Source organism: Nocardia sp. 348MFTsu5.1 (genome assembly GCF_000383535.1).
Classification (GTDB): domain Bacteria; phylum Actinomycetota; class Actinomycetes; order Mycobacteriales; family Mycobacteriaceae; genus Williamsia; species Williamsia faeni.
Map to the genome: position 1 here is coordinate 1 of NZ_KB911521.1, position 115,343 is coordinate 115,343.

The window sequence follows — 115,343 nt, forward strand, 5'->3', positions numbered from 1 at the left end:
GATTCGACACCATCGACCATGCCCGCACCTGGACAGCGCACTTCCTAGGCGCCTACGCCACCGAGCACCGCCACAGCGGCCTGAACTACTACACCCCAGAACAGGTCCACACCGGCAGCGCTGCCGCTACCCACAAGCAACGACAGCGCCACCTCGCCAACTACTACAACCAACATCCCGAACGGTTCCGGCAACCACCGAAACCACCACCACTACCGACAACCGCCGGTATCAACCCACACCTGTCTCAGACAGGTTGACAACTACCGTGCAACTGGTGGGTTTGCCCCGAACGGGTGGTTTTGCCGTCAGGTCGGGATTTCCTCGCGGAGGCCCCATGGCTGGTCGTAACCGCCTGCTGAGAGGTCGGCTTTCATCAGGTCGAGGAAGGGGACCGAATCAAACGCTTCGGGTCCCAGAACCCCGGCGCCGGACCAGGTTTCGTCGGCCAGGAGTTCCAGGGCGATCACCGGGTTCAGTGCTGTTTGCCACACCACGCATTGGCATCCGTATTCCGTCATCGTCCATTCGTTGTCGGATACGTGGTAGAGGTAGACCTGCCTGGCCTGGCCGTCCTTGGTTCCGGTGACCCACATTCCGGCGCAGGTCTTCCCGGTCATCTGTGGGCCGAGAGTCGCCGGGTCGGGAAGTGCCGCGGCCACCACATCGCGGGGTGAAACCTCCACCGGGCCTTTCGGTGATCGCACCCGAATTGGTTGCACCGCATCCAGTTTCAACAGGTGCAGGGTTTGCAGGATGCCGATGAACTCGGCGCCGAGTCCGTATTTGAACGTGACCCGCTTCGCGTCGAGCCACCGGGGCATCAGCAACACCTCCTCGTGCTCGACGTGCACGCACTCCACCGGACCGATCCCGTCGGGGAAGTCGAACACCTCGGGTTCGCTGAAAGGCGGTGTGGTGAACCAGCCTTCGGCGTGATCCTTGTCGTAGATGACAGGAGGATTCAGGCACTCCTCGATGGTTGTCCAGATGGAGAAGCTCGGTGCGAATATCTCGTTGCCGTCGGAATCGCGGACAACGAGGTTGGCGCCGTCACGGGTACCGAGTTCGTCGACCGTGTCGAAGAGGTGGTCGCACGCGTATCTGGCGAAGATGTCGGACAGACCGGGCTCCACGCCCATCCCGACCAGGGCGAGAAGTCCGGCCGTCTCCCACTCGCCGGCTTTCTCGAACTGGTAGTCACCCAATTTGATGCCGGTCTTCGCGTATGGCTCGTCAGGATGTGGGGCACTCAGACTCATCGCCATGTCGACATAATGGGCTTTGGCCGCGAACGCGCCGTCGAAGATGGTCGGTACGAACTTCGGCTCGACCGCGTTCATCACGTGGGTGATCTGATGGTCGCGGGCCAGTGCAGCCACCGATGCCGCGTCACCGGCATCGATCTGCGCCGCGATGAACCGGGCTGCAACGGTACTGCCGTGTCTGTCGGCGATCCACGCGACGGTGCGTTCGGCCCGGCCGGCGTCGTAGTCGGAGACAACGATGAGCTCGTAGAAGTCGCGGCGCGCTGCGATCCTGGCGATCGCATCGCCCACGCCGCCCGCTCCGACCAACAGAATCCGCATCGTCTCGCCTCTCCGTTCCACTGCCGGACGGGGGTGCAGCGGGTCTGCCGGTCAGCCTAAGTTGTCGGCGCGCAATTGATCTCGATTTCGTCGTCCGCACGACTGTCGGTCGGTGATCGGTGGACGTCAAATCACGCGCCGGCGATGCTCGCGAAATCCTGATGCCCGGTTCGAGTCCAGTAGGACCCATGTCTGGCCACGCTGCCCGCGGTCGGTGGTGCGATCGCGTCGTTTGCCACCGTGCTGGTGGCCGAGAACGCACCGAGCCCGTTCATGCAGGCAATGCGTCCCCAGTTGCTCGAGGCCGGTGTTCCGGCGGCCGATATCGCCTACGAGGTGTTCGGACCCGACCTATGGCTGGCAGGTGGCCTAAATCATGTATTCGGCGGTGAGGCCCGGATTGTGATGAACTAGGACTCTGGTTTTTTGGCACGCACGGAGGTATCGCTACTTGACAATCAAGGTGGCACTTGAGCATCGGACCACGTACAACTTCGACAGGTTGACGAAGGTCTATCCGCACGTCCTGCGGCTCCGTCCGGCGCCTCACTCCAGGACCCCTATCGAGGCATACTCGCTGAAGGTCGAGCCCGGCGATCACTTCCTCAACTGGCAACAAGATGCTTTCAGCAACTACTTGGCGCGGTTGGTGTTTCCGGAACCGACCACGGTTCTGAGTTTCACCGTGGGCCTGGTCGCCGATCTGACTGCGATCAACCCGTTCGATTTCTTCATCGAGGAGTGGGCGGAGCACGTCGGGTTCGAATACCCCGAGGAGCTGCGTCGCGATCTCGAGGTCTATCTGCGGCCGGTGGATTCGCCGGGCGCAGACCCGTTGGTGGCCAAATGGGTCGACGATCATCGCGCGTCGGGGAAGATGCGCGTCATCGACTATCTCGTCCAGTTGATCTCGGCGGTTCGTGACGACGTCCGCTACACGGTGCGACTCGAAGCCGGTGTGCAGGCGCCGGAATTCACCCTCGACAGCGGAGTCGGCTCGTGCCGCGACTCCGCGTGGCTGCTGGTGGCGATCCTGCGTCGTCTCGGTCTGGCGGCCCGCTTCGTCTCCGGCTACCTCGTCCAGTTGACGTCCGACATCAAGGCGATCGACGGTCCGTCCGGCCCTGACGCCGACTTCACCGACCTGCACGCCTGGACCGAGGTCTACCTCCCCGGCGCCGGCTGGGTGGGCATGGATCCCACCTCGGGCCTGTTCGCCGGCGAGGGTCACATCCCGCTGGCCGCGACCCCACATCCGGGCGCAGCCGCACCGATCACCGGTGCCACCGGCAAATGCCATGCGGTGATGGACTTTTCGAACGAGGTCTCCCGATTCCACGAGGATCCGCGCGTCACGCTCCCTTACTCCGGCGACCAATGGAAGCGGATCGTCAATCTCGGAACCAACCTCGACGCCCGGATGCGCGACGGTGATGTCCGGCTCACGGTGGGCGGGGAGCCGACGTTCGTCTCGCTGGACAACCAGGTTGACCCGGAATGGCTCACCGACGCCGACGGACCCCACAAGCGTTCTCTCGCTTCGGATCTGACCGATCGGGTGAAGAAGATCTACGCGCCGAACGGGTTGGTCCAGCGCGGCCAGGGCAAGTGGTATCCAGGCGAACCGCTACCGCGGTGGCAGATCGATGTGATCTGGCGCGCCGACGGAAAAGCGTTGTGGAACAACCCCGATCTGCTCGACGATCCCTGGCCGACCAAGGAGGCCGCTCAGGCCACCATGGATTGGCAGGCACCGGGTGGACTCGGGCCCACCGATCCGGCCACCGCCAAGGGGCCCGAGGCGTTCATCTCGGCGTTGGCGGGTCGACTTCGACTCCCTGACTCGCAGGTCATGCCGGCGTACGAGGACCCGCTGCTGCGGCTCGCCGAACTGGTGCGGCTGCCGGTCGGTGCACCGCCGGACAAGGAAGCGGAGGCCGCCGAGGCGACGGATGACGATCTGACGCCCGACAAGGATTCGGCGCAGGTGCGCAAACGGCTTCTGGCCGAGCTTGATTCGTCGGTCAGCAGTCCCACCGCGTACGTGATGCCGATCAACCGCGCCCCGGACGGCGTCGGATGGCAGAGTGCGTTGTGGAAGACCCGGCGTGGCCGCCTGGTGCTCAGCCCCGGAAATTCGCCGGCGGGTCTGCGACTGCCCCTGGATGCTCTGTTCTGGGAGCCGAACATGCAGTTCTTCCTGACCGACCCCACCGCGTTCGACATCGAACCGCTCGACGATCTCACCTCTGCGGAAGGGCTTTCGTTGCCACCGTGGGCGGCGGAATCACCTGCCGCCGCGGCGCCGGTGATGCCGCGGACGGGGATGGCCGGAGAGCCGTTGCCCGGTGCCCGCCCGGGTACGTCGTCGGGCGATACCGGTGTGCCCGGCGATGGTGAACCACTGTGGATCACCCCGGAGATGCAGAAGGCCCGGGCCGCCGCGGAAGCGAAGGCGAAAGCCGAGGCAGAAGCAGCCGCACAGGCGTCGGCCGATGACGGCGAAACCGCCGCCGACCTGGTCGAGCCGACCGGCCGATCGGTCACCGCGCTCGTGGCCGAGGAGCGCAACGGCGTCCTCTACGTCTTCCTGCCACCGACCGAGACCGGCGACGACTTCGCCGAACTGGTCAACATGGTCGAGCGCAGTGCCGCCGAGGTGGGTAAGCCCGTTGTCATCGAAGGCTATGGCCCACCGTCGGATCCGCGCCTGACGTCGATGACGATCACGCCCGACCCGGGTGTCATCGAGGTCAACATTCAGCCGACGTCGTCATTCGTCGAACAGTCCGAACTCCTCGAGACCCTCTACGACCAGGCGCGCCGGGTGCGACTGGGCACCGAGTCCTTCGACATCGACGGCAGCCATGGCGGAACCGGCGGCGGCAACCACATCACGCTCGGCGGCATCCGCCCGGCCGATTCACCGATGCTTCGCCGCCCGGACCTGCTGGTCTCGATGCTGACCTACTGGCAGCTGCATCCGTCGCTGTCGTACCTGTTCTCGGGCCGGTTCATCGGCACCACCTCGCAGGCACCCCGTGTCGACGAGGGCCGGGAGAGCTCGCTCTACGAACTCGAGGTCGCCTTTGCGGAGATCGATCGCATCAGCGAAGAGACCGCCGCCGGCAACACCGATCACCACCTGCCATGGGTGACCGACCGGGCGCTGCGGCACCTGCTGACAGACATCACCGGCAACACCCACCGCGCGGAATTCTGCATCGACAAGATGTACAGCCCGGACTCGACGCGGGGCCGACTCGGGCTGCTCGAGCTTCGCGGCTTCGAGATGCCGCCACATCACCAGATGGCGATGGTGCAGTCGTTGCTTGTCCGCAGTCTGGTCTCGTGGTTCTGGGACAAGCCCTACCGGGCCCGGCTGCAGCGCCACGGCGCCGACCTCCATGGCCGGCACCTGTTGCCGCACTACGTGATCGACGACATCAGCAACGTCGCCGAAGATCTTCGTGACGCCGGGTACGACTTCGACACCGCCTGGCTGGCCCCGTTCACCGAGTTCCGCTTCCCGCGACTGGGCACGGTGCACATCCGCGACGTGGAGATCGAGTTGCGGGGCGCGATCGAACCCTGGAACGTCCTCGGCGAGGAGTCCGCGTTCGGTGGCACCGCCCGATACGTCGACTCGTCGATCGAGCGCGTGCAGGTCCGGATGCTCGGTGGCGACACGAACCGGTTCATCCTCACCTGCAACGGCGTACCGGTCCCGCTGGCCCCGACGGGCCGGGCGGGGGAGTCCGTCTCCGGGATCCGTTTCCGGGCCTGGCAGCCGCCGAGTGCCCTGCATCCGACGATCACCATCGACAGCCCGCTGGTCTTCGACCTCGTCGACACACACAACGGGCGTTCCGTTGGCGGTGCGACCTATCACGTGATCCATCCCGGTGGTCTGGCCTACGAGCGTCCGCCGGTGAATGCGGTGGAGGCCGAAGCTCGCCGCAACGGGCGTTTTGCGGCGACCGGACATCAGACCGGCACCGTCGACACGGCCAAGCTCCGCGAATATCAGGCCAGGCTGGCGACCGATTCCGGCGTGCCGATGATTTTGGATCTGCGGCGAGCACGTACAGTTCTTCGGTGACATTGCCTACGATTGAACCCACCGGGGTTTTGGACCGATACCGGTCTGACCGGTACGGATTATTCGATCTCTCGGCGATGCCCGGATCACCGTCCGGACCCTTCGACGAGCTGTTCGACAACACCGGCGCGGTGCGCGGCCAGTGGTCCGGTCTCGTCGACGGACTCGAGCGGATGGCCGACGCCGGGCTGCGGCAGGCCGATCAGCGGGTGCGAACTCTCGTCGACGACGACGGCATCACCTACAACGCCCCGACAGGGAATTCCACGCAGCAGCGGCGCTGGGAGCTCGACTGCGTGCCGCTGCTGTTCGACGGCTCGCAATGGCAGCTGCTCGAGAAGGGCATAGAACAACGGGCCCGGGTGCTCGATGCGTTGCTGTCGGATGTGTACGCCGACCAGACGGTGATCATGTCGGGGCTGGTGCCACCGGAGATGATCTACGGACATCCCGGTTATGTCCGCAAGGCATCGCGTTTTCCGCAGGTGCGCTCCCACATGCTGTTCATGCATGCCTGCCTCATCGGCCGGGTCCCGAGCGGTGAGCATCTGGTCTACTCCGATCGCGCTCAGGCGCCGTCGGGTATCGGTTATGCGCTGGCCGACCGTCAGCTCATGTCGCGGGCGTTCCCGCGCCTGTTGCAGCGCTGTGTCCCGCGGCCGATGTCCGCGTTTGCGGCGACGGTCCGGTTGGCGACATTCGAATACGCACCACAGGGCATCGAGGAACCCACCGTTGCCGTCTTGACCCCGGGTTCGCTGTCGGAGACCGCCTTCGACCAGGCGTACCTGGCGTCGATCCTCGGCTTTCCCCTGGTGGAGGCCGCCGACCTGGTGGTCCGCGACGGGACGGTCTACATGCGGTCGCTGGGTACGTTCAAGCGACTCGACGTGATCATCCGCCGAGTCGATTCCGACTACTCCGATCCACTGGACCTGCGTACCGATTCCCGGCTCGGCGTCACGGGTCTGGTGGAGGCCGTCTCGCGCGGTACGGTGACCGTCCTCAACACACTCGGCAGCGGGGTGCTCGAAAATCCGGCGCTGCACACGGTCCTGCCCGCGGTCAGCAAACACCTCCTCGGTGAGGACCTGTTGCTGAACTCAGTGCAATCATATTGGGCCGGAAACGATCTCGAACGAACCAAGTTGCTGGCCGATCTTCCGCAGCTGGCCATCACGAACTTCCGTACCGGCGAAGAGTTCTCCGGACCGATGCTGAGCACCGGTGCGATCGACACACTGCGCGCCCGCATCGCCACCGAGCCGTGGCAGTGGGTGGGCCGTGTCCTGGAACGGTTTTCGGTGGCGCCGTCCTCCACTCCCAGCCCGTACCGATCGCGTACCGCCGGTTCGCCGTTGCGTGCCGCCCCGGTGGGCATTCGCTCGTTCAGTGTCGCGCAGGGCTCGGGATACGCGGTCCTGCCCGGCGGGCTCGGCCAGGTGCTCGCCGAAGGTGCCGCCGGTTCGGCGATGACTTCGGTTGCCGGAAAAGATGTTTGGGTGACCACCGTGGAACCGGCCGCCGGCCAGGTCCGGGTGGAGGAGTCGGGGGATCGAAGTGGCCCGATCATCGTCGCCGGGCCCGGTTCGATCCCGATCCCGGCGAGTTCCGACCCGGTGGTCAGCTCGCCGCGCGTATTGTCCGATCTGTTCTGGTTCGGCCGGTACGGAGAGCGGGCCGAACTGACCACCAGGATGGTCAAGGTCGCCCGCGAGCGTTACGAGGACTACCGGTACCGGCCCTGGATGACTGGCACCGCGTCGATCCCGTTGTTCCTGAGCGCAGTTGCGTCAGCGTCCGGCAACGAGGCGGTGCTGCAAGGCGCCCGCGGCCTCCGCGATTTCGACAGCGGCAAGGCCCCGGAGCCCGACGAAGTCCTCGCGGCAACCGCGCGGTTGCACATGATGACCGGTGCCCGGCGGACCCCGGGTTCGGTCGCCTTTGCGGTCGACCGCCTGCAGCAACTGGCCCGCGCGGTCCGTGACCAGCTGTCGACGAGCACGTGGATGGTGCTCGGCGCCATCGACCGGGCACTGAACGAACTGGGTACCGCACCTCTGACCGGCACGAGTGAGGACACCGAGAGCGACGGTTCCGAACTCGGCCGAGCGCACGACGACATCCTGCACGGACTCCTGGCCTTGGCCGGGCTGCAGGCCGAGTCGATGGTGCACGACCCGGGCTGGCTGTTCATGGACATCGGCCGCCGTGTCGAGCGCGCGCAGATGCTGGCGGGACTGACCTCGGCGATCTTCGTGCCGCAGTACGACGCCGACACCGAACAGGGTCTGCTGGAGGCCTATCTGTCGGCCAGCGAGTCGGTAATCACCTACCGCCGCCGCAACCGGGGCATCGTCCGGCTCGGTTCGGTGGCCACACTGATGTTGTTCGACGAGGGCAACCCGCGGGCGATGATCTATCAACTGCAGACGCTGCGCGACGATCTGACCGCACTGCCGGCCAATGTCCGTTCCGTGGCCGCCGAGCGCGTCGTCGAGGATCTGGTGTCCGAGCTGCGCCGTGTCGACCCGGCGGATCTGGCCTCGATCGGAGCCGGGGGGAAGCGCGTGGAGTTGGCCGAACTGATGCGCACCCTGGACACCGGGCTCCGGGAGATCTCGGATGTGCTCGGGCGCACCAGACTTGCTCATCCGGTTGACATGCAACCACTCTGGGGTGCCGGATCGGAGGGGATGTAAGTGAACACGCCCGACGGACAATCACGGCCCTATACAAATCTGGTGGAGGGGGCATCACGTCGATACCGGGTCACGCACCGGACCCGCTACGACTACGACGACGTGGTCAGCAGCAGCTACGGCCGCTGCCATCTGCAGCCACGCGACCTGCCCGGTCAGCGAGTGATCGACAGCGCGATCACCATCGATCCCGAGCCATCGGACCGATCGACGGGCGTCGACATCTACGGCAATTACGACAACTACTTCCACGTCCGTACCCCGCATCGGCGCCTCGAGGTGACCGGTGTGTCGACGGTGGAGGTGGATCCGCTGGATCAGGAGTTGCTCAACTCGGCGGCGGCGCGGGCTCCCTGGGAATCGGCCCGGCCGACCGGTCCGGACGGCGCTCGTGCGGTCGAGTTCCGCCTCGACCTGTACCCACCCGAGATCAGTCCCGCGGTCGTCCGGTACGCGTCGTCGATCTTCACACCCGGGGCACCCCTGCTCGACGTCGTTCTGGCGCTCACCAGCCGTATCTTCCGTGATTTCACCTACCGTTCGGGGTCCACGGCGATCAGTACCAAGGTCGACACGGTCCTGGAGCGTCGGGAGGGCGTGTGTCAGGACTTCGCCCGGGTTGCGATCGCGTGTCTCCGGTCGCAGGGGCTCGCCGCGCGGTATGTCTCGGGATATCTGGCCACCGACCCGCCCCCCGGACGCGAGCGGATCTTCGGTGCCGACGCGTCGCATGCGTGGGCCGCGGTGTGGCTTCCGGGGGATCGCTGGATCGCCTTCGACCCCACCAACGACAAACTCGTCGACGAGCGCCATGTCACGGTCGCCTGGGGCCGCGATTACGACGATGTGCCACCGCTGCGAGGAGTTATCTATACCGAATCCCGGAAGAGTAAAATCGACGTCGCTGTGGATGTCGCGCCGGAAAATTGAAGCTCATTTCCTATGGATGTAATTCGGGTCCTACGTACTTGGGTAGGTTGTAAGGGATGACTGTTCTTGCCGATAGCCAGAAAACCGGCGCGGTGCAGGCAGCTGAGCGGCTTCTGGCCGCTCGTGCCGGCTCCCCCGTGTCCTTAGCCGAACCCCTTGATCTGGGTGGCAGCGGTCGTACCCAGGTTCTGCGGGTTCGAGTCGCGAAGAATCCATTTTCGGCTGATCGCACGCTGGTGATCAAGGTCCTCGGCGACGGGGACACCGCCTCGGGTGCGTCTTTCTACCGCGAGGTCGCCTCGTACAAATACGCCAACGCACTCCCGACGGAATCGCGACCGGGCCCGGCCCTGATCGCCTTCGATCTGGCATCCCGGGTCCTGGTCCTCAGCGACCTCGGTGACGGCCGTTCGATGACAGAATTGCTGAGCTCCAACGACACCGCTGCGGTCGGCAACTCCGTCAGCGCCTGGGGACAGGCACTGGGGCGGATGCACTCGGCCACGGTCGGTGGCGAGAACGATTTCGCGGCGCTGTTGCGCCAGGGCGCCGAGGGTATCGCCGTCGACGCGCTGCGGAGCCAGTTCGAGGCCGCGGTGGACTCGGCGCCCAAGGTGGTCACAGAGATGCTGGGACTGACGTTCGACCAGGGTGTCCAGGATGCGCTCGACGCCGCGCGTGACCTGTTCGGCGAAGGTGACCACCGGGCGTTCAGCCCGTCGGACGTGGGCCCCGAGAACATCCTGATCAACGACGACGGCGTGCGGTTCCTCGACTACGAGTGGGGTGGTTTCCGCGACGCCACCCTCGACATCGCGTACGCACTGGTGACGTTTGCGCCGTGGTTGTCGCCGGGTTCGGCGGCCGCCCGGGTGGATCTCGAGACCCGGATGCTCGATGCATGGCGCTCCGAGGTGCAGGCGATCTGGCCGAGCCTGGGTTCGGACCGTGAACTGGCCCGCAAGGCCGTGGTGGCGCGGCTGGCGTGGGTGTGGCTGTCGACGATGTGGATGTTGCCGGTCGACGACACCGATGTCGGCCGGGACGACGAAGCTCATGGCCTGGCGCTGAGCACCTCGGATCCCCGCGTGATCGTGGATCGGTGGACAGCGCTGGCCGACGCCGCCCGTCGGGCCGGCGAACCCGCGCTCGCCGGCTTCGCCGATTCGGTCGGTCAGGCGCTGGATTCGTCCTGGCTGCACTGACGTCGCCCGATGACCACTGATCAGAGCGGCCTGTTCGATACTCCCGTCGCACCACCTGATCCGGTCACCGGCGGTCTGGCCCGCCCGGCAGCAGGTGCACCGCTGGCCGTCCGCATGCGGCCGGCAACGCTCGAAGAGATTGTCGGACAGGAACATCTGCTCGAAGCGGGGTCTCCGCTGCGCCGACTTATCGACGGGTCGGGCGCCGCCTCGGTTCTGTTGTTCGGTCCTCCCGGCACCGGCAAGACGACGATGGCATCCCTGATCTCGACCGCCGCGGGTGGCCGCTTCGAGGCGCTGTCGGCGTTGTCGTCCGGTGTGAAGGAAGTCCGTGCGGTGATCGATGCCGCGCGCCGGCGCCTCATCTCCGGTACCCAGACCGTGCTGTTCATCGACGAGGTCCACCGGTTCTCCAAGACCCAGCAGGATGCGCTGCTCGACGCGGTCGAGAACCGGATCGTGCTGCTGGTCGCCGCGACCACCGAGAATCCGTCGTTTTCGGTGGTGGCCCCGCTGCTGTCCCGATCGCTGGTATTGCAACTGCGTTCCCTGAGCAACGCCGACATCCGAAAGTTGTTGGTGCGGGCGGCATCTGATCCGCGTGGCCTCGGCGGTGCGGTCACCATCGACGACGACGCGCTCGACCATCTCGAGAAGATCTCCGGCGGAGACGCCCGGCGTGGCCTCACCGCTCTCGAGGCCGCCGCCGATGCGGTGCTCTCGGATGTCGACGCCGACGGGGAGGGGCCGGCGGTCGTCACGCTGGCCTACGTCGAATCCGCCGTCGACCGGGCCGCCGTGCGTTACGACCGCGGGGGTGATCAGCATTACGACGTCACCAGCGCGTTCATCAAGTCGATCCGCGGTTCCGACGTCGATGCGGCCCTGCACTATCTGGCCCGGATGATCAGCGCGGGGGAGGACCCGAGGTTCATCGCCCGCCGCTTGGTTGTCCATGCCAGCGAAGACATCGGCATGGCCGACCCGACCGCATTGCAGACGGCCACGGCGGCCGCGCAGGCCGTGCAGTTGATCGGGATGCCCGAGGCCCGGCTTGCCTTGGCGCAGGCCACGATTCATCTGGCCACCGCACCGAAGTCGGCGGCGGTGGTCACGGCCATCGGGGCGGCGATCGCTGATGTCGAAGGCGGGAAGGCGGGCTCGGTTCCGCCCCACCTGCGCGACGGCCATTACGCGGGTGCGGCGAAACTCGGCAACGCCGTGGGCTACCGATACCCGCACGACGCCCCCGATGGTGTGCTCACACAGCAGTACCCACCCGACGAACTGGTCGGCGTCGACTACTACGAGCCCACCGATCGCGGTCGCGAGCGTGACATCGGTCCGCGCCTCGGTCGCCTGCGCAACATCATCCGCGGGCGTCGCTGAACCCCGGAGTCGGGTTTGTCTGGTCTCGCGGTGCGACTCGGGCATCGCCTTGCCAGTAGTGTGGGTTAGTCACGTTGAATGCGACGGACGTAGTTGGGCCTGGACAACCAGGTGGAGTCAAAGAGTGAGGACAGTCAGTGCAGACGCATGAGATCAGGAAGAGGTTCCTGGATCACTTCATCAAGGCCGGACACGTCGAGGTGCCGAGCGCGTCCCTGATCCTCGACGATCCGAATCTCCTTTTCGTCAACGCCGGCATGGTGCCGTTCAAGCCGTACTTCCTCGGCGAGCAGACGCCGCAGTACGTGCGGGCCACCAGCATCCAGAAGTGTGTCCGCACCCTCGACATCGAGGAAGTGGGCATCACCACCCGGCACAACACGTTCTTCCAGATGGCAGGCAACTTCTCGTTCGGCGACTACTTCAAGCGCGAAGCGATCGGTTTCGCCTGGACTCTGCTGACCAACCCCGTCGACGACGGTGGTTTCGGCATCGACCCCCTGCGTCTGTGGCCGACGGTGTACCTCGATGACGACGAGGCCTTCGCGATCTGGCGTGACGAGATCGGTGTGCCCGCCGAGCGGATCCAGCGGCGCGGCATGAAAGACAACTACTGGTCGATGGGTGTACCCGGGCCGTGTGGTCCGTGCTCGGAGATCTTCTACGACCGCGGACCCGAATACGGCATCGAGGGCGGCCCCGAGGCCGACGAAGACCGCTACATCGAGATCTGGAACCTGGTCTTCATGCAGAACGAGCGGGGTCCCGGCGGTGGCAAGGACGGCTACGAGATCCTCGGACCGCTGCCGAAGCAGAACATCGACACCGGCATGGGCATCGAACGTGTCGCCTGCATCCTGCAGGATGTCGACAACGTCTACGAGACCGACCTGCTGGCCCCGGTCATCGGTGTCGCCGAACGGCTGACCGGCCGTACCTATGGCGCCGACCCGGCCGACTCGGTGCGGTTCCGCGTCATCGCCGACCACGCCCGCACCGCGGTGATGCTGATCGCCGACGGCATCACCCCCGGCAACGACGGCCGCGGCTACGTACTGCGCCGCCTGTTGCGGCGCATCGTGCGTTCGGTCCGGCTCCTCGGAGCCACCGGCGCTGCGATGAAGGAATTCGTCGAGGCTGTCATCGACACGATGACCGCGTCGTACCCCGAACTCGCCGATCAGCGAGCCCGGATCGTCAGCCTCTCGGTGGGTGAGGAAGATGCCTTCCTCAAGACCCTGACCGCCGGATCCCGGCTGTTCGACGACGCCGCCGAGACCACCAAGGCCTCCGGCGCCACGCGGATCAGCGGCAAAGATGCATTCGCCCTGCACGACACGTACGGGTTCCCGATCGACCTCACACTGGAGATGGCCGCCGAGGCCGGACTGTCGGTGGACGAGGACGGGTTCAAAGTGCTGATGACCGAGCAGCGGCAGCGCGCGAAAGCCGATGCCACCGCCCGTAAGTCGGGTCACGCCGACCTCAGTGTGTACCGCGAGTTCCTCGATCGTGGACCGACCGTGTTCACCGGATTCGACGAACTCACCTCGGAATCAAAGGTTTTGGGTCTGGTCGCGGATGGGCAGCGCGTGCGGAGCGCCGTCGCCGGTCAGGAGATCGAGGTCATCCTCGACCGCAGCCCCCTCTACGCCGAGGCCGGCGGCCAGATCGCTGACATCGGTACCATCACCACCTCGTCGGGCCTGCGGCTCACGGTCAAAGACGTTCAGAAGGTCGGCAAGTCGGTCTGGCTGCACCGGGCCGTCATCGACGAGGGCGAGATCGCCGAGGGCGACGTGGTCCTCACCCAGGTCGACGCCGCCTGGCGGCACGGCGCCACCCAGGGCCACTCCGGTACCCACCTCGTGGGTGCCGCACTCCGCCAGGTGCTCGGACCGACTGCGACGCAGGCGGGTTCACTCAATCGGCCCGGTTACCTGCGGTTCGACTTCGCGTCGCAGGGTGCGTTGACCGAGGCACAGCGCACGGAGATCGAAGAGATCACCAACGCCGCGGTCGAGGCCAATTACCCCGTCAACACGTTCGAGACCGGCATCGACGACGCCAGGGCGATGGGCGCGCTGGCGCTCTTCGGCGAGAACTACGGCGACGTCGTGCGAGTGGTCGAGATGGGTGGACCGTTCTCGATGGAGCTGTGTGGTGGAACCCATGTCGGTTCGTCGGCGCAGGTCGGCCCGGTCACTTTGCTCGGTGAGTCGTCGGTCGGTTCCGGTGTGCGACGCGTCGAGGCGTACGTCGGCCTCGACTCGTACCGTTACCTGGCCAAGGAACGCGCCCTTCTGGCCGGGCTGGCCACCTCGCTGAAGGTGCCGAGCGACCAGGTGCCCGGCCGGGTGGAGTCCCTGGTCACCAAGCTCAAAGAAGCCGAGAAGCAGATCGAGAAGATGCGGGCCGACGCGGCGAAGGCCTCGGTGGGCTCGCTGATCGACGAGGCGACGCGTGTCGGCGACGTCCTGGTCGTGGCCGGAAAACTCGACGGTATGGACGCCGGTGACCTGCGAACACTGGCCGCAGACCTGCGCGGACGCGTCGGCTCGGACAATGCTGTGGTGGTGCTGTTCTCGGCATCCGGCGACAAGGTGCCGTTCGCCGTCGCGACCACCGCGGCAGCCCGCGACGCCGGGATCAAGGCCGGCGATCTGGTTCGCGATCTGGCGCCGCTGGTGTCGGGCCGCGGAGGCGGAAAGCCGGACCTGGCACAGGGTTCCGGCAGTGACGCCAAGGGTATCGATTCGGCACTGGTTCGGCTGCGTGAACTGGTCGGCTCGGCTCGATGACGTTGACGCCGCGAGGGCGCCGCATAGCCATCGATGTCGGCAGTGTCCGCATCGGTGTGGCCTCCTGCGATCCGGACGGGATCCTGGCCACCCCGGTCGAGACTGTCGCCCGCACACCCAAAGGTGACGCCGATCTGCGTCGGATCACCGAGATCGTGGCGGAATACGAGGCCGTGGGCGTGATCGTCGGCCTGCCGAAGACGTTGCGGGACGAGCACGGTCACGCGGCCGTGCTCGCCACCGACTTCGGTTCCGCGCTGGCAGCGCGCATCGCACCGGTACCGGTGGTCTACTCCGATGAACGTTTGACCACGGTGACCGCGCAACAGGCGCTTCGTTCGTCCGGCGTTCGGGCGAAATCCCAGAAATCTGTGATCGATCAGGCTGCTGCCACGGCGATCCTGCAGAATTGGCTGGATCTGCAGGCGAGTCAGGAAGGCCATAGGTGAGTGACGACCGATCCGACGATCGTCGGGCCGACGTAGGACCGGGACGCCGCCGCCGGCGTGCCGATACCCCCTACGACGCCGACCGTCTGAGGTACTTCACTCAGGGAGACGGAACGTCGCCGGGTCGCCGGCGCGGACCCGAGGTGATCCCGCCGCGTGATCCGGCAGCCGGACACCGTTCGCCGCAGCCACCACCTCCGGCTGCGGAACCGCTGTGGGAGCCGCAACCAGACACCTCACAGGCGGTGGCACCTCCGCTTCCGACATCATCGCGGCCACCATCCCGGCAGATCGCACCCGAGCAGAACCCGCCACACCAGGCCCCTGCTCGGACGGCGCCGGAGCCGATACATCCCCGGGCCTACGACCCGGACCCCAGGCATGACGCGCGGGCACCCTATGTCGATCCCGGGCGTGCCGAGTACACCCGCCGCCACGAGGCGGTCGGTGGCCGGCCTTCCGGTGGCCGTTCGCCCAAACGCTCCGCCGCCGCGGCAGCGCGCCGCAGGAAGCGGAAGCTGATCGTGGTCTCGGCCGCCCTCATCTTCATGCTGGCGCTGGTCGGCGGCATCGGCTATGCCGGACTGCGCATCGTCGGCTTCTTCGGGTCCGACGACGAGGACTACACCAACGTCGCCGGCACCTCGGACGTTCTCGTGTCGATCCCGCAGGACGCGACACTGACCACCGTTGGCCAGATCCTCGATGAGAACGACGTGGTCGCCAGCGTCGGCGCCTTCACGACCGAGGCCGGCAACCAGCCGATCTCGCCGGGCTTCTACAAACTTCGGACGCAGATCCCGGCAGAAACCGCCGTGGCGATGCTGACCGACATGGAGAACCGGGTCGGCCGCGTGGTGATCCCCGAGGGTCTGCAGCTCGACAGCAAGGTGGGTATCGACGGCAAGACCACTCCTGGCATTTTCGCGCGGGTCGCCGAGGCCACCACCGTCGATCTCAACGGTGTGAAGCAAGGCTCCACGGTCGAGGATCTGGCACAGGCCGCCGCGACCGCCACACCGGAGGAACTGGGTGTCCCGGCGTGGGCGCTCGACCCCGTGTCGGCGCTCGCGGGTGATCATCGACGGATCGAGGGTCTGATCGCACCGACATCGTGGGAGATGATCGACCCCGGACTCACACCGGTGCAGACGCTGAACTACCTGATCTCGCGGAGCGCATCCCTGTTCGCACAGTGGGGTCTGCCGGAATCGGGCACCACGTCCACGGGTCTGACCCCATACCAGACGCTGGTGGCGGCCTCGATCGTCGAACGTGAGGTCAACACCGCCGCCGACTATCCGAAGGTTGCCCGGGTCATCGTGAACCGGCTCGCCGACGATCAGGCATTGCAAATGGACTCGACGGTCAACTACACCTCGGCCGTACAGAACATCGACGTCGCCGGCGACGACTTCACGGCGGCCACGAAGTGGAACACCTACCAGCAGAAGGGTTTACCGATCACCCCGATCGGTGCGGTCGGGCAGGAAGCGCTGCAGGCGACCCTCGACCCACCGGCCGGCAACTGGTTGTATTTCGTCACGGTCGATCGGGAGGGGACCACGTTGTTCACCGAGGACTACGAACAGCACAAGCGCAATCGCCAGCAGGCGTGCGACAACGCGATCCTCCAGACCAACTGCTGATGACGGGGGAGGGCAGGGCCGCCGCGATCCTCGGATCACCGGTCGCACACTCGAAATCGCCGGCGCTGCATCTGGCCGCCTATCGCGCGCTGGGGCTCACCGACTGGACCTACGAGCGCATCGAGTGCACTGCCGAGCAGCTGCCGGCCCTGGTGTCCGGGATCGACGAGAAGTACGTCGGGTTCTCGGTGACCATGCCCGGTAAGCGCGCCGCCCTCGAGTTCGCCGATCACCGCACCGACCGTGCGGTTGCCGTGGGTTCGGCGAACACGCTGGTGCGGGTGCCCGGCGGCTGGCGCGCCGACTGCACCGACATCGACGGTGCGGCGGCAGCTCTGGCCGAGTTGAAGATTGATGAGGCGGCGTCGAATCACGCAGTTGTCGTCGGGGCGGGCGGTACCGCCGCGCCCGTGCTGGCGGCGCTGGCCGGCGCCGGGATCGGCGATGTCAGCATCGTCGCGCGCAGCCGCGTCCGCGCCGCGGAAGTTCTCGCGGTTGCCGACGCGCTGGGTCTGGCCACCGACGTCCTGGCATTTGAACCGACCCCGGAACTCTCCGATCGGGCCGCCACGGCCGCGGTGGTGGTGAACACGGTGCCGGCGGTGGCCGCCGAATCGCTCGCCGCGACACTGGCACCCGCAACCCGTCTGTTCGACGTCATCTACAGCCCGTGGCCGACCCCGCTCGCCGCGGCCGTCTCCGAGGCCGGTGGCGTTGTTGTCGGTGGGCTCGTGATGCTCCTGAATCAGGCGCTCGGACAGGTGGAACAGTTCACCGGCATGAAGGCGCCGTTGTCCGTGATGGCCGCCGCCCTCGACTGAAACCGGACACCACCGGCGCGCGTTCTCCACACAGTCCGCGTCCATCCACAAACGGATCGCCGATGTCACTGAGCGCAGGTCGTGCTGCGCGAAGGTGGGTGAATGCAGCTGGTGGTCGGGCTCGTCGGGTTGTGGTTCGTGGCGCTGGCCGGTGCCGACGTGCGGACGCGACGACTACCGAACAACGTCGTCCTTCCGGGTGTCCTCGGCGCCGTGGTGGGGGTGACGATCGCGCCGGACGCCGGCGGTGGCCTGCTCATGGCCGGTGGCATCTACGTCGTCGCATTCTGGTTCGGTGGCTGCGGTGGTGGTGATGTGAAGTTGGCCGCGGTTGTCGGCGCGATGGCGGGATCCGTGGGCACCGCAGCGCTGCTGGTGCTGTGTGCGCAGGTGCTGACGGTCGGGCAGGCCCTGATCTGCGGTGGCGGAGGTCGTCGGTCGCACATCCAGGCGCATGGACCGGCTCTGTGTGCGTCTGCGGCGCTCTGCTGCGGGATCTGGTGACAAGCCGGGGATCTGATCGCAGGTCAGGTTGATGGGCGTGGAACAATCGACGTGTGTTGCGCTGGAGTACTGCCGGAGAATCCCATGGTCCCGCACTGGTAGCCGTCCTGGAAGGGATGGTGGCCGGTGTCGAGGTGACCTCGTCACAGGTTGCCGAGCAATTGGCCCGCCGCCGTCTCGGCTACGGCCGGGGTGCGCGGATGAAGTTCGAGGCCGACAAGGTCACCCTGGTCGGTGGTGTCCGCCATGGCTTGACGATGGGCGGCCCGGTCGCCATCGAGGTCGGCAACACCGAATGGCCCAAGTGGGAGACAGTGATGTCTGCCGATCCGGTCCCCGCCGAAGAGCTCGAAGGCGTCGCCCGCAATGCTCCGCTGACCCGGCCCCGGCCCGGTCACGCCGACTACTCGGGCATGTTGAAGTACGGCTTCGACGACGCCCGTCCGGTCCTCGAACGGGCCAGCGCCCGTGAGACCGCCGCGCGCGTGGCGATCGGCACGGTTGCCCGCAACTTCCTGCGGCAGGTCCTCGGTATCGAGGTGCTCTCGCACGTGATCTCGATCGGTGCCTCCGATCCCTATGTCGGTGCGGCCCCGGTCTACTCGGACCTCGAGCAGATCGACGCCAGCCCGGTTCGGGCCTACTCGACCGAGGCCGAGGCCTCGATGATCGCGGAGATCGAAGCCGCGAAACGCGATGGCGACACCCTCGGTGGCGTTGTCGAGGTCGTCGTGACCGGAGTTCCCATCGGTCTGGGCTCGCACGTCAGCGGCGACCGACGACTCGATTCGCGGTTGGCCGGCGCGCTCATGGGCATCCAGGCCATCAAGGGTGTCGAGGTCGGCGACGGCTTCGAGACCGCCCGTCGTCGCGGCAGCGCCGCACACGACGAGATGGTCCCCGGTCCCGGCGGCGCCGTGCGCTCGACCAACCGGGCAGGTGGGCTCGAAGGCGGTATGACCAACGGTGAGTTCATCCGCGTCCGCGCCGCGATGAAGCCGATTTCCACTGTGCCGAAAGCACTTTCGACTATGGATATGACCACCGGTGAACAGGCCACGGCCATCCACCAGCGCTCCGACGTGTGTGCGGTCCCGGCAGCCGGTGTGGTCGCGGAGTCGATGGTGGCCCTGGTGCTGGCACAGGCGGCATTGGAGAAGTTCGGTGGCGATTCGGCCGTCGAAACCGGGGACAACCTGGCCGGTTACCTCAAGCGTGTGGCCGCACACCTGCCTTCGTCGTGACGGGGTCGGGTCTGACCGATGCGCGCGGCCCTCGGGTGGTTCTGATCGGGTTCATGGGCTCGGGCAAGAGCACGGTCGGACAACAACTGGCGCGCGTCCTGGGATGCGAGTGGAAAGACAGCGACGTCGAGATCGAGCGACGCAGCGGCCGGACGATCCCGGAGATCTTCGCCGACGGTGAAGAGGTGTTCCGTGACTATGAACGCCAGGTGGTGGCCGATCTGCTGCGCACCGTCACCGGTGTGCTGTCACTGGGCGGTGGAGCCGTCCTGTCGCAGGCCACCCGCGACCTACTCGCCGGACATCCGGTCGTCTACCTCAGAGTCGGTGCCGACCAAGGTTTTTCGCGGGTCGCGAACTCCAACCGCCCACTGTTGAAGGCGGACAACCCAAAGCAGGTGTATCGAGATCTGCTGGCGAGGCGCGATCCGATCTATCGCGACGCCGCCACCTTTGTTGTGGACGCGCACCCACATCAGCGTGTGGTCGCCGACAAGATCATCACCCAACTGACCGAGCAGGAGGCCACACAGTGACCGAACAAGCCACACCGATCCGCATACCGGTGAACAGCGAGAGCCCCTACGAGGTCATCATCGGCCGCGGACTGCTCACCGAACTCGTCGAGGCGGTCGCCGGTGCCGATTCGGTGGCGATCCTGTACCAGCCGACGCTCGCCGAGACCGCCGAGGTCATCCGGAAGACGCTGGACGAGAACAACTTCAACGCCCACCGTGTGGAGATCCCCGACGCCGAGGCCGGCAAGGAACTGTCCGTCGCCTCGTTCTGCTGGGAGGTCTTCGGACGGATCGGCATGAAGCGCAACGACGTCGTGGTGTCCCTGGGCGGGGGAGCCGCGACCGACCTGTCCGGATTCGTCGCCGCCACCTGGATGCGCGGGATCCCGGTGGTCCACGTGCCGACCACGCTGCTGGCGATGGTCGACGCCGCCGTGGGCGGCAAGACCGGCATCAACACCGAGGCCGGCAAGAACCTGGTCGGATCGTTCCACGAACCGCGGGCCGTCCTCATCGACATCGCGACCCTGGAGACCGTGCCGCGCAACGAGATCATCGCCGGGATGGCCGAGGTCATCAAGACCGGTTTCATCGCCGATCCGGTGATCCTGGACCTCATCGAGGCCGATCCCGCGGCCGCCCTGGACCCGACCGGTCCGGTCCTGCCCGAACTGATCGAGCGGTCGGTGCGGGTCAAGGCCGAGGTGGTCGCGGCAGATCTGCGCGAATCATCGTTGCGGGAGATCCTCAACTACGGGCACACACTCGGGCACGCCATCGAGCGCCGGGAGAAGTACCGCTGGCGTCACGGCGCCGCGGTGTCGGTGGGGCTCGTCTACGCCGCCGAACTCGGACGCCTGGCCGGCCGTCTCGACGACGCCACCGCAGACCGCCACCGCAGTGTGCTCGAGTCGGTGGGGCTCCCGGTCGGATACGACGCCGACGCGCTGCCCGACCTGCTCAAAGGCATGGCGGGGGACAAGAAGAACCGTTCGGGCATGTTGCGGTTCGTGGTCCTCGACGGCCTGGCCAAGCCAGGGCGCCTGGAGGCACCGGATCCGTCCCTGCTGGCGGCCGCGTACTCCACCGTGGCCAAAGACGAACCGACCAACGGGGCGGTCCTGCTCTAGTTCTCCGCCCGACCCACAAACGAGCCGGAAATACGAAGACGAGCCACATACACGTGGCTCGTCTTCGTATAAGTGGCTCGTCTAGGAGGCGGTGCGGGCGTCTTCCCGGTAGTAGTTGTCGTCCTGCTTGGCCTCGTTCTTGCGGTGCTGCCGACGGGTCAGCAACCGGCCGACCGCAGCGCCGACCAGGGCGGGGACGAACACCAGCAGGGTTGTGAACGAACCGCCGGCAAAGATCTCGATGGCCAGCGAGTTCTCGCCGATACCGGACATCACCCAGTTGCCGAGCACCCAGCAGACGACCGCACTGATGAGTCCGGTGAGGAGTCCGGCCTTGAGCCAGCGCATGGTGAGATCGTCGTAGTCGTCGGGATCGGGATGCGCGCGGCCGTCGATCAGGCCGTCGATACCACCCCAGATCAGCGCCACCAGAACGACGCCGGCAATGGCGATCGTCTTCCAGTAGTTCGTCTCCAGAGGCCAGGCCACAATGGCCAGCCCCAACAGGACCCGGGCACCGATGTGCACCGCCGACATCACCAAACCACGTAACAACCACGCAACCATGTGAGCAGACTACCGATGTGGAACGTGTTCATGTGGCAGTGCCCACAAAAACGAACACGGTGTCCGAAGTGTTCACGGGACCGCGCGCGTCCCGGCAACTCCACTAGCCTGGAATTCATGACTGTTGAACGAGTGGTCACCGACCTCGGACCAACTGCGGAATCAGCGCGTCGTGACCGGTTGCGCGCAATGCTCGACGGCGCCGGCGTCGACGCCCTGCTGATCACTGATCTGGTCAACGTGCGCTATCTGACCGGATTCACCGGTTCGAACGGCGGGGTGGTGATCACCGCGGCGGGCGACGACCGGATCGCGACGGACGGTCGCTACATCACCCAGGTCGCCGAACAGGCCCCGGATCTGACCTCGATCATCAATCGCGACTGCCCGCGGGCTCTGATCGAATACCTGGCCGGTTCGGGTGCCCGGATCGGATTCGAGCAGCACGTGGTGACGGTGGCGACCCATCAGCGCCTGCTGCCGCTGCTCGCCGGCTCCGAGACGCTGGTCCCGGTGGCACCACTCGTCGAAGAGCTGCGCATCGTCAAAGACGAGTTCGAGGTGGAGCAGATCCGCACTGCCTGCCAGGCCGCCGACCTGGCGCTCGCCGACATCATCGCCGCCGGGGTCCTGGTCCCGGGGAACACCGAGCGCAAGGTTGCCCGGGCCCTGGAATGGGCGATGTTCGAGCGGGGTGCCGAAGCGGTCTCCTTCGAGACGATCGTGGCGACCGGCGCGAACTCGGCGGTACCGCATCACCGGCCGACAGACGCCGAACTGAGCTCGGGCGACCTGTTGAAGATCGACTTCGGTGCGGTCGTCGGCGGGTATCACTCCGACATGACGCGTACGTATGTGCTCGAATCGGCTGAGTCCTGGCAGCGTGACATCTACGACATCGTCGCGCTGGCACAGAAGGCCGGCCGCGAAGCACTCGAACCCGGCGTCGAGGCGGTGGGCGTCGATGCCACCGCGCGGGCGATCATCGACGAGGCCGGCTTCGGTGACTATTACGTGCACGGCCTCGGGCACGGCGTCGGACTGCAGATACACGAAGCGCCGTCCATCGGCGCGCTGAGCACGGGTACACTGCCATGCGGTGCAGCGGTGACCGTGGAGCCCGGGATCTACTTGCCGGGCCGAGGTGGCGTCAGGATCGAAGACACCCTCGTGATCCGCGACGGCGATCCCGAACTGCTCACCACCAGCGACAAGACATTCACCGTCATCTGACCGCGCTCCGGCGCACAGCACATCAGCTGCGAGTGGGAACCCCCGCCCTCGGCTCGAGAGGAAGAACAAGAACGTGGCAAACACCTCGGATTTCAAAAACGGCCTCGTGCTGAACATGGAGGGTCAGCTCTGGCAGATCCTCGAGTTCCAGCACGTCAAGCCCGGCAAGGGTCCGGCGTTTGTCCGAACCAAGATCAAGAACGTGTTGTCGGGCAAGACCGTCGACAAGACGTTCAACGCCGGTGTGAAGGTCGAGACCGCAACGGTCGACCGCCGCGACATGACCTACCTCTACAACGACGGCCAGGATTTCGTCTTCATGGACGGCGAGAACTTCGAGCAGCTCAACGTCAGCCCGGAGACGGTCGGTGACGGCGCCAAGTTCATGCTGGAAAACATGAAGGTGCAGGTCGCCACCCATGAGGGTGTGCCGCTCTACGTCGAGCTCCCGGTCACGGTCGAGCTCCTCGTCGCGCAGACCGACCCCGGTGTCCAGGGTGATCGCAGCACCGGCGGCACCAAGCCCGCCACGCTCGAGACCGGCGCAGAAATCGCGGTTCCGCTGTTCATCAACACCGGGGACAAGCTGAAGGTCGACTCGCGCGACGGCAGCTACCTCGGCCGCGTCAACGCCTGACGCTGGTGAAAAAACCCGGTACCCGACACAAGGCACGCAAGCGTGCCGTCGATCTGCTGTTCGAGGCAGAGGTCAAGAACTGCTCGCCCGTCGATCTGATCACGCAGCGCCGCGAGCTGGCGATCACCGACGACAGCGTCGGCAAGATCAACGACTACACCGCCCTGATCATCGAGGGCATCGCCGGTGACACCGCACAGATCGACGCGGTGATCTCGTCTCACCTGAACGAGTGGACGCTCCCGCGACTGCCCGCAGTCGACCGCGCCATCCTGCGGCTGGCCACCTGGGAGCTGTTCAACACCACCGATGTCCCCACGATGGTGGTGGTCGACGAGGCCGTCGAGCTGGCCAAAGAACTGTCCACGGACGATTCGCCGGCATTCGTGAACGGCGTGCTGGGCCGGGTTGTGCTGCTGGCGCCCCAGGTGCGGGCGTCACTCGAGACACAGGAGCCACAAACTCCGGAGGCGTGAATCCACCGCGATCGCCGAAGTCCGGAGTCGGCCTGATAATGTTTGCGGTGAAATTGCGATGGTGGGCGGTAGTGATATCGACCGCCATCGCAGTGGCCGACATCCTTTAACGATCCGTCCGGAGAGGCGGAGAAGGAGGTCCCGACAACCGTGCCAGCTCAACAAAGCGACGGTACCGACGCGGGTCGTGAGTTACTCGACGATGCCGACGTGGGTAGGACCATTGCGCGGATAGCGCATCAGATCATCGAAAAAACAGCTCTCGACGACCCCGATTCACCGCGGGTTGTCATCATCGGAATCCCCACTCGGGGCATTTTCCTGGCGCGGCGCCTGTCGGCGAACATTGCCGAATTCTCCGGTGTTCAGGTTCCCGTCGGCTACCTCGACATCACCCTGTACCGCGACGACCTCCGGGCCAAGCCGCATCGCGCACTCGAATCCACCGCGGTTCCGGCCGGCGGCGTGGACGGTGCACTCGTGGTGCTCGTCGACGACGTGCTCTACTCCGGACGGACCGTTCGGGCCGCACTCGACGCACTCCGCGACCTCGGTCGCCCGGCGGCCGTGCAACTCGCGGTGCTGGTGGATCGCGGACACCGCGAACTGCCGCTGCGTGCGGACTACGTGGGCAAGAACATCCCGACCTCGCGAAGCGAAGACGTCCAGGTGCACCTGCGCGAGCACGACGGTGTCGATCGGGTCGTGCTGCGGGCAGGGGACAGCGCATGAAGCACCTTCTCTCCGTCGGTGATCTGACCCGCGACTCGGCCACCGCGCTGCTCGACGAGGCCGAACGCTTCGAAGAGGCTCTGGTCGGTCGCGAGATCCGCAAGCTCCCCACGCTGCGTGGTCGCACGATCATGACGGTTTTCTACGAAAACTCCACGCGCACAAGGGTTTCATTCGAGGTTGCCGGCAAATGGATGAGCGCCGACGTGATCAACGTCAGTGCTTCGAGTTCCTCGGTGAACAAGGGTGAATCGCTGCGAGACACCGCCAAGACGCTGCGGGCCGCCGGCGCCGATGCTCTCATCGTCCGCCATCCGGCGTCCGGTGCGGCGCACCAGATCGCGCAGTGGACGGCCGAAGAGGGCCCCGGCCCTTCGGTGATCAACGCCGGCGACGGCACCCACGAACATCCGACGCAGGCACTGCTCGACGCGCTGACCCTGCGGCAGCGTCTCGGTTCGCTGGAAGGCCGGCGGATCGCGATCGTCGGCGACATCCTGCACTCCCGGGTCGCGCGGTCCAACGCGCATCTGTTGGCCACCCTCGGTGCCCAGGTCGTGCTGGTGGCGCCGCCGACCCTGCTGCCGGTGGGTGTCGAGACCTGGCCGGTGGAGATCTCGCACAGCCTTGATGCCGAACTCGCCGCGGTGGATGCGGTGATGGTGCTGCGCGTGCAGGCCGAGCGGATGAACGGCGGATTCTTCCCGTCGTCTCGCGAGTACTCGATCCGTTACGGGCTGTCCGAACGGCGGGCTGCCCTGTTGGCCGATCACGCCGTGGTCCTGCATCCCGGTCCGATGTTGCGCGGCATGGAGATCGGTTTCTCCGTGGCCGACTCATCCAAGTCGACTGTGCTGCAACAGGTTTCCAACGGAGTTCATATGCGCATGGCAGTGCTTTTCACACTGCTGGTCGGAACCGAGAGTGAGGGTGTGGCGTGAGCGGCGACCTGCTGATCCGCAACGTACGGCCGTACGGGGGTGACGCCGTCGACATTCTCGTCCGCGAGGGCGACATCGCCGAGATCGGAGCCGACCTGACGGCCGGTACTGACGTTGACGTGCTCGACGGCGCCGGAGCGATCGTGCTGCCCGGATTCGTCGACATGCACACGCATCTGCGCGAACCCGGTCGCGAAGACACCGAGACCATCGAAACCGGTTCGGCGGCAGCCGCACTCGGCGGATACACCGCGGTGTTCGCGATGGCCAACACCGATCCGGTTGCCGACAGCCCCGTCATCACCGACTACGTCTGGCGACGTGGCCAGGAAGTCGGACTCGTCGACGTCCATCCGGTGGGTGCGATCACCGTCGGTCTCGAGGGCAAGCAACTCGCCGAGATGGGCGCGATGGCGGCCGGTGCGGCCCGGGTGCGGATGTTCAGCGACGACGGCAAGTGCGTCGACGACCCGCTGCTGATGCGCCGGGCACTCGAATACGCCAAGGGCCTCGACGTCCTGATCGCCCAGCACGCCGAAGAACCCCGTCTGACCAAGGGCGCCATCGCGCACGAGGGCGCCACCGCGGCGCGTCTGGGACTGAGCGGCTGGCCACGTGCTGCCGAAGAGTCCATCGTCGCCCGCGATGCGTTGCTGGCCCGTGATGCCGGAACTCGCGTCCACATCTGCCACGCCTCCACCGAGGGCACCGTCGAACTGCTGAAATGGGCTCGCGGCCAAGGTATCTCGATCACCGCCGAAGTCACGCCGCACCACCTGCTGCTCGACGACAGTCGCCTCGAGACCTACGACGCCGTCAACAAGGTGAACCCGCCTCTGCGTGAGGGCCGCGACAAGGTCGCTCTTCGCCAGGCCCTGGCCGACGGCATCATCGATTGCGTGGCCACCGACCACGCACCTCACGCCGCACAGGAGAAGTGCTGCGAGTTCGCCAATGCCCGCCCCGGCATGCTCGGCCTGCAGACCGCGCTATCGATCGTCATCGAGACGATGGTCAAGCCGGGTCTGCTGGACTGGCGTGGAGTGGCCGCGGTGATGAGTGAGCGTCCTGCACAGATCACCGGCCTGTCCGATCACGGGCGCCCGATCACCGCCGGCGAGCCGGCCAACCTGGCACTGGTCGACCCGGACACCGAGTGGACCGTGCAGTCGGAGGCCCTGGCCAGCCTGTCGGCCAACTCGCCCTTCGACGGCCTCACCCTGCCCGGCACCGTCATCGCCACGGTTCTGCGGGGCGAGATCACCAACAACGGCGGCAAGGTCCGGTCTGCGCAATGACCGGTGTCGTGGTTGTGCTGATCGTCGTCGCTGCCTGGTGCGGGATCGTCGGTCTGATGATCCTGGGCTGGCGTGGTCGTGGCCGCCGTCAGGAACAGATGCTCGGCGCGTTCCCCGAGGTGCCGTCGGATCTGGGCACCACCCGGATCGGGCCGCACACCGGTCTGTATGTCGGCTCGACCATCGCACCGAGCTGGCAGGACCGGGTCGCGGTCGGCGACTACGGCGACCGGGCGACCGCAGAACTCAGTCGATATGACACCGGGATCCTGATCGAGCGCCGCGGTGCCAACCCCATCTGGATCCCCGGCGACCAGATCACCGCGATCAGGACCGAACGCGGGCTGGCCGGAAAAGTGATGACCGCGGACGGCGTACTGGTGATCCGGTGGCTGCTGCCGTCCGGAACAGAGATCGACTCCGGCATTCGCGCGGACGACAAGACCATCTACCCGCAGTGGGTCAAACCTTTCGAGCAGGACGGAAAAAAGCAGTGACACAGCCAAACCGGGCAACGCCAGCGGTGCTGGTTCTCGAGAACGGCGAGCGTTACACCGGAACCGGATACGGCGCACTGGGGCAGACCCTGGGTGAAGCCGTCTTCTGTACCGCGATGACCGGGTACCAGGAGACGCTCACCGATCCCAGTTATCACCGGCAGATCGTCGTGGCGACCGCGCCGCAGATCGGCAACACCGGCTGGAACAAGGAAGATGGCGAAAGCCGCACCGGCAAGACCGGTGAGACCGGCGACGATTCCGGGAAGATCTGGGTCAAGGGCTACGCGGTCCGCAACCCCACCCGCCGGGTGTCCAGCTGGCGGGCCACCTCCACCCTCGAAGACGAACTGGTCGAGCAGGGGATCGTCGGCATCGCCGGCATCGACACCCGCACCGTCGTGCGGACCCTGCGCGACCACGGTTCGATGCGAGCAGGGATCTTCTCCGGTGACGCCTTCGCCGACGCCGACGAGCTGCTGCAGCGGGTTGTCGAGGCACCGCAGATGAAGGGCGCCAACCTGGCCGGTGAGGTCACGACCACAGATGGCTACGTCATCGAACCCGAGGGCGAGCCGCGCTTCACGATCGCCGCGATCGACCTCGGGATCAAGACCAACACCCCGCGGATGTTCGCCCAGCGCGGCATCCGGGTCCATGTGCTGCCGGCGGGCTCGAGCCCTGACGCCATTGCCGCGATCAAGCCCGACGGTGTCTTCCTCTCGAACGGTCCGGGCGACCCGGCCACCGCGGATCCGATCGTCGACCTGACCCGGCACATCCTCGGCGAAGGGATCCCGCTGTTCGGGATCTGCTTCGGCAACCAGATCCTCGGTCGAGCCCTGGGCCGCGGCACCTACAAGATGAAGTTCGGCCACCGCGGAATCAACATCCCGGTGATCGACCATGCCACCGGTGCGGTGTCCATCACCGCGCAGAACCACGGGTTCGCGCTCGAGGGTGAGGCGGGCGAAGAGTTCGACACCGACTTCGGCCGGGCCCGGATCAGCCACACCTGCGCCAACGACGGAACCGTCGAGGGTGTCGAGTTGATCAGCGGGAACGCGTTCGCGGTCCAGTATCACCCCGAAGCAGCGGCCGGCCCCCATGACGCCGCCTACCTCTTCGACAAGTTCGTTTCCCAGCTACAAGGAGCCAGTGCCTGATGCCCCGCCGCTCAGACCTATCGCACGTCCTGGTCATCGGTTCCGGGCCGATCGTCATCGGCCAGGCCTGTGAGTTCGACTATTCCGGTACCCAGGCGTGTCGGGTGCTGCGGGCCGAGGGCCTACGCGTGAGCCTGGTCAACTCCAACCCGGCCACGATCATGACCGATCCCGAGTTCGCCGACGCCACCTACATCGAGCCGATCACCGCGGAGTACGTCGAGAAGGTGATCGTGGCCGAGCGCGATGCCGGACACCCGATCGACGCCGTCCTCGCGACGCTCGGCGGCCAGACTGCTCTCAACGCCGCGGTGGCACTCCACGAGCAGGGCATCCTGGAGAAGTACGACATCGAGCTGATCGGCGCCGACTTCGAGGCCATCCAGCGCGGTGAGGATCGCCAGAAGTTCAAGGACATCGTCGCCAAAGTCGGTGGTGAGAGCGCCCGTTCGGCGGTCTGCTACACGATGGACCAGGTCCACGAGACCGTCGCCGACCTCGGTTATCCCGTGGTCGTCCGCCCGTCCTTCACGATGGGTGGCCTCGGCTCGGGTCTGGCCTACAACGAGGCCGACCTCAACCGCATCGCCGGTGGTGGCCTGTCGGCATCACCGACCGCCAACGTCCTCATCGAGGAATCGATCCTCGGCTGGAAAGAGTACGAACTCGAACTGATGCGTGACGGGGCCGACAACGTCGTGGTCGTCTGCTCGATCGAGAACGTCGACCCGGTCGGTGTGCACACCGGCGACTCGGTGACCGTCGCACCCGCGATGACTCTCACCGACCGCGAATACCAGGACATGCGCGACCTCTCGATCGCGATCATCCGCGAGGTCGGCGTCGACACCGGCGGCTGCAACATCCAGTTCGCGATGGACCCGACGGACGGCCGCCTGGTTGTCATCGAGATGAATCCGCGGGTCTCGCGGTCGTCCGCGCTGGCGTCGAAGGCCACCGGCTTCCCGATCGCCAAGATCGCGGCGAAGCTGGCCGTCGGTTACCGGCTCGACGAGATCGTCAACGACATCACCAAGAAGACCCCGGCCTGCTTCGAGCCGACACTCGACTACGTCGTGGTCAAGGCACCGCGGTTCGCGTTCGAGAAGTTCCCCGGCGCCGACGACACCCTGACCACCACCATGAAGTCGGTGGGTGAGGCGATGTCGCTGGGCCGTTCGTTCGCCGAGGCGCTGGGCAAGGTCATGCGGTCGCTGGAGACCAAGGCCGCCGGCTTCTGGACCGAACCGGTGGTCGAGGGTGCGGTCGCCGAAACCCTGCCGGAGCTGCTGCAGCGGCTCAGTGTGCCCAAGGACGGTCGCCTGTACGGGATCATGCAGGCGTTCATGCTGGGTGCGACCGTCGAGCAGCTCTTCGAGTCGACGAAGATCGATCCCTGGTTCCTGGCCGAGATCGAGGCCGTTCACCAACTGGGACAAGACATCCGGGCGGCCGAGGTTCTCGACGAGCCCTTGCTGCGGCTGGCCAAGAGCACCGGTCTGTCGGACCGCCAGCTCGCCGCATTGCGCGACGACCTCGCCGACGAGGCCGCTGTCCGCGACCTGCGGCACCGCCTGGGTGTGCGGCCGGTCTACAAGACCGTCGACACCTGCGCCGCCGAGTTCGAGGCCGCGACGCCGTATCACTACTCGACGTACGAACTCGATCCCGCCGCGAAGTCCGAGGTCGCACCGCAGACCGAGCGGCCCAAGGTCCTGATCCTCGGATCGGGCCCCAACCGCATCGGACAGGGCATCGAGTTCGACTACTCGTGTGTCCACGCCGCATTGACGCTGACCGAGGTCGGCTACGAGACCGTGATGGTCAACTGCAACCCGGAGACCGTGTCGACCGACTACGACACCGCCGACCGTCTGTACTTCGAGCCGCTGACCTTCGAAGACGTGATGGAGGTGTTCCACGCCGAGTCGGAGTCGGGCACCGTCGCCGGTGTCATCGTGCAGCTCGGTGGCCAGACACCGCTCGGGTTGGCGCATCGTCTCCAGGCCGCGGGTGTGCCGATCGTCGGCACCAGCCCCGAGGCCATCGATCTCGCCGAGGATCGTGGCGAGTTCGGCAAGGTTCTCGCCGAAGCCGGCCTCCCGGCCGCCAAGTACGGCATGGCCACCACGTTCGACGAGGCCAAGAAGATCGCGGGCGACATCGGGTACCCCGTGCTCGTGCGTCCCTCGTACGTGCTCGGCGGCCGCGGAATGGAGATCGTCTACGACGAGGGGTCCCTCGAGGGATACATCTCCCGGGCCACCGAGATCAACCCGGAACACCCGGTCCTGGTCGACCGCTTCCTCGAAGACGCCATCGAGATCGATGTCGATGCGCTCTACGACGGCACCGACTGCTACATCGGCGGCGTCATGGAACACATCGAGGAGGCCGGTATCCACTCCGGTGACTCGGCGTGTGCGCTGCCGCCGATCACACTCGGCAAATCTGATCTGGAAAATGTCCGCCGGTCCACCGAGGCACTGGCCAAGGGCATCGGGGTACGCGGACTGCTCAACGTCCAATACGCACTGAAGGACGACATCCTCTACGTCCTCGAGGCGAACCCGCGAGCGAGCCGGACGGTGCCGTTCGTCTCCAAGGCCACCGCTGTGCCGCTGGCCAAGGCGTGTGCGCGGCTCATGCTCGGCACCACCATCGCCGAGATGCGCGCCGACGGGATGTTGCCTGCCGAGGGCGACGGATCCGAGCTGCCCGACACCGCGCCGATCGCGGTCAAAGAGGCTGTGCTGCCGTTCAACCGGTTCCTCCGCAGCGACGGTACCGGCGTCGATTCGCTGCTGAGCCCGGAGATGAAGTCGACCGGTGAGGTGATGGGTATCGATGCCGATTTCGGCCGGGCCTTCGCCAAGTCGCAGACCGCCGCCTACGGTTCACTGCCGCTCGGCGGGAAGATCTTCGTGTCCGTTGCCAACAAGGACAAGCGTTCGCTGGTCTTCCCGGTGAAGCGGCTGGCCGATCTCGGGTTCGAGATCCTGGCCACGGAGGGGACCGCACATGTCTTGCGGCGCAACGGGATCACGTGCACGCAGGTCTACAAGCACTCCGACACCGACCTGCCCGAGGGGGAGGTGTCGGTGGTCGAGCACATCCGTTCGGGTGAGATCGGCATGGTCATCAACACTCCGTATGGCAATTCGGGACCGCGCGTCGACGGCTACGAGATCCGCAGCGCCGCCGTGTCGGTGAACATCCCTTGCATCACCACCGTCCAGGGCGCCAGCGCCGCGATCCAGGGCATCGAGGCCGCACTCGGCGGTGCGATGGGTGTGCTCTCACTGCAGTCGCGGCACCGCTCGATGCTGGGTGGCTGGTGAGCACTTTCGCCGAGCGGTATCGGGAGGTGGTCGCGCAGCGCGGCCGACTGTGTGCGGGCATCGACCCGCATCCCGAACTCCTGCAGCAGTGGGGGCTACCGGTCAGCGGCGCCGGGGTCAGGGCGTTCGGCGACATCTGTGTCGAGGCCCTGTCCGGCACGGTGGCCGTGATCAAACCGCAGGTCGCGTTCTTCGAAGCCTTTGGTTCCGAAGGATTTGCCGCGCTTGAAACGGTCATCGCCGGCTGCCAGGCCGGGGGAGCACTCGTGATCGCCGACGCCAAACGCGGCGACATCGGGTCGACCATGGCCGCCTACGCCCGTGCCTGGCTCGATCCGTCGTCGCCGCTGTGCGCCGACGCGGTGACCGTCTCGCCGTACCTGGGGTTCGGTTCGCTGTCGCCGGCGATCGACCTCGCCCGGGCCGGTGGCCGTGGCGTATTCGTGCTGGCCCGGACATCGAATCCGGAAGGCGCTGCGCTGCAGCTCGCCAAAGGTGACGGTGTCACGGTGGCCCAGCGGATCGTCGATGCGGCCGCCTCGGCCAACACCGACGGTTCGGGAACCGTGGGTCTTGTCGTCGGTGCCACCCGTGAACACGGGCTCGACCTCGCCGGACTCGGTGCACCGGTGTTGGCTCCGGGGCTCGGCGCGCAGGGCGCCACCGCCGACGATCTGCGCACCGTCTTCGCCGGCACCGACCTCGGCTGGGTGCTGCCCGCGAGTTCTCGCGCGGTCCTGCGTCACGGACCGGATGTGCCCGCGCTGCGTGATGCCGCGTTGCGTACTGCATCGGAGATCGAGTCGGCGCTGTCCTGATCCGGGCTGTCCTGATCGTCCGGATGGTCGCGATCGTCCAGCGCGGTATGGAACGCATCGATCCGCGGCCACGTCTGCGATTCGGCCGCCGGGCCCGCGATCAGACCCAGGTGACTCGCCTCGACCGTGTTGAAGTGCACCTGCGATGACTGGGCGAGCAGTTCGACGCCATGGCGTGCGGCTGCCCAGGGCACGATGACGTCCCGGTGGCTGCCGAACAGCTGCACCGGCACCTCGATGGTGGTCAGGTCGATCCGGCGATCGCCGAAGTTCACCACCCCGCCCGCCAACTCGTCGTGGTAGATGAACTGTTCCCACATCTGCTCCGCCAACCGTCCCGGGTATCCCGGGAACCGGCGCTGGAATCGGTTCACGACCTCCATCCGGGCGAGGGTGTCGGTGTCGCTCAGGTTGTTCATGATGAACCAGGGCTTCTTGAGCTCACGCTGCCATGCGGTGCCGCGGTACGCGATCTGCACCAGAGGTGCAGGAATCCCGCGCAGGGCCGTCAGCGTCGCGGTGACGGGCCGTGGGCCGGTCTTGGCGGTCAGTTGCCGGACCAGCGGATACGGAGGCACCAGGCCGTAGTTCAGCGGCGTGCCGATCGCGGTGATCGATCGGACCGGCAGGCCGGGGTCGGCTGCGAGCGTGAGCAGTGCGACGGTGCCGCCCAGACTCCAGGCGACGAGGTCGACGACTCCGGCGGTGCCGTCGAAGTCTGCGAGTACGCGGCCGATGGCCTGCGGGATGATGTCGTCGATGAAGCCTTCGAAACCGAGCCCACGGTCGGATCGGTCCATCTCGCCGTAGTCGACGACGTAGGGGATCCGTCCCTGTCCCAGCAGGTGGCCGACATACGAGTGATCGGGCTCGAGGTCGTAGCAGGCCGCCGGTGCCGCCAGCGGCGGGAGCAGCAGCACCGGGATATCCCCGGCGTCGCGGGCCCGGGCGAGCTGGTCGAGGTCGCCATAGCGGCGCAGGACGCGGTGCCTGTCGGAGTGCAGGGTCGTATGTGGGGTGTGCACCTCGTCGCGGATGCCACCGCCGACCGTCAATCGCACGAGATTGCGAACCGGAGTCGGTAGTCGATCGATCACGAAGGTCATCTAACACCAGCTGTCCGGTGGTGGTACTCATCGCAGGTCAAACCCATCTCCGACACGCGCAAGGCGCAAAAATCTCAGAAACTTTCCGGCGAGAAACTCCTGTCACAGCCGTACCGCGAGTGTGATGTATGTCATGTTCGCGAAATGTCGGCGAACGCTGCATCGAATAGCTTGTGGCACAACATGTTTCGTACGATCGAAGAATCCGAACCGGGAGTTTGGCGATCACTGGCACCTTTGCGGGCCGGTGTGGTTCGAAAGGCTTACAACACCGGTTTTCGTGGGGGAATGCGGGGGTCGGGGTCGCAAATCGCAGCTCACGTGGGTACGGTCGCTTTCGCTGCCCTCACAAGGCAGCCGCCCCGACATCACCGGTGCCGGGGCAGAGAACACACAGACGAAATCGGAGGAACCGTGGCCCTTCCCCAGTTGACAGATGAGCAGCGCGCTGCTGCCTTGGAGAAGGCTGCTGCCGCTCGCAAGGCCCGGGCAGAGCTGAAGGAACGCCTCAAGCGGGGCGGCACCGATCTGCAGCAGGTACTCAAGGATGCCGAGAACGACGAGATCCTCGGCAAGATGAAGGTGTCGGCGCTCCTCGAGGCTCTGCCGAAGGTCGGCAAGGTCAAGGCTCAGGAGATCATGACCGAGCTCGAAATCGCCCCCACCCGTCGCCTGCGCGGCCTGGGCGATCGGCAGAAGAAGGCTCTGCTCGCCAAGTTCGACTTTGCCTGATCGTTTCTGCGCGTGAGCCAAGATCTACAACAGAGGGGCCGGCTGCTGGTTTTGGCCGGCCCCTCTGCTGTCGGCAAGTCGAGTGTTGTCCGCCGGCTCCGGGAATTGCTCCCTGAGCTGATGTTCAGCGTCTCGGCCACCACCCGCGATCCGCGGGCCGGTGAAGTGGACGGTCGTGACTATCACTTCGTCAGTCGCGACGAGTTCGATCGGCTGATCGAGGAGAACCAACTCCTCGAATGGGCTGAGATCCATGGCGGGCTGCAACGCTCCGGAACACCCGCCAAACCCGTGTTCGAGGCCATGGAGCAGGGGAGACCCACTCTGGTGGAGGTCGATCTGGTCGGGGCGCGGAACATCCGCGACACCGTGCCGGAGGCCGTCACCGTCTTTCTGGCCCCACCCAGCTGGGATGTTCTGGTGTCGCGATTGCGTGGCCGGGGCACCGAAAACGATGAGGTGATCGAGCGTCGACTGCAGACGGCGCGGGCCGAATTGGACAGCGCCGACGAGTTCGATCACGTGCTCGTGAACGACGAAGTCGACTCAGTGGCCCATAAGTTGCTATCCTTGCTGGTTGAATCCCATTTGAATAATTCGTAGGAGAATTGTGAGCAGCTTGACCACACAGGACGAGTTCATCGGCGAGGTCGACGCGACGGCGTACGACACCCCGCTCGGCATCACGAACCCCCCGATCGATGAGCTGCTCGAACGGGCTTCTTCGAAGTACGCACTGGTGATCTACGCGGCCAAGCGGGCGCGGCAGATCAACGATTACTACAACCAGCTCGGCGACGGAATCCTCGAATACGTCGGCCCGCTGGTCGAGCCGGGTCTTCAGGAGAAGCCGCTGTCGATCGCGATGCGCGAGATCCACGCCGACCTGCTCGAGCACACCGAAGGCGAGTGATACCCGATCCCACGATTCCGGTTTCCGGAATCGTGGGATGCTGTGTATGCCGGGGATGTGGTGACGTCGATCAGTCGCGTCACCACCAGCGAGGATGAGGTTTCGTGGCCGAAGCGGCTAGTGGACGCAAGAACATCGTTATCGGCGTCGGTGGTGGCATCGCGGCGTACAAGGTCGGTTCTGTCATCCGGCACTTCACCGAGGCCGGTCACGGTGTGCGGGTCATCCCCACCGAATCAGCACTCAAGTTCGTCGGCGCTGCCACGTTCGAGGCACTGAGCGGTAACCCGGTGAGCACCGAGGTGTTCGACGACGTACCGCAGGTCGCTCACGTGCGCCTCGGGCAAGAAGCCGACCTGGTCATCATCGCCCCGGCCACTGCCGATCTGATGGCGCGGGCCGCCACCGGCCGGGCCGATGACCTCTTGACCTCAACACTTCTCACCGCGCGATGTCCGGTGATGTTCGTCCCGGCGATGCACACAGAGATGTGGGAGCACCCGGCCACCCAGACCAACGTCCGCACCCTGCGTGAGCAGGGCGCCACGGTCATCACTCCGGCGTCCGGACGTCTGACCGGTGTCGACTCCGGTGCCGGACGTCTGCCCGACCCGCAGGAGATCGCGCTGCTCGGCGAGCTCCTTCTCGAACGTCCCGACGCCCTGCCGTACGACCTGCGCGGCGTAAAGTTCCTGATCAGCGCCGGTGGCACCCGCGAGCCGCTCGATCCGGTCCGCTACCTGGGCAATCGCAGTTCGGGCAAGCAGGGCTACGCCTTGGCCCGGGCTGCCGCGCAACGCGGCGCGCAGGTGACCCTCGTCGCCGGCGCCACCGCCGATCTCGCGCCCCCCGCCGGAGTCGAGATCGTCCGGATCAAGTCCGCCGAGCAGTTGTCCGATGAGATGACCAAGCGCGCACCCGAGACCGATGTGGTGATCATGGCCGCCGCGGTCGCCGACTTCCGGCCGATGTCTGTGGCCGAATCCAAGATCAAGAAGACCGGCGACGGTCCGGCGCCGATCGAGCTGACCACCAATCCCGACATCCTGGCCGGTCTGGTCGAGGCTCGTCGCTCCGGACAGATCCCAGGCGAGGTGTCGATCGTCGGCTTTGCCGCCGAGACCGGTGACGAGCATCATGGAGTCCTGGATCACGGACGCGCCAAGTTGGCCCGCAAGGGTTGCGATCTGCTTGTCGTGAACGCGGTCGGTGACGGTAAGGCGTTCGGCATGGATCACAACACCGGTTGGGTTCTCGCTGCCGACGGCCACGAGACCGCACTGCCACTGGGTACCAAAACACTCATGGCGAGCCGAATACTTGACGCGGTCCTCGCTTTGCGTACTGATGAAGGGGCCATGCGACCTGATGGTGGAGCACCGAAGGTCGATGCAACCGCCAACACCGATCCTGTGTAATTTGAGGTCCGCGGGTTTTCGCGCACCCACGCCCTGTCCTAAGAGGACTACCGTTCCGAGAGGAAATCCATGACCGATTCCCGTTTGTTCACAAGCGAGTCCGTCACCGAAGGTCATCCTGACAAGATCTGTGACGCGATCAGCGACTCGATCCTGGATGCCCTGCTCACCGAGGATCCACGTGCCCGGGTTGCGGTGGAGACGCTGGTGACCACCGGGCAGGTCCACGTCGCCGGTGAGGTCAACACCACCGCCTACGCAGATATCCCCAAAATCGTCCGCGAGAAGGTCCTGGAGATCGGCTACGACTCCTCGGCCAAGGGCTTCGACGGCAACTCCTGTGGCGTCAACGTCGCGATCGGCGCGCAGTCACCCGAGATCGCGCAGGGTGTCGACAACGCCTACGAGTCGCGCGTCGAAGGCATCACCGAAGACGAGATCGCCCGTCAGGGCGCCGGCGACCAGGGCCTGATGTTCGGGTATGCCACCAACGAGACCCCCGAGTACATGCCGGTCCCGATCGCGCTGGCGCATCGCCTCGCGCGCCGGCTGACCGAGGTTCGCAAGAGCGGCGTGCTGCCGTACCTGCGTCCCGACGGAAAAACCCAGGTCACCATCGAATACAACGGCGACAAGCCGGTCCGTCTCGACACCGTGGTGATCTCCACCCAGCACGCCGCGGACATCGACCTCGAGAACCTGCTGACCCCGGACATCCGCAACCAGGTCCTCGGTTCGGTGTTCGAAGAGCTGAACCTCCCGTTCCTCGACACCAGCGACGTGCGCCTGCTGGTCAACCCGACCGGCAAGTTCGTCCTCGGCGGCCCGATGGGCGACGCCGGCCTGACCGGCCGCAAGATCATCGTCGACACCTACGGCGGTATGGCCCGCCACGGCGGCGGCGCCTTCTCGGGCAAGGATCCGTCGAAGGTCGACCGCAGCGCCGCGTACGCGATGCGCTGGGTCGCCAAGAACGCGATCGCGGCCGGACTGGCCGGACGCATCGAGGTGCAGGTCGCCTACGCCATCGGCAAGGCTGCTCCGGTCGGACTGTTCGTCGAGACCTTCGGTACCGAGAACGTCGATCCGGCCAAGATCCAGTCGGCCATCAGTGAGGTGTTCGACCTGCGTCCGGGCGCGATCATCCGTGATCTCGACCTGCTGCGTCCGATCTACGCACCGACTGCCGCCTACGGTCACTTCGGCCGTACCGACATCGATCTGCCGTGGGAGCACACCGACCGCGCCGACAAGTTGCGGGCAGCGGCGGGTATCTGAGGCACTTCTCGTCCGAGCCAGGCCATCGCCCCCAAGAACGATCGTGAGTTAGCCCCGCGGCTCCCGATCGCGCGTGTTCTGCCGTTGCTGGGTCTGGCACATCTGGACCGGCCGTTCGACTACCAGGTGACGGCTGCCCAGGATGAGGAAGCCAGGCCCGGCGTTCGGGTGCGGGTGCGATTCTCCGGACGCCTGGTCGACGGCTATCTGCTCGAACGCATCGAGGCGAGCGAGCATCCGGGCCGGCTCGGATGGCTCGAACGGGTGGTGTCGCCGGAGCAGGTCCTGACACCGGAACTGGCGGTATTGGCCCGCGCGGTCGCCGATCGGTACGCGGGGACGATGACCGATGTCCTGCGGCTGGCGATCCCGCCGCGCCACGCGCGGACCGAACAGGCCATCCCGGCACCACCCGGCACGCCGGTGCCGCCGACGGTGGATCTGGCGGGCTGGGAGCCCTATCGGCACGCGGACTCGTTCCTCGGTGCGCTCGCCGACGGCAAAGCCGCGCGGGCTGCCTGGCAGGCACTGCCCGGCGAGGACTGGCCGGCCCGGCTCGCCGAGCTCGCCTGCCACGCGATGATCAGCGGACGCAGCACGATCATCGTGGTGCCCGATCAGCGTGACCTGAACCGACTCGAGGCCGCGTGCACCGAGCTGATCGGTGACCGGGTGGTCTCCCTGTCGGCGGGTCTGGGTCCGTCGGCCCGGTACCGCCGCTGGCTGCGGGCACTACGCGGCCAGGCGTCGGTGGTCATCGGTACCCGCAGCGCGGCCTTCGCGCCGATCCCGAACCTGGGGTTGATCGTCGTCTGGGACGACGGCGACGACAGCCTCTGTGAACCGCGCTCGCCTTATCCGCACACCCGGGAGGTCGCGGTCCTGCGTTCGCATGCCGAGACCTGCGCGCTGATCCTGGCCGGCGCGGCCCGAACGACCGAAACCCAGGCGCTGGTGGCTGCCGGATGGGCGCACGACCTCACCGCACCCAGGGCCGTGGTGCGCGAGCGGACTCCCCGGATCAAGGCGCTCTCCGACGAAGACAATCAGGTCGCCCGTGACCCGCTGGCCCGGTCAGCGCGCATCCCGGCGGTTGCTTTCGACGCCGCCCGGGCTGCGCTCGCGGCCGATACCCCGGTCCTGTTCAGCGTGCCCCGGCGCGGCTATCTACCGTCACTGGCGTGCGAACGTTGTCGTTCCCACGTCCGGTGCCGTCGCTGTCACGGACCGATGCAGGCCGACGGCCCCAGCGGTGCGAGCGGCGCCGGAATCGGCATGCTGAGTTGTCGCTGGTGTGGTCATCCCGAAGCCGACTTCCGGTGCGCCGAATGTGGTTTCACCAAGGTCCGGGCTCTGACAACCGGAGCCGGTCGCACGGCCGAAGAGCTGGGACGAGCGTTTCCCGGTGTCCCGGTGATGACCTCTGGTGGGGACAAACTCGTCGAAAGCGTCGACGCCGGGGCCCGCGTGGTCGTCTCGACGCCGGGCGCCGAGCCGGTCGCGGCCGGGGGCTACGGCGCGGTCATCCTCCTCGACACCTGGGCACAACTCGACCGCACCGAACTGCGGGCCGGTGAAGAGGCCGTCCGGCGGTGGCTCTCGGCCGGGATGCTGGTGCGCCCGCACGGTCAGGGCGGGACGATGGTGGTTGTCGCCGATGCCGGACTGACCCCGGTGCAGGCGGTGATCCGCTGGGATCCCGTCGGCTACGCACAAACCGAACTCGACGAACGGACCGAACTCGCCTTTCCACCGGCGGTGACGATGGCGTCGATCGACGGAGCCGGTCCGGCGGTGGTCGCCTTCGCCGAAACCGTGACGCTGCCCGAGGGTGGGGAAGTACTCGGACCCGTCGAGCTGCCCGCCGGAGTCCGTCTGCCGTCAGGTCTGGATCGGGCCGAGGTGCCCGATCCGCAACGAATACTGTTGCGCTGCAAGCGTTCGGACGGACGAGCTCTCGCCGCGGCGTTGCGCGTGGCCCAGATCGGCAGAAACACCCATCACGAGACGTCGCCGATTCGCGTGCAGATGGATCCACCGACGATCGGCTGATCACACCCGGCCCTCTAAGCTGTTCCTGGCCGACCCGGAGTTGCGGGCGGTCTCCGACCGGGATCTTGGGGCGGTCTTCGTCCGGGACTGCGAGCGGTCTTCTCGACCATGGAGGTTGTACATGCGGGTGGTGTTTGCGGGCACACCAGAGCCCGCCGTCGGATCACTGCAGGCACTGCTCGAGTCCGACCGCCATGAGGTTGTCGGTGTCATCAGTCGCCCCGATGCGGCGGCCGGCCGTGGCCGCAAGGTGTCGCGTTCACCCGTCGCGCAGCTAGCTGACGACAACAACATCCCGGTCATCACACCCCGCCGTCTCGCTGATCCCGACGCGGTCGATCAACTCCGCGTGTGGGCGCCCGAGTGCATTCCCGTGGTCGCGTACGGCGGTCTGGTTCCGGCATCGCTACTCGACCTGCCCACCCACGGCTGGGTGAACCTGCATTTCTCGCTCCTGCCGGCCTGGCGCGGTGCCGCGCCGGTCCAGGCCGCGATCGCCGCCGGTGACGAAGTGACCGGGGCCAGCACCTTCCGGATCGAGGCCGGTCTCGACACGGGCCCGATTTTCGGTGTCGTCACCGAACGGATCCGGCCCACCGACACCGCGGGCGACCTGCTCGGCCGGTTGTCGGAAACCGGTGCCGGTCTGCTGGTGTCGACCATCGACGGGCTCGAGGACGGTGCCTTGATCGCCGTGCCGCAGCCGACCGACGGAATCAGCACCGCGCCGAAGATCACCATCGACGACGCCCGCATCCGCTGGGACCTCCCGGCGCACCTCGTCGACCGCCACATCCGGGCGATGACGCCGGCACCGGGTCCCTGGACCAACCTGGGCGACCTGCGCGTCAAGGTGGCGCAGATATCGATTGTGAAAGAAGCCGAGGAGCGACCTGCGGCCGGCGAGCTCCTCGTCACCAAGAAAGCACTCATGGTCGGAACCCAAACCGATCCCATCCGCCTCGATGTGGTGCAACCACAGGGCAAAAAGGCCATGGCCGGTGCTGATTGGGCACGCGGCGCCAGGTTGACCAACGGACAGGCACTGTCATGAACCAGCCCACCGGGAACGAATCTGGATCACGCGAGTCCACACCGATCGACCCGGCGCGCATCGCCGCGGCCGACGTGCTGGCCGCCGTCCGCGAACGCGACGCCTACGCCAACCTGATCTTGCCGAAGATGTTGCGGGACAGAAAGATCACCGGCCGTGATGCGGCGCTGGCCACCGAGCTGACCTACGGCACGAGCCGGGCTGCGGGCACACTGGACCAGATCATCGCCAACGTCGCCAAACGTCCGGTCGCCGACATCGACGGTCCGGTCCTCGACGTTCTCCGACTCGGCGCCTACCAACTTCTGCGGACCCGGATCGGAGCCCACGCGGCAGTGTCGACGTCGGTGGACCTGGTGCGCTCGCGCGTCGGACACGGTCCGGTCGGCTTCGTCAACGCGATCCTGCGCAAGATCTCCCAGCGCGACGAAGAACTGTGGGTGCAGGAGCTGGCGCCGGCGATCACCGAGGACCTGATCGGGCACCTGGCCTTCCAGTACGCCCACCCGAAGTGGATCGCCGAGGTTTTCAACGATGCCCTCGGTGGTTCGGCCGGTGCGTTGCAGGCGGCGCTGGCCGCGGACGACGAACGGCCGCTGACACATCTGGTGGCCCGTCCCGGACTGCTGACCGCAGAAGAGCTCGCACTGATCACCGGCGGCGAAGTCGGCCGCTACTCGCCGTACTGTGTCTACCTCGACGGTGGTGATCCCGGTGACCTCGATCCGATCCGGGAGGGCATCGCGGGCGTTCAGGACGAAGGCAGCCAGTTGGTCGCCCGGGCGTTGGCGCAGGCGCCGCTGGTCGGCGACGACAACGGCCGCTGGCTCGACCTCTGCGCCGGACCGGGAGGCAAGGCGGCATTGCTCGGTGCGCTGGCCGAGATCGACGGAACCCGCGTCGACGCCATCGAAAAAGCGCCGCACAGAGCGGAATTGATCCGCAAGGCAACGCGCGACCTGCCCGTCGACGTGAAGGTCGCCGACGGCCGCGATCCGGGCCTGGAGCCCGGATACGACCGGATTCTGGTCGACGCACCCTGTTCCGGTCTGGGTGCGCTGCGCCGGCGTCCCGAGGCCCGCTGGCGACGCAGCCCCGGCGATGTCACCGAACTCGTTGTGCTGCAACAACAATTGCTGGAATCTGCGGTGAATCTTTTGCGGCCTGGCGGCGTGGTCGTCTACGCGACCTGTTCACCGCATCCCGCCGAGACGTCGCAGGTTGTCGATCGGGCGGTCGACGAACTGCCCGTCACCGCCATCGACGCCAGGGAACTGGTGCCGATCGACGGTGTGGGACCGGGACCATACGTCCAGCTGTGGCCGCATCTCTACGGCACCGATGCGATGTTCCTCGCCGCCCTCCGTAAGGACTGACGCCAAACGCTCCGGTTCTGCGAAGGCGCTCCGCTTGCAACAGGAGCGTCGTCGCAGAACCGGAGCGTTTGGTGGGCGTCATATGGTGCCCCACTAGGATTGACGCTCATGCAGACTCCACCGATGATCGCGCCATCCATCTTGTCCGCCGATTTCGCAAAGCTCGGTTCCGAGGCCGATGCGGTGAAGGGTGCGGACTGGCTGCATGTCGATGTAATGGACGGACACTTCGTCCCCAACCTCACCCTGGGACTGCCGGTGGTGCAGAGCCTGCTGAAGGCCACCGACATCCCGATCGACTGTCACCTCATGATCGAGGATCCGGCGCGCTGGGCTCCGGGATATGCCGAGGCCGGTGCACACAATGTCACCTTCCACGCCGAGGCCACCGATGATCCGATCGCGGTCGCCAAGGACATTCACGCGGCGGGCGCCAAGGCGGGCCTGAGCATCAAACCCGGCACCGACCTCGACCCCTATCTCGAAATCCTCAAGAGCTTCGACACGCTGCTGGTGATGAGTGTCGAGCCGGGATTCGGCGGGCAGTCGTTCATCGCCGGGGTGCTCGACAAGGTGCGTCGCGTGCGTTCGCTGGTCGACTCCGGAGAACTGCGCATCCTGGTGGAGATCGACGGCGGGATCAACGCCGACACCATCGAACAGGCGGCCGAGGCCGGCGTGGACTGCTTTGTCGCCGGCTCTGCGGTCTACGGCGCCGCCGATCCCGCCGAGGCCGTGAAATCACTCCGCGCCCAAGCGCTTTCGGGGCGCGCGCTGCAATGACCGGGCTGATCGCGGAGGCGATGGGCCGGGCGATCACGGAGTCGTACGGCGGCCGCGGCCCGAGCACCCCCAATCCGCCGGTCGGAGCGGTGATCCTCGACACCTACGGGGCCGTTGCCGGTGTCGGACATACCCAGCCGCCGGGCGGTGCGCACGCCGAGGTGGTCGCGCTCGAACAAGCCGGACTGCGGGCTGCGGGTGGAACCGCGGTGGTCACGCTCGAACCCTGCAACCACACCGGGCGCACCGGTCCGTGTACCGAGGCATTGATCGCGGCGGGTGTGCGTGCGGTGGTGTACGCGGTGGCGGACCCGAATCCGTTGGCCATGGGGGGTCATGCCCGGCTCGAGGAGGCCGGTATCTCGGTCCAGGCCGGTGTCGGCGTCGACGAGGTGCGTGACGGACCGTTGCGGGAGTGGCTGTTCCGGCAGGAGCGCGGGCGACCGTTGGTGACCGCGAAGTTCGCGGCGTCGATCGACGGCCGGATCGCCGCACCCGATGGGACCAGTCAGTGGATCACGGGCAGTGCGGCGCGCGAGCGGGTACACGACGAGCGGGCGCAGATCGACGCCATCGTGGTCGGTACCGGAACCGTGCTGGCCGACAATCCGTCCCTGACGGCCCGGTACCCCGACGGTTCGCTGCGTGAGCATCAGCCGTTGCGGGTGATCGTCGGACGCCGTGAGATCCCGTCAGACGCGAAGATCTTCGATTCGAGCGCGCGCACGCTGCAGATCATCGAACACGACCCGGAGCGGGTGATCGAGGAACTCGGCGGATTGACGAACGTCCAGATCGAGGGCGGCGCGAAACTGCTGGGGGCATTCTTCGCCGCCGGGCTCGTCGATCGCGTCCAGGCGTATCTGGCGCCGCTGGTGATCGGTGGGGGAGCCTCGGCGGTGGTCGACGGTTCAGTACTGACGTTGTCGCAGGCCCGGCGGTTCACCACGGACAGCGTGGAAACTCTCGGCGACGACGTTCTGCTCACGCTGACCGCAACCCCCTGACCGGCGGTTTCCCGTTGTCCGCCCTGATCAGGGCATATACCGGGTGTGATAGTTTCTATGTTGGAAGTTCTCGGGGCGGGGTGTAATTCCCCACCGGCGGTAATGGTGAATGGACATAGTTCGGACACCGAGCCCGCGAGCGCCCTCACCCTGGTGAGGGGTCCAGCAGATTCCGGTGAGATCCCGGAGCCGACGGTCACAGTCCGGAAGTGAGAGAACTCGACCTGGCAGGTCTTTCGCGACCCGCCATGTGCCGCCCTGAGATCGCACACGCGATTTGAAGGAGTAGGCGATGTTCACGGGAATCGTCGAGGAACGCGGCAGCATTGTGGCGCGTGAAGACTTGACCGATGCGGCACGATTCACCGTCCGAGGTCCGCTGGTCAGCAGCGATGCCGGACACGGCGACTCGATTGCGGTCAACGGCGTCTGTCTCACAGTGGTCGACCTCACGGGCGATGGCGCCTTCACTGTGGACGTGATGGGTGAGACCTTGCGTCGCAGTTCACTGGCCGACCTCGGCCCGGGCAGCCCGGTCAACCTGGAGCGGGCGATGCTCGCGGGCGGCCGATTCGGCGGCCACATCGTCCAGGGGCATGTCGACGGCATCGGAACCGTGCAATCGGTCACACCCGGGGAGAACTGGACCGTCGTGCGGATCGGGACCACCGGTTCCATCGCGCGTTACATCGTCGAAAAGGGATCCATCACCGTCGACGGTGTTTCTCTGACCGTTTCGTCCATCGGTCCGGACTGGTTTGAGATTTCGCTCATCCCAACCACTCTCGCGTTGACGACCTTGGGCGAGGCGGCCGCGGGCGTGGTCGTTAACCTGGAAGTAGACGTGATAGCCAAATACGTCGAACGGCTATCCGCGATCGGAGTGGAGTAATGAGCAACCATCTGGGCACCGCTTCAGGGCTGCAACAGGGCACGAAGTTCGACACGATCGAACGTGCAATCGCCGATATCGCCGCGGGTAAGGCTGTTGTTGTTGTCGATGACGAGGATCGTGAAAACGAAGGCGACCTGATCTTCGCCGCCGAGAAGGCCACGCCGGAACTGGTGGCGTTCATGGTCCGGTACACCTCAGGCTACCTGTGCGTACCGCTCGACGGCGACGACTGCGACCGGCTCGGACTTCCGCCGATGTACTCGGTGAACCAGGACAAGCACGGCACCGCGTACACCGTCACCGTTGATGCCCGGGAGGGGATCGGCACCGGTATCAGTGCCTCGGACCGGGCGGCGACCATGCGGTTGCTCGCCGATCGGACCACCACGGCCAACGACTTCACGCGTCCCGGCCATGTGGTGCCGCTGCGCGCCAAAGAGGGTGGCGTTCTGCGCCGTCCCGGCCACACCGAGGCCGCCGTGGATCTGGCCCGGATGGCCGATCTGGCTCCGGCCGGCGTGATCTGCGAGATCGTCAGCCAGAAGGACGAGGGCGCGATGGCGCAGACCCCCGAACTCCGGGTCTTCGCCGACGAACACGGCCTGGCACTGATCTCGATCGCCGATCTGATCGCCTGGCGCCGTCGCCACGAAAAGCATGTGGTCCGGGTTGCCGACGCGCGGATTCCCACGCGGCACGGCGCTTTCCGGGCGGTGGGCTACACCAGCATCTACGACGAGGTCGAGCATGTGGCCCTGGTCCTGGGCGACGTGGCCGGAACCGACGGTGAAGGTCACGACGTCCTGGTGCGCGTGCACTCGGAATGTCTGACCGGTGACGTCTTCGGTTCGCTGCGGTGTGATTGTGGTCCGCAGCTCGATGCCGCGATGGAGATGGTCGCGGCCGAAGGGCGCGGAATCGTGCTCTACATGCGCGGGCACGAAGGCCGGGGTATCGGACTGCTGCACAAGTTGCAGGCGTACCAGTTGCAGGACGCCGGATCCGACACCGTCGACGCGAATCTGGAGCTGGGTCTGCCCGCCGATTCCCGCGACTACGGTCTGGGTGCTCAGATCCTCGTCGATCTCGGTGTCTCGTCGATGCGGCTGCTGACCAACAATCCGGCCAAGCGGGTTGGACTGGACGGCTATGGCCTGCACATCACCGAGCGGGTGGCGATGCCGGTCCGGCCCAATGCGGAGAATCTGCGGTACCTGCGCACCAAGCGCGACCGGATGGGACACGACCTCGTCGGGCTCGACGATCACCATCACGGCAATGAATTGGACCATGACACCGAACTGAGCGGAGGCAACCCAGCATGAGCGGTGCCGGAGAACCAACTCTGAATCTCGGCGATGCCAGTCGCCTGCAACTGGCGATCGTTGCCTCGCAATGGCATACGACGATCTGCGAATCGTTGCTCAGCGGTGCCACCAAGGCGGCGGCCGAGGTCGGGATCACCGACCCGACAATCGTGCGGGTGGCCGGTGCCATCGAGCTCCCGGTGATCGTGCAGGCATTGGCCCGCAATCACGATGCCGTGGTCGCGCTCGGTGTGGTCGTTCGCGGTGACACCCCGCACTTCGAGTACGTCTGTGATGCGGTCACCAGCGGTCTGACGCGGGTGTCGCTCGACGAGTCGACCCCGGTCGGCAATGGCGTCCTGACCACCAACGACGAGCAGCAGGCACTGGACCGCGCGGGTCTGCCGGATTCGAAGGAAGACAAGGGTGCTCAGGCCACCAACGCGGCGATCGCCTCGGCCCTGACACTGCGCGCTCTGTCGCGCGGTGAGTACCACGCCGGGGTCTGATGAGTCCGCAGGAGAAGTCGAATACCGGCAAAAATGCGGTGACCGACGAACCCCGCTGGCTGATGGTCTATCGGCCGCGTAAGTCGCCGCGCTACGCGATGATCGCCGCTGCGGTGGTGATCCTCGTGCACATTGTCATCGCGCTGCTGCTCAAGGTCGGCGACACCGGTGTGGATTTCCAGGTCGCCGATCAGATCGCGATGGTCGGTCTCGGCGTGATCATCGGCGGTACGTTCATGCTGATCGCACGAGCCCGGATCCGCATCGGAGCCGAAGGTGTCGCCGTCCGAAATCTGTTCAACGAACGGATTTTTGACTGGTCGATCATCATGGGCATCCGGTACCCGCGCAGCGGGAGCTGGGCCCGTCTGGAACTGCCCGAAGACGAGCACGTGCCGATCCTGGCGATTCAGGCCAACGACGGTGAACGTGCGGTCGCTGCCATGGCGCAGGTCCGGACGCTGCACGACCGATTCGGCGCGCACGGCTGACGCTCTGATTCACTGAGTGTCGCTGTGGGGTACTAGCCTGGATTTGTGGCTGACCCGACGACGTACCGACCGGCCCCGGGGAGTATCCCCACCGCCCCCGGCGTCTACAAGTTCCGGGACGCGCATCAGCGAGTGATCTACGTGGGCAAGGCAAAGAGCCTGCGATCACGTTTGACGTCGTACTTCGCCGACCTGACCTCACTCCACCCGCGGACCCGCCAGATGGTGACCACCGCGGCCTCCGTCGAATGGACGGTGGTCGCCACCGAGGTCGAGGCGCTGCAGCTCGAATACAACTGGATCAAGGAGTTCGATCCGCGGTTCAACGTCCGCTACCGCGACGACAAGAGCTATCCGATGCTGGCCGTCACGCTGTCCGAGGAGTATCCGAGGCTGTTCGTCTATCGCGGACCGCGGCGCAAGGGCGTTCGCTATTTCGGACCGTACTCACATGCCTGGGCGATCCGCGAAACGCTCGACCTGCTGACCCGGGTCTTTCCGGCGCGTACCTGTTCGTCGGGTGTCTTCAAACGGCACCGCCAGATCGACCGGCCCTGCCTGCTCGGCTACATCGACAAATGCGCGGCGCCGTGTATCAATCGGGTCAGCGCCGCCGAACATCGCGTCATCGTGGAGGACTTCTGCGACTTCCTCGCTGGTCGCACCGACCGGATGATCAGCACCCTGCACGCCCAGATGGAGCGGGCGTCGGCGGATCTCGATTTCGAGCGGGCCGCGCGTCTGCGTGACGACGTCGCCGCCCTGCGGCGCGCGCTCGAACGTCAGTCGGTGGTCCTCGGAGACGGCACCGACGCCGATCTTGTTGCGATGGAAGGTGATCAGCTCGAGGTCTCCGTCCAGGTGTTCCACGTCCGTGGCGGGCGGGTTCGCGGGCAGCGCGGCTGGATCGTCGAGAAGGCCGGCGACGACGACCTCGCCGACCAGGTCGGGCAATTCCTCACCCAGTTCTACGGAGAGCAGGTCGATCAGGCCGAGTCGGTGTCGGTCGACGACGGTCACGCCAAGGCCGATCCGGTGCCCAGGGAAGTTCTCGTCCCGGCACTTCCACCCGATGTGGACGAGGTCCGCGACTGGTTGTCCGGGCTGCGTGGCAGCAATGTCGACCTCCGGATCCCACAGCGCGGCGACAAGAAGGCACTGATGGAAACCGTGCACCGCAATGCCGCCGACGCGCTGGCCCAGCACAAACTCAAGCGGGCCGGAGATCTGACCACACGCTCTGCGGCGCTCACGGAGATCCAGGACACACTCGGCCTCGACTCGGCACCGCTGCGCATCGAATGCATCGACATCTCGCACGTGCAGGGCACCGATGTGGTGGCTTCACTGGTGGTGTTCGAGGACGGTCTGCCGCGCAAGTCCGACTACCGCCATTACTCGATCAAAGAGGCTGCCGGAGAAGGGCATTCCGACGACGTGGCATCCATCGCCGAGGTCACCCGGCGCCGGTTTCTGCGGCATCGGATCGATGTTGCCGACGGGCAGGTGAAACCAGACGACGGGGGAGAAGTCGTCGGTGGGGCAGAAGGCGGCGACGGGGGCGACGTCGCCCCCGAGGCGGCGATCGATCCGAAAACCGGCCGGCCACGGCGATTCGCGTACCCGCCCAACCTGTTCGTGGTCGACGGCGGTGCGCCACAGGTACACGCCGCCGCAGCCGTGCTCGACGAACTCAACATCAGCGATGTGGCCGTGGTCGGTCTGGCCAAACGCCTCGAGGAGGTGTGGGTGCCCGGCGATGATGATCCGGTGATCTTCCCACGCACCAGCGAGGCCCTGTTCCTGCTTCAGCGGGTCCGGGACGAGGCCCACCGCTTTGCCATCACCTTCCATCGCAGCAAGCGCAGCAAACGGATGACGGCGTCGGCGCTCGACGGCGTCCCCGGGTTGGGTAGTACTCGCCGCGCGGCGCTCGTCTCGCATTTCGGGTCGGTGGCCAACCTGCGCAAGGCCACCGTCGAGCAGATCGCAGAGGTGCCGGGTATCGGCCAGATGACCGCACGGGCAGTACAGGCAGCGCTTGTCGAACATAATCAGACCAGTGAGCAGACAGGACCCACACCGTGAGTGAAGTCGAGAGCGCGGCAACGCCGCCGCCCGCACAGACGCCCGACGTGCTGCTGGTCACCGGTCTGTCCGGTGCCGGGAGCAGCACCGTGGCCAACGTCCTCGAGGATGCCGGCTGGTACGTCGCCGACAACGTGCCGCACACGTTGATCGGTTCGATGGTCGAACTGGCCCGGGGCGCCGATTCGGCCATCTCCAGGCTGGCAATCGTGATGCGGATCCAGGACGACTCCTACGCGTCGGCGCTGGAAACCCTGCGCACCGACCTCGACCGGGTCGGAATCGACCCGCGGGTGGTGTTCATCGAGGCGTCCGACCAGGTCCTGGTCCAACGCTTCGAGCAGGTCCGCAGACGGCATCCCTTGCAGGGCAACGGCACTCTCATCTCCGCGATCGTGACCGAACGCGCGATGCTGGCCGGCGTCAAGGAGCGGGCCGATCTCGTGGTCGACACCTCGGGCCTGTCGGTGCAGCGACTCCGGGTGATCATCGAGGGCGCATACGCCGAGGCCTCTGTCGCCGACGTGAGCGTGGTGGTCGAATCGTTCGGGTTCAAATACGGCCTGCCGATCGACGCCGACATGGTCGCCGACGTTCGCTTTCTCCCCAACCCGTACTGGGTCCCCGAACTCAAGGATCACAACGGCCTGGAACAGCCGGTCCGCGATTACGTCCTCGGCCAGGACGGGGCACCGGAGTTCCTCGAGAAATACGAACAGATCCTGCGGCTTGTCGGCGACGGATACCGGCGCGAGGGCAAGCGCTACATGACCGTTGCCATCGGATGCACCGGTGGCAAACATCGCAGTGTCGCGATGACCGAAGCCCTCGCCGCGGCGTTGTCCAAGGCGACCGACGCCGAGGGTTCCTTCTCGGTCCGGGTGGCCCACCGCGATCTGGGACGCGAATGAAGATCGTTGCTCTCGGGGGAGGGCACGGACTGTATGCGACCCTGACCGCGATGCGTCTGCTGAGCGACGACGTGACCGCCGTCGTCACGGTCGCCGACGACGGTGGTTCATCGGGCCGGCTGCGATCCGAACTGGGCATCCTGCCTCCCGGAGATCTCCGGATGGCGATCGCAGCTCTGCTCTCGGCCACCGAACCGCCGAGCGAGCCCACCGACAGCGGCCCGGGCGTGCGCGGACCCCAGGAATGGGCGTCGTTGCTACAGCACCGTTTTGGTGGACGCGGCGCGCTGGCCGGACATCCGGTCGGCAATCTGTTCCTGGCCGGGCTCACCGAGGCGACCGGTGATGCGGTCGTCGCGCTCGAGATGATGACCACCTTGTTCGGGGTCCGCGGCCGGGTCCTGCCGATGTCGACCACCGCACTCGAGATCGAGGCAGACGTCTCGGGACTCGAGGACGATCCACGCATCAGCCGGCCGATCCGTGGTCAGGTGGCGGTTGCCACCACTCCGGGCAAAGTGCGCCGGGTGCGCCTGTCGCCGAACCCGCCGCCGGCCTGTCCGGATGCGCTCGAGGCGATCGAGAGTGCCGATCTGGTGGTGCTCGGGCCCGGCTCCTGGTTTTCGAGTGTCATCCCGCACGTGCTCGTGCCCGATCAGCTCGCGGCCCTCAAACGGACATCGGCGAAGAAGATGCTGATCGTCAATCTGGCTCCGGAGCCGGGCGAGACAACCGGGTTCTCGGTGGAGCGGCACCTGCACGTTCTGCTGGCTCACGCCGACGATTTCCGCGTCGATCACGTGATCGTCGATTCCGGTTCCGTGCCGGTCGGATCGGAGCGCGAACACGTTGAGCGTGCGGCCGCGCAGTTCGGGGCTACGCTTCACGATGGCGAACTGGCAGTTGCCGGCACCCATACCCACGACCCGGCCAGGGTTGCGGCTCTCATAGGTGGCCTGTGCGATAGTGAATCGACAGGCTACCGATCGAGAGTCGAAACGACATCCACAGAGGGAGAACGCGTCCGGTGGCGATGACATCCGCGGTCAAAGACGAACTGAGTCGGCTGGCGGTGACGCAGGTGAGTTCGCGAAAGGCAGAGGTTTCGGCGCTGTTGCGTTTCGCGGGCGGGCTGCACATAGTGGCCGGCCGGGTGGTTGTGGAGGCCGAGGTCGACCTGGGGAACGTTGCGCGCCGACTGCGCCGCGAGATCTTCGAACTCTACGGATACAACTCCGAGGTTCACGTCCTCAGTGCCGGCGGTATCCGTAAGAGCGCCCGCTACATCGTCCGTGTCACGAAGGACGGCGAGGCCCTGGCCCGTCAGACCGGTCTGCTCGACATGCGCGGTCGCCCGGTGCGTGGTCTGCCCGCACAGGTCGTCGGCGGCAGTGTCGGAGACGCCGAGGCCGCCTGGCGGGGAGCTTTCCTGGCCCACGGCTCACTGACCGAACCCGGCCGCTCGTCGGCCCTCGAGGTCAGCTGTCCCGGTCCGGAAGCGGCGTTGGCGCTGGTAGGTGCCGCCCGCCGCCTCGGAGTGACCGCAAAGGCCCGGGAGGTCCGCGGCGCCGACCGGGTTGTCATCCGCGACGGTGAGGCCATCGGTGCGCTCCTGACGCGGATGGGTGCCCAGGACACCAGACTCACCTGGGAAGAGCGCCGGATGCGGCGTGAGGTCCGGGCGACTGCCAACCGTTTGGCAAACTTCGACGACGCGAACCTGCGCCGGTCCGCCCGCGCTGCGGTGGCTGCGGCCGCCAGAGTCGAGCGGGCCCTGGAGATCCTCGGTGACCAGGTTCCCGACCACCTCATCTCGGCTGGTCAGCTGCGCATCACGCACCGACAGGCGTCCCTCGAGGAGCTCGGTCAGCTGGCCGATCCGCCGATGACCAAAGACGCTGTGGCAGGACGTATTCGGCGTCTGCTGTCGATGGCGGACAAGAAGGCGCGGGCCGAGGGCATTCCGGACACCGAGTCGGCGGTCACCGCCGACCTCCTGGACGACGAATAGCGCGCCGAACCGCCGGCCATCGGGGGTTTGGCCGGGCCTGCGAGCGTTGGGGTGCCTTGCCGCAGGCCGGACCGGACGTGCCAGGTGGTCGGTCGCCGACTAGGCTGAGCACTGCCGCAGAGGCCGGGGCCACACGATGGCCCAGCACAACGCAAAGCTAAGGAGCTCATAGTGACCGTTCGGGTAGGCGTCAACGGATTCGGCCGGATCGGCCGTAACTTCTTCCGCGCAATCGAGGCGCAGAAGGCGCTGGGCACCACCGACGTCGAGATCGTTGCTGTCAACGACCTCACGGACAACGCGAGCCTGGCGCACCTCCTCAAGTACGACTCCATCCTCGGTCGCCTGCCGCAGGATGTCTCGCTCGAGGGCGACGACATCATCGTGGTCGGTGACAAGAAGATCAAGGCGCTCGCGCATCGCGGACCGCTGGGCGAATTGCCGTGGGGCGACCTCGGTGTCGACGTGGTCGTTGAATCGACCGGTATCTTCACCGACGCCGCGAAGGCCAAGGGGCACCTCGAGGCCGGTGCCAAGAAGGTCATCATCTCCGCACCCGCCAAGGGCGAAGACATCACGATCGTGATGGGTGTCAACGACGACAAATACGACGGCAGCCAGAACATCATCTCGAACGCCTCGTGCACCACCAACTGCCTCGGACCGATCGCCAAGGTTCTCGATGACGAGTTCGGCATCGTCAAGGGCCTGATGACCACGATCCACGCGTACACCCAGGATCAGAACCTGCAGGACGGCCCGCACAGCGACCTGCGTCGCGCCCGCGCCGCCGCCCTCAACGTCGTCCCGACCGGCACCGGCGCCGCCAAGGCGATCGGACTGGTTCTCCCGCAGCTGCTGGGCAAACTGGACGGCTACGCACTGCGCGTACCGATCCCGACGGGCTCGGTCACCGACCTCACCGCACACCTGAAGAAGTCGGTGACGGTCGAAGAGATCAACGCCGCGATGAAGGCCGCTGCCGAGGGACCGCTCAAGGGCATCCTGCTGTACACCGAGGCACCGATCGTGTCCTCCGACATCGTCACCGATCCGCACTCGTCGATCTTCGACGCCGGACTCACCAAGGTGATCGACGACCAGGTCAAGATCGTGTCCTGGTACGACAACGAGTGGGGCTACTCGAACCGTCTGGTCGACCTCATCGGCCTGGTTGCCAAGTCCCTCTAAAGGGTTTTCGCCCTTTGGATTTCGGCATATACCGCCTGTACCCCGTATCCCGCCTGTACCCGTATCACTGAGCGCCCGGAGACAACGCATCTGATGACCACCTCGGTACCCACCCTCGCCGACCTGCTCGAGACCGGAGTGGAAGGCCGGACCGTATTGGTCCGTTCCGACCTCAACGTTCCACTCGACAATGGCAAAATCACCGATCCAGGTCGCATCCTGGCGTCGGTGCCCACCATCAAGTCCCTGTCCGACGCGGGTGCAAAGGTCATCGTGACCGCGCATCTCGGTCGCCCGAAAGGCGCACCGGATCCGGCGTTTTCGCTGGCCCCGGTCGCCGAGCGGCTCGGCGCCGAGCTCGGACGCAACGTCCAGCTCGCCACCGATGTCGTCGGTGGTGATGCCCTCGCACGGTCGGAGGGTCTGACCGACGGAGACGTGCTGCTGGTGGAGAACGTGCGGTTCGATCCGCGCGAAACCTCCAAGGATGCCGGCGAGCGCGAGAAGCTCGCCAAGGCGCTGGTGGAATTGACCGGCGATGAGGGTGCGTTCGTCTCGGACGGCTTCGGTGTGGTCCATCGTGAGCAGGCATCGGTGTACGACGTGGCAAAGCTGTTGCCGCACTACGCCGGTGGCCTGGTCGCGGCCGAGGTCGAGGTCCTGGCCAAGTTGACCACCGACACCGCCCGCCCGTACGCGGTGGTGCTCGGTGGTTCGAAGGTCTCCGACAAGCTCGGTGTCATCGAGGCGTTGGCCCCCAAGGTCGACACCCTGGTGATCGGTGGCGGTATGGCGTTCACGTTCCTGGCGGCCCGCGGGTTGCCGGTCGGCGGATCGCTGTTGCAAGAAGATCAGATCGACGTCTGCAAGTCGCTCCTCGAACGCTTCGGCGACGTCATCCACCTGCCGGTCGACGTGGTCGTCGCCGACAAGTTCGCGGCTGATGCCGAGGCCAAAGTCGTGTCGGCAGAAGAGATCCCGGACGGCTGGATGGGTCTGGACATCGGCCCGGAGTCGGTCAAGCGGTTCGCCGCCGTACTCGGCGAGGCCAAGACCGTGTTCTGGAACGGCCCGGCGGGTGTGTTCGAGTTCGAGAAGTTCGCAGCCGGTACCAAGGGTCTGGCCGAGGCGATCATCGGTGCCACCAGGGGCGGCGCGTTCTCCGTCGTCGGCGGCGGCGACAGTGCGGCCGCGGTTCGGCTGCTCGGCCTCCCGGAAGACGGCTTCTCCCACATCTCCACCGGTGGCGGGGCTTCGCTCGAGTACCTCGAGGGCAAAGAACTGCCCGGCCTGACCGTATTGGAGAGCTGAGATGGCATCGCGTAAACCGCTGATCGCGGGCAACTGGAAGATGAATCTGAACCACCTCGAGGCAATCGCCCTGGTTCAGAAGATCTCCTTCGCCCTGCCGTCGAAGTACTTCGACAAGGTCGACGTGACGGTGATCCCGCCGTTCACCGACATCCGTAGCGTGCAGACGGTGGTGGACGGCGACAAGTTGCTGCTCACCTACGGCGCGCAGGACCTGTCGGCGCACGATTCCGGGGCGTACACCGGTGAGATCAGCGGGTCGTTCCTGGCCAAGCTCGGTTGCACCTTTGTGGTCGTCGGACACTCGGAGCGTCGCACCCTGCACGGTGAGACGGACTCCGTGGTGCTGGCGAAGACCAAAGCCGCGCTCAAGTACAAGCTGACCCCGATCGTGTGCCTGGGTGAGGGCTTGGAGATCCGTGAGGCCGGCGACCACGTCGACTACAACATCGAGCAGCTCAAGGGCTCGCTCGCCGGTCTCAGCGCTGCTGAGATCTCCAAGGTCGTGATCGCCTACGAACCGGTCTGGGCCATCGGGACCGGACGTGTCGCCAGCGCCGCCGACGCCCAGGAAGTATGTGCCGCGCTGCGTGCCACGCTGGCAGAACTGGCCGATGCGAAGGTCGCCGACTCGGTCCGCATCCTGTACGGCGGTTCGGTGAACGCAAAGAACGTGGGAGAGATCGTCGGACAGACCGACGTCGATGGTGCACTGGTCGGCGGAGCATCGCTCAAGTCCGACGAGTTCGCCACCCTGTCGGCCATCGCCGCCGGTGGTCCTCTGCCCTGACCTGTGAAAGTGGGGCGTTTTGGCGAGCCGGCATCACGGGTCGAGCTCCGGCTTCGTCTCCGCCGCAGGTCACGTTCGCCAAAACGCCCCATTTCCGGGTTATCCGGTGTGGCCGGGTACAGTCGTAGATCGGCCGCTCGAACTTCAGATCTGATAGGAATCAACACGTGAAGCTTGCCCTCGACATCGGACTTGTGATCACCAGCGTTCTGATGATCGTTCTGGTCTTGCTCCACCGCGGTAAAGGTGGCGGCTTGTCGTCATTGTTCGGTGGCGGCGTTCAGTCGAGCCTGTCGGGTTCGTCTGTTGTCGAGCGCAACCTCGACCGGTTGACCGTTTTTGTCGGAATCATCTGGACGGTCTTCATCTTCGGCATCGGGCTGGATATCAAACTCTCGTAAATCCTCGGCGTCGGACCGGTTGTTGCCATGCACAACCAGTGGTGATCCGGAGATACTGGACGGGTGACTGAAAAGCGCCCCGCCGTGCCCCGTCCGGAACCAGGTAGTACAGATCGGCAACTGACCGAACCGTTGCGCGAAGACATCCGCCTCCTCGGTGGAATCCTCGGCCAGATCGTTCGTAAACACGCCGGTGAAGCAACATTCGACCTCGTCGAGAAGGCCCGGGTCGAGTCTTTCCGGGTACGACGCTCCGAGATCGATCGCACCGAACTCGAAGAGCTGTTCCGGGACATCGATGTCGCCGAAGCCATCTCGGTCATTCGCGCATTCAGCCACTTCGCGCTGCTGGCCAACCTCGCCGAGGACATCCACCGCGAGCGGCGGCGGGCAATCCATGTGCGCGCCGGTGACGCGCCGCAGGATTCGTCCCTGGCTGCGACGTACCTCAAGCTCGATTCCGCCGGCCTGACCGACGAGCAGGTCGGCAAGGCCCTCGCAGACGCCACCGTGGTCCCGGTCATCACCGCGCACCCCACCGAGACCCGTCGCCGAACCGTCTTCGAGGTCCAGCACCGGATCACCGAGTTGATGCGCTTTGCCGGACGAACCGAGTTGACACCGGACGAGCGCAACGAGGTGCATACCGCGCTGAAACGGCAGATCCTGACCCTGTGGGAAACCGCATTGATCCGCTTGGAGCGGTTGCAGATCCAGGACGAGATCGAAGTGGGCCTGCGGTATTACGACGCCGGGTTCTTCGAGGTCATCCCACGCATCAATGCCGAACTGCGCGCCTGGCTGCAGGAGCAGTACCCCGATGCCGGGATCGCCGACGACCCGATGCTGCGGATGGGTTCATGGATCGGCGGTGATCGCGACGGCAATCCATTTGTCACCGGCGAGATCGTCGGTATGGCCACCCGCCGCGCCGCAGAAACCGCTGTATCCCATCATCTTTCAGAACTGACCCTGCTGGCCCAGGAGCTCAGTCTCTCGTCGCGGCTCACGGTGGTCAGCGATGCGGTGCTCGCACTCGGGGGTGTGGAGCGGGGTAGCACCGAGGCAGATGAGCCGTACCGCAAGGCATTACGCGTCATTCGCGCCCGGTTGTCGGCGACGGCGGCGCGACTGTTCGACGACCGGTTCGTCGCCGTGAACGACGGCGGTTTTCCGGCCGACGGCGCGGACAGTTACGCCGATGCTGCGGAGTTGCTCGCCGATCTCGATCTGATCGATGCGTCCCTGCGAGCCAACAGCGACGACGAACTGGCCGATGACCGTCTCCTGACGCTCCGTGAATCGGTGCGGGCCTTCGGGTTCCACCTCTCGGGTCTCGACATGCGCCAGAACTCCGACACTCACGAGGAAGTGGTCGCGGAACTGCTGGCGTGGGCCGGTGTGCACCCGGACTACCTGTCGCTCGACGAGGCGGAGCGAGTGGAGATCCTCACCGCGGAGCTGAGCAGCCGCAGGCCGCTGACCGGTCCGGCGGCCGAGCTCTCGGAACTGGCGATCAAGGAACTCGACATCGTCCGGGCCGCTGCTGCCGCGGTCGCCGCGTATGGCCCGGAAGCGGTCCCGAACTACATCATCAGCATGTGCACGTCGGTGAGCGACCTCTTCGAGGCACTGGTGCTGCTGAAGGAGTCCGGGCTGTTCGATCCCGGCTCGCCGACCACCCCGCCGCATTCGTCGGTCCGAGTGGTGCCGCTCTTCGAGACCATCGAGGATCTGCAGCAGGGGGCGCAGACGATCCTCGCGGCCCTCGAGATCCCGCTGTTCCGGGCGCTGGTCGACCAGCAGGACGGCATGCAGGAGATCATGCTGGGTTACTCCGACTCGAACAAGGACGGCGGCTATCTGGCCGCCAACTGGGCGCTCTACCGGGCCGAGCTGGACCTCGTCGAAGCCGGCGAGAAGGCCGGTATCCGGTTGCGGCTCTTCCATGGTCGCGGCGGCACCGTCGGTCGTGGTGGTGGTCCGAGCTATGACGCCATCCTGGCGCAGCCACCGGGTGCGGTCCAGGGATCACTGCGGATCACCGAGCAGGGCGAGGTGATCGCGGCCAAGTACGCCGAGCCGGTGATCGCGCGTCGCAATCTGGAGACCCTCCTGTCGGCGACCATCGAGTCGTCGCTGCTCGACACCGAAGGTCTGGGCGCCGAAGCCGAGTCGGCATACGCGATTCTCGACGAGCTCGCCGCACTGGCCCGCAAGGCCTATAGCGAACTGGTCCACGAAACGCCCGGGTTTGTTGAATATTTCGTGAATTCGACACCGCTGTCAGAGATCGGTTCCCTGAACATCGGAAGTCGGCCGGCTTCCCGTAAACAGACCGAGAAGATCTCCGATCTGCGCGCCATCCCATGGGTTCTGTCGTGGTCGCAGTCGCGGGTGATGTTGCCGGGTTGGTACGGCACCGGAGCGGCTTTCGAACAGTGGATCGGTGATGACGAGAGCCGCCTTCAGACCCTGTCCCACTACTACGAGCGGTGGCCGTTCTTCCGGACCGTGATGTCGAACATGGCACAGGTGATGGCCAAGTCGGATATGGGACTGGCCGAACATTATTCACGATTGGTGCCCGATGAGGCGCTGCGCGAGAAGGTTTTCGGGATGATCACCGCCGAACACGAGCGGACCACGGCGATGTATTTCAAAATAACGAAGACGGACGATCTGCTGGCCGACAACGCCGCCCTCAAGCGGTCGGTCTTCAATCGGTTCCCGTATCTCGAGCCGTTGAATCATCTACAGGTCGAGTTGTTGCGCCGCTACCGCGGTGGCGATGATTCCGATCTGGTTCGCCGAGGTATTCAGCTCACCATGAACGGACTCGCCACCGCGTTGCGGAACAGCGGTTAGACGCGGTTGTCGTAGGTTGAGACGGTTTCGTCTGTCTTCCAGGTGGTTACGGCCCAGATCACGACGAGATCGATGGCGATGATCAAGATCGCCCAGAGTGGGTAATACGGCAGCCAAAGGAAGTTCGCGATGATCGACAGTGCCGCGATGATGACCGCGCCGATCCGGGCCCAGGAGGCTCCGGTGAAGAGGCCGATCGAGATTGCGACGCCGAGGATTCCGATGATGAGGTGGATCCATCCCCAGGCGGTGATGTCGAATTTCCAGGTGTATTCGACACCTACAACGAAGACATCATCTTTGGCGATGGCGGAAATACCTTGGAAAATGGCGAGGACGGCCACGACAAATAGAAGAATTGCGGCGGCAAAAACAGTTCCCCCGGCCAAACCTTGCTTTACGGGGTGACGCTCTGACGGGCTGTTCATGTGATGCTCCTAGGCTCGGATGATCAAAGACCCCTGGGCCGACACTCGGATCAGGCAGCACGTATTGCCAACGTGGTCCTGTCATGATCGGTGCGTCGCGATCACCGGGACATCACCTGTTTAGGGTGATGTCTCCAACTGGTCTGGTGAGCGAATCGTCCGGTTTGAGCCGCGCGCAAACCCCTTGGCGATTCAATCAACGCCGCGCGAATACGGGCTGGGCAACGTGATCATTGTTAATCTCTGAAGTACCAGAGGCAAGAAGAAAGTGGTCATGTCGCAAGCTCTGACACGCTCAACCGCCGTTTCCAGGGGGGACCTCGATCCGGTCCGCGCTTTCGCGCGGATCCGTCCCGAACGCACCCTGGACGAATTGTTCGATGATCAACCGGGAGCGCTCGTCCTCGTCACTGCGCCGGGCGGATATGGCAAAACCACATTTCTCGAGCAATGGCTGAGTCGACGCGCAACGTCCGAGCCCGTCGGCCGGGTCATGTGGGTGGGGGTCGATGCATTCACCTTCGACGACAACGTTCTCGGGGCGACAGCAAGCCCGCAACTGTCCGAGACCGCTGGTGACGGCGGCCCGGTGACGGTCGTTGTCGACGAGGCCCACACAGTGACGGATCCCCTTGCGCTCGATGCGTTCCATCGCTTCCTCCGCCATCGGCCCCCCAACGTGAATGTGGTTGTCGCCGCCCGATTCGATCCGCCGTTGATCTGGCAATACCTGATCGGCGACGGGGTCGGGGCCCGGATCGGACGCGAGGACCTGGTACTGACCGCATCCGAGGTCGATCGAATATTGCGGCAGCACGGCCTCACCCCGACCACTGATCAGGTTGCGCGGGTCAGGGAAATGACCGGTGGATGGGCGATTCTCGTTCGAATGGCGGCCGTCTTCCTGGCACCGCACTCCGATGTCGAACTGGCGTTGCTGGAGCTCGCCGGGTGCCCCAAACTCATCTCGGATTTCTTGCGCCGGGAACTCCTGGACGCCATGACACCTCGCGTGCGTCGCCTGGTCACCCGACTGTCGAGCGTGGCCGATTTCGACGCCGACCTGGCCAGGGCGATGGACGGCGCCGACGCCGACGCCTATATCCCCGAAATCGTCGGACTGGGAGTCGCGGTGGCGGTGCCGTCGGCCGGCGGCGACGTGATCCGATATCGGTTCCTGCCGCTGATCGCCACGTACCTGCGCGGCGAACTGCAGCGCACCGATCCCGAACTCGGGCGCACGTTGCAGGTGAGGGCGGTTCGATGGGCATCGGCCCATCGCCGTCCCGCAGAAGCGATCGACTACGCCGCGCACCTCGGTGATGCGGAGTTGCTCCGCCAGACGATTTTTCACAGCGGCGTCGAGCTGATCCTGCAAGGCCGGCGCGATACGGTGCTGGCGGTGCTCGACAGTTCTGGCATCGCGCTCGGCGAGGATCCGGTTGCGGTGGTGCTTCGGGCATTGGCAGCCATGGAGCATGGTGACGACCGTTATGCGGCGTCTTACCTGGAGTGCGTGGTCCCCGCCGAGGCCGACCTGTCGATAGACGGTGGGATTCTGCTCTACCGGTCCCTCCTCTTGGACGTTGCACTGTCGCGTGACGATCCAGATCTGTTCGACCTCGCCGAGGCTGTCGCATCGTCCGTGGGCGATCGTGGTTGGGCGGTGGATGCGTACGCCCATACCGTTCTCGGATCGGCGTACACGCGCCTGAACCGGTCCGCGGACGGCGAGCAGTCGTCGATCCGGGCCATCGCGCTGGCAAAGTCTGCCGGACTGAATCGGCTCGCGGTGCGCGCGATGGCCAACCGGGCATTCGTGGCCGGCGAGCGGGGCCAGCCGGCACTGATGGAGGATCGTGCCCGCTACGCGCTGGCCTGTGTCCGCGACACCTCCGATGTGGACCCCATGGTGGCAGCCTCCCCATACGTGTCGCGCCTACATGTGTGGGAGGCATACGCGCGGTTCATGCAGGGCAAACCGTTGGGCGATCTCAAACCTGAACAGACCGAGGACGTTTCGGAAGGGGGAGAGGCGTTCAGCGTGCTGGGCCGCCATGTACCCATTGCCCTGAACATCCTGATGTTCGACAACTCGACGAATCGGCTCGTCCTGACCGCAACGGCCTACAGTGCGACATCGGCGTTACTGGTGTCGGCGTCCTCCCCGTTTCCGCTGCTCACCCTGCTTCCCCGGGTGGCGCACATGTGCGTGTCGGTGAAACGGTTCGACTGGGCCCGAGACCTGGCCCGCAAGGCGGAGCGGGCATTCGGTCACACGGACGAGGTCCGCCTTGTCGATGCCGCCGTCGAGGTCGGGGAGGCGCACCCTCAGGTGGCGCGAAAACTGTTGAGCCCGTTGCTCGAGAGTGTTGATGCACAACCCGAGACGACGGTGGCGGCCTGGGCGCTCGAAGCGTATGCGTGTGACTTGGCGGGTATGTCCACCCAGTCGTATTCGGCGATCACCCGCGCCCTGGAGACTGCGGCCGAACACAGGGTGATGCGTCCCCTCGTGGAGGGCGGGGCCGGTGTGGCGAAGATCATCACCACGTACCGCGGCAGTTTCGGTTCGGTCAACGCGTATGCCGACGCGGTTCTCGCGGTCATGTCGCGGGGCAGGGTGCGCGACTACCCGCCTTTGACCCGTGCTGAAACCCACGTCCTGCGGTTCCTGGCGACCGATCGCACCACCGAGGAAATCGCCGGGCTGATGCATTTGTCGGTCAATACCGTCAAAACCCACCTGCGAGGTATCTACCGAAAGTTCGACGTCCGCCATCGACGTGACGCGGTGTCGGTGGGTCAGCGGCTCGGCTTGCTCTGACCTGAATTTGCCAGTTCTTCCACCCGGCAGGGTATGTTCGACGGTAATCACCGAGACGAATCCAGGAAAGCGTCTCATCCGGCTCTATTCCGAAGCGCTTCGGTGACGCAAATCTGTCGAACGACACACTTTGAGACTCTGAGGAGGAGGAGCGAGTGGCCGCCACCTTGCCCCGTCAGGACACGACCGATCCCCGTCAAGAAAAGACCGATTCAGGATTTCCGTCGGCTTTCCGCTACGCGGACGCGCTGCAGAATCGTCGGCTGGCAGCGGTGCGCAGGCTGGCCGTCAAGTTCACCGGGAAAGACCTGTTCCCACCGGAGGAACACATCCGGACCTTCGCCGAAGACATGTTCCGCAGTGATCCGGTGGCCGAACGGTTTGTCGACGAGGTCTACGGAGAACACGGTCCGCAGGCCGCGCGCGCGATGCTCGACAGGGCGCTGACCGAAGGTCTTGACGCAGTTGAGAACCCACCTCCGGCGATGGTGGCGCTGTTCGAGGAGTTCGAAACCGTTCCGGAGTGGGTCGATCCCGAACTCATCGCCGAAGGTGAGGCCATCTGGCGGCGCTGGGGCACGTCGCTGTTCAGCGTGGCGGGCGGGATCACCCTGGAGATGTACACGGAGGCGGCCGTGGCGACACCGTTGTCGCTGGCCGGGGGATACGCCGGAGACAACGCCCTGCGCCGGTTCCTCGAGACGGCCAGATTCTGGATCGACGTCTCCGAACCCGATGCGCTGCTGACACCCGGTTCCGTCGGACGCGCCACCGCGATGCGGGTGCGCGTGATGCATGTGTGGGTCCGGCGGACCGTGGCCGACCATCCGGAGTGGGATACCGAACGCTGGGGCACCCCGATCAGTCAGTCGTACCAGTTGCTGACGTTGCTCGGCGGCAGTGTGGTGCCGGCATCGGCGTTGTGGTTGGTGGGTGTGCAGACAACTCCGCGTGAGATTCGGGTTCTGTTGCATTACCAGCGCTATCTCGGACACCTGCTCGGTGTGCGCACCCAGTGGTATCCCGAGACCATTGCGGATTCGTTCCGGCTCCTGGCGATGGTCACCGCAACCCGCAGCTACGACGCGGGTGAGAACGGCGCGGAACTGATCGAATCGTTCCCGGCCGCCTTTGCTCCTCGCGATGGGCACAAGGGGCTACGGCGACTGCGTGAAAAGTACAACGCCGGAATCTATTCCGCGTACTCGGCGATCTACATGATGCCGTTGACCAGGCGTCGGTACAACATGCCGAGCGCGTTCCCGTGGATCTTCTGGCTGATCGTCCGCTACCCGTTGGTGGCTCTGGTCGAGACCACTCGCCGCCTGTTCCCTCCGGTGTCGCGGCTACATGAACGAATCATGCGCCGGCACCGGGAAAACTGGCATTCCGCTCAGATGGAAGGCCGTGAAGCCGCATTCGAGGCCGGCAGCGCACTGCGCCGCTGACCCCGAAGCAGAGGGTCAGGGGAGGTTGCCGGCGGCGGAACGATCCACAAACCAGACCGTTTCCTCGGTGCCGTGGGCTCCGGCGCAGGGCCAGTCCATCGGGTCGGCGCCGCCGACACCGGCGGCCACCGCCTCGGCCTTCTCGGCACCGGAGACCAGGAACCAGACCTCACGTGCCCGCGCGATCGCCGGCAACGTCAACGTGATCCGGCCCGGAGGCGGTTTGGGTGAGTTCCGCACCGCGACCACCGAGGCCTGGCTCTCGCTGGTGGCGTCGGTGTGGGGGAAGAGCGAATTGATGTGTCCCTCACCGCCCATCCCGAGCAGGTGCAGATCGAACTGCGGGATACTCTCGCCGTCGCCGGCACGGTCTGCCAGCCGCCGCGCGTAGTCGGCCGCAGCCGCCTCGATGTCGTCGCCGAACTCACCGTCGGACGGCGCCATCTCGAAGACCCGACCCGGGGCCACCGCCACGTGATCGAGCAGCGCGGTGTACGCCTGTCCGGCGTTGCGCTCCGGATGGTCGGCGGGCACGAAGCGGTCGTCGCCGAAGTAGATGTCCACCGACGCCCAGTCGATGTCGCCGGAATCCTTCGCCAGCGCCTCGAGCAGGGCGACACCGTTGCTTCCGCCGGTCAGGACCACCGAGGCAAACCCGCGGGCGGCCTGTGCCGCCGTCACGGTCGTGATGAATCGCTCGGTGACCGCGGCGACAAGGCTGTCCTTGTCATCGAGGCGGACCACGTCTGGATGGATACTCATCGCCTTGTTCTACCTCCTGATTTACGAATGCGTTGTCATGAATGAATTTTGTCTTCGGCGCGAGTCAGGCCTGAAATGCCCTGCAGCGCCAGGTGATAGGTCTCGTCGGGATCGAGGCGGCGAAGCTCCTCTGCCAGGCAGCTGCGTAGTTCCCGGTCGGGTAGCGCCACCTTGCCGTCCGGCTTGCCCGGGATGGAGATGATCGCCTGATTGCCCATACCGACGCAGAGGACCAGTGGTCCGGAGTCCCGGGATGCCGTCACCTGGAAGCTCCCGACCGACCGCGTCACCGGCACGCCCAGGGCCGAATGAAGCCAGCCCGCAAGGAGTTCGACGGCGGCGGTGTCGGCCGGCCCCTGAACCTCGACCTCGGTGATCGGGCTGTGCGGCGGCTGATCGAGTGCCGAGGTGAGCAGTGCCCGCCAGACGGTGATCCGGGACCAGGCGATGTCGGAATCGCCGGGCGCGTATGTGGCTAGGCTCTGCGCCAGCGTCGCCGCGACGTCGGTTGCCTTGGTGGAGTCGGTGATCCGGCGCTTGCCGAGCTGACCGATCGGATCGGCGGCCGGGTTCGCCGGAGCGTGTCCGGGCCACCACGTGACCACCGGGGTGTCGGGCAGCATGAACGGGATCACGACGCTCTTACCGTGATCAACAAGATCGCCGAAGAGGTGCAGGACAACCACCTCGGATGCACCGGCATCTCCACCGACCCGGATCTCGGCATCAAGCCGCGACGGCCCACTGCGGTCGGCGCGCGCGACCACGATGACGCGACAGGGATGTTCACGGCTGGCCTCGTTCGCGGCCTCGATGGCAGCCTCCGTCGGCTCACCCTCGTTTGTGCAGACCAGGAGCGTCAGAACGCGACCGGAGGTGAACGCACCGCCCGAGTCCCGGACCTTGATGAGTTCCTTGCTGATGGCAGTGGTGTTCGTATCGGGAAGTTCGACGATCATTGGTGCGCTCCTTCGGTGCGAGAGCGGTCAGGGACGACGCCAGGCCCTACCGTGACGCGCCATCATGTCTTCTGCAGATTGCGGGCCCCAGGTTCCCGCCTCGTAACCGTCGGGCTTGCCGCTGGCCGCCCAGTGTTCGAGCACCGGATCGAGGATCTGCCAGGACAGTTCGACCTCCGCGTTCACCGGGAACAGTGACGGCACGCCGAGCAGGACATCCAGGATCAGACGCTCGTAGGCCTCCGGGGAGGACTCGGTGAATGCCTGACCGTAGGAGAAGTCCATGTTGACGTCACGGACCTCCATCGACGATCCCGGGACCTTGGAACCGAACCTGAGCGTGATGCCCTCGTCGGGCTGCACCCGGATCACGAGCGCGTTCTGGCTCAGCTCTTCGGTCATCGTCTGGTCGAACGGAAGGTGGGGAGCCCGCTTGAACACGAGCGCGATCTCGGTCACCCTGCGGCCCAACCGCTTTCCGGTGCGCAGGTAGAACGGCACACCGGCCCACCGCCGGCTGTCGACCTCCAGCGCGAGTGCGGCGAAGGTCTCCGTTGTCGAGTCGTGCGCAAAGCCCGTCTCGTCCAGCAGACCGGGGACCTTTTCACTGCCCTGCCAACCCGCCTCGTACTGGCCGCGTGCGGTGTTCTCGTCGAGCGGCAGGATGTTCCGGGTGGCCGAGAGGACTTTGATCTTCTCGGTCTGGAGTTCATGCGGCTCAAAGGAAATGGGCTCTTCCATCGCCACCAGCGCCATCAGCTGGATCAGGTGGTTCTGGATGACGTCGCGCGCCGCACCGATGCCGTCGTAGTAGCCGGCCCGCCCACCCAGACCGATGTCCTCGGCCATCGTGATCTGAACATGGTCGACGTAGTGCGAACTCCACACCGGGTCGAACAGCTGATTGGCAAACCGCAGCGCCAAGATGTTCTGGACGGTTTCCTTGCCGAGGTAGTGGTCGATCCGGAACACCGAGTTCTCCGGAAAGACCTTGTTCACCACGGTATTGAGCTCTTTGGCGCTTTCGAGGTCGTGGCCGAACGGCTTCTCGATGACCACCCGTCGCCAGGTGTCCTCGGTCTGGTCCGCCAACCCCGATCGCGAAAGCTGTTCGCACACAACGGGAAAGGCGTCAGGCGGGATCGAGAAATAAAACGCGTGATTGCCGCCGGTACCGCGCTCCTTGTCGAGCTCCAGCAGGGTGTCCCGCAACCTGTCGAAGGCGTCGTCGTCGTCGAATGTTCCCCGGACAAACCGGAAACCCTCGCTCAACCGTTCCCACACGTCCTCCCGGAACGGCGTCCGGGCATGTTCGCGCACGGCATCGTGCACCACCTGCCCGAAATCCTCGTGGTCCCAGTCTCGGCGCGCAAACCCGACCAGTGCGAATCCGGGAGGCAACAGCCCCCGGTTCGCCAGGTCGTACACCGCGGGCATCAGCTTGCGGCGGGCGAGGTCACCGGTGACACCGAAGATGACCAGGCTGCACGGACCCGCGATCCGGGGCAGCCGCTTGTCGCGTTCATCGCGCAGTGGGTTGACCCACTGGTCCGTGGGACGGTTGGGCAAGGCCGATCAGCCCTTTGAACCCGCGGCCAGCTGCTCGGCGGTGGCGTCGAGCAGTTCCTTCCACGAGGCCTCGAACTTCTCGACACCCTCGGATTCGAGGACTGCGAACACGTCCGCGAGGTCGACTCCGGCGGCCGCAACCGCATCGAAGACCTGCTGCGATGCCGGACCCTGGCCGATGATCGATTCGGTGTTCACCACACCGTGGTCCGCGAAGGCGTCCATCGTCTTCTCGGGCATGGTGTTGACGGTGTTCGGTGCGACCAGCTCTCCGACATAGAGGGTGTCGGGGTAGGCCGGATCCTTCACACCGGTGGACGCCCACAGCGGGCGCTGCGGGTTGGCACCGGCAGCGGCCAGCGCGGCGAACCCGTCACCGTCGAAGACGTCCTGGTAGGCCGCGTAGGCGAGCCTGGCGTTGGCCAGTGCGGCCTTGCCCTTGAGTGCCTTGGCCTCGTCGGTGCCGATCGCGTCGAGACGCTTGTCGATCTCGGTGTCCACGCGGGAGACGAAAAACGATGCCACCGAATGGATCTTCGACAGATCGTGGCCCGCGGTCGAGGCCTGCTTCAGGCCATCGATGTAGGCGGCCATCACACCCTCGTAGCGTTCGACAGAGAAGATGAGCGTCACGTTGACGCTGATGCCTTCGGCGATCACCTTGGTGATGGCAGGCAGACCCGCGAGGGTGGCCGGGATCTTGATCAGCAGGTTCGGCCGATCGACGATCTTCCACAGTTCCACCGCCTGGGCGATGGTCTGCTCGGTGTCGTTGGCCAGACGGGGATCGACCTCGATCGAGACCCGGCCGTCGACGCCCTTGGATGCCTCGTACTGCGGGGCAAGTACGTCACACGCGTTGCGGACGTCGTCGGTGGTGACCGTTCGGATGGTGGCGTCGACGTCTGCGCCGCGGGCGGCGAGTTCGTTGACCTGTGCGTCGTAGGCGTTGCCCTTGGACAGCGCCGCCTGGAAGATCGACGGGTTCGTTGTCACGCCGACAACGGATTTCGTGGCGATGACCTCGGCCAGATTGCCGGATTCGATCCGGGTCCGGGAGAGATCGTCGAGCCACACCGAGACGCCGGCCTCGGCCAGTGCAGCAAGATTGGCGTTCTGTTCGCTCATGTCGTGCTCCGATTCAGGTGGTGGGATTTCAGGCGTTTGTGGATTGCTTCGCGAGGGAGCGTTCGGCGGCGGCCGTGACAGCTTCCGCGGTGATCCCGAACTTCTCGTACAGGACCTTGTAGTCGGCCGATGCGCCGTAGTGCTCGATCGAGACGATCTCGCCGCCGTCGCCGACCAGGCGGTACCACGGCATCGCGATGCCGGCCTCGACGACCACGCGGGCCTTCAGGCTCGGCGGCAGCACGGAGTTCCGGTAGTCCTCGTCTTGTTCGTCGAACCATTCCACGCACGGCATCGAGACGACACGGGCGGCAATGCCCTTGTCCTTCAAGGCTTTCTGCGCGTCAACCGCGAGGTACACCTCGGAACCGGTGCCGATCAGGACCACCTGCGGGTCACTGTCGGGTTCGGACAGGATGTAGCCACCCTTGGCCACACCCTCGGCCGACGTGCCTTCGAGGATCGGCAGGTTCTGGCGGGTCAAGGCCAACCCGGCCGGGTTGTGCCGGCGCTGCAGAATGGTCTGCCAGGCGTAGGCCGTCTCGTTCGCGTCACCAGGACGGACAACATCCAGATTCGGGATGGCCCGCAGTGCGGCGAGGTGCTCGATCGGCTGATGCGTCGGGCCGTCCTCGCCCAGACCTATCGAGTCGTGGGTCCAGACATAAATCGGGTCGGTTTCCATCAGTGCGGCGAGCCGAACCGCCGGTCGCATGTAGTCGGCGAACTGCAGGAACGTGCCGCCGTAGGCGCGGGTCGGCCCATGCCGGACGATACCCGACAAGATCGCGCCCATGGCGTGTTCGCGGATACCGAAATGCAGTGTCCGACCGTATGGATTGGCGCTCCACGTCTTGGTGCTGATCTCGGTCGGGCCGAACGAGGCCGCCCCGTCGATCGTGGTGTTGTTGCTTCCCGCCAAATCGGCTGAGCCACCCCACAATTCGGGCAGAATCGGGCCGAGTGCGGAGAGCACCTTGCCGGATGCGGAACGAGTGGCGACGTCCTTGTCGCCCACCTCCCATTTCGGCAAAGCGTCGGTCCAGCCGTCCGGTAGGCCATTGACATTGAGCCGGTCGAGAAGTTGTTTGCGGTCGGGATTGGCCTCGGCCCACTCGTCGAATGACTTGGTCCAGGCCTCGCGCAACTCGGCGCCACGGTCAACCAGCGAACGCGTATGCGCGATGACCTCGTCTGCAACCTCAAATGTTTTGTCCGGGTCGAAACCGAGGATCGTCTTGGTGGCCGCGATCTCGTCGTCACCGAGCGCCGATCCGTGCGCACTGCCGGTATTCATCTTGTTCGGAGCCGGATAGCCGATGATCGTCCGCAGCACGATGATCGACGGCTTGTCGATGACTGCCTTGGCCTTCTCGACGGCCTCTTCGATCGCGGTCACGTTCTCGCCACCGTCGACATACTGCACATGCCAGCCGTACGCGGCGTAGCGTGCACCCACATCTTCGGACAGCGCGATGTCGGTGTCGTCCTCGATCGAGATGTGGTTTTTGTCATAGAAGACGATGAGGTTGCCGAGCTGTTGCGTGCCGGCCAGCGAACTCGCCTCGGACGTGACGCCCTCTTCGATATCTCCGTCGGACGCGATCACGTAGATGTAGTGGTCGAATGCGCTCTGTCCGACCGGTGCGTCCGGGTCGAACAGACCGCGCTCGTAGCGGGCGGCCATCGCCATACCGACTGACGAGGCCAGTCCCTGGCCCAGCGGTCCGGTGGTCATCTCCACACCGCGGGTGTGCCGGTATTCGGGATGGCCGGGTGTCTTGGAGTCCCAGGTACGCAGCGCCTCGATGTCTTCGAGCTCGAGCCCGAAGCCGCCGAGGTAGAGCTGGATGTAGAGGGTGAGGCTCGAATGCCCGCACGACAGGATGAACCGGTCGCGACCCATCCAGTCGGTGTCGGTCGGGTCGTGACGCATCACCCGCTGGAAGAGGGTGTACGCCAGGGGAGCCAGGCTCATGGCAGTTCCCGGGTGTCCACTGCCGCACTTCTGCACCGCGTCAGCCGCCAGGACTCGTACCGTGTCAACTGCTTTGCTGTCCACAGCCGTCCAGTCGGCGGGGTGTGAAGCCTGAGTTAGCGTGCGAATCTCATCTGTTACTGACACGTTTTCCTGAACTCCTCAAACTCGACTTCGTGATTCTGGGGCTCGGCATCTGCGACTGGCCTGGGCTCCGCGCAGTCCACGTCAAGCGTAGTCGCCCGACGCGGACGCCGTTAGCTACGGGATGCGAACGGGCAGCGAAGGGGCGCGTGCTAGTCGACGGTGCAGGTAACCCGCCGATCGGACCTCGATTGCTGTTTGCAACCGACCTCCGTCTACCATTCCCTGTAGTAGATGAGCATGAGTCAGGAGATCTAGTGCGGATTGGGGAACGTGTGAGCGGACACGGTTTCGCCTCCTCCCCAGCGTCAGGTGGTGGGCAGGCTGCTCCCGTGGAGCGCACCACCAGCGTTCGCGGGCGGATTTCAGCCTTGGCCCTCGCATACCTCGCGCTGACGAAACCTCGCGTCATCGAATTGCTGCTCGTGGCGACGATCCCGGTGATGCTTCTTGCTGATCGTGGACATGTCGACCCGGCGCTGATGGCCTGGACCCTCCTCGGTGGGTGGCTCGGCGCGGCCAGCGCGAACACCCTGAACATGGTCGTCGACGCGGACATCGATCAGAAGATGAAGCGCACCGAACGGCGGCCATTGGCCCGCCATGCGGTGTCGACGCGCAATGCCCTCATTTTCGGCCTGGTTCTCGGTGCCGCGTCCTTCGCGGTGTTGTTCGCGACGACCAACCTGCTCAGCGCGCTCCTGGTGATGGCGACCATCGCGTTCTACGTCTTCGTCTACACAATGATCCTGAAGCGCCGTACCTGGCAGAACGTCGTCTGGGGCGGAGCCGCCGGATGCATGCCGACGCTCGTCGGATGGACCGCTGTCACCGGATCCCTGAGTTGGGAACCGCTGGTGCTGTTCGCGGTGATCTTCTTCTGGACTCCGCCGCACACCTGGGCCCTGGCGATGCGCTACAAGGAGGACTACCGCGCCGCGGGCGTCCCGATGTTGCCCGTGATCGCCACCGAGGTGCAGGTCACCCGGCAGATGCTCTACTACACCTGGGCCACTGTCCTGAGCACCCTCGTACTCTGCCTCGCGACCAGCTGGATCTACGCCGCGGTCGCCCTGATCGCCGGTGGCTGGTTCATCTACGTCGTGCACAAGCTCTATCGCGGAACACTGCGCGGCGAAGAGGTGGCGCCGCTGAAGGTCTTCCTGCAGTCCAACGAATATCTGGCCGTTGTCTTCTGCGGTCTGGCAATCGATTCCGTCATCGGATTGCCGACACTGTCCAGCCTGTTCTGACATATTCGTCGGTCGAACGGCGGACCGGGCGACGCCCGCAATGGCAGGTGCGACCCACGACACGTTAACGTTTTCTCGTCGGCCGTTGGGATGATGGCCAGCTCTATTTACATCAGGGGGAGTTGTGTCAAATCCATACGGCCCGGGCCAGGGTCCCGAAGATGCCGGTTGGCAGCCTTATTCGGAGCCGACCGTGGTCGGGCAGCCGCAATTCGGGCAGTACCCACCTCAGGGTCCAGGCGGCCAGCCACCGCCCGCAGATCCCAATTACGGCGCATATCAGCCGTATGCCCAGCCTGCGCCCGGCACCTGGCCACAAGGTGGTGGCGGTGGCCCGGTCCCACCGGCGAAGTCGAAAAAGCCGTTGTTCATCGCGCTGGGCGTCGCCGGCGTAGTGGTCCTGGTCGTGATCCTGGTGTTGTCACTTGTCGTCTTCACCGGCGACAGTGAGTCCGGTGAGCCGGACGCGGTGGTCACGTCCTATCTGCAAGCGCTGGCCGACGGCGATTCCGCAGAAGCGCTCGGTCTGATGAAGGCGCCGGCATCCGAACTGCTGCTCACCGACGACGTGCTGAAGAAGCAGCAGAAGATCGCCGCGATCACCGATGTGAAGATCATCGACACCAGCGACTCCGGCGACAACGCAACGGTCCAGGCCACCTACATGTTCGGCGATCGGAAGGCCGACGAGACCTTCTCGCTCACCAAGGCCGGCGACGATTGGCGCTTGGACGACGGGGCCGTCGTCATCGACATCTCGTACTTCAAGGACGGAATCCCGGGGCTGACGGTGTTCGGCGTGCCCGTCGACAACGAGTCGAAGATCTATGTATTTCCCGGCCCGGTCGAATGGGGCACGTCGGATGAGAACTTCACCGTCGTCGATGAGAATCAGTCCGAGTTCGCGATGTCGGGGAACAGCTATGGATCGGCGAACTCACCGACCGTTGACCTGAGTTCAACCGGTACCGCGGCCGTCCAGTCGGCGATCCAGGCCTATGTCGACAATTGCGCGTTGTCGAAAGAGACGGATGCGAGTGTCGACAAGCCCGGCTGCGAGCAGGATGTCTACGCCTTTGACGCCGAACCGGCCTCGGCTGTGTGGACTGCGCCCACCGACCTCGATGCCGTGGAGTACCGGGTCGGATACGACGACCCGAACCAGGTGTCGATCAACGGCGACCTGGCGTGGTCGGTGACGTACCGCACGAAGCCGTACGGATCTCTGCCGGCAGAGACCAAGACCGAGACCACGACGCAGTACCTCTACGGGGACATCGATCTGTCCGCCGACGAGCCCGTGTTCACTCCTAGCTGATCGGTAACAACACCACGGAGCCGGTCGTGGCCCGCGCCTGTAGCTCGGTGTGGGCACGGCCGGCTTCGGCGAGTCGATAGCTGTGACCGACGTGGACGTTCACCGTTCCGCTGCTGATGCCGGTCATGACGTCCCCGGCCCGCCAGGCTCGTTCGGCGGGATCTGCGATGAAGTCACCCAGCTTCGGCCGGGTGATCGAGAGTGACCCGGCGGCATTGAGTCGCTGGAGATCGAACGGTGGCACCGGCCCGCTGGCGGCACCGAACAGGACAACCGTTCCGCGTACCGCGGTCGCGTCGATGCTCTGGTCGATGGTGTCGGCTCCCACACCGTCATACGCAACGGCCACACCCACGCCTCCGGTGAGGGCCCGCACGCGGTCGGCGAGATCGTCGCCGTATCGGAGGACCTCGTCGGCGCCTGCGTCCCGCGACAACGCCTCTTTGGTGTCGTTCGACACGGTGGTGATGACTCGAATCCCGTTGGCCTTGGCAATCTGCGTGAGCACCAGTCCCACACCGCCGGCGCCGGCGTGGATCAGGACGGTGTCACCGGGTTTCGGGTGCGACGATCCGTCCAGGAGGTAGTGGGCGGTCATGCCCTGCAGCAGTGCGGAGGCGGCCACCTCATCGCTCACGGCATCCGGCACGGCGACGGCAACGTGAGCGGGCATCGTCACGAGTTCGGCATAACTGCCGGCGGCGTCGCACCAGGCGACCCGCTGACCCGGCGAGGGTGACTCGACACCGTCGCCGACCGCGACAACCACGCCGGCGCCTTCGCTGCCGGGGATATACGGCAACTGCATCGCATAGATGCCCGCGCGCTGGTAGGTGTCGATGAAGTTCACGCCGATCGCCGCGACCCGCACCAGGATCTCGCCCGGTTTCGGCGTCGGATCGGGGAGTTCGACGAACTCGAGGACGTCGGGACCGCCGTGCCGGCTCACCTGGATTGCGCGCATGACTGTAGTTGTACCCACTCGCGGCGGCGGTACACAGCGGGGGGTGTCCGATCCCGGAGCGGACAGCACGGCAACTATGCTGTGGCGATGAGCGAGCACAAGGCGGTCATCGCAGCGATCAGCAAGTACGTGGCGCGCGAGGGCGGGTCGGCAACAGCGGTTTTGCAGCCCATCGGGGCTGCCGGAGTGCGAATCACCCTGGTCGGTGGGGCCGGTGGCATCCTGGGCGACCAGGTGGTGGCCGATCTCGATACGGCGAAGGCGATCGTCGAGCAGGTCGAAGGGCTCGCGGTCGGCGAGTGGGATCGCGACCTGACGTCGATTGCCACGGTCGACCCGTCGCACTACCGCAAGATGGCGGGCTGGGTCGCGAACACCTAGCCGGTCAAACGGCTGGGTATCAACAGCTGGGAGATCAAGGCTGGGACGCCGCTGCGGCTTCGACCGGCTGATCCGACGATGTCGAACCGGTCGTCGCCTGTCGCGGTCGCATGGCAACCCATAGGGCGGCCGTGGCGGCCACGGTCGCTCCGGCGCCCGCAACGTGGATGACCACGAGTGCCGCCGGGATGTCGGTGACGTATTGCGTGACACCGACGAATGCCTGTGCGGTGACGATTCCGACCACCACGTAGAGACGCTTCTTGAGTCGTGCGGGCGCGCCCACGGCGAAGAGGGCGAAGCCCAACGCGACCAGCACCGACAGGTAGGCGATCAATAGGTCGGCATGCAGATGGACCAGCGTGGTGATCTCGATCTTCAACCGCGGTACCGGCTTGTCGATGCTTTTGTCGCCGGCGTGCGGTCCGGCACCGGTCACCATCGTGCCGGCGATCAGGACACCGGTCATCAGCGCCGCCGACAACGCCGCCAGCCAGCGCAGTGGTGCGGGTACGACGGCCACGGCCTCGCCGTCGTCCGGTTCGCGGACCTTCTCGAGCAGCAACACCGACAGCCACACCATGCCCATCGACAGCAACATGTGGATGGCCACCGTCCACCACAGCAGGCCGGTCAGCACGGTGATCCCGCCCATCACGGCCTGGACGACGGTGGAGACCGGCATCAGCCAGGCGTAGAAGCGAACCTCGTATCGGCGGCGCGCGCGCGTCACCGCGATCACGATGACCGCAGCGGTCAGGACGACGAGGAACGTCAGCATCCGGTTGCCGAACTCAACCGCCCGGTGGATTGCCTCGACCTCGTCGTGCTGGACCGGTGTGAAGCTGCCCGGGAAGCACTGCGGCCACGTCGGGCAACCCAGCCCCGACGCGGTGACCCGGACCACTGACCCCGTCACCGCGATACCGGCCTGTGTCAGCACCACCGCCAGCGCGGCGAGGGTCTGGAAGCGGAGCGAGGGGAGCGGGAGCCGGTCGACGAGCCGGACAAACAAGCGGTACACGTTACTGATCGTAGGGTGCCGGGTTTGACGATCGGGGCTCAGGTGAACTTGAAGTAACGCACGGCCGCGGTACCGGCGGCGATACCCCAGGCAGCGAGCACGGCGATACCGATCAGGTCGAGTGAACCGCTGGTCGCCTGATGCAGGGCCTCGGCCAGGGCGCCGGACGGGGTGCAGCGGACGAACCACTCGACCGCGGGCGGGACGTTGTCCCCGATCACGACGATCGAGGCGATCCCCAGGAATGCGAACCACAGAAGGTTGGCCAGAGCCAGCACTACTTCGGCCTTGAGCGTGCCACCGAGCAGCAGTCCCATCGCGGAGAACATGAGTGTGCCGATGGCGATCACGAGGATGCCGAGGAGCAATCCGCCCGGTGAGGGCTCCCAGCCCAGGATCATCCCGAGGACGCCGAGGATGACGGCCTGCATGCTCACCACGATGGCCACGGCGATGGATTTACCTGCGATCACGCCCCACCTCGGGAGGGGTGTGGCGCCGAGTCTCTTCAGTGCGCCGTACCGGCGGTCGAATCCGACGGCGATCGCCTGCCCGGTGAACGCCGTGGACATCACCGCGACGGTCATGACCGCAGGGACGAACATGTCGGCGCGGGACTCGTCGAAGTCGCCGATGGGCAACAGGCACAGGCCGATCAGCATGGTGATCGGGATGAACATCGTGAGCAGCTGCTGCTCGCCGTTGCGCAGCAGCAGGAGCAATTCGATCCGGGACTGCGCGGTGAGCATCTTGCGGATCGGTGCCGACCGCGGATGCGGTGTGAATGTGCCTGCGGCGAAGCGGTTGCCATTGGTCGTCCGGGCGTTCGTCATTCGCGCATCCCCCGGCCGGTCAGATCCAGGAACACGTCTTCAAGACTCCGAGTCTCGACCTGTAGGTCGGTTGCCAGCACATCGATCTCCGCGCACCATCCGGTCACCGTGGCCAGTATCCGCGGGGTGACATGGCCGGTGACCAGATACCCACCGGGGGAGAACTCCCGGCAGGAATAAGCTTCTGGCAGAACAGCTTCCAGCAAGTTCATGTCGAGTCCACGGGGTGCGTGGAATCGTAGTTCGTTCTCGGCCCCGCGACTGGTCAGTTCGGCGGGGGAGCCCTTGGCGACCTCGACCCCGTGGTCGATGATCAGCAGCTGATCCGCGAGCTCTTCGGCCTCGTCCATCAGATGCGTGGTGAGCAACACCGAAACGCCGTCGGCCCGAAGCCGATCGATCAATTCCCACACCATGATCCGGGCGTGCGCATCCATGCCGGCGGTGGGTTCGTCCAGGAATACGACCTCGGGGCGACCGACGAGTGCGCAGCCGAGCGCGAGTCGCTGTTGCTGTCCACCCGACAACCGGCGGTACGGCGTGCGCTGGGCGTCGACGAGCCCGAGGTTCTGCAACAGCCAATCGGGGTCGATGGGATCGGCGGAGTACGAGGCGCACAGCCGCAACATCTCACCCGCGCGGGCGCCCGGATACGCGCCACCGCCCTGGAGCATCACGCCGATGCGGCTGCGAACCGCCTCATTGTCGGTGATGGGATCGAGTCCGAGGAGCGTGACCTCACCGGCATCCGGCGAAGCGAAGCCTTCGCAGATTTCTACGGTGGTGGTCTTGCCGGCGCCGTTGGGGCCGAGGATCGCCAGGATCTCGCCGGTCTGGAGTTCGAAGTCGAGACCGCCGACCGCGGTCGTCTCGCCGAATCGCTTGACCAGACCTTTGACCGACAGTGCTGGACCGGTCGCCGCGGCACCGGTGACCCCGGGAGCGTACGACGGGCTGTTCACAACGTCCAAGAGTAAGCTGCCCGCGCGCCGAGTCCGAACACGGGTGACGCCCGAGGCGCAGTGCCGTGTCGGCAGATCATTTCTGGGCGGTTCACTTCTCGGCGGTCGCGGGGGCAGTCTTCTCGGCGTTCACGCGCTTGCGCCGCTGCCACGGCATTTCTTCGAAGAAAAGTGCTGTGAGTATCGCCACAAGTAATACGGCCGCGACGATGGCCTCGGCCAGCTGGAAACCGCGCGTGCCGGCACCGGTCGGGAGCACGACGATGGCCATGACCGCCGAGAGTGTGATCGCGATGATCCGGAACCATCGTCCGGTCGCCCAGGCGGCGAGCGGGATGATGCACCACAGCAGGTACCAGGGCTGGACGAACGGGAAGAACAGCACGAAGCTGCCCATCGCCAGGCCAAGGGCCCCGACGGGGTGGATCCGGCCGGCCAGCGCCGCGAGCAGCCAGCGCACCACCAGGATCGCGGCGATGACCTGACCGACCGGGCGGGCGACGTCGAGCATCGCCTGGGTCTGATCACCGAGCCCGAGGAGCACACCGATCCGGCCGGTTGTCACCGACATGAACGTCGGCATCGACATCCAGGAACGCACCACGCCGCCGGTCGACAACGTCTTCGTCCAGCCGAAACCGAGTCCGGTGCCGACGCAGATGACGACGGTGACGACCACGAGGATCGCGCCCACCAGTCCGGCCGCACCGAGCAGGGCCAGCACGCTGCGTTTCGATCGTTGCCAGTATTCGCGCACCGGGGCATGCCGGAGGGCCGGCAGGGTGGCGCCCCACCTGCGGGCGAGTGCCACACCCACAAAACCCAGCGCCAGAATCGATGAGACCTTGATCATGCTGGAGCCGGCCATGACCACCACGCCGGCGATCAATATCCACCCCGGACGACTCGGTATGAGAGAACCCGGTTTTCGGAGTCGCTGCGGTGAATCAATACCCCGGAAACACAGCTCGAGTCCGGCGAGCATCATGCCGAGCATCAGCGCTTCGTTGTGGATGCCACCGACCAGATGCAGGATGAGCAGCGGATTCATCGCGCCGAGCCACAGCGCTGCGACGGGCGACACCCCGCAACGGCGGGCCAGGCGGGGCAATGCCCAGACGATCATCGCCACACCGAGCAGCGCGAGTACCCGGTGTGCGGCCAGTGCGGCCGGGATGTTCTCACCGGTCAGGTGGGTGATCTGGTCGCCGAGCCAGAGGAACAACGGCCCGTAGGGCGCCGGGGTCTCGCGCCAGATGTTGGGCACCGAACGGGTGAACACATGGTCGATGCCCAGCCCCGCGGCCGGGCTGATCACATAGGGATCGAGGCCACGCGCCGCGATCTCACTCTGGGCGAGATACGAATAGACGTCTTTGCTGAGCATCGGTGGTGCCAGTACGAAGGGGATGATCCAGACCAGCAGCGTGCGATCGGCCTGGCTGCGGGTCATTCGTCGCTGGGGTGAGCGGTCTTTCATGACCTCGACGCCCAGGCGTCCCACCGCGAACTTTCCGAGCAACAGCCAGGCCAGGACCAGGATCACCACACCGGTCAGCGAAAACGTCAGTGCAGTCGGCCACATCCGGGACGGCAGGGACAGCACCCGCATGCCGGCGAGGGGATTCTGCAGCACCGGGAGCGCACCGGTGCCCAGCGATCCGACCAGGACGAGCACCGAACCCATGGAACCGAACAGCCGGATCCGGAGGAGGCGTTTGTTCTCGGCCGGCGTGAGCGGACCGACCTCGGCTTCGTCGCCGTGCAGGCGCGCGACCGCCAGGCCGTAGTCGCCGGTGGCGTCTTTGTCGGGCTCGGGTTCCCCGACCCGGCGTAGGCCCAGGTACTCGAGCACTTTGCGGAATTCGGCGCGGATCGGACCTCGTGACGGCACGGCAGCTTTCTCGGGGTCGACGGGAGGGTCGACTTCTGGGGCTGCGGTTTCCGGCACAGGGGAGACTGTAATCGTCTGTTCGCTGTGCCCGGTCAGCCCGCGGTGGCGCGTGCCACGGCGCGGGCTCAGGTGTGGCGTTGATCAAGCAAGGTAACCCTTGCTAGCAATCGGAATCTATTTCGGTAACACTTGTGTTGTGAAAACGGTCGCTGGTACCTCGCTTGCCCCGGAAGGGGCATCGATGTCTGCTGCGCCGGGCACACATATCGGCGCTGAATCCCCGGTGCCCGTCAGCCATGACGGTCAGACCAGGGCCGCCGTCGTCACCCTCATCCTCGAACAGGGACCGGTGACCGCGGTACACATCAGCGATGAGCTCGGCATCACCCCCACCGCGGTCCGCCGTCATCTCGACGCGATGATCGCCTCGGGGGATGTGGTCGCGACGGCAGCGCCCCGCTACGCACACCGCGGACGCGGACGTCCGGCCAAGCATTTCCAGCTGACACCGAGCGGTCGCGGTCGCCTCAAGCACGCATACGACGACCTCGCCGGCGCTGTCATGCTCCGCCTGCGCAAGATCGGTGGCGAGGAAGCGGTAACCGACTTCGCCATGGAGCGGGCTGAGAAAATCATGTCTGACGTGCCGGTATCGGGCACGTCGGCAGAAGAACTCGAGAACACCGCGGAACAGATTGCCGAAGCTTTGACCAGTGCGGGATTTTCCGCGACCACCCGCCGCGTTGGAAATGGTGTGCAGATCTGCCAGCACCATTGCCCGGTGGCGCATGTGGCCGCTGAGTTCCCGGAATTGTGCGAAGCGGAAACCGCGGTCTTCACCGCGAAACTCGGTACCCACGTGCAGCGTCTGGCAACGATCGCCAACGGCGACTGCGCATGCACCACCCACGTGCCGCTTGCAAAAATGCAAGGGGCAAATCAGGTCGACGCCCAGTCCGCGTCGGCATCGGTAGCCTCCGGAAGGAGTCACATATGACGGTCACAGACCCGACCCCCGCAGCAGCATCGGCGGACGTTCTGACGCAGGAAGAGACGATCGACTCTTTCGGTTCATACGGATACGGTTGGTCCGATTCCGATGTCGCCGGCGCCAGCGCCCAGCGCGGCCTGTCCGAGGCGGTCGTCGCAGACATCTCGTCGAAGAAGAATGAGCCCGAGTGGATGCTCGCCGCGCGCCTCAAGGCGCTGTCGATCTTCGACCGCAAGCCCATGCCGAACTGGGGCAGCGACCTCGAGGGCATCGACTTCGACAACATCAAGTACTTCGTGCGGTCCAGCGAGAAGCAGGCCGCAACGTGGGATGACCTGCCCGAGGACATCAAGAACACCTACGACCGGCTGGGTATCCCGGAAGCCGAGAAGCAGCGTCTGGTCTCCGGTGTCGCGGCGCAGTACGAGTCCGAGGTCGTCTACCACTCGATCCGTGAAGACCTCGAGGCGCAGGGTGTCCTGTTCCTCGACACCGACACCGCGTTGAAGGAACAGCCCGAACTGTTCGCCGAGTACTTCGGAACGGTCATCCCGGCCGGCGACAACAAGTTCTCCGCACTGAACACCGCGGTCTGGTCGGGTGGGTCGTTCATCTATGTGCCGCCGGGTGTGCACGTCGACATCCCGCTGCAGGCCTACTTCCGGATCAACACCGAGAACATGGGTCAGTTCGAGCGCACGCTGATCATCGTCGACGAGGGTGCGTACGTGCACTACGTCGAGGGTTGCACCGCGCCGATCTACAAGACCGATTCGCTGCACTCGGCCGTAGTCGAGATCATCGTGAAGAAGGGTGGCCGCTGCCGGTACACCACCATTCAGAACTGGTCGAACAACGTCTACAACCTGGTCACCAAGCGGGCCAAGGCCGAAGCCGGCGCCACCATGGAGTGGGTCGACGGCAACATCGGTTCCAAGGTCACCATGAAGTACCCGGCGGTGTGGATGACCGGTGAAGGCGCCAAGGGCGAGGTTCTCTCGGTCGCGTTCGCAGGTCCCGGACAGCATCAGGACACCGGATCGAAGATGGTCCACCTGGCCCCCAACACCTCGTCGAACATCGTCAGCAAGTCGGTGGCCCGTGGTGGCGGCCGGACGTCGTACCGCGGACTCGTCCAGATCAACAAGGGTGCCCACGGCAGCCGCGCCACGGTGAAATGTGATGCGCTGCTGGTTGATCAGATCAGCCGCAGTGACACCTACCCGTACGTCGACATCCGCGAGGATGACGTGACGATGGGTCACGAGGCCACGGTCTCCAAGGTCAGCGACGACCAGATCTTCTACCTGATGAGCCGCGGACTGACCGAGGACGAGGCGATGGCGATGGTCGTGCGCGGATTTGTCGAGCCGATCGCCAAGGAACTCCCGATGGAATACGCGCTGGAACTCAACCGGCTGATCGAACTGCAGATGGAAGGCTCCGTCGGATGAGTTCTGCTACAGGTGTTGTCGGTGCTGTCGAGGGTGAGAACACCCGGCGTCCCGTCAACAAGGGTGAGGTGTTCACGTCGTTCGATGTGAACGCGTTCGAAGTCCCCCGTTCCAAAGACGAAGCGTGGAAGTTCACGCCGTTCCGTAAGCTACGTGGCTTGCATGACGGTGGCGCACAGCGCACCGCCGAGGCGACCACCGTTGTCGGCGGAGTGGTCGACGGTGTGACCGTCGAAACCGTCGGTCGCGACGACAAGCGGCTGGGCCAGGGCGGCGTGCCGTTCGATCGCATTGCGGCGCAGGCATATTCGTCCTTCACCTCGGCGACCGTGGTCACCGTGGGCAAAGAGGTCGAACTCGCCGAGCCGATCACCGTGGTCGTCGAGGGCCCGGGTGTGGGCGAGACCGCATTCGGTCACCTGCAGGTCCGGCTCGCACCGTTTGCCAAGGCAACCATTGTGATCGATCAGAAGGGCAGTGGCACCTACGGCGAGAACATCGAGTTCATCGTCGGTGACAGTGCACATCTGACGGTCCTCAATGTCCATGACTGGGCCGATGACATGGTGCACGTGGCTGCCCATCACAACCGGCTCGGCCGGGATGCGGTGTTGCGCCACTTCGCGATCAGCCTGGGCGGCGAACTGGTTCGCCTGAGCCCGGTGGTCCACTACGACGCGCCCGGTGGCGACGCCGAGCTGTGGGGTCTGTACTTCGCCGATGCCGGACAGCATCTCGAACAGCATCTGCTGGTCGATCACTCGCAGCCGCATTGCCGGTCGAACGTGGTCTACAAAGGTGCGCTGCAGGGTGTTGCCGGCGACCGTGCCCATGAGGCGCGGACGGTCTGGGTCGGCGACGTGCTGATCCGCGCCGGTGCCGAGGGCACCGACACCTTCGAGCTGAACCGCAACCTGATCCTCACCGACGGTGCGCGTGCGGACTCGGTACCCAACCTGGAGATCGAGACCGGCGAGATCGTCGGTGCCGGACACGCGAGTGCCACCGGTCGTTTCGATGACGAGCATCTGTTCTACCTGCAGTCTCGTGGCATCCCCGAAGATGAGGCCCGCCGCCTGGTGGTTCGCGGATTCTTCGGTGAGGTGATCGCCCGGATCGCGATTCCGGAACTGCGTGACAGGCTCTCCGCCGCCATCGAAGCCGAGCTCGAGGCCGCCGGCGCCTGATCGCCCGCAAGCACAAAACTTTCCCCCAGATATCAGCAAGGAACTCAATTACCGTGGCTACTTTGGAAATCCGTGATCTGCATGTCAACGTCAAGCAGACCGATGCCGATGCCGAACCCATCAACATCCTCAAGGGTGTCGACCTGACAATCGAGTCGGGCTCCACCCACGCGATCATGGGCCCCAACGGCTCGGGCAAGTCGACGCTGTCGTACGCCATCGCCGGACACCCGAAATACGAAGTGACGCAGGGCACGATCACCCTCGACGGTGAAAACGTGCTGGAGATGTCGGTCGATGAGCGGGCGCGTGCCGGCCTGTTCCTGGCGATGCAGTACCCCGTCGAGGTGCCGGGCGTCTCGATGTCGAACTTCCTGCGCACCGCAGCCACTGCCGTCCGCGGCGAGGCACCGAAGCTCCGTCTCTGGGTCAAGGAGACCAAAGAGGCGATGAACGAACTGGAGATCAATCCGTCGTTCGGTGAGCGCAGTGTCAACGAGGGATTCTCCGGTGGCGAGAAGAAGCGTCACGAGATCCTGCAGCTGGGTCTGCTCAAGCCGAAGATCGCGATCCTCGACGAGACCGACTCGGGACTCGACGTCGACGCCCTGCGCGTTGTCTCCGAGGGCGTCAACAAATACAAGGAGCGCGAGAACGGTGGGGTTCTGCTGATCACCCACTACACGCGGATCCTGCGCTACATCAAGCCTGAATTCGTCCACGTGTTCGTCGGCGGCCGCATCGTCGAGTCGGGCGGACCGGAACTGGCCGACGAGCTCGAGGAGAACGGCTACATCCGGTTCACCGGGGCGGCTACCGCCTGACCGGCCGGATCTACCTTTCGCCCGTACTTCTTTCAGGAGGCCAGACATGACAAGCATCGATGAGACGATCGCTTCGGCCGCCCTGGACGTGACCGCTGTCCGCGCCGACTTCCCGATCCTGGGTCGCACGGTGCGGGACAACAAGCCGCTGGTGTACCTCGATTCCGGTGCCACCAGCCAACGTCCAGTGCAGGTACTCGATGCCGAACGTGAGTTCTTGGTCACCTGCAATGCGGCTGTTCACCGCGGTGCGCATCAGCTTGCCGAAGAGGCCACCGATGCCTACGAGGATGCGCGCGCGGTGGTTGCCGAGTTCGTCGGAGCCGACTTCGACGAGTTGTCGTTCACCAAGAACGCCACCGAGGCGCTGAACCTGGTGACCTACACACTCGGTGACGACCGCAGTGCCGGAGTGCTCGGTGGCACAGCGCTCGGCCCCGGCGACACCGTCGTGGTCACCGAGCTGGAGCATCACGCGAATCTGGTTCCGTGGCAGGAACTCTGCCGCCGGACCGGCGCAACGCTGAAGTGGTACGGCGTCACCGACGACGGTCGAATCGACCTGGACTCGCTCGAACTCGACGACACCGTCAAGGTGGTCGCGTTCACCCATCAGTCGAACGTGACCGGTGCGGTTGCCGATGTCCCCGAGATGGTGCGCCGCGCTCGCAGCGTCGGTGCGCTGGTGGTACTCGATGCTTGCCAGTCCGTCCCGCACATGACTGTGGACTTCCATGAACTGGATGTCGATTTCGCGGCGTTCTCCGGCCACAAGATGTTCGGCCCCTCGGGGGTTGGCGTGCTGTACGGAAAGCGTGAACTGCTTGCGCAGCTGCCGCCGTTCATCTCGGGCGGTTCGATGATCGAGACGGTCTCCATGGAGGTCTCCACCTACGCGCCTGCGCCGCAACGTTTCGAGGCCGGCTCGCCGATGACCTCTCAGGTTGTCGGGTTGGGTGCCGCGGTCCGCTACCTGCAAGACCTGGGTATGGACGCGATTGCCGCACACGAGCATGCGCTCGTCGAGGCCGCGCTGTCCGCGCTCGCTGACATCGAGGGTGTCCGGATCATCGGTCCGACCACCTCGGAGAGGCGCGGGGGAGCGGTGTCGTTTGTCGTCGACGGTATCCACGCCCATGACCTCGGTCAGATCCTGGACGACGAGGGTGTCGCCATCCGCGTGGGCCATCACTGTGCCTGGCCGCTGCACAAGCGTTTCGGTGTAGCTGCCACCGCACGCGCGTCGTTCGCGGCATACAACACGTTGGACGAGGTCGATGCGTTTGCGAAGGCAATCGTCAAGGCCCAGAAGTTCTTTGGGGTGATTGCCTGATGCGTATGGAACAGATGTACCAGGAATTGATCCTCGATCACTACAAGCATCCGCAAGGGCGCGGCCTGCGTGATCCCTTCGGTGCCGAGGTTCATCACGTCAATCCGACGTGCGGCGATGAGGTGACCTTGCGGGTTGCGCTGTCCGACGACGGTGAGACCGTCGCGGACGTCTCTTACGACGGACAGGGCTGCTCCATCTCGCAGGCCTCGACCTCGGTGATGTTCGAGCAGCTGGTGGGACACAGCGTGACCGAGGCATTGGCAACGGTTGATTCGTTCAACACCATGATGACATCACGTGGCGCCGTGGAAGGTGACGAAGACGTGATCGGGGACGGCATCGCCTTCGTCGGGGTCAGCAAATATCCGGCTCGCGTGAAATGTGCGTTGCTGGGCTGGATGGCATTCAAAGACGCGCTGGCACAAACCGTTGCCGGCACACAGAATTCGGCTAGGGAGTCGGTATGACATCAGAATCTGAAGGCTCGAGCGGGGTAGTGGAAGACGCAGCGCAGCGGAGCTCGACCGGGGTAGTGGAAGACGCAGCGCCCGCGACGCCCGCGGTGCCGGCCGAGGTGGCGACATCGTTGCCGTCCATCGACGACATCGAAGAGGCCATGCGCGACGTGGTCGACCCCGAACTCGGTATCAACGTCGTCGATCTGGGCCTGGTCTACGGCCTCGATGTCAACAACGACGCGGTTGCCAAGATCGACATGACCCTGACGTCGGCCGCCTGCCCTCTCACCGACGTGATCGAGGATCAGGCACGCAATGCGCTGGTCACCTCAGGTCTGTGCACCGACATGGAACTCAACTGGGTTTGGCTGCCGCCGTGGGGCCCGGACAAGATCACCGATGACGGCCGCGAGCAATTGCGGGCGCTCGGCTTCACGGTCTGAGTTTCACCGTCGCGTCACCGCACCGCGCATGACCTTGTAGGACACCGCGCGGTCGGTGTGTGCGACCACGCGCGTCATGGCCCGGGCCACACCCGCGAGGTCATCGCGCGAACTGAGATAAGCCCGTTGATCGGCGACCGCCAGATCGAAGAAGCCGTCGAAGAATCGGATGACGTCGATGGGATCGAGTCTCAGCAACGACGTCAGGCCGCGATCCCGCAGCCGGTAGACGGCCCGGCTTCGGCGGTTCCACAGTGCTCGTCGTGGATCCTGTTGATTCACAAGGGCACCCACGACCTTGTCCGCCTCGCGCAGACTCGTCGCGAGGCTGTACCCGGTGGCCGGATGCATCAGCCCGCCGCCGCTGCCGTAGCGCAGCGGGCGATCTTTCCACGGGACACCACTCTGGCGGCGCAGCGCGAACCAGACCTTTTCGTCGTCGGCGTCCTCGATGTCGGCCGGCGCGATGCCGTGGCGAGACAGCCTGTTGTGCAAACGATTCCGGAGATCGTCGATCGCTAGTGCCGGCGCTCCGGCCAGGCAGGTCTCTTCCAGCAGAACGCGACTCCCACCCAGCGCTATGCCGTAGAGGAACGACGGCGGCCGGTCCGGCTCGGCCCCACGCCAGTCCATCAGAACCGTCTCCCCGGCCTCCAGATAGCGGCCGGCCAGTTCCGCGTCGACGATCACGCCATAGGCGGATTGTGCAGGTGCTTTCGGGGCCCGCAGGCCCCTCGCGTCGACAATTGTGTGGGCTTTGACACGGTCGTTTCCCTCGATCACGACACAATCCTCGAAGAGCTGCGTCACCCGGGACTCGATTACGGCACCGGCTGTGACCGGCAGACGACGTTGCAGCTCTCCGGTGTCGAAGGTCACGTAGGCACGGTCGATCACTCGCCTGCGCGGGGTGTACACCACAGCCTGTGGTGATTGCGCCGCAAAGGATTTCGGGTCGACCCAGTCGGGCAGTTCGTCGGCCCACGAGCCGTATGTGGCAGGCCACCTGCGATGGGGTGCGGGGTCGATCAGAGCGACCCGCAATCCGGAGACTTCGGCTCGATGGGCCAAGGCCCGACCGGCCGGGCCGGCCCCGACCACGACGAGGTCGCGATGCCCAACGAAATTCCGCATACAGGCGACCGTATCTTCTTGCCGTAGACTGGCACTTCGTGATTACGGCAACTGACCTAGAGGTACGCGCGGGCGTACGCACCCTACTGAGCGCCCCTGGTCCGGCGCTACGGGTGCAACCCGGTGACCGCATCGGGTTGGTGGGCCGTAACGGTGCCGGCAAGACCACCACCCTCCGCATTTTGGCGGGTGAGGGCGAACCTTACGCCGGTTCGGTGATCAACAGTGGTGAGATCGGCTATCTGCCCCAGGATCCCCGTGAGGGCAATCTGGAGGTCATCGCGAAGGACCGTGTGCTCTCGGCCCGAGGGCTCGACGTCCTCTTGCGTGATCTGGAGAAGCAGCAGGCGTTGATGGCCGAAGCCGCCGACGACAAGCTCCTCGACAAAGCCGTCAGGCGCTACGGAGAGCTCGAGGATCGCTTCTCGGCACTCGGTGGTTATGTTGCCGAGTCGGAAGCCGCCCGGATCTGCAACAGCCTCGGATTGCCCGACCGCGTGTTGGCCCAGCCACTGCGGACCCTGTCCGGTGGTCAGCGCCGCCGGATCGAGCTCGCTCGCATCCTGTTCGCCGCGTCCGATGGCAGCGGTGGCAAGTCGGGCACCACGTTGCTGCTCGACGAGCCCACCAACCACCTCGACGCCGACTCGATCGGCTGGCTCCGCGGATTCCTGCAGAATCACGACGGCGGTCTGATCGTGATCAGTCACGATGTCGAGTTGCTCGCAGACGTGGTCAACCGGGTGTGGTTCCTGGACGCGGTCCGGGGTGAGCCCGACATCTACAACATGGGCTGGCAGAAGTACCTCGACGCCCGCGCCACCGATGAACAGCGCCGCAAGCGCGAGCGCGCGAACGCCGAGAAGAAGGCCGGCGCTCTGCGCGTCCAGGCCGCGAAGATGGGTGCCAAGGCCACCAAAGCCGTTGCCGCGCAGAACATGCTCAAGCGGGCCGACCGCATGCTCGACAACCTCGACGAGGAGCGAGTGGCCGACCGGACCGCCAAGATCCGTTTCCCGGATCCTGCTCCCTGTGGCAAGACCCCGCTGATGGCGTCGGGTCTGACCAAGATGTACGGATCGCTGGAGATCTTCGCCGGCGTCGACCTCGCGATCGACCGGGGCAGCCGCGTTGTGGTGCTCGGTCTCAACGGTGCCGGCAAGACAACGCTGCTCCGACTGCTGGCCGGAACAGAGAAGGCCGAACGCGGCACGCTGGAACCCGGTCACGGGTTGAAGATCGGCTACTTCGCGCAGGAACACGACACCCTCGACGACGACGCGAGTGTCTGGGACAACATCCGTCACGCCGCACCCGACGCGGGTGAGCAGGATCTGCGTGGTCTGCTCGGCGCCTTCATGTTCACCGGTCCGCAGCTCGATCAGCCGGCCGGCACGCTGTCCGGTGGTGAGAAGACACGTCTGGCGCTGGCCGGACTCGTGTCGTCGGCCGCCAACGTCCTGCTGCTCGACGAGCCCACCAACAACCTCGACCCGATCTCACGTGAACAGGTGCTCGACGCCCTGCGCAGCTACAAGGGTGCCGTGGTGCTCGTGACCCACGACCCGGGTGCCGCGGCGGCCCTCGATCCGCAGCGGGTGATCCTCCTGCCCGACGGCACCGAGGACCATTGGTCGGCCGACTACCAGGAGATCATCGAGCTCGCCTGACCCGATGATGTGCTGTTTTGGCGACCGCGACCTGCGGAAACGGTCGCCAAAACCCCACACTTTCGAGTCAGAGGGTGGCGACGAACCGATCCATCGTGCGCTCGGTGATCGCGGTTATGGTCAGGGACGGATTCACCAGACCCGCAGCGCCGGGTAAGAACGAACCGTCGACGACGTAAAGATTGTCGTAGCCGCGGACCTTGCCGTTCTCATCGGCGCCCTGACCCATCACCACGCCACCGAGGCCGTGATAGGTGCACGCGGCACCGAAGTCGGCGGCCTGTGGATAGATCGGGAGACCGTTGGCCGGATACCCGTATCGGACCTCGGTCTGCTCGTGGAAATGCCAGGCGAACTGCGATGCACGCTGGTCGACCAGCGTGTTCTCGCGGGGGTGGGGAAAGTTGAGGACGGTCTTCGAGGTCGACTGGTCGTAGTCGATGGTGCCGCGCTCGTCGGTGTGGGTTTGGATCAGGTTGGTGGTGCTGAATCCGCCGGCATACTCCGGGAACGGTGTCGCCTGATAGTTCATCGCGACCGGTCCGCCGGGCAGCCGGTCCTCGTACATCTTGACGTTGCCGGGCCCGCCTTGCAGCGCACCGTGGTCCTCGCGCAGCGGGGTCCGCAAGATCAGGAAGTCGCCGTTGGTACCCCAGCCTTGCCCGATGCTCGTCGACAGCGCGGGGAGTGTTCCCCGGGCGCGCGCCGACACCAGAAGTGATGTCGTGTAATAAGATCCGGCCGCCATGAAGAGATAGTCGGCCTCGAAAGTGGTGACCCGGACGGTGTTGTGACTGTCGTCGATCTCACGTGCGGTGACCACAAAACCCTTGGCACGTTCGCGCGGCCGGATGTCGAAGACCTCGTGCATCGGCTTGATGGTGACGTTGCCGGTGGCCTCGGCGGCGGGCAGGTAATTCCGGTCGACCGAGTTCTTGGCGCCGGAATTGATGCCGTAGGGCCCTTCGCCGACGCTGACCGAGGCCTTGCGCAGACCCCGCAGCTCATCCCGGACAACGTCCCAGTCGACGGCGAAATCGGTGGGAATCGGTTCGGTTCCGTAGTCGCGCAACGTGTTCAAGAATGCCCGTGCGCCGCGATACTGCGGATGGGCCAGGATGTCGGCGGGCAGTGGCGACGTGCCGAGCACCTTTTTGGCCCGTGGGTAGTAGGTGCCGACGAGTTCGTCATAGTTTGCGAACGCCGGAAAGATCATGTCGAAATCGACCCTGCGGGGCACCGAGGTGAACATGCCGAACGCGAGTGACCCCCCGCCGACCCCGGTACCGTAGATCGCATCGACGCCATTGCCGAAGATGCGGTCGATCAGACCGGGATACGGAGCGATGGGCGGCGACAACAGACCGTTGATGTAAGGCTTCGTGCTGAACCAGGCGGCCCGGCCATCGGGTTGGTTGACCGTCGCGAAGGTGTTGCCGTCCGGCCGGATGGGCCATCGTCGGCCCCGCTCCAGAACTGTGGTGGAGATCCCGGCCTGACCCAGCCGCAGTGCGGCCACAGCACCACCGAATCCGCTGCCGATGACAACCGCGGTGGGCGCCGAACCACCGGCGGTCGCACCACCCGCCGCTCGCGACGACACCGCGGCGGCGGCTGCTACAGCCGCACCCGCTGCCGCCACTTTGAGAACCGTACGTCTGGACGTGATCGTGGTGTCAGGGCTCATGGTCAACCTTTCCCGAAGGGCTGCGCAAACTTATAGCGGTGATCAGGCGCCCCACCTAATCTTTCTCAGCTTCTATACAGACTGGCTGGTCAGGGGCTCGTACCTCAGGTTCAGGCGTAGCGCTTCTGGAGTTCTCGTTTCACAAGTTTTCCGGTGGGTGTCCGGGGTAGCGAATCGACGAAATCCACCGACTTGGGCGCCTTGTAGTGGGCGAGCTGCGAGCGGACCAGCGTGATGAGTTCCTCGGCGAGGGCGTCGCTTCCGGTGACTCCCGGTTCGAGTTGAACGCAGGCCTTGGCCACTTCGCCGAGGTCGGGGTCGGGGATGCCGATGATGCCGACGTCGAAAACGTCGGGATGCCCGATGAGGACGTTCTCGGCTTCCTGCGGATAGATGTTCACGCCACCGGAGATGATCATGAACGACTTGCGGTCGGTGAGATACAGATAACCCTCGGCGTCGACGTACCCGACATCGCCACTCGTGGTCCAGGTGGGATGGTCGGGATGCTGTGCCTCCCGGGTCTTTTCGGGATCGTTGTGATACTGGAAGGGCAGTTCATCGCGCTCGAAGTAGACGGTGCCGATCTCGCCCGTGGGTAGCAGGGTTCCGTCGTCGCCGCAGATTCGGACCACACCGAGCAGCGGCTTGCCGACCGAACCGGGGTGGGCCAGTGAACCGGCGCTGTCGATGAAGGTGGCGCCGGCACCCTCGGTGGATGCGTAATACTCGTGAATCACCGGACCCCACCAGGCGATCATTGCCGCTTTGACCTCGGGTGGGCAGGGAGCCGCGGCGTGGATCGCGACCTTCAGGCTGCTGACGTCGTACTTCGCGCGCACCTCTTCCGGCAGCTTCAGCATCCGGATAAACATCGTCGGAACCCACTGGCTGTGGGTTACCCGGTACTGGTCGATCAACTGCAGTGCGCCCTCGGCATCGAAGTGGTCCATCAGCACGATCGTGCCGCCGACAGAGTTGACCATGCCGCAATAGCGTAGTGGCGCAGCGTGATACAGCGGAGCGGGACAGAGGTAGACGCAGTCCTCGTCGAAACCGTAAATGGCCGAGAACACCGCGGTGTAGGGGTCCGGGATCTCGTTGACCTGTCCCTCTTGGAGCGGGACCTTGATGCCCTTGGGCCGGCCCGTGGTCCCGGAGGAATACAGCATGTCTTGGCCGCGGGGCTGATCGGCGAGTGGGGCGTCGGAGGCCTGAGCCAGGATCCGTTCATACGACTCGAATCCGGGAAGTTCACCGCCCCAGGCGATTCGGTGGGTGATGGACCCGACTTCGGTCGATCGGCTCACCGCATCGGCGACGTCGGCCGATGCCAGTAGGGCCACCGCGCCACAGTCGCCGAGGATGTAGTTGGTCTCATCGGCGGTCAGGTGATTGTTGATAGCGGTGATGTACATGCCCGAACGCACTGCAGCCCAATAGGTTACGAGCATGCGGATGTCGTTGGTCGACACCACGGCGACGCTGTCACCGCGTCCGAGGCCGATATCCCTCAAATAGTGGGCCAGCTTCGTCGAGAGCTGATCGAGCTCGGCATAGGTGATCGATTCACCGGTCGCGGGGCGTACCACCGCAACCTTGTCTGGTGAGCTGTCGACGAAATTACCCGGGAACATGCGGGACCTCCGGCCCTGGCGATCGCAGCCGGACTGACCGCGAAATGTTAACCAGGACTATCACAGAATGGTCGCCGCGCGCGGGGATTTCGACGTCAGCCGAGGTGGGCGGGCATCGCTATTGGGACCGGCGTACCGATTCCTCGACGAGGTCGAGCACCTGGTGGAGATCGTCGGTGGCCGCGCCGGATGCCAGGCGGGTGGTGAGACCGTCGAGAATGAGGTCGAGATAGGCGACGAGCACACTCGTGGGCAGATCGTCACGAAGGCGGCCGGCCGTACGCTGGCGCTCCAGACGCGCCAGCGTGGCCGACTCCAGTTCCGCAGAACGTGCTTCCCACTCGGTGCGGAAACCTGGGTCGGTACGCAGCTTTCGGGCTATCTCGAGCCGCGTACCGAGCCAGTCGAACTCTTCGGGACGGTTGAGCATGTCCCGCATGACCTGAACCAGACCCTCGTTGGCCGCGACGTCGGCCATCCGCTCGGCATCTTCGTGGGCCAGCGCCAGGAACAGCGCCTCCTTGTCGCGGAAGTGGTGGAAAATCGCACCCCGCGACAAATCGGTTGCCTCCTCGAGCCGACGCACGGTGGCGCCGTCGTAGCCGAACTCGGCAAAACAACGGCGCGCACCGTCGAGGATCTGTCGTCGCCGGGCTTCCAGATGGTCTTGACTGACCTTGGGCAACCGACTGGTTTCCTGTGTCAGCTCTTGAGCATGTTGCGCAGGACGTACTGCAGGATGCCGCCGTTACGGTAGTAATCGGCTTCACCCGGCGTGTCGATGCGCACCTTGGCGTCGAACTCGATGGCCGAGCCGTCTTCCTTGGTGGCGGTGACCTTGATCGTCTTCGGCGTCTTGCCCTCGTTCAGCTCGGTGATACCCGCGAAGTCGAAGGTCTCGGTGCCGTCGAGACCCAGAGACTTGGCCGACTCGCCCTCGGGGAACTGCAGCGGGATGACGCCCATGCCGATCAGGTTCGAGCGGTGGATGCGCTCGAAGGACTCGGTGATGACCGCGCGGACGCCGAGCAGGCTGGTGCCCTTGGCGGCCCAGTCACGCGAGCTACCCGATCCGTATTCCTTGCCGCCCAGGACGACCAGCGGGATGCCGGCCTTCTGGTAGTTCTGCGACGCGTCGTAGATGAACGACTGCGGTGCACCCTCGAGCGTGAAGTCGCGGGTGTAGCCACCCGAGACGCCGTCGAGGAGCTGGTTCTGCAGACGGATGTTGGCGAAGGTGCCGCGGATCATCACTTCGTGGTTGCCACGACGCGAGCCCAGCGAGTTGTAGTCCTTGCGCTCCACACCGTTGGCGTCCAGGTACTGGGCGGCCGGGGTGCCGGGCTTGATCGGACCGGCCGGGCTGATGTGGTCGGTGGTCACCGAGTCACCCAGCAACGCGAGCACGCGAGCGCCCGTGATCTCGGTGACGGGCGACGGCTCGACCGCCATGCCGTCGAAGTACGGGGCCTTGCGGACGTAGGTCGAACTGTCATCCCACGCGAAGGTGGCACCTTCCGGGGTCGACAGGTTCTGCCAGCGGCTGTCACCGGCAAAGATCGTCTCGTACGACTTCCGGAACATGTCCTGGCTGATGGCCGACTTGATCGTCGCTTCGATCTCCTCGGTCGACGGCCAGATGTCCTTGAGGTAGACCGGGTTGCCGTCGGTGTCGTTGCCGAGGGAATCGGTTTCGAAGTCGAAGTCCATGGTTCCGGCGAGACCGTAGGCGATGACCAGGGGAGGCGACGCCAGGTAGTTCATCTTGACGTCGGGGGAGATGCGTCCCTCGAAGTTGCGGTTACCCGAGAGCACCGCGCTGACCGAGAGGTCGTTGTCGTTGATCGCCTTGGAGACGGACTCGGGCAGTGGGCCGGTGTTACCGATGCAGGTGGTGCAGCCGTAGCCGCCGAGGTAGTAGCCGAGCTTCTCGAGGTACGGCCACAGGCCGGCCTTCTCGTAGTAGTCGGTGACAACCTGCGAACCGGGAGCCATGTTGGTCTTGACCCACGGCTTGGTCGCGAGGCCCTTCTCGACGGCGTTACGCGCGAGAAGTGCGGCGCCGAGCATGACCGACGGGTTGGACGTGTTGGTGCACGAGGTGATGCCGGCAACGACGACTGCGCCATGGTCGAGAACGAACTCGCCGAGTTCGGGGTCGACGATCTTGATGGGCTTGGAGGGGCGTCCCTCGCTGCCGTTGGCGGCCGACTTGACATCGACGGCGCCGTCGTCGGCAAACGACAGCGTTGCCGGGTCGCTCGCCGGGAACGACTCTTCGACTGCTTCGTCGAGCTGGGTGTGCTCGGTCGCGTAGTTCTCTTCCACGTAGTTGTGGATGTCCTTGCGGAATGCGGTCTTGGACTCCGACAGCAGGATGCGGTCCTGTGGACGCTTGGGGCCGGCGATCGACGGGACGACGGTGCTCAGGTCCAGTTCGATGTACTCGGAGAAGACCGGTTCCTTCTCCGGGTCGTGCCACATGCCCTGTTCCTTGGCATATGCCTCGACCAGCGCGAGCTGCTCGTCGCTGCGGCCGGTGAGACGCAGGTACTCGATGGTCTCTTCGTCGATCGGGAAGATCGCTGCGGTGGAACCGAATTCGGGGCTCATGTTGCCCAGGGTGGCGCGGTTGGCGAGGGGGACCTCGGCGACGCCGGCACCGTAGAACTCGACGAACTTGCCGACAACGCCGTGCTTGCGCAGCATGTCGGTGGCCGTGAGCACCACGTCGGTGGCGGTGACGCCGGGCTGGATCTCACCGGACAGCTTGAAGCCGACGACACGCGGGATCAGCATCGAGACGGGCTGGCCGAGCATGGCGGCCTCTGCCTCGATACCGCCGACGCCCCAGCCCAGCACGCCCAGGCCGTTGACCATGGTGGTGTGCGAGTCGGTGCCGACACAGGTGTCGGGGTAGGCCTGGCCGTTGCGGGTCATCACGGTCGGGGCCAAGTATTCGATGTTGACCTGGTGGACGATGCCCATGCCCGGGGGGACGACCTTGAAGTCGTCGAACGCGCCCTGGCCCCAACGCAGGAACTGGTAACGCTCACCGTTGCGCTGGTACTCGAGGTCGACGTTGCGCTCGAGGGCGTCGGCGCGACCGAACACGTCCAGGATCACCGAGTGGTCGATGACCATGTCGGCGGGGGAGAGCGGGTTGACCTTGGTGGCGTCGCCGCCGAGTGCGGTGACTGCTTCACGCATGGTGGCGAGGTCGACGATGCAGGGGACACCGGTGAAGTCCTGCATGATCACGCGTGCCGGGGTGAACTGGATCTCGGTGTCCGGCTCGGCGGAGGGATCCCAGTTGGCGATCGCGTTGATGTGATCTTGGGTGATGTTGGCCCCGTCTTCGGTGCGGAGCAGGTTCTCTGCCAGCACCTTCAAGGAGTAGGGGAGTTTTTCTGTTCCCTTGACAGCGCTGAGTCGGAAGATCTCGTAGGAGTTCTCACCGACAGTCAACGTGCCGCGGGCGCCAAATGTATCGATACTCATCGCTTACGTCAGCTCCACTCTTCGTGTTGTCTCACCGGCTGGGCGATGCCGGATGTTTACTCTTGTCGGCATGATCACCGGCAGGAACGCATCGACGGGCTGCGCCGATCCGTGCTTCCTCCGATTCTAGCAGTACGCCCGTACTGGTAAATCCGGTGGGGTGACCGGCGTGTCTCGAGAAGATGCGACATGCCTGAAGATGCCGTACGGGATCAATTGTGTCGTACTGTGCTGCCGTAGGTTGGATACAGGCTGAACTTTCCGGCAACTCGGAGATTCAGGTGGCCCGAATGGAGACAGTAGGCAGATGGCACCGACGCCTTTCTTGACGATCATCCCGCCGGACGTCGACCTCGCCGAGCTCCAGGCCGGACTGGCCGACGACGGGGTTGTCGCCCCGCCGGAGATGACCCCGGCGATCGTGGCGGCGGTTTCGCAGGCTCGCGCCGACGGCTATGACGTGCACTTTGTCGTGACCGACACGATCTACCCGAAGATCACCTATTACCGCGACATCGCCACCGAGTTGCAATCCGAAACCGGTGGGACCGTCATTGTGCTGGGTGGCAATTATGTGGGCAGCTCCAGCGATGAGTTCAGCCGGGTCGAACTCGAGAACGCAACCGACAATCTTGCGATATCCAACCCGCCGCAGGCAGCGCAGCAGATGGTCGACCGGTTGACCGGTCAGAGCGACGTGCCCTGGACCCTGGTGACGATCGGACTCATCGCAGTGGTCGCGGTCGGTGCCGTCATCGCCCGCAAACTGCAGTTGCGCAAGGGAACCAGTGCGGCAGAGGTCGACGGTACCGCGGAATCGGTGGCATCACGCCCGGGTGGCTCGGATTCACCCGATCCACGCTGACTGACGCGCTGTGGCCTGATTCAGGCCACCAGTACCTATTCACTGAACCGAACCACATAAATGTCATTTGGGCATGCCCAATTTGTGACCTTGCTCATTCGTGGTGATCACAGCGTTTCCGCAGGTAATGACCTCGTTGTAATTTGTGACTGATGTTTCCTCAGTTGCTTTTGTGACGTACGGTTCGTATGTCATCGATGGTGTTAATGGGGAAGTTGATCACCATCGTGGCGATGGCCGAGTGTGCCACTGCACTGCAGCGGTATCCGGCGCACTGTCATATCTGCGAGGGAGTCATCTGTGAGTCGAGGAAAGGCGTTAGTGCCCCGGAAACGAGGCATTCGAGTGTCCTCGGCGACCGCATTACTGGCAGTTGTGGCGGTTGCCTGCGCACAGCTGGCTAACGGAACCGCGGCTGCGGCACCCCCGAGTAGTGCCGAACAGATCGCGACGCTGATCAACCAGATCGCCGAGACGAACCAGACGATGGTGAATCTCGACGGCGACGTCGCGGTCAAACGCGAAGCGGTGAACCGGGCACTGGTCGACCTGCAGAACGCCAGGGAGTCCGAGCGCCTCGCCGCTGTCGCCGTTCGCGGTGCCCAGCAGGCGCTGGACGTGGCGTCGGACGCAATCGTGTTTGCGCAGAACGACTTCGATGCATTCATTCGCGGTCTGTATGCCATGGGCAACACCCAGGGATCACTGCTCGGTTACCTGTCGGGTGATCCGGGCGCTCTGCTCGACCGGGCCTCTGTGGTCGACCAGATCAGTCGCGACCAGCAGGCGACCATCACCCGGTTGCAGCAAGCCCGCAACGAAGAGGCGAACCGGGCGGCCACGGCGAAGGCCACCGAGCAGCAGGCCAAGTTCGCGACGGTGTCCGCCGAGACCCGTCAGGCCGACGCCCAGAGTGCGATCGCGGCAGCAACCGAAGCCGTGAAGGCCGAAGCCGCGCGACGCGCCACGCTCGAAGCCGATCGCGCCGCAGCCCAATCCGAATTGGACAAACTGCGCGGAGCGCCGGCCCCGTCGGTCGGATCGTCGACCGGGACCCCCGGATCGTCGACCGGTACCCCGGATCAGCAGAACGTGAGTCCGGATCAGCAGACCGCCATCGAGCAGCAGGCACACGAAGCCGCATTGCGGGCCGCCGGCGAAGCGGCCGCGAAACTCGCAATGGACACCTCGCAGCAGTTGCTGGCGGCCATCGTCGGCTCGATGACCCCGCCCCACACCGACATCGAGAACCAGACCCCCGTCGATCCGACCCTGCCCATCGATCCGTCGGTTCCGGCGGAGACCACTCCCACCGAACCGACAACCCCGATCAGTCCGGTGACGTCCGGACCGGCCGCAGTGGAGATCGTGGTCAATCGTGCGCTCTCGCAGCTCGGCATCGACTACTCCTGGGGTGGCGGGGACGCCAACGGTCCGACGCTGGGTATTCGTGACGGTGGCGTGGCCGACTCCTACGGCGACTACAACAAAGTCGGGTACGACTGCTCGGGTCTGATGATCTACGCATTCGCCGGTATCGGTATCTCGCTGCCGCACTACACGGGCTACCAGTACACATCCGGACCCCAGTACCCGCTCTCGGAGATCCAGCGCGGCGACATGATCTTCTATGGCGCCAACGCCAGCCAGCACGTGGCGCTGTACCTCGGCGACGACCAGATGGTCGAGGCCCCGCAGTCGGGTGACATCGTCAAGATCTCGCCTCTGCGCACCAGTGGTGCGATGCCGTATGTCGTGCGTCTGACCTGACACCGGCGGGTTCGCCCGCCCGGCTCCAGTACCCTCGATTCAGTCAGCACAACGATCGAAGACACCCCGGAGGGTATCGGTGAGCTCAGCGCAGGACGAGAGCAAGGCTTCAGCAGAGGAATTCAAGCTCACCCAGGCCGATGTCGCCTTGCTCGAAAAGGCCATGTTCGAGGTCAAACGGGTGATCGTCGGCCAGGACCGCCTGGTCGAGCGCATCCTCGTCGGCCTGCTCGCACGTGGACACATCTTGCTGGAAGGTGTGCCCGGCGTGGCCAAGACGTTGGCTGTCGAGACTTACGCAACGGTGGTGGGCGGATCGTTTTCCCGGGTGCAGTTCACCCCGGACCTCGTGCCCACCGACCTCATCGGCACCCGGATCTACCGCCAGAGCCGTGAGGAGTTCGACACCGAACTCGGCCCGGTGGTGGCCAACTTCCTGCTCGCCGACGAGATCAACCGTGCACCCGCGAAGGTGCAGTCCGCGCTTCTCGAGGTGATGGCAGAACGGCACGTGTCGATCGGTGGGATCACCTACCCGATGCCGGATCCGTTCCTCGTGATGGCAACGCAGAACCCCATCGAGAACGAGGGCGTCTACCCGCTGCCCGAGGCCCAGCGTGATCGATTCCTGTTCAAGGTGCTCGTCGACTATCCCGCGGTCGCAGAAGAGCGCGAGATCGTCTACCGCATGGGCAACAAGCCGCCCAAGGCCAACCCGGTCCTCGATCCGGAGACGATGGTGCGGCTGCAGAACGTCGCAGCGAACGTCTTCGTCCACCATGCCCTGATCGACTATGTCGTCCGTGTCATCAATGCCACGCGGCGTCCGGCCGAGCTGGGTCTCAAAGACGTGGCCGGATGGTTGTCCTATGGCGCGTCGCCGCGCGCGACCCTGGGCATCATCGCTGCCGCCCGGGCACTGGCGCTGGTCCGTGGTCGCGACTACGTCGTCCCGCAGGATGTCGTCGAGGTCATCCCGGATGTGTTGCGCCATCGTCTGGTGCTCAGTTACGACGCACTGGCCGACGAGGTGGACGCCGATGCGGTGATCACCCGCGTCCTCCAGACGATCGGACTGCCACAGGTGAGCGCGCAACCGGTGAGCGCCGGAGCGTCCGCACCCCAGCCGACGAACACACAGCACCCGAACTCACAACACCCGAACGCCCAGCCGGCACACCAACAACCGGCGCATCAGCAGGCCGGCTACCCGCAGCCGGGTGGCTATCTGCAACAGCCGAACCCGTTGAGCAAGCCGGCCGCAGCGCAGGGTGGCCCGGCACAGGGCAATCAGTCGCACTATGGCGGATAACAGCGCACTTCCGTCGTTTGGCGCGGGCACGCTGGAAGATCCCAAATTGACGGCGGCACTGAAGACGCTCGAGATCGTTGTCCGGCGCAAACTCGACGGCGTACTGCAGGGTGATCACCTCGGACTGATCCCGGGTCCCGGTACCGAACCGGGAGAAGCCCGCCCGTATCAGCCCGGAGACGACGTCCGGCGGATGGACTGGTCGGTCACCGCCCGGACCACCCAGCCGCACGTCCGGCAGATGGTCGCAGACCGTGAACTCGAGACGTGGCTGGTGGTCGACATGTCGGCCAGTCTGGATTTCGGGACGGTCAACACCACCAAACGAGACCTCGCGGTCGCGGCCTGCGCGGCGATCGCTCATCTGACGCTGGGTGGCGGCAACCGGATGGGCGCCGTCGTCTGCACCGGCGACCAGGTTGTTCGTATCCCGGCCCGGAGCGGCCGCGCGCATGCACTCGACACCCTCAAGACCATCGCCACGACGACTCGTTCGAGTGACGGCGTCCGCGGCGACCTGCATGCCGGGATCGATGCACTGCGCCGGCCAGAACGCCGCCGGGGCCTCGCGGTGGTGGTCAGTGACTTCCTGGGCCCGATCGACTGGGATCGCCCGTTGCGCGCGATCTCGGGCCATCACGACGTCCTCGGTGTCGAAGTCCTTGACCCGCGCGATCTGGAGCTGCCCGATGTCGGCGAGATCATCTTGCGTGACGCCGAGTCCGGCCAGATCCGGGAACTGACCGTCACCGACAAGATCCGGGCTGATTTCGCGCGTGCCGCCGAGGAGCATCGGCAGGAGGTTCAGAGAACTTTGAGGCGTTGCGGCGCACCAACTCTCGCGCTACGAACCGACCGTGACTGGATCGCGGACGTGGTCCGGTTCATTGCTCAGCGGCGTCGCGGGATGAATGCGGGGTCGACCCGACGATGAACTGGTTCGATCTCGCCTCACCGTGGTGGCTGCTTGTCCTGTTCGCGCTCGCGGGGCTCATCGCCGGCTACGTCTACATGCAGCGCCGGCGTCACAACCGCGCGCTCAAGTTCGCCAATCTCGACCTGCTCAACCGGGTCGCACCCAAGACCCAGAACCGCGCCCAGCACATACCCATCGTGCTGATGGTCCTGGCTCTGGCGGTGCTGGTCGTGGCCATGGCCGGGCCCCAGGCCGACCGGAAGGTGCCGCGCAACAAGGCCACCGTGATCCTGGTCATCGACGTCTCGCGGTCGATGGACGCCACCGATGTCTCCCCGTCCCGGCTCAAGGCCGCGCAGGATGCCGGTAAGCGGTTCGCCGACGAACTCACCGAGGGCATCAATCTCGGACTCGTCTCCTATGCGGGTACGGCCACCACATTGGTCTCACCGACTCCGAACCGGCAAGCCACCAAAGACGCCATCGACAAGCTGACGCTGGACGACAAGACCGCCACCGGTGAGGGCATCCTCGCCGCCATCACACAGATCAAGACCCTCAACGCCGTCCTCGGCGGTGACCAGGGTGCGCCGCCGGCGCAGATCGTGTTGTTGTCGGATGGCAAGGAAACCGTCCCCGACGACCCGGACGATCCGCGGGGCGCGTTCACCGCGGCCCGCAAGGCCAAGGAAGAGCGGATCCCGGTCAACACCATCTCGTTCGGCACCGAGACGGGCAGCGTCGATCTCGAAGGCGACCGGATCCCGGTGCCGGTGGACGACGAATCCCTGCGGAAGATCGCGCAACTGTCCGGTGGCAGGTTCTTCACCGCGTCGAGCCTCGACGAGCTCAACGAGGTGTACAAGAATCTGCAGAATCAGATCGGGTACGAGACCCAGCGCGGCGACGCATCCCGGCCGTGGCTGATCGTCGGCACACTGCTGGTGTTGGCGGCTGCGGCGAGCGCGGTAGCAATCAACCGCCGGCTCCCGTGAAGGGGCCTGGAACACGTCGGCAGTCGGCAAAGCGATAGGTTGACCGTCATGGCTGACAGCAATTCGAAGGTATCCCGGTCCGTTCTCGTCACCGGTGGCAACCGCGGAATCGGTTTGGCGATCGCGCGGCGGCTCTCCGCAGACGGCCACAAGGTGGCGGTCACGCATCGTGGCTCAGGAGTCCCCGAGGGACTGTTCGGAGTCGAGTGCGACGTCACCGACACCGACTCGATCACGGCGGCGTTCAAGGCGATCGAGGAGCATCAGGGCCCGGTCGAGGTGCTGGTGTCCAACGCCGGTATCACCGACGACACTCTGCTCATGCGGATGACCGAGGAACAGTTCGAAAGGGTCATCGACGCAAACCTGACCGGCTCGTTCCGGGTTGCCAAGGCGGCCTGCCGTTCGATGCTGCGCAAGCGGTTCGGCCGCTTCATCTTCCTCGGTTCGGCCGTGGCGATGATGGGCACACCGGGGCAGATCAACTACGCCTCGTCGAAGGCCGGCGTGATCGGTATGGCCCGGTCGCTGACCCGCGAACTCGGGTCCCGCTCGATCACCGCCAACGTGGTCGCCCCCGGACTCATCGAGACCGACATGACCGACGAACTGCCCGCCGACTACAAGGAGCAGGCCGTCAAGCTGATCCCGGCGGCCCGGATCGGACAGCCCGAAGAGGTTGCCGCTGTGGTCAGCTGGCTCGCCTCCGACGACTCGTCCTACGTGTCCGGTGCGGTCATCCCGGTCGACGGCGGACTCGGGATGGGTCACTGAGCCGGCCGGTCGCGACTTTCCAGCATTCACTCCACACCGACGCACGAAACACTTCGAGGAGCAAAGACATTGAGCGGGATACTCGACGGTAAGACAGTTCTGATCACCGGCATCATCACTGATTCCTCGATCGCGTTCCACGCCGCCGCCATGGCGCAGGAGCAGGGCGCACGAGTGATCATCACCGGATTCGATCGCTTGCGGCTGATCGACCGGATCGCACAGCGGCTGCCCAAGGAGGTTCCGCCGGCCCTCGAGCTCGACATCACCAACGAGGATCACCTCGGCACGCTCGCCGACCGCCTCAAGGAGATCGCGCCCGAGGGCATCGACGGTGTCCTGCACTCCATCGCGTTCGCCCCGCGCACCCTGATGGGGCCCGAGGCCAAGCCGTTCCTCGAAGGACCCGGCCCGGACGCCGCGCAGTCGTTCCAGGTGTCGGCATGGAGCTACGCGGCTCTGGCCCGCGCCGTTCTGCCCGCGATGAACGAGGGCGGATCGATTGTCGGCATGGACTTCGATCCCCGTACATCGATGCCGTACTACAACTGGATGGGCGTGGCCAAGGCCGCACTCGAGTCCGTGAACCGTTACGTGGCACGCGAAGTCGGTGAGGCCAAGCGGATCCGGTCGAACCTCGTCGCCGCCGGTCCGATCAAAACCCTTGCGGCCAAGGCCATCGCCGGCACCGCAACCGGTGACGCGCAGAAGCTGAACCAGCTCAATGAGTACTGGGATGGCGCCTCACCGATCGGCTGGAACGTAGATGATCCGTCGGTTGTCGCCAAGTCGGTCTGTGCTCTGCTGTCCGACTGGCTGCCGGGTACCACCGGATCGATCGTCTACGTCGACGGTGGGGCGAGCCACAACACGTGGCTGCCCGAGGGCTTCGCGACGGAGTGAGTGGGACAACCGGATTCGACGCCGTCCTGTTCCTGTCCTTCGGTGGACCTGATGAACCGGACGACGTTCGGCCGTTCCTGGAGAACGTCACCCGAGGTCGTGGTGTGCCGCCGGAACGCCTTGAGGAGGTTGCCCGGCACTACCTCCACTTCGGTGGGGTGTCGCCGATCAACGCCCTGAACAAGGCGATGATCGCATCGATCGAAACCGAGCTCGACCGGATCGGCCTGAACCTGCCCGTCTACTTCGGGAACCGCAACTGGCATCCGATGGTCGAGGACACGCTCCGGCGGCTCCACGCCGATGGTCACCGGCGGGTACTGGTCTTCCCGACGTCGGCGTGGGGCGGCTACTCGGGGTGCCGGCAGTACGACGAGGACATCGCCCGGGCTCTGGCAGCGCTCGGCACCGATGACATGTATCTGCGCAAAGTGCCGCAGTACTGGGACCATCCCGCCATGACCGCGTCGTGGGCTGATGCCATCGTGGCGGCGAAAGCCGAACTGCCAGAAGAACTTCGCGACGACGCCCGGCTGGTGTTCACCGCCCATTCAATTCCGCTGTCGGCCGACCGTGCTGCGGGTCCGCCGGCCGAGGGTGGGCACCTTTACAGCCGTCAAGTCGCCGCGGCCTCCGCAGCCGCGGCCGAGGCGGCGGGTTTTGCGGAGTTCGATCAGGTCTGGCAATCACGGTCGGGTCCGCCGCGGATCCCGTGGCTCGAACCGGATATCTGCGATCACCTCGAGACCGTCGCCGAGCGCGGCGTCCGCGCAGTCATCGTGTGTCCGGTCGGGTTTGTCTCCGACCATCTCGAGGTCGTGTGGGATCTCGACAACGAGGGCCTGGAGAAGGCACAGGAACTTGGCCTGGGCTACGCGCGGGCGGCGACAGTGGGGACAGACCAGCGCTTCATCACGATGATCGCGGAGCTGATCGCCGAACAATGCAGCGGTGACGTCGCGTTCAGACTCGGAATGACGGCCAACGGCGCGCCGTGCGCGCTCGGGTGTTGCGAACCGGTGAAGCGGCCCACGTCGAGTGGGGGTTCCTAGCGGCTCTGCTCAGACCCGGTTACCCGACACCAGTTCTTCGATGACGGCATTGGTGGCACTCATCCGCGCGATCCGGACGGTACGTTCGAGCTCCCGCAGTGCCGAATCGCCCCGTTGCTGCTGACCGGCATTGATGCCGAAGTCGGGCGCCGCGGCGCGGGCCACCGCGAGGATGGCAGCGACCTGGGCGGCCTGTTCGAGAATGCGTTCGGCGCGTGGATTCACACCCGGGGGTAGCTGCTGGGCGGCCAGTCGAGTCATCTGCGCCACCAGCTCCCGCGGATCGGGGCGACCATCCGCGGACGAGTTCCGCGGCATCCGCAGGCCGGCGACGATCTCGGTGGCCGACCGGATCCCTTCCCGCAGTTCGTATTCGACCTCGCCTAGCGAATGTGTGACCGGAACGGCGAGGCTGGCGACCAGGGTATGTGCACCCCAACCGATCGTGTAGCGGTCGAGCCGGCGGGGGATGAGCGCATACCGTCCGGGAACAACCAGCAACTCACCGGCTTCCAGCGCGGCCGTGGTCACCGGACCCCGCACGGGCAGGCCCAGCATGTCGCCGGGAGCGACGAGTAGCACGGCCAATCCGTGGGTGGAACCCTCTCGGATCAACCGCAGCAGGGCATCACTCTCTTCGCCCTCGGGATTCAATGAGAGTTGTTGGGCGGCAGCAGCATCGGCGGCGAGGACCCGATGCCGGGAACTCCACCAGCCGAGCACGTCGAGTAGATCGTCAGGGGAGCAGCGACCCGATTGCCACGCCGCACCCCACGCACCGAGGGCACTGCCTATGCCCGCTGTGTCGCTGGGGTACTCGAACTCCGTGTCGGTCATCACTGCCTTCTGTTTCTCGTACGTATCGGGTGATCTTACTGCCGTCGGCGCCGGCACGGCGTGGCAAGTGCCACCACCTCGCACCGGGCCCTAACGTGGTGCCGGTGAACAGCAATGGGTCCGATCCCTACGGTCGAGATGTCCTGTCCGGGCCACGTCGAAGTACCCGGCCGACGGTCCCCGAGGTCGCTGCCGAGCGAGATCTGGTGGTCGAGGACGCGGCGAGTGGATTCTGTGGTGCCGTCGTCGGATTCGAACGCAGCTACGACGGCGAGTTCGTCAGGCTGGAAGATCGACGGGGACTGACCAGGATCTTTGCGATGCGTCCCGCGGCCTTCCTGATCGACGGCGCACCGGTCACCCTGACAAAACCTGTGGTCAAGCCGCCGTCGGCGCCGACGCGCACGGCGTCCGGATCGAGGACGGTTGCCGGGCAACGCGCGCGGGTGGCGCGAGCGAGCCGCCTGTTCGTCGAAGGGGTTCACGACGCGGCACTGATGGAACGGATCTGGGGCGACGACCTGCGCGTCGAAGGCGTGGTGGTCTCGAGCCTGGACGGCCTCGACAATCTCGACGAGGCGCTGGCCGAGTTCGGGCCCGGTCCGACCAGGCGGGCCGGGGTCTTGGTGGACCACCTGGTGGCCGGCTCGAAGGAATCGCGACTCACCGAACGCGTCGGCGAGCACGTCCTGGTCACCGGTCACCCCTACATCGACGTCTGGGAAGCGGTGAAGCCCGCCGCGGTGGGAATCAAGGCCTGGCCGAAGATCCCGCGAGGCATCGACTGGAAGACCGGCATCTGCCAGGAGCTCAACTGGGGCACACCGCAGGACGGCTGGCGAAAGGTGAATTCATCGGTGTCGAGTTTCCGCGACATCGAGGTTCCGCTGATCCGGGCCGTCGAGGAATTGATCGATTTCGTCACCGCTGTCGAATAGCAGGCGTAACCGACTCCGATTTTAGTGGCACAGTGGACATGTGGGAGCACTCGTCTGGCTGGTCGTAGGACTGATATTCATCGGCGCTGAAGTACTCAGCGGCGATCTCATCCTGCTCATGCTCGCCGGCGGTGCGCTGTCTGCGGCCGCCGTCAGCGCAATCTTCGATTCACCGCTGTGGGTGGACGGAATCGTTTTCGCCGCGGTGTCGCTGCTCCTGGTGTTCACGGTTCGTCCGGTTGCCAAGCGCCACATGTACAACCGGCCCCGTCTGGCAACCAACACCGAAGGTCTGATCGGACAGCATGGTGTGGTTGTCGCGGCGATCGACGCCGACTCCGGGCAGGTCAAGTTCGGTGGTGGTGTCTGGTCCGCACGGGCGGCCCATCCCGGTGACCGGTTTGCCGAAGGCGAATCGGTGACGATTCTCGAAATCGACGGCGCCACCGCGGTGGTGTGGAAAGGATGACCCCCATGGTTGTCGGCATTGTCGTGATTCTGGTTCTGGTGCTGGTTGTTGCTGTGATCCTGGTCAAGTCGGTCGCACTGATCCCGCAGGCCGAAGCCGCGGTGATCGAGAGGCTGGGCCGGTACACCAAGACCGTGTCCGGGCAGCTCACACTGCTGATCCCGTTTGTCGATCGCGTCCGGGCCCGGATCGATCTGCGTGAGCGCGTGGTCTCGTTTCCTCCGCAGCCGGTGATCACCGAGGACAACCTCACGGTCAACATCGACACCGTTGTCTACTTCCAGGTGACCACCCCGCAGGCAGCGGTGTACGAGATCAACGATTACATCGTGGGTGTCGAACAGTTGGCCACGACCACACTGCGCAACGTGGTCGGTGGCATGACCCTCGAGGAGACCCTGACCTCGCGTGATTCGATCAACGGACAGCTGCGCGGTGTGCTCGACGAGGCCACCGGTCGTTGGGGCCTGCGGGTCGCCCGCGTCGAGCTGAAGTCGATCCTTCCACCGCCCTCCATCCAGGAATCGATGGAGAAGCAGATGAAGGCCGACCGCGAGAAGCGCGCCACGATCCTGACCGCCGAGGGCCAGCGGGAATCGGCGATCAAGACCGCGGAGGGCAACAAGCAGAGCCAGATCCTCTACGCCGAGGGCGCCAAACAGGCCGCGATTCTCACCGCGGAAGGTGACCGGCAGTCCCGCATCCTGAAAGCGCAGGGTGACCGCGCCGCGCAATACCTGCGCGCACAGGGTGAGGCGAAGTCGATCGAGAAGGTGTTCGCCGCGATCAAGGCCGCCAAGCCCACCCCCGAGTTGCTGGCGTACCAGTACCTGCAGCAGCTCCCGGAGATGGCGAGGGGCGAGGCCAGCAAGGTATGGATCGTCCCGTCCGACTTCGGTTCGGCGCTACAGGGTTTCGCCAAGTCGTTCGGTGTGCAGTCCGACGACGGTGTCTTCCGTTACGAGGCCCCGGCCGACGACAGCCCGGCACAGGTCGACGAATCCGATATCGCCGACTGGTTCGAGACGGCGAGCGATCCCGAGGTCGCGCAGGCGGTCGCCGCGGCCGAAGCGGTAGCCCGGAGGCCGATTGCCGATCAGCCCCCACTGTCGACCAGGTCGAAGGACCCCGTCCTCGAGTCCGAACCGTACAGCGCGCCGGGCACACCCGGATGGCACCCACCGGACACCGATGAGGTGGGACCATTTCAGGGTTTGTAGGAGGGCGTCAGTGCAGCAGTAGGTATGCAGCACCGGCGGTGGCCGCGGCCCAGAGCACCGAGGCCAAGGTCCCGATGATGAATTGCTCGGCCGCGCCCGGTTCACGCAGTTCGGGATAGCGGCCCAGGCCCTTGACCGCCAGAACGATGGCGATGGCTTCGGGCCATTGCAGACTCAGCGCCGCGACCACCACGATGCGTTCGAGATATCCGATGACGCGGCCGCCCCGCAGCGGGGTGGGTACCGGCGCGGGATCGGCCGGCGGGTCCGCGGGGGGCGGGGTGTCGAGTTGCCAGGGCTCGATGCCGCCCAGGAGCAACGCCGCCCGCACCATCAGGGTGCCGCCGGTGACCGCCGCCGCAAGGGTGAGGCAGTAGATCACGACCGCCCCGGCACCGTCGGCGGGATCGGCCAGCAATCCCAGGATGGCCACCAGGCCGAGGATCGCCGGTGCGATCATCGCCGCCGCGATGTTGGTCAGGCGTCCGTGCCCGAGGGGGAGCCGGCTGATGAGTAGTGGCGCGAGTGCGGTCGCCGCCAGCAAACCGATGGCCGCGACGATCATGGGTGTGCGACCTCCAGGAGATGGGTGGCGAGCACTCGGGTGTCCTCCTCGATATGCCAGTCCGCGGCCTGTAGTCGTTGGGATATCGCCTGCGGTGTGATGCCGAGTGTGGCAGCCGCCTCTGACTGACTGTGGCCCAGGCGCATCTCCCGGATGGCTTCCTGACCGGCTGCACTGCGTCCGGTGGCGGTGCGGACGAGTAGTCGCAGCGCGGTTTGTGCATGTCCGTCGGCGGCACCGCCGGATCCGACCACGCTCACGTGGTAGCGGGTGGTCTTGGCCGAGTTCACGGCTTCCCGGGCCCGTTCGAATGCCTGCCCGCGCCCGGCTCGGGTCTGCTCGGGAAGGGGGAGTTCGACGTCACCGATACCGACACCGATGCTCCAGTGTCCATCCGAGGCCAGGATCCCGACCGCCTCCGTGACAGCCTCGGGATCGTCGAGGACGGCCTGCAACTCGTCGCCTGCGGTCCGATCGAACGGCCGGATCGTCGTGACGCCGGCAAGCGCTGCGAGGGCTTCCGGAACCCGGTCCGGCTCGCTCCGGCTCCGCCGCTGATCAATCGTCAGTACGTACATCGCGTCCTCCACTTCAGGGACCAGACTGCGATCCCGGCTCCCACCGAGGAGCTATCAAGGATTGAACCTTGAAATGAGCCTATCAAGTCACATGGCTTGATAAAAGCGAATAAAGCTTTTCACCTTCACGAAGCGGGTGTGGCGTCCGAGTGGTTCGAGGCTCCGGGGCCGGCGGCCGCATCCGGTTTGTCGTCCGTCGACGTATCGACATCCATGTGCGCATCCACGATCAATCCGATCACACCGAGGCTGAACAGAGCGGCAGACAACACCAGTGACCAGACGTCACCCTGTCCGGTCAGGGCATCGCCGAGCAGCACCACGGCTGCGGTGCCGGGCATCACCCCGATGATCGTCGCCAGCAGAAAGGGCACGAACCTGATCGACGACAACGCGGCGATGTAGTTGGTCACCGAAAACGGGCAGGCGGCGATCAGGCGCAACGACCCGACTGCCAGCCATCCACGCCGTTCCATGCGCAACTCGACCGCCTTGGTCAGCGGGTGATGCAGATAGGGCCGGACCCGGGCCCGGCCGTATCTGCGCACCAGGACAAACGCTGCCGCCGCGGCGAAGGTGGTGGCCAGCATCGCGCCGGTGAAGCCGACGGCCGGACCGAAGAGAAGACCGGAAGCCACCGTGAACGCGGACCGCGGCACCGGAAAGATCACGATGATCGCGTAGGAGACAAAAAAGATCCAGACGAAGGCCGGGCCGAGAGAGTCGGCCCACTCCCGCAGCTGGGAGACCGACGGGAAGGGAGTCAGGTACGCGGCAATCATGACCGCGATCACAACGATGAGTCCGATCACAGCCCGGATCACCGCGGTCTTGCGGGTGACTCGGCCAATGATTTGCACGGGCTCAACCATACGGCCGACCTCTCCGTTCCTCGATGTGCGCGACACCACTGGAGATACCACCCACCTTGCCTTTTGGCCCGACCGATCGATCGGATAGTGTCGATCCACGTCCTGATGCGACCGAGATCACGACGTCACCAGCCGATCGAAGGGCTCACCCCGAATGCCGGATACCCATTCCGACCTCCAAGACCTGGAGACCAGTTACCAGCAGTGGTCCGACTCTGCCGCGCAGGTACTGGCCAAGTCCAATCGCGTTGACGTTGCGGACCTGGCCGACAGCCCCGAAGCGCTGTTGTCGACCATCACTCCGGACGCACTGGTCATCAAGCCGCTCTACACCCGACGAGATGAGCTCGACGAGCCCGGCCTTCCGGGTTCGTACCCCTTTGTCCGCGGCAGCGATGCGACCCGCGATGTGAACATGGGCTGGCGCGTCACCGAACGCTTTGGTGATCCGACCGGGGAACCCCAGGACCCGAAGGCGCTCAACGCCGCGATCCTGGAGGCACTCGACAACGGTGTGAGCGGTCTGTGGCTGGCGGTCGGTGAGAATGCGATCGCACCGGAGCAGCTGGCCGACGTCCTGGCCGGGGTCTTCCTCGACCTCGTCCCGGTCACCATCGACGCCGGCGCGGCCGGAATCGAAGCAGCGCGCGCCACCGCGGGCCTCCTGCCGGATACCGCGTCGCTGAGCACGGTCGCCTCGTACGGCCTGGCGCCGTTGACCGCGGCGCTATCCGGCCGGCCGACCGTCGAGCTTGCCGACGCCATCGCCATCGCCAAGGAATCCGGGCCCGCGGTCCGGGCCATCCGCGTCGACGGCACCGACTTCGCACTCGGCGGAGCCACCGACGTCCAGGAACTGGCCTTCACCGTGGCTGCAGGCGTCGAATATCTGCGTGAACTCACCGCGGCGGGCCTGGGTATCGACAACGCACTCGCGCAGCTGACCTTTGCGTTGTCGGCCACCGACGACCAGTTCGGCACGATCGCCAAGTTCCGGGCGATCCGGCGACTGTGGGGCCGGGTGGCCGAGGTCAGCGGCGCGCCGTCGGCCGGAGCCGCCATCACCCACGGCGTGACCGCCCTGACGATGATGAGCCAGCGCGATCCCTGGGTGAACATGCTCCGCGTCACCACCGCGACGTTCGGTGCCGGAGTTGGTGGCGCCGACCAGATCACGGTGCTGCCGTTCGACGCCGCAATAGCGCCCGCCGATCGCACCACCAACCCGAGCTTCTCGCGCCGGATGGCCCGCAACACGCAACTGCTGTTGCTCGAAGAGTCCAACGTCGCCAAGGTGATCGACCCCGCCGGTGGCTCCTGGTTCGTGGAATCGCTGACCGACAGTCTGTCCGTCGCCGCCTGGTCGCTGTTCCAGGAGATCGAGACCAAGGGCGGCTACCGTCAGGCGCTGTCCGAGGGCTGGATCGGTGAGCAGATCACCACGTCGCTCGAAGCCCGTGACAATGCGGTTGCACACCGCACGACCGCGCTCACCGGCATCAACGAGTTCCCGAATCTGGGGGAGAAGCCGCTCGGCACAGAGGGTGCGGCAGATGTTGCCGATCAGCCCGCGTCGGCGCCCAACCTGGCTCGCATCGCCCGGCCGTTCGAGCGTCTGCGCGATCGATCCGATGCCTACCTCGCCGCCCATGGCCGTCGTCCCACGGCGATCATGTTGCCCCTGGGTTCGGTGGCCGAGCACAACGGCCGCACCACCTTCGTCGCCAACCTGTTGGCGGCCGGTGGTATCGAAGCAGTCAATCCAGGCCCGCTGGACGGTGATTCGGTGGCCGCCGCGATCTCGGCGGCGGGCAATCCCGCAATCGCCGTGCTGTGTGCCGCCAACCCTCGCTACGCGACCGACGGTGCGCCTGCTCTCGCGGCCGCCCGCGAGGCCGGCGTCGAGACCGTGCTGCTGGCCGGTCCGGCCAAGGCCTGGACCGACACCGCAGGTACCCCGGATGGATTCCTGCAGATCGGGATCGACGCCATCTCCACGTTGACCGACCTGCTCGACAAGATCGAGGCGAAAAAGTAATGACCAGTACTGACAGTAAGAAGGACACGCAGCCGAAGGCGGAGCTGGACCAATCTGTGCCGAACTTCGCCGATGTCCCGTTGGCGGACGTGGCAGCGGTGCCGACAGCCGGGGACAGCGACAAGCTGATCGCCGATCTGGCTCAGGCGCACGGCTATTCGACCGAGCAGGTCACCTGGAGCACCCCGGAGCAGATCGATGTCCGGCCGCTCTACACCCGCGCCGACCGGGACGCGGTGACCACCGACGGCGACAACCCGTACCCGCTCGACACCGTGCCGGGCCAGGTTCCGTTCCTGCGCGGTCCGTACCCGACGATGTATGTGAACCAGCCGTGGACGATTCGGCAGTACGCCGGCTTCTCCACCGCGGCCGAGTCCAATGCCTTCTACCGCCGCAACCTCGCGGCCGGTCAGAAGGGCCTGTCGGTCGCCTTCGACCTCGCGACCCACCGTGGCTACGACTCCGACCACCCCCGGGTGGCCGGCGACGTCGGTATGGCCGGTGTGGCCATCGATTCCATCCTCGACATGCGTCAGCTGTTCGACGGGATCGACCTGGGCAGTGTGTCGGTGTCGATGACGATGAACGGCGCCGTGCTGCCGATTCTCGCGCTGTATGTTGTTGCCGCCGAGGAACAGGGTGTGCCGCCGGAGAAGCTCGCCGGCACCATCCAGAACGACATCCTCAAAGAGTTCATGGTGCGCAACACCTACATCTATCCGCCGAAGCCGTCGATGCGGATCATCTCGAACATCTTCGAGTACACCAGCCACAAGATGCCGAAGTTCAACTCGATCTCGATCTCGGGCTACCACATCCAAGAGGCCGGTGCCACAGCCGATCTCGAGTTGGCGTACACCCTCGCCGACGGCATCGAGTACCTGCGGGCCGGTGTCGACGTCGGTCTGGACATCGACAAGTTCGCACCTAGGCTCTCGTTCTTCTGGGCCATCGGCATGAACTTCTTCATGGAGGTCGCGAAACTTCGTGCGGCGCGGCTCATCTGGAGCGAGCTGGTCGCCAAGTTCGACGCCAAGAACCCCAAATCGCTGTCGCTGCGTACCCATTCGCAGACCTCGGGCTGGTCGCTGACCGCACAGGATCCGTTCAACAACGTCGCGCGCACCTGTATCGAGGCGATGGCCGCAACCCAGGGCCACACCCAGTCGCTGCACACCAACGCCCTCGACGAGGCGCTGGCACTGCCCACCGACTTCTCGGCTCGGATCGCCCGCAACACCCAGCTCCTGCTTCAGCAGGAATCGGGCACCACGCGTCCGATCGATCCGTGGGCCGGATCGAACTACGTCGAGTGGCTGACGCACGAGCTGGCCAACAAGGCCCGGGCACACATCGCCGAGGTCGAAGAGGCCGGCGGTATGGCACAGGCCATCAACGAGGGCATCCCGAAGCTCCGGATCGAAGAGGCTGCCGCGCGTACGCAGGCCCGCATCGACTCCGGTCAGCAGCCGGTGATCGGCATCAACAAGTACCAGGTCGACGAGGACCAGGAGATCGAGGTTCTCAAGGTCGAGAACTCGAAGGTCCGCGGCGAGCAGATCGAGAAGCTGGAAAGGCTTCGCGCCAGCCGTGATTCGGCGGCCGTGCAGATCGCGCTGGAGAACCTGTCGCGCGCTGCCGCCTCCTCTGAGGGTGGCTTGGAGAACAACCTGATGGCTCTGGCCATCGAGGCGGCCCGGCACCAGGCCACCGTCGGCGAGATCTCCGAGGCACTGGAGAAGGTCTACGGTCGCCACCAGGCAGAAATCCGCACCATCAGCGGTGTGTACCGACACGAGGCCGGAACTGTGCAGAACATCGACGACGCCATCGATATCGTCAACAAGTTTGCCGAAGCCGAAGGCCGCCGGCCGCGTGTCCTGGTCGCGAAGATGGGCCAGGACGGTCACGACCGCGGACAGAAAGTGATCGCGACCGCCTTTGCCGACCTCGGATTCGACGTCGACGTCGGCCCGCTGTTCCAGACCCCTGATGAGGTGGCATTGCAGGCCTCGGACAACGACGTGCACGTCGTCGGTGTCTCGTCGCTGGCAGCCGGTCACCTCACCCTGGTGCCTGCACTCCGCGATGCCCTCGCGAAGGTCGGGCGCAGCGACATCATGATCGTGGTCGGCGGTGTGATCCCGCCCGGCGACTTCGATGAGCTGTACGAGGCCGGTGCTGCCGCGATCTTCCCTCCGGGAACGGTCATCGCCGACTCCGCCGTGGAGCTGATCAAGAAGTTGTCGGTCGAGTTGGGGCACGAGCTGACTTCGTGACGGTAAGACGAGCACATGCCTAGACCCCCCTTGGATCTGGCAGCGCTGGCTGATGCCGTCCGCGCCGACAAACGACCTGATCTGGCGCGAGCCATCACACTGGTCGAGTCGACGCGGGCGGATCACCGCGCCCAGGCGCAGGAATTGCTGCTGTCGCTCGGCACCGACTCGGGGAAGTCGTACCGGGTCGGTATCACCGGAGTCCCCGGAGTCGGTAAGTCGACCACCATCGAAGCCCTCGGCATGCACCTGATCGAGCAGGGGCACAAGGTTGCCGTGCTGGCGGTGGATCCGTCGTCGACCCGCACCGGGGGTTCGATTCTCGGTGACAAGACTCGGATGGGCCAGTTGTCGGTGCACCCGAATGCCTACATCCGGCCATCGCCGACGTCGGGCACCCTCGGCGGTGTCGCGAAGGCGACCCGCGAGACGATCGTGCTGCTGGAGGCCGCCGGGTTCGATGTGGTGCTGGTGGAGACCGTCGGTGTCGGCCAGTCCGAGGTCACGGTGGCCAACATGGTCGACGTGTTCTGCTTCCTGACACTGGCCCGCACCGGTGATTCGTTGCAGGGCATCAAAAAGGGTGTCCTGGAGCTCGCCGACATCGTGGTCGTGAACAAGGCCGACGGAAAGTATCTGACCGAGGCGAAGAACGCCGCACGTGAGCTTCAGGGCGCGCTTCGTCTGCTGACGCCGCACGAGGCGATCTGGCGTCCTCCGGTGCTGACGATGAGTGCCATGGAGGGTACCGGTGTTGCCGAGTTCTGGGAGACCGTCCTCAAACACAAGGAAGTCCTCAGTGCTGCAGGCGAATACGATGCTCGCCGCAACCGTCAGCAGGTCGAGTGGATGTGGGCGATGGTGACCGACCAGCTCCTGCGCCGGCTCGATGCCAACGCCGACGTCCGCGCGATCCGCGACCGTGTGGAGGACGACGTCCGATCCGGTTCACTCACGCCGGCGCTGGCGGCTGCCGCGATCGTCGAGGCCTTCGACGGCTAGCGCCCCCACCCACCCGTTTTCGCACTGCCCACCGGCAATTGTTGGAGGGCAGTGCAAATTCAGGTGTTGGGTCAGGAAACTGTCGAGGAATTCTGCACGGCGATCGCAAACGCCGCGATCCGGTCGATGAGATCGTCGAAGAACAGGTCCGGCTCGGTGGTGGTCGCGATCTCGGCATTCACCGGGCGATTCCAGAAGCCGCGTTCGTCGGCAACCGTGGTGCCGCGGGTCAGTGTTCCGTCGACCTCGACGTCCACACAGGCGTGGCGGATCCCGGTGATCGACGGATCAAGGGCGACGGCGGCGGCGAAGGGGTCGTGCATGTGGGCGATGTAGCCCTCGGACTGGGCTTCGTGGAACTCGAAATAGAACCGGACCGCGTCGACGAGATGGCGGACGATCACGTTGTCCGCCACCGAACGGGTACCGGGTTCGTCATCGGGTCCGGGTTGTTCCACCGGGCTCGATTCGGCCAGCGCCGCCAGTCGGCCGAGGTGGTCGGGGGTCATCCGGATGGTCTCGGTGAGGTC

The 115,343-nt window shown here is 65.5% G+C and carries 98 protein-coding genes, 1 pseudogene and 1 riboswitch (1 of these 100 running past the window's edge); of the genes and pseudogenes, 75 read left to right on the plus strand and 24 right to left on the minus strand.

Annotated features, from left to right (window positions below; translation table 11 throughout):
- Positions 1-260, plus strand: a pseudogene (locus H290_RS32090) (IS3 family transposase); the annotation flags it as partial.
- A 48-nt stretch (positions 261-308) separates the two neighbouring features.
- On the opposite strand, the gene H290_RS0121265 reads toward H290_RS32090, so the two are convergent.
- Entirely contained in the window at positions 309-1,589 is a 1,281-nt protein-coding gene (locus H290_RS0121265; protein ID WP_020108856.1) for a saccharopine dehydrogenase family protein, read from the minus strand.
- Positions 1,590-1,835: 246 nt separating this feature from the next.
- Here H290_RS0121265 and H290_RS31290 point away from each other — a divergent pair, with 246 nt between their 5' ends.
- The 14 genes from H290_RS31290 to aroB all read left to right on the plus strand — a co-directional run bounded on the left by H290_RS31290 (position 1,836) and on the right by aroB (position 21,033).
- Positions 1,836-2,003, plus strand: a complete 168-nt coding sequence (locus tag H290_RS31290) for a hypothetical protein (protein WP_155976977.1) — start codon at positions 1,836-1,838, stop codon at positions 2,001-2,003.
- A 37-nt stretch (positions 2,004-2,040) separates the two neighbouring features.
- Positions 2,041-5,691 (plus strand): DUF2126 domain-containing protein, encoded by a 3,651-nt coding sequence (locus H290_RS0121275; protein WP_020108858.1) that lies wholly within the window; start codon positions 2,041-2,043, stop codon positions 5,689-5,691.
- A 77-nt stretch (positions 5,692-5,768) separates the two neighbouring features.
- Positions 5,769-8,393: a circularly permuted type 2 ATP-grasp protein gene (locus H290_RS0121280; RefSeq protein ID WP_081631676.1), complete on the plus strand. Its 2,625-nt coding sequence runs from the start codon at positions 5,769-5,771 to the stop codon at positions 8,391-8,393.
- Complete coding sequence (locus H290_RS0121285) at positions 8,394-9,323, plus strand: transglutaminase family protein (RefSeq protein ID WP_020108860.1); 930 nt, start codon at positions 8,394-8,396, stop codon at positions 9,321-9,323.
- Positions 9,324-9,379: 56 nt separating this feature from the next.
- Complete coding sequence (locus H290_RS0121290; RefSeq protein WP_020108861.1) at positions 9,380-10,528, plus strand: phosphotransferase family protein; 1,149 nt, start codon at positions 9,380-9,382, stop codon at positions 10,526-10,528.
- Between the two features lie 9 nt (positions 10,529-10,537).
- Positions 10,538-11,917 (plus strand): replication-associated recombination protein A, encoded by a 1,380-nt coding sequence (locus tag H290_RS0121295; protein ID WP_020108862.1) that lies wholly within the window; start codon positions 10,538-10,540, stop codon positions 11,915-11,917.
- Positions 11,918-12,054: 137 nt separating this feature from the next.
- Positions 12,055-14,718: an alanine--tRNA ligase gene (alaS, locus tag H290_RS0121300; RefSeq protein WP_020108863.1), complete on the plus strand. Its 2,664-nt coding sequence runs from the start codon at positions 12,055-12,057 to the stop codon at positions 14,716-14,718.
- Positions 14,715-15,167 carry a Holliday junction resolvase RuvX gene (gene ruvX, locus H290_RS0121305; RefSeq protein ID WP_020108864.1) on the plus strand — a complete coding sequence of 151 codons (453 nt, stop codon included), beginning with the start codon at positions 14,715-14,717 and terminating at the stop codon, positions 15,165-15,167. Before alaS ends, ruvX begins: the two co-directional genes overlap by 4 nt.
- Positions 15,164-16,816: an endolytic transglycosylase MltG gene (mltG, locus tag H290_RS0121310; protein ID WP_020108865.1), complete on the plus strand. Its 1,653-nt coding sequence runs from the start codon at positions 15,164-15,166 to the stop codon at positions 16,814-16,816. The genes ruvX and mltG overlap by 4 nt, the downstream gene beginning before the upstream one ends.
- Entirely contained in the window at positions 16,816-17,637 is an 822-nt protein-coding gene (locus tag H290_RS0121315; RefSeq protein WP_020108866.1) for a shikimate dehydrogenase, read from the plus strand. Before mltG ends, H290_RS0121315 begins: the two co-directional genes overlap by 1 nt.
- A gap of 102 nt (positions 17,638-17,739) precedes the next feature.
- A complete protein-coding gene (locus tag H290_RS0121320; RefSeq protein ID WP_020108867.1) occupies positions 17,740-18,141 on the plus strand; it encodes a prepilin peptidase in 402 nt (133 codons plus the stop codon).
- Between the two features lie 53 nt (positions 18,142-18,194).
- Positions 18,195-19,385, plus strand: a complete 1,191-nt coding sequence (gene aroC, locus H290_RS0121325; protein ID WP_020108868.1) for a chorismate synthase — start codon at positions 18,195-18,197, stop codon at positions 19,383-19,385.
- Complete coding sequence (locus H290_RS0121330; protein ID WP_028463497.1) at positions 19,382-19,921, plus strand: shikimate kinase; 540 nt, start codon at positions 19,382-19,384, stop codon at positions 19,919-19,921. Before aroC ends, H290_RS0121330 begins: the two co-directional genes overlap by 4 nt.
- Entirely contained in the window at positions 19,918-21,033 is a 1,116-nt protein-coding gene (gene aroB / locus H290_RS0121335) for a 3-dehydroquinate synthase (RefSeq protein WP_020108870.1), read from the plus strand. The genes H290_RS0121330 and aroB overlap by 4 nt, the downstream gene beginning before the upstream one ends.
- 81 nt (positions 21,034-21,114) lie before the next feature.
- Here aroB and H290_RS0121340 read toward each other — a convergent pair whose 3' ends face one another.
- Positions 21,115-21,600 carry a B-4DMT family transporter gene (locus H290_RS0121340; protein WP_020108871.1) on the minus strand — a complete coding sequence of 162 codons (486 nt, stop codon included), beginning with the start codon at positions 21,598-21,600 and terminating at the stop codon, positions 21,115-21,117.
- A 117-nt stretch (positions 21,601-21,717) separates the two neighbouring features.
- Here H290_RS0121340 and H290_RS0121345 point away from each other — a divergent pair, with 117 nt between their 5' ends.
- The 10 genes from H290_RS0121345 to pyrF all read left to right on the plus strand — a co-directional run bounded on the left by H290_RS0121345 (position 21,718) and on the right by pyrF (position 32,739).
- Positions 21,718-22,833 (plus strand): Xaa-Pro peptidase family protein, encoded by a 1,116-nt coding sequence (locus H290_RS0121345; RefSeq protein WP_036519820.1) that lies wholly within the window; start codon positions 21,718-21,720, stop codon positions 22,831-22,833.
- 73 nt (positions 22,834-22,906) lie between these two features.
- Entirely contained in the window at positions 22,907-23,470 is a 564-nt protein-coding gene (gene efp / locus H290_RS0121350; RefSeq protein WP_020108873.1) for an elongation factor P, read from the plus strand.
- 5 nt (positions 23,471-23,475) lie between these two features.
- The gene (nusB, locus tag H290_RS0121355; RefSeq protein WP_020108874.1) at positions 23,476-23,946 is read left to right on the plus strand and encodes a transcription antitermination factor NusB; all 471 of its coding nucleotides are present in this window, start codon (positions 23,476-23,478) and stop codon (positions 23,944-23,946) included.
- Between the two features lie 150 nt (positions 23,947-24,096).
- Positions 24,097-24,678 (plus strand): bifunctional pyr operon transcriptional regulator/uracil phosphoribosyltransferase PyrR, encoded by a 582-nt coding sequence (pyrR, locus tag H290_RS0121360; protein ID WP_028463498.1) that lies wholly within the window; start codon positions 24,097-24,099, stop codon positions 24,676-24,678.
- On the plus strand, positions 24,675-25,619 hold the full coding sequence (locus H290_RS0121365; protein WP_020108876.1) for an aspartate carbamoyltransferase catalytic subunit: 945 nt from the start codon (positions 24,675-24,677) through the stop codon (positions 25,617-25,619). The genes pyrR and H290_RS0121365 overlap by 4 nt, the downstream gene beginning before the upstream one ends.
- On the plus strand, positions 25,616-26,917 hold the full coding sequence (locus H290_RS0121370; RefSeq protein WP_020108877.1) for a dihydroorotase: 1,302 nt from the start codon (positions 25,616-25,618) through the stop codon (positions 26,915-26,917). Before H290_RS0121365 ends, H290_RS0121370 begins: the two co-directional genes overlap by 4 nt.
- Positions 26,914-27,414, plus strand: coding sequence for a hypothetical protein (locus tag H290_RS0121375; protein ID WP_020108878.1), 501 nt, complete (start codon positions 26,914-26,916; stop codon positions 27,412-27,414). Before H290_RS0121370 ends, H290_RS0121375 begins: the two co-directional genes overlap by 4 nt.
- Complete coding sequence (carA, locus tag H290_RS0121380; protein ID WP_036519822.1) at positions 27,411-28,580, plus strand: glutamine-hydrolyzing carbamoyl-phosphate synthase small subunit; 1,170 nt, start codon at positions 27,411-27,413, stop codon at positions 28,578-28,580. Before H290_RS0121375 ends, carA begins: the two co-directional genes overlap by 4 nt.
- Positions 28,580-31,921, plus strand: coding sequence for a carbamoyl-phosphate synthase large subunit (carB, locus tag H290_RS0121385; protein ID WP_020108880.1), 3,342 nt, complete (start codon positions 28,580-28,582; stop codon positions 31,919-31,921). The genes carA and carB overlap by 1 nt, the downstream gene beginning before the upstream one ends.
- The gene (gene pyrF, locus H290_RS0121390; RefSeq protein ID WP_020108881.1) at positions 31,918-32,739 is read left to right on the plus strand and encodes an orotidine-5'-phosphate decarboxylase; all 822 of its coding nucleotides are present in this window, start codon (positions 31,918-31,920) and stop codon (positions 32,737-32,739) included. The genes carB and pyrF overlap by 4 nt, the downstream gene beginning before the upstream one ends.
- Here the strand turns inward: pyrF and H290_RS0121395 are convergent.
- Complete coding sequence (locus H290_RS0121395; protein ID WP_020108882.1) at positions 32,664-33,845, minus strand: hypothetical protein; 1,182 nt, start codon at positions 33,843-33,845, stop codon at positions 32,664-32,666. The two genes, pyrF and H290_RS0121395, sit on opposite strands and share 76 nt — an antisense overlap.
- 414 nt (positions 33,846-34,259) lie before the next feature.
- Here H290_RS0121395 and mihF point away from each other — a divergent pair, with 414 nt between their 5' ends.
- The 23 genes from mihF to ppc all read left to right on the plus strand — a co-directional run bounded on the left by mihF (position 34,260) and on the right by ppc (position 59,231).
- Positions 34,260-34,577 carry an integration host factor, actinobacterial type gene (mihF, locus tag H290_RS0121400; RefSeq protein ID WP_028463499.1) on the plus strand — a complete coding sequence of 106 codons (318 nt, stop codon included), beginning with the start codon at positions 34,260-34,262 and terminating at the stop codon, positions 34,575-34,577.
- 12 nt (positions 34,578-34,589) lie between these two features.
- Entirely contained in the window at positions 34,590-35,180 is a 591-nt protein-coding gene (gene gmk / locus H290_RS0121405) for a guanylate kinase (RefSeq protein ID WP_020108884.1), read from the plus strand.
- A gap of 7 nt (positions 35,181-35,187) precedes the next feature.
- A complete protein-coding gene (rpoZ, locus tag H290_RS0121410) occupies positions 35,188-35,490 on the plus strand; it encodes a DNA-directed RNA polymerase subunit omega (RefSeq protein WP_020108885.1) in 303 nt (100 codons plus the stop codon).
- A gap of 104 nt (positions 35,491-35,594) precedes the next feature.
- A complete protein-coding gene (gene coaBC, locus H290_RS0121415; protein WP_020108886.1) occupies positions 35,595-36,908 on the plus strand; it encodes a bifunctional phosphopantothenoylcysteine decarboxylase/phosphopantothenate--cysteine ligase CoaBC in 1,314 nt (437 codons plus the stop codon).
- Positions 36,909-36,977: 69 nt separating this feature from the next.
- Positions 36,978-38,186 carry a methionine adenosyltransferase gene (gene metK, locus H290_RS0121420; protein ID WP_020108887.1) on the plus strand — a complete coding sequence of 403 codons (1,209 nt, stop codon included), beginning with the start codon at positions 36,978-36,980 and terminating at the stop codon, positions 38,184-38,186.
- 66 nt (positions 38,187-38,252) lie between these two features.
- A complete protein-coding gene (locus H290_RS0121425) occupies positions 38,253-40,238 on the plus strand; it encodes a primosomal protein N' (protein ID WP_196809608.1) in 1,986 nt (661 codons plus the stop codon).
- 121 nt (positions 40,239-40,359) lie between these two features.
- On the plus strand, positions 40,360-41,292 hold the full coding sequence (gene fmt / locus H290_RS0121430; protein ID WP_020108889.1) for a methionyl-tRNA formyltransferase: 933 nt from the start codon (positions 40,360-40,362) through the stop codon (positions 41,290-41,292).
- The gene (locus H290_RS0121435; RefSeq protein WP_020108890.1) at positions 41,289-42,668 is read left to right on the plus strand and encodes an RsmB/NOP family class I SAM-dependent RNA methyltransferase; all 1,380 of its coding nucleotides are present in this window, start codon (positions 41,289-41,291) and stop codon (positions 42,666-42,668) included. Before fmt ends, H290_RS0121435 begins: the two co-directional genes overlap by 4 nt.
- Before the next feature lie 123 nt (positions 42,669-42,791).
- Positions 42,792-43,451, plus strand: coding sequence for a ribulose-phosphate 3-epimerase (rpe, locus tag H290_RS0121440; RefSeq protein ID WP_028463502.1), 660 nt, complete (start codon positions 42,792-42,794; stop codon positions 43,449-43,451).
- A complete protein-coding gene (ribD, locus tag H290_RS0121445; RefSeq protein WP_020108892.1) occupies positions 43,448-44,458 on the plus strand; it encodes a bifunctional diaminohydroxyphosphoribosylaminopyrimidine deaminase/5-amino-6-(5-phosphoribosylamino)uracil reductase RibD in 1,011 nt (336 codons plus the stop codon). The genes rpe and ribD overlap by 4 nt, the downstream gene beginning before the upstream one ends.
- Before the next feature lie 62 nt (positions 44,459-44,520).
- Positions 44,521-44,681, plus strand: a riboswitch (FMN riboswitch).
- A gap of 69 nt (positions 44,682-44,750) precedes the next feature.
- Positions 44,751-45,350, plus strand: coding sequence for a riboflavin synthase (locus tag H290_RS0121450; RefSeq protein WP_020108893.1), 600 nt, complete (start codon positions 44,751-44,753; stop codon positions 45,348-45,350).
- Positions 45,350-46,678 (plus strand): bifunctional 3,4-dihydroxy-2-butanone-4-phosphate synthase/GTP cyclohydrolase II, encoded by a 1,329-nt coding sequence (locus H290_RS0121455; RefSeq protein WP_020108894.1) that lies wholly within the window; start codon positions 45,350-45,352, stop codon positions 46,676-46,678. The genes H290_RS0121450 and H290_RS0121455 overlap by 1 nt, the downstream gene beginning before the upstream one ends.
- A complete protein-coding gene (gene ribH / locus H290_RS0121460; protein WP_020108895.1) occupies positions 46,675-47,169 on the plus strand; it encodes a 6,7-dimethyl-8-ribityllumazine synthase in 495 nt (164 codons plus the stop codon). The genes H290_RS0121455 and ribH overlap by 4 nt, the downstream gene beginning before the upstream one ends.
- Positions 47,169-47,660 (plus strand): PH domain-containing protein, encoded by a 492-nt coding sequence (locus tag H290_RS0121465; protein ID WP_020108896.1) that lies wholly within the window; start codon positions 47,169-47,171, stop codon positions 47,658-47,660. Before ribH ends, H290_RS0121465 begins: the two co-directional genes overlap by 1 nt.
- Positions 47,661-47,705: 45 nt before the next feature.
- Positions 47,706-49,748 carry an excinuclease ABC subunit UvrC gene (uvrC, locus tag H290_RS29430; RefSeq protein WP_020108897.1) on the plus strand — a complete coding sequence of 681 codons (2,043 nt, stop codon included), beginning with the start codon at positions 47,706-47,708 and terminating at the stop codon, positions 49,746-49,748.
- Positions 49,745-50,659, plus strand: a complete 915-nt coding sequence (gene rapZ, locus H290_RS0121475) for an RNase adapter RapZ (RefSeq protein WP_020108898.1) — start codon at positions 49,745-49,747, stop codon at positions 50,657-50,659. Before uvrC ends, rapZ begins: the two co-directional genes overlap by 4 nt.
- Entirely contained in the window at positions 50,656-51,696 is a 1,041-nt protein-coding gene (yvcK, locus tag H290_RS29435) for a uridine diphosphate-N-acetylglucosamine-binding protein YvcK (RefSeq protein WP_020108899.1), read from the plus strand. Before rapZ ends, yvcK begins: the two co-directional genes overlap by 4 nt.
- On the plus strand, positions 51,687-52,670 hold the full coding sequence (gene whiA, locus H290_RS0121485) for a DNA-binding protein WhiA (RefSeq protein WP_020108900.1): 984 nt from the start codon (positions 51,687-51,689) through the stop codon (positions 52,668-52,670). Before yvcK ends, whiA begins: the two co-directional genes overlap by 10 nt.
- Positions 52,671-52,841: 171 nt before the next feature.
- Positions 52,842-53,861 (plus strand): type I glyceraldehyde-3-phosphate dehydrogenase, encoded by a 1,020-nt coding sequence (gap, locus tag H290_RS0121490; protein WP_020108901.1) that lies wholly within the window; start codon positions 52,842-52,844, stop codon positions 53,859-53,861.
- 93 nt (positions 53,862-53,954) lie between these two features.
- Positions 53,955-55,172: a phosphoglycerate kinase gene (pgk, locus tag H290_RS0121495; protein ID WP_020108902.1), complete on the plus strand. Its 1,218-nt coding sequence runs from the start codon at positions 53,955-53,957 to the stop codon at positions 55,170-55,172.
- Between the two features lies 1 nt (position 55,173).
- The gene (tpiA, locus tag H290_RS0121500) at positions 55,174-55,962 is read left to right on the plus strand and encodes a triose-phosphate isomerase (protein ID WP_020108903.1); all 789 of its coding nucleotides are present in this window, start codon (positions 55,174-55,176) and stop codon (positions 55,960-55,962) included.
- A 167-nt stretch (positions 55,963-56,129) separates the two neighbouring features.
- A complete protein-coding gene (secG, locus tag H290_RS0121505; protein WP_020108904.1) occupies positions 56,130-56,363 on the plus strand; it encodes a preprotein translocase subunit SecG in 234 nt (77 codons plus the stop codon).
- 63 nt (positions 56,364-56,426) lie between these two features.
- A complete protein-coding gene (gene ppc / locus H290_RS0121510) occupies positions 56,427-59,231 on the plus strand; it encodes a phosphoenolpyruvate carboxylase (RefSeq protein WP_051122166.1) in 2,805 nt (934 codons plus the stop codon).
- Here ppc and H290_RS0121515 read toward each other — a convergent pair.
- The gene (locus H290_RS0121515) at positions 59,228-59,659 is read right to left on the minus strand and encodes a hypothetical protein (RefSeq protein ID WP_028463504.1); all 432 of its coding nucleotides are present in this window, start codon (positions 59,657-59,659) and stop codon (positions 59,228-59,230) included. The genes ppc and H290_RS0121515 overlap by 4 nt on opposite strands.
- A 274-nt stretch (positions 59,660-59,933) precedes the next feature.
- On the opposite strand from H290_RS0121515, the gene H290_RS0121520 reads away from it, so the two are divergent.
- A complete protein-coding gene (locus tag H290_RS0121520) occupies positions 59,934-62,486 on the plus strand; it encodes a LuxR C-terminal-related transcriptional regulator (protein WP_020108907.1) in 2,553 nt (850 codons plus the stop codon).
- 155 nt (positions 62,487-62,641) lie between these two features.
- Complete coding sequence (locus H290_RS0121525) at positions 62,642-63,934, plus strand: oxygenase MpaB family protein (RefSeq protein ID WP_020108908.1); 1,293 nt, start codon at positions 62,642-62,644, stop codon at positions 63,932-63,934.
- 15 nt (positions 63,935-63,949) lie between these two features.
- Here the strand turns inward: H290_RS0121525 and pgl are convergent, their stop codons facing one another.
- The 5 genes from pgl to tkt are packed head-to-tail and all read right to left on the minus strand — an operon-like array spanning position 63,950 to position 70,477.
- On the minus strand, positions 63,950-64,696 hold the full coding sequence (gene pgl / locus H290_RS0121530) for a 6-phosphogluconolactonase (RefSeq protein ID WP_020108909.1): 747 nt from the start codon (positions 64,694-64,696) through the stop codon (positions 63,950-63,952).
- Positions 64,697-64,731: 35 nt separating this feature from the next.
- Entirely contained in the window at positions 64,732-65,655 is a 924-nt protein-coding gene (locus tag H290_RS0121535; RefSeq protein WP_020108910.1) for a glucose-6-phosphate dehydrogenase assembly protein OpcA, read from the minus strand.
- Between the two features lie 27 nt (positions 65,656-65,682).
- Positions 65,683-67,224 carry a glucose-6-phosphate dehydrogenase gene (gene zwf, locus H290_RS0121540; RefSeq protein ID WP_020108911.1) on the minus strand — a complete coding sequence of 514 codons (1,542 nt, stop codon included), beginning with the start codon at positions 67,222-67,224 and terminating at the stop codon, positions 65,683-65,685.
- Positions 67,225-67,230: 6 nt separating this feature from the next.
- A complete protein-coding gene (tal, locus tag H290_RS0121545) occupies positions 67,231-68,352 on the minus strand; it encodes a transaldolase (RefSeq protein ID WP_020108912.1) in 1,122 nt (373 codons plus the stop codon).
- Between the two features lie 28 nt (positions 68,353-68,380).
- Positions 68,381-70,477: a transketolase gene (gene tkt / locus H290_RS0121550; RefSeq protein ID WP_028463505.1), complete on the minus strand. Its 2,097-nt coding sequence runs from the start codon at positions 70,475-70,477 to the stop codon at positions 68,381-68,383.
- 329 nt (positions 70,478-70,806) lie between these two features.
- Between tkt and H290_RS0121555 the strand changes: the two genes are divergently transcribed.
- Both H290_RS0121555 and H290_RS0121560 read left to right on the plus strand, forming a co-directional pair.
- The gene (locus H290_RS0121555) at positions 70,807-71,727 is read left to right on the plus strand and encodes a heme o synthase (RefSeq protein WP_020108914.1); all 921 of its coding nucleotides are present in this window, start codon (positions 70,807-70,809) and stop codon (positions 71,725-71,727) included.
- A gap of 124 nt (positions 71,728-71,851) precedes the next feature.
- Positions 71,852-73,045: a DUF4878 domain-containing protein gene (locus H290_RS0121560; RefSeq protein ID WP_028463507.1), complete on the plus strand. Its 1,194-nt coding sequence runs from the start codon at positions 71,852-71,854 to the stop codon at positions 73,043-73,045.
- Here H290_RS0121560 and H290_RS0121565 read toward each other — a convergent pair.
- Entirely contained in the window at positions 73,038-74,009 is a 972-nt protein-coding gene (locus tag H290_RS0121565) for a quinone oxidoreductase (RefSeq protein WP_020108916.1), read from the minus strand. The genes H290_RS0121560 and H290_RS0121565 overlap by 8 nt on opposite strands.
- Positions 74,010-74,096: 87 nt before the next feature.
- Between H290_RS0121565 and H290_RS0121570 the strand changes: the two genes are divergently transcribed.
- Positions 74,097-74,390 (plus strand): hypothetical protein, encoded by a 294-nt coding sequence (locus H290_RS0121570; protein WP_051122172.1) that lies wholly within the window; start codon positions 74,097-74,099, stop codon positions 74,388-74,390.
- A 34-nt stretch (positions 74,391-74,424) separates the two neighbouring features.
- Here the strand turns inward: H290_RS0121570 and H290_RS0121575 are convergent, their stop codons facing one another.
- The 4 genes from H290_RS0121575 to mptB all read right to left on the minus strand — a co-directional run bounded on the left by H290_RS0121575 (position 74,425) and on the right by mptB (position 79,103).
- On the minus strand, positions 74,425-75,414 hold the full coding sequence (locus H290_RS0121575) for a heme A synthase (RefSeq protein ID WP_020108918.1): 990 nt from the start codon (positions 75,412-75,414) through the stop codon (positions 74,425-74,427).
- A gap of 38 nt (positions 75,415-75,452) precedes the next feature.
- The gene (locus H290_RS0121580) at positions 75,453-76,247 is read right to left on the minus strand and encodes an ABC transporter permease (RefSeq protein ID WP_020108919.1); all 795 of its coding nucleotides are present in this window, start codon (positions 76,245-76,247) and stop codon (positions 75,453-75,455) included.
- Positions 76,244-77,209: an ABC transporter ATP-binding protein gene (locus tag H290_RS0121585; protein ID WP_020108920.1), complete on the minus strand. Its 966-nt coding sequence runs from the start codon at positions 77,207-77,209 to the stop codon at positions 76,244-76,246. Before H290_RS0121585 ends, H290_RS0121580 begins: the two co-directional genes overlap by 4 nt.
- Positions 77,210-77,300: 91 nt before the next feature.
- Entirely contained in the window at positions 77,301-79,103 is a 1,803-nt protein-coding gene (gene mptB / locus H290_RS0121590; protein WP_051122173.1) for a polyprenol phosphomannose-dependent alpha 1,6 mannosyltransferase MptB, read from the minus strand.
- 241 nt (positions 79,104-79,344) lie between these two features.
- Here mptB and H290_RS29440 point away from each other — a divergent pair, with 241 nt between their 5' ends.
- Genes H290_RS29440 through H290_RS0121625 form a run of 7 tightly spaced genes read left to right on the plus strand, consistent with a single transcriptional unit; the run spans position 79,345 to position 85,796 of the window.
- On the plus strand, positions 79,345-80,100 hold the full coding sequence (locus H290_RS29440) for a metalloregulator ArsR/SmtB family transcription factor (protein WP_110260148.1): 756 nt from the start codon (positions 79,345-79,347) through the stop codon (positions 80,098-80,100).
- On the plus strand, positions 80,097-81,548 hold the full coding sequence (sufB, locus tag H290_RS0121600; protein WP_020108923.1) for a Fe-S cluster assembly protein SufB: 1,452 nt from the start codon (positions 80,097-80,099) through the stop codon (positions 81,546-81,548). The genes H290_RS29440 and sufB overlap by 4 nt, the downstream gene beginning before the upstream one ends.
- Positions 81,545-82,735: a Fe-S cluster assembly protein SufD gene (gene sufD / locus H290_RS0121605; protein WP_020108924.1), complete on the plus strand. Its 1,191-nt coding sequence runs from the start codon at positions 81,545-81,547 to the stop codon at positions 82,733-82,735. Before sufB ends, sufD begins: the two co-directional genes overlap by 4 nt.
- A 53-nt stretch (positions 82,736-82,788) precedes the next feature.
- On the plus strand, positions 82,789-83,559 hold the full coding sequence (gene sufC, locus H290_RS0121610) for a Fe-S cluster assembly ATPase SufC (protein WP_028463509.1): 771 nt from the start codon (positions 82,789-82,791) through the stop codon (positions 83,557-83,559).
- Positions 83,560-83,605: 46 nt separating this feature from the next.
- Complete coding sequence (locus tag H290_RS0121615) at positions 83,606-84,892, plus strand: cysteine desulfurase (protein WP_020108926.1); 1,287 nt, start codon at positions 83,606-83,608, stop codon at positions 84,890-84,892.
- Positions 84,892-85,362, plus strand: coding sequence for a Fe-S cluster assembly sulfur transfer protein SufU (gene sufU / locus H290_RS0121620; RefSeq protein ID WP_020108927.1), 471 nt, complete (start codon positions 84,892-84,894; stop codon positions 85,360-85,362). The genes H290_RS0121615 and sufU overlap by 1 nt, the downstream gene beginning before the upstream one ends.
- Positions 85,359-85,796 carry a metal-sulfur cluster assembly factor gene (locus H290_RS0121625; protein WP_081631673.1) on the plus strand — a complete coding sequence of 146 codons (438 nt, stop codon included), beginning with the start codon at positions 85,359-85,361 and terminating at the stop codon, positions 85,794-85,796. Before sufU ends, H290_RS0121625 begins: the two co-directional genes overlap by 4 nt.
- Positions 85,797-85,799: 3 nt before the next feature.
- Here the strand turns inward: H290_RS0121625 and H290_RS0121630 are convergent, their stop codons facing one another.
- Positions 85,800-86,930: a lycopene cyclase family protein gene (locus H290_RS0121630; protein ID WP_020108929.1), complete on the minus strand. Its 1,131-nt coding sequence runs from the start codon at positions 86,928-86,930 to the stop codon at positions 85,800-85,802.
- 38 nt (positions 86,931-86,968) lie between these two features.
- Between H290_RS0121630 and H290_RS0121635 the strand changes: the two genes are divergently transcribed.
- Positions 86,969-88,600 carry an ABC-F family ATP-binding cassette domain-containing protein gene (locus H290_RS0121635; protein WP_028463511.1) on the plus strand — a complete coding sequence of 544 codons (1,632 nt, stop codon included), beginning with the start codon at positions 86,969-86,971 and terminating at the stop codon, positions 88,598-88,600.
- 67 nt (positions 88,601-88,667) lie between these two features.
- Here the strand turns inward: H290_RS0121635 and H290_RS0121640 are convergent, their stop codons facing one another.
- The 4 genes from H290_RS0121640 to acnA all read right to left on the minus strand — a co-directional run bounded on the left by H290_RS0121640 (position 88,668) and on the right by acnA (position 95,425).
- Positions 88,668-90,287 carry a GMC oxidoreductase gene (locus H290_RS0121640; protein ID WP_020108931.1) on the minus strand — a complete coding sequence of 540 codons (1,620 nt, stop codon included), beginning with the start codon at positions 90,285-90,287 and terminating at the stop codon, positions 88,668-88,670.
- Between the two features lie 110 nt (positions 90,288-90,397).
- On the minus strand, positions 90,398-91,924 hold the full coding sequence (locus H290_RS0121645) for an AMP-binding protein (RefSeq protein ID WP_020108932.1): 1,527 nt from the start codon (positions 91,922-91,924) through the stop codon (positions 90,398-90,400).
- A gap of 118 nt (positions 91,925-92,042) precedes the next feature.
- Positions 92,043-92,609 carry a TetR/AcrR family transcriptional regulator gene (locus H290_RS0121650; RefSeq protein WP_020108933.1) on the minus strand — a complete coding sequence of 189 codons (567 nt, stop codon included), beginning with the start codon at positions 92,607-92,609 and terminating at the stop codon, positions 92,043-92,045.
- Positions 92,610-92,626: 17 nt separating this feature from the next.
- Entirely contained in the window at positions 92,627-95,425 is a 2,799-nt protein-coding gene (gene acnA / locus H290_RS0121655; protein WP_020108934.1) for an aconitate hydratase AcnA, read from the minus strand.
- A 307-nt stretch (positions 95,426-95,732) separates the two neighbouring features.
- Here acnA and H290_RS0121660 point away from each other — a divergent pair, with 307 nt between their 5' ends.
- The 8 genes from H290_RS0121660 to H290_RS0121695 all read left to right on the plus strand — a co-directional run bounded on the left by H290_RS0121660 (position 95,733) and on the right by H290_RS0121695 (position 104,012).
- On the plus strand, positions 95,733-96,290 hold the full coding sequence (locus H290_RS0121660; RefSeq protein WP_020108935.1) for a DUF6676 family protein: 558 nt from the start codon (positions 95,733-95,735) through the stop codon (positions 96,288-96,290).
- A gap of 345 nt (positions 96,291-96,635) precedes the next feature.
- Positions 96,636-98,060 (plus strand): NlpC/P60 family protein, encoded by a 1,425-nt coding sequence (locus tag H290_RS0121665; protein ID WP_231373799.1) that lies wholly within the window; start codon positions 96,636-96,638, stop codon positions 98,058-98,060.
- A gap of 79 nt (positions 98,061-98,139) precedes the next feature.
- Entirely contained in the window at positions 98,140-99,372 is a 1,233-nt protein-coding gene (locus H290_RS0121670; protein ID WP_020108937.1) for a MoxR family ATPase, read from the plus strand.
- Positions 99,362-100,306, plus strand: coding sequence for a DUF58 domain-containing protein (locus H290_RS0121675; protein ID WP_020108938.1), 945 nt, complete (start codon positions 99,362-99,364; stop codon positions 100,304-100,306). Before H290_RS0121670 ends, H290_RS0121675 begins: the two co-directional genes overlap by 11 nt.
- Complete coding sequence (locus tag H290_RS0121680; protein ID WP_020108939.1) at positions 100,303-101,283, plus strand: VWA domain-containing protein; 981 nt, start codon at positions 100,303-100,305, stop codon at positions 101,281-101,283. Before H290_RS0121675 ends, H290_RS0121680 begins: the two co-directional genes overlap by 4 nt.
- Positions 101,284-101,331: 48 nt before the next feature.
- Positions 101,332-102,057, plus strand: coding sequence for a 3-oxoacyl-ACP reductase FabG1 (fabG1, locus tag H290_RS0121685; RefSeq protein ID WP_020108940.1), 726 nt, complete (start codon positions 101,332-101,334; stop codon positions 102,055-102,057).
- Between the two features lie 69 nt (positions 102,058-102,126).
- On the plus strand, positions 102,127-102,960 hold the full coding sequence (inhA, locus tag H290_RS0121690) for an NADH-dependent enoyl-ACP reductase InhA (protein ID WP_020108941.1): 834 nt from the start codon (positions 102,127-102,129) through the stop codon (positions 102,958-102,960).
- The gene (locus H290_RS0121695; protein ID WP_020108942.1) at positions 102,930-104,012 is read left to right on the plus strand and encodes a ferrochelatase; all 1,083 of its coding nucleotides are present in this window, start codon (positions 102,930-102,932) and stop codon (positions 104,010-104,012) included. Before inhA ends, H290_RS0121695 begins: the two co-directional genes overlap by 31 nt.
- Before the next feature lie 9 nt (positions 104,013-104,021).
- Here the strand turns inward: H290_RS0121695 and H290_RS30370 are convergent, their stop codons facing one another.
- Positions 104,022-104,849: a hypothetical protein gene (locus H290_RS30370; protein WP_020108943.1), complete on the minus strand. Its 828-nt coding sequence runs from the start codon at positions 104,847-104,849 to the stop codon at positions 104,022-104,024.
- A 98-nt stretch (positions 104,850-104,947) separates the two neighbouring features.
- On the opposite strand from H290_RS30370, the gene H290_RS0121705 reads away from it, so the two are divergent.
- From H290_RS0121705 to H290_RS0121715, 3 genes are read left to right on the plus strand one after another with little or no spacing between them, the layout of a single operon-like run.
- Positions 104,948-105,787: a DUF3097 domain-containing protein gene (locus tag H290_RS0121705; protein WP_020108944.1), complete on the plus strand. Its 840-nt coding sequence runs from the start codon at positions 104,948-104,950 to the stop codon at positions 105,785-105,787.
- A 40-nt stretch (positions 105,788-105,827) separates the two neighbouring features.
- On the plus strand, positions 105,828-106,256 hold the full coding sequence (locus H290_RS0121710; RefSeq protein ID WP_020108945.1) for an NfeD family protein: 429 nt from the start codon (positions 105,828-105,830) through the stop codon (positions 106,254-106,256).
- Complete coding sequence (locus H290_RS0121715) at positions 106,253-107,476, plus strand: SPFH domain-containing protein (RefSeq protein WP_020108946.1); 1,224 nt, start codon at positions 106,253-106,255, stop codon at positions 107,474-107,476. The genes H290_RS0121710 and H290_RS0121715 overlap by 4 nt, the downstream gene beginning before the upstream one ends.
- Positions 107,477-107,483: 7 nt before the next feature.
- On the opposite strand, the gene H290_RS0121720 is transcribed toward H290_RS0121715, so the two are convergent.
- The 3 genes from H290_RS0121720 to H290_RS0121730 form a co-directional block, all read right to left on the minus strand.
- The gene (locus H290_RS0121720; RefSeq protein ID WP_020108947.1) at positions 107,484-108,041 is read right to left on the minus strand and encodes a hypothetical protein; all 558 of its coding nucleotides are present in this window, start codon (positions 108,039-108,041) and stop codon (positions 107,484-107,486) included.
- A complete protein-coding gene (locus H290_RS0121725; protein WP_028463513.1) occupies positions 108,038-108,619 on the minus strand; it encodes a transcriptional regulator in 582 nt (193 codons plus the stop codon). The genes H290_RS0121720 and H290_RS0121725 overlap by 4 nt, the downstream gene beginning before the upstream one ends.
- Positions 108,620-108,744: 125 nt before the next feature.
- A complete protein-coding gene (locus H290_RS0121730) occupies positions 108,745-109,479 on the minus strand; it encodes a TVP38/TMEM64 family protein (RefSeq protein WP_231373801.1) in 735 nt (244 codons plus the stop codon).
- A 166-nt stretch (positions 109,480-109,645) separates the two neighbouring features.
- On the opposite strand from H290_RS0121730, the gene H290_RS0121735 reads away from it, so the two are divergent.
- Genes H290_RS0121735 through meaB form a run of 3 tightly spaced genes read left to right on the plus strand, consistent with a single transcriptional unit; the run spans position 109,646 to position 114,813 of the window.
- Positions 109,646-111,529 (plus strand): methylmalonyl-CoA mutase family protein, encoded by a 1,884-nt coding sequence (locus tag H290_RS0121735; protein ID WP_020108950.1) that lies wholly within the window; start codon positions 109,646-109,648, stop codon positions 111,527-111,529.
- Complete coding sequence (gene scpA / locus H290_RS0121740; protein ID WP_020108951.1) at positions 111,529-113,811, plus strand: methylmalonyl-CoA mutase; 2,283 nt, start codon at positions 111,529-111,531, stop codon at positions 113,809-113,811. Before H290_RS0121735 ends, scpA begins: the two co-directional genes overlap by 1 nt.
- A 15-nt stretch (positions 113,812-113,826) precedes the next feature.
- The gene (meaB, locus tag H290_RS0121745) at positions 113,827-114,813 is read left to right on the plus strand and encodes a methylmalonyl Co-A mutase-associated GTPase MeaB (RefSeq protein ID WP_028463515.1); all 987 of its coding nucleotides are present in this window, start codon (positions 113,827-113,829) and stop codon (positions 114,811-114,813) included.
- A 71-nt stretch (positions 114,814-114,884) separates the two neighbouring features.
- Here the strand turns inward: meaB and H290_RS0121750 are convergent, their stop codons facing one another.
- Positions 114,885-115,343: the final stretch of a nucleoside hydrolase gene (locus H290_RS0121750; RefSeq protein ID WP_020108953.1), read on the minus strand. The gene runs 579 nt beyond the window's last position; the window shows 459 of its 1,038 coding nt (coding positions 580-1,038); the start codon falls outside the window, past its right edge — the gene reads right to left on this strand; its stop codon occupies positions 114,885-114,887.

Bases quoted from the DNA above. Each gene is read 5' to 3' on its own strand.
- H290_RS0121720 (WP_020108947.1), bottom strand. From the start codon at position 108,041: ATGATCGTCGCGGCCATCGGTTTGCTGGCGGCGACCGCACTCGCGCCA.
- tal (WP_020108912.1), bottom strand. From the start codon at position 68,352: ATGAGCGAACAGAACGCCAATCTTGCTGCACTGGCCGAGGCCGGCGTC.
- H290_RS0121715 (WP_020108946.1), top strand. From the start codon at position 106,253: ATGACCCCCATGGTTGTCGGCATTGTCGTGATTCTGGTTCTGGTGCTG.
- H290_RS0121515 (WP_028463504.1), bottom strand. From the start codon at position 59,659: ATGAACAGCCCGTCAGAGCGTCACCCCGTAAAGCAAGGTTTGGCCGGG.
- pgk (WP_020108902.1), top strand. From the start codon at position 53,955: ATGACCACCTCGGTACCCACCCTCGCCGACCTGCTCGAGACCGGAGTG.
- ribH (WP_020108895.1), top strand. From the start codon at position 46,675: ATGAGCGGTGCCGGAGAACCAACTCTGAATCTCGGCGATGCCAGTCGC.
- H290_RS0121535 (WP_020108910.1), bottom strand. From the start codon at position 65,655: ATGATCGTCGAACTTCCCGATACGAACACCACTGCCATCAGCAAGGAA.
- H290_RS0121450 (WP_020108893.1), top strand. From the start codon at position 44,751: ATGTTCACGGGAATCGTCGAGGAACGCGGCAGCATTGTGGCGCGTGAA.
- H290_RS0121345 (WP_036519820.1), top strand. From the start codon at position 21,718: ATGACTGTTGAACGAGTGGTCACCGACCTCGGACCAACTGCGGAATCA.
- H290_RS29440 (WP_110260148.1), top strand. From the start codon at position 79,345: ATGTCTGCTGCGCCGGGCACACATATCGGCGCTGAATCCCCGGTGCCC.
- H290_RS0121435 (WP_020108890.1), top strand. From the start codon at position 41,289: ATGAACCAGCCCACCGGGAACGAATCTGGATCACGCGAGTCCACACCG.
- sufU (WP_020108927.1), top strand. From the start codon at position 84,892: ATGCGTATGGAACAGATGTACCAGGAATTGATCCTCGATCACTACAAG.
- rpe (WP_028463502.1), top strand. From the start codon at position 42,792: ATGATCGCGCCATCCATCTTGTCCGCCGATTTCGCAAAGCTCGGTTCC.
- H290_RS0121630 (WP_020108929.1), bottom strand. From the start codon at position 86,930: ATGCGGAATTTCGTTGGGCATCGCGACCTCGTCGTGGTCGGGGCCGGC.
- H290_RS0121675 (WP_020108938.1), top strand. From the start codon at position 99,362: ATGGCGGATAACAGCGCACTTCCGTCGTTTGGCGCGGGCACGCTGGAA.
- H290_RS0121615 (WP_020108926.1), top strand. From the start codon at position 83,606: ATGACAAGCATCGATGAGACGATCGCTTCGGCCGCCCTGGACGTGACC.
- ribD (WP_020108892.1), top strand. From the start codon at position 43,448: ATGACCGGGCTGATCGCGGAGGCGATGGGCCGGGCGATCACGGAGTCG.
- H290_RS0121625 (WP_081631673.1), top strand. From the start codon at position 85,359: ATGACATCAGAATCTGAAGGCTCGAGCGGGGTAGTGGAAGACGCAGCG.
- ruvX (WP_020108864.1), top strand. From the start codon at position 14,715: ATGACGTTGACGCCGCGAGGGCGCCGCATAGCCATCGATGTCGGCAGT.
- H290_RS30370 (WP_020108943.1), bottom strand. From the start codon at position 104,849: ATGACCGACACGGAGTTCGAGTACCCCAGCGACACAGCGGGCATAGGC.
- H290_RS0121725 (WP_028463513.1), bottom strand. From the start codon at position 108,619: ATGTACGTACTGACGATTGATCAGCGGCGGAGCCGGAGCGAGCCGGAC.
- meaB (WP_028463515.1), top strand. From the start codon at position 113,827: ATGCCTAGACCCCCCTTGGATCTGGCAGCGCTGGCTGATGCCGTCCGC.
- sufD (WP_020108924.1), top strand. From the start codon at position 81,545: ATGAGTTCTGCTACAGGTGTTGTCGGTGCTGTCGAGGGTGAGAACACC.
- H290_RS0121645 (WP_020108932.1), bottom strand. From the start codon at position 91,924: ATGTTCCCGGGTAATTTCGTCGACAGCTCACCAGACAAGGTTGCGGTG.
- sufB (WP_020108923.1), top strand. From the start codon at position 80,097: ATGACGGTCACAGACCCGACCCCCGCAGCAGCATCGGCGGACGTTCTG.
- H290_RS0121520 (WP_020108907.1), top strand. From the start codon at position 59,934: ATGTCGCAAGCTCTGACACGCTCAACCGCCGTTTCCAGGGGGGACCTC.
- H290_RS0121680 (WP_020108939.1), top strand. From the start codon at position 100,303: ATGAACTGGTTCGATCTCGCCTCACCGTGGTGGCTGCTTGTCCTGTTC.
- yvcK (WP_020108899.1), top strand. From the start codon at position 50,656: ATGAAGATCGTTGCTCTCGGGGGAGGGCACGGACTGTATGCGACCCTG.
- H290_RS0121265 (WP_020108856.1), bottom strand. From the start codon at position 1,589: ATGCGGATTCTGTTGGTCGGAGCGGGCGGCGTGGGCGATGCGATCGCC.
- scpA (WP_020108951.1), top strand. From the start codon at position 111,529: ATGACCAGTACTGACAGTAAGAAGGACACGCAGCCGAAGGCGGAGCTG.
- H290_RS0121565 (WP_020108916.1), bottom strand. From the start codon at position 74,009: ATGCGCGCAATCCAGGTGAGCCGGCACGGCGGTCCCGACGTCCTCGAG.
- fmt (WP_020108889.1), top strand. From the start codon at position 40,360: ATGCGGGTGGTGTTTGCGGGCACACCAGAGCCCGCCGTCGGATCACTG.
- fabG1 (WP_020108940.1), top strand. From the start codon at position 101,332: ATGGCTGACAGCAATTCGAAGGTATCCCGGTCCGTTCTCGTCACCGGT.
- H290_RS0121735 (WP_020108950.1), top strand. From the start codon at position 109,646: ATGCCGGATACCCATTCCGACCTCCAAGACCTGGAGACCAGTTACCAG.
- H290_RS0121465 (WP_020108896.1), top strand. From the start codon at position 47,169: ATGAGTCCGCAGGAGAAGTCGAATACCGGCAAAAATGCGGTGACCGAC.
- carB (WP_020108880.1), top strand. From the start codon at position 28,580: ATGCCCCGCCGCTCAGACCTATCGCACGTCCTGGTCATCGGTTCCGGG.
- H290_RS0121320 (WP_020108867.1), top strand. From the start codon at position 17,740: ATGCAGCTGGTGGTCGGGCTCGTCGGGTTGTGGTTCGTGGCGCTGGCC.
- H290_RS0121395 (WP_020108882.1), bottom strand. From the start codon at position 33,845: ATGACCTTCGTGATCGATCGACTACCGACTCCGGTTCGCAATCTCGTG.
- H290_RS0121660 (WP_020108935.1), top strand. From the start codon at position 95,733: ATGGCACCGACGCCTTTCTTGACGATCATCCCGCCGGACGTCGACCTC.
- H290_RS0121290 (WP_020108861.1), top strand. From the start codon at position 9,380: ATGACTGTTCTTGCCGATAGCCAGAAAACCGGCGCGGTGCAGGCAGCT.
- H290_RS0121340 (WP_020108871.1), bottom strand. From the start codon at position 21,600: ATGGTTGCGTGGTTGTTACGTGGTTTGGTGATGTCGGCGGTGCACATC.
- acnA (WP_020108934.1), bottom strand. From the start codon at position 95,425: ATGAGTATCGATACATTTGGCGCCCGCGGCACGTTGACTGTCGGTGAG.
- H290_RS0121280 (WP_081631676.1), top strand. From the start codon at position 5,769: ATGCCCGGATCACCGTCCGGACCCTTCGACGAGCTGTTCGACAACACC.
- H290_RS0121295 (WP_020108862.1), top strand. From the start codon at position 10,538: ATGACCACTGATCAGAGCGGCCTGTTCGATACTCCCGTCGCACCACCT.
- H290_RS0121570 (WP_051122172.1), top strand. From the start codon at position 74,097: ATGAGCGAGCACAAGGCGGTCATCGCAGCGATCAGCAAGTACGTGGCG.
- H290_RS0121365 (WP_020108876.1), top strand. From the start codon at position 24,675: ATGAAGCACCTTCTCTCCGTCGGTGATCTGACCCGCGACTCGGCCACC.
- pgl (WP_020108909.1), bottom strand. From the start codon at position 64,696: ATGAGTATCCATCCAGACGTGGTCCGCCTCGATGACAAGGACAGCCTT.
- H290_RS0121580 (WP_020108919.1), bottom strand. From the start codon at position 76,247: ATGACGAACGCCCGGACGACCAATGGCAACCGCTTCGCCGCAGGCACA.
- tpiA (WP_020108903.1), top strand. From the start codon at position 55,174: ATGGCATCGCGTAAACCGCTGATCGCGGGCAACTGGAAGATGAATCTG.
- H290_RS0121375 (WP_020108878.1), top strand. From the start codon at position 26,914: ATGACCGGTGTCGTGGTTGTGCTGATCGTCGTCGCTGCCTGGTGCGGG.
- H290_RS0121455 (WP_020108894.1), top strand. From the start codon at position 45,350: ATGAGCAACCATCTGGGCACCGCTTCAGGGCTGCAACAGGGCACGAAG.
- H290_RS0121315 (WP_020108866.1), top strand. From the start codon at position 16,816: ATGACGGGGGAGGGCAGGGCCGCCGCGATCCTCGGATCACCGGTCGCA.
- metK (WP_020108887.1), top strand. From the start codon at position 36,978: ATGACCGATTCCCGTTTGTTCACAAGCGAGTCCGTCACCGAAGGTCAT.
- H290_RS0121640 (WP_020108931.1), bottom strand. From the start codon at position 90,287: ATGAGCCCTGACACCACGATCACGTCCAGACGTACGGTTCTCAAAGTG.